We start from the raw sequence: 115,343 nt of genomic DNA, 5'->3' as shown, positions 1-115,343 counted from the left end.
TGCCGGGCATGCCGCCAAGGCGCTGAACAACTTCGTCTCGGCAGCGGGGCTGATGGCAACCGTGGAAGCGCTGCACGTGGCGAAACGTTTCGGCATCGACCCGGACGTGATGGTCGATGTGCTCAACGCCTCCAGCGGCGGCACCAACACCTCGCTGAACAAGGCGAAGCAATTCATGCTCAGCGGCACCTTCGGTTCCGGCTTCTCGATGCAGCTGATGAACAAGGACCTGAAAATTGCCAAAGGCCTGTCCGATGCACTGGACTACCCGCTGACCTTCGGCCAGAGCGCGATCACGGTCTGGAACGACGTGGCCCAGGACGCAACGCCAGCTACTGACCATACCGAGATGTATCGCATGCTGGCCGGGGAAGGCGAGCGGGGAGGTCAGTGAATGTCACATGCATCGCGTTTTTATATTGATGGGCGTTGGGTCGAGCCTGCAGATCCAGCCTGGTTCGACGTCATCGATCCTGCGACCGAAACCGTGGTCGAGCGGCTTGCCCTGGGTGACGCCCGCGATGTCGACCTTGCCGTGGCCGCGGCCCGCAAGGCCTTGCCGGGTTACGCAGCCACCAGCGTGGCCGAGCGCATCGCCTTGCTCGAAAGGATCGTCTCGATCTACGAGCTTCGACAGGAAGAATTCGCCCAGGCGATGCGCATCGAAATGGGCTCGCCGATCACGTTCTCGAGGAAGTTTCAGGTGCCCCGTGGCTGGCTGCACCTCAACCAGATGATCGACGTACTGAAGCGTTTCAAGTTTGAAGAAACCATGGGCAGTACCTTGATTCGCCACGAGCCGGTAGGCGTCTGTGGCCTGATCACGCCGTGGAACTGGCCGATCAACCAGATCGTGGTCAAGGTCGCTCCAGCATTGGCGGCCGGTTGCACCATGGTGCTCAAACCCAGTGAATATTCGCCCTTGAGCAGCCTGCTGTTTGCCGAAGTGCTGGATGAAGCGGGGGTGCCGGCCGGCGTGTTCAACCTGGTGAACGGCGACGGGCCGGGCGTGGGCGCAGCGCTGTCGGCGCATCCGGACATCGACATGCTGTCGTTCACCGGCTCCACTCGCGCGGGCGTACTGGTGGCGAAATCCGCGGCAGATACCGTCAAGCGTGTGGCGCAGGAACTGGGCGGCAAGTCGGCGAACATTCTGCTGGATGACGTCAACCTGCAGGACGCTGTCACCCGTGGCGTGGCTGCGTGCTTCACCAACAGCGGCCAGTCGTGCTCGATTCCAACCCGTCTTCTGATTCCGCGAGGCTTGATGGACGATGCGATTCAGATCGCCAAGACCGCCGCCGAGGGTTACAGCGTCGGCCCGACCACAGACGAATACACGCAATTGGGCCCCCTGGTCAACCGTGCGCAATTTCGCCGGGTTCAGGCGTTGATACAGAACGGCATCGACGAAGGCGCGCAATTGGTCACCGGGGGCATTGGCCTGCCGAACGGCATCGAAAAAGGCTACTACGCCAGGCCCACGGTGTTCGCTCACGTCACGCCGCAGATGACCATCGCTCAGGAAGAAATCTTTGGCCCGGTGCTGTCGATGATCGCCTATGACAGTGAGGCCGAAGCAATCGACATCGCCAACGGCACACCGTATGGGCTGGCAGCGTACGTGCAATCCGCCGATCAGCAGCGCGCCCGTGATGTCGCTCGAAAACTCCAGGCGGGCAGCGTGCACCTGAATTATCCGCCGGCAGATTTCGCCGCGCCGTTCGGTGGTGTAAAGCGCTCCGGCAATGGCCGGGAGTGGGGCGAATACGGTTTGCGCGAATACCTGGAAGTGAAATCGATGGTGGGTTACGGCGCCTGATTCTTGAAGGGGATCTGGCGGCCCGACTCAAAAAAATTTGCCTGATTGCCTTGTATGACAATCAGTCGATCCTACGAATAAGGTGGTGACACGATGGAAGACAACGAACGTTTCAATCAGGGCTTCAACAATCGCAAGGAAGTGCTGGGCGACCGCCATGTCGAGAAGTCCTGGGCGGCTGCCGATGATTTCAACCGGCCGATGCAGAAGCTGGTCACCGAGTACTGCTGGGGCGAGATCTGGGGCGACCCGACGCTGTCGTTCAAGACTCGCAGCATCATCAACATCGCCATGCTCACCGCCATGAGTCAGCACCATGAACTCGCCGTTCATGTGCGGGGTGCGTTGCGCAACGGCGTGAGCAAGGAAGAGATCCGCGCCGTGCTGATGCAGGCGGCGGTGTACTGCGGCGCGCCGTTGGGCCTGGCGGCCTTTCGCGTGGCGTCGGAGACGATCAAGGCCTACGAGGCGGAAGTCGCCGCCACCTGAACCCTTCAACCCACCACTGCTTGCGTCCGACAATAACTATAAGGAAACGTCATGAGCACTTACGCCCCAGCCAGATCGGTGGCTGAAACCGAACAGTCGATCGAGAAAAAAAGGAGGAACGCCATCAAGGGCGCGTTCTTCTCCGAGTATATCGACATGTTCGACATCTACCTGCCGGTCGTGGTGTTGTCGCCGGTGTTGTTTTTCTTCCAGCCCACGCAGTTGTCGCCGGGCATGGCGGCGATTCTCGCGTCACTGGTGTTCATTACCACCTTGTTGGGGCGACCGATTGGCGCGTTGCTGTTCGGCATGATCGCCGACAAGACCGGGCGGCGCATGGCGTCGATCTACTCGGTGTCCGGCTTTGGTGTGGTGACGCTGTTGATCGCGCTGCTACCCGGTTATGAAAGCATCGGCATCGCGTCGTACTGGGCGCTGGTGCTGCTGCGCTTCGTCGACGGGATCTTTCTTGGTGGCGGTTACACCGGCGCGATGCCGCTGGCCATCGAGTATTCCAAGAAGCATCAGCGCGGTTTCGTCGGCGGTCTGATCATCGCCGGATTCCCGCTGGCCTACGTCAGCATCAACCTGGTGGCGATGCTGATGTTCATGCTGTTCCCGCTGGACGGCCCCGGATCGCCTTACGTGCAGTGGGGCTGGCGGATTCCGTTCGTGATCGGCGCGGTGCTGGCTGGCGTACTGGCGCTGTACTACGTGTACGCGGTGTCGGAATCGGAAATCTGGGAAAGCGAAACCGGCAACAAGCCTCGGGAAAAACTGCCTTTGAGTGATTTGCTCAAGGGCAAGAGCGGCCGCAACCTGCTGCAAGTGTTGCTGATGATGACCGGCTTCTGGCTGACCCAGAACATCATCACCATCTTCCTGCCCACCGGCCTGCTGGTGAACACCTTGCACCTGTCCGGCATGCAAGTGACCGGCACGCTGCTGATCGCCTACTCGGTGCTGTTCTTCAGCTACATCGCCTCGGGGATGATCGGGCAGAAGATCGGCCGTCGACGCTTCTTCATCATCCTGGGGCCGATCATCGCCACAGCCGGGGCCGGAATCATGTACGTGCTGGCCAACGTGCCGGGGCTGTCGCTGCCGATGATCATGACCCTGGTGTGCGTGCTGTCGGTGCTGGTGACCGCGCCGTGGGGCGTGATCGTGACCTACATCAACGAGCGTTTCGTCACCGACGTGCGTGCCACCGGCTTCGGCGTGGGGTTCAGCCTGTCGGTGATTATCCCCTCGTTCTACGCCTTCTACATGGCCTGGCTGGGCCAGTTCATCCCGTTCACCGTAACGCCCGCCGTGCTCCTGGTGATCGGCGGGGTGATCGCCACGATCGGCGCCTATATGGGGCCGGAAACCAAAGACGTCGATTTCTAAGCGTTGCCATTCGAGGAGAGCAGTCGTGGACAACACAACTCTGGGGTTCATCGGTCTGGGCAACATGGGCGGGCGCATGACGCGCTGCCTGGTGGATGCCGGGCTGAAGGTGCTCGGTTATGACACAGACCCTGGGCGAGTCAGGGCTGCGGGTGCGACAGTGGCCGGCTCGATTGCCGAGGTCGTGTCCGAAAGCGCTGTGGTGCTGCTGTCGCTGCCGGACAGCAAAGTGGTCGAAGCGGTCGTCGAGGGGCCGCACGGTTTGCTTGCGCATTGCCGGCAAGGGCAGATCGTCGTTGACCTCAGCACCGCCGCTGCCAGTTCGACCATGCGCCTGCACGGCCTGTTTGCCGAACGTGGGGTGCAGTACGTCGACGCCGGCATTTCCGGCGGTGCGGCGGCGGCGCAAAAGGGCGCGCTGACCCTGATGGTCGGCGGCGATGCTGCAACGGTCGACGCCCTGGCCTGGGTGTTCAAGCCCATCGCCAGTAAGGTGTTTCTCATGGGTGAAAGCGGCGCCGGGCATACCACCAAGTTGCTCAACAACTTTCTCAACGCCGTCAGCCTGGCCGCCACTGCCGAAGTGATGGTGGCGGGCAAGAAAGCCGGGCTCGATCTGCACCGTTTGCTCGATGTGCTCAACGCCAGCAGCGGGGTGAACTTCGCCACGCTCAATCGCTTTCCGCACATCGTCGACGGCAATTATCTGGAAGGCGGCCTGACCGGCAAATTGATGAGCAAGGACGTGGTGCTGTACCTGGACCGCGTCCGCGAACTGGGCGTCGCGTCCCTCAATGCGTCCGGGCCGCTGGCCAGTTTCGGGCTGCAAACCGCGCTCGGTTACGGCGACCTGATCAGCAACAGAGTGGTGGACGCCATCGGCGATATGTCCGGTGGGGTGCGTCTGCACGACACAGCGAATACGACAGGAGAAAAGGCATGAAGGTTTTTCACGGCAGCGTCGAAGGCGCGATTTCCGAACAGCGTGGCGCCACCTTCACCGGCGTGGTCTGGGCCGACCCGGTGATGCCTGCCACCGATGGCGTGACCATTAATAACGTCTCGTTCAACCCCGGCGCGCGCACGTTCTGGCATTACCACGAACAAGGGCAAGTGCTGTACGTCACGGCGGGCAGCGGCTGGATTTGCCTGGAAGGCAGCGAGCCGCAACCGATTCGTCAGGGTGACACGGTGTGGATCGGGCCCAACGAGCGCCACTGGCACGGCGCAAACACCAAAAACTTCATGGTCCATACCGCCACTTCCATCGGCAAGACCGTGTGGCAGGAAGCGGTGGCGGATGCCGACTACCTGCGTTCCGCGGACTGACCGCAGAAGGGAAGAAACAGCATGAGCCTCACAGAAAAACAACAAAAAGCCCGGGAAGCCTTCGAGCGTAGCGGCGGGACCTGGAACCTGGCGTGGGACAGCATGCTGCGCCTGGACCCCGGCTTCGTCGAAGCCTATGCCGGTTTCGCCGCCGTACCCTGGCAAAAGAATCACCTGCCGAACAAGGTCAAGGCGTTCATTGCCATTGCCGCCGATGCCGCTGCGACCCACTTGTATCGCCCAGGCATTCACGAGCATCTGCGCGTCGCGCTGGCCCATGGCGCCACACGAGAGGAGCTGATGGAAGTGCTGGAGTTGATCAGCACGGTCGGTATCCATGCCGCTAATGTCGGCGTGCCGGTGCTGCTGGAGGTGCTGGAAGAAGAGGGCATGCGTGATGGCCCCGAACCGCTGGATGCCAGGCGTGAAGCCCTCAAGGCCAGTTTCATCGACAACCGTGGTTACTGGCATTCGTCGTGGGAAGGGCTGCTGGAACTGGACCCCGAACTGTTCGAGGCCTATGTCGAGTTCTCGTCCGTGCCGTGGCGGACCGGCGTGCTGGAACCCAAGGTCAAGGAGCTGATGTATTGCGCGTTCGATGCGGCAGCGACTCATCTTTACGTGCCGGGGCTCAAGCTGCACATGCGCAATGCGCTGCGCTACGGCGCCACCCGGGATGAAATCATGGAGATGCTGGAGATCGTCAGCGTCATCGGCATCCACGGCGCGTTGGTTGCAGCACCCATGCTCGAACACGCGCTGGGTGAATCGCGCGCGCAGCCGAATCTGAATCGTTGAAAGACCGGAGTCATCAATGAATTACACCACTGATCACAACAAGCAGAAACCGGATTGGCAGGACCCCGAAGTCATCGTGGTGCGTTACGGCACCCGGCAGACCACCAAGAGCGAGTGCTATTACAACTTCCGCGCGTACCGTGAGCCGGATGCGGAAATCACCATGGATTACTTCTTCTGGATCTTCCGCAACGCCGACCAGACCATCGTCATCGACACCGGCTTCAGCCCGGAGGCTGCGGCGGCGCGTCGACGTCAACCGGTGGTTTCGCCCGCCGACGCACTGGCGCGGCTGGGCATCGACCCGCTCGAAGTCAAATTGCTGGTGTTGACCCACGCGCACTACGATCACGCCGGGAATCTGGGCCTTTATCCCAACGCGAAGATCGTCATGTCGCGGCGCGAGTTCGAGTTCTGGGGCGCCGACATGGGCCAGCGACCTCAGTACGCCCACCACATTGATCCGCTGGACATTCAGCGTATTCAGGCGCTGCACCGGGACGGCCGCATCACCTTGCTCGACGAGCGCCGCAATACGCTGATTCCGGGCATCGAACTGTTCGAGATCGGCGGGCATACGCCTGGGCAGATGGCGGTGGTGGTGGAGATGCCCGAAGGCCCGGTGATTCTCGCTTCGGATGCCATCCACTATTACGAAGAGCTGGAGCTGGATCGGCCGTTTGCGGTGCTCGACAGTCTGGCCGACATGTATCAGGGCTATGAGCAGATTCGCGAGTGGTTGCAGCGCCCGGGCGCTGTGGTCATTCCGGGACATGACCCTGAGGTGATGAATCGCTTCGCGCCGGTGGACCCGAGTGATCCTTCGTTTGCCGTGCGTATCGATGCCAGTGGAGCAGGTGTATGAAAGGCCGCGTCGCGCTGGTGACCGGCTCATCGGACGGGCTGGGCCTTGCCATGAGCAAGGGCCTCGCTGCTGCGGGTTGCGACGTGGTCTTGCATGGGCTGGCGGCACCTGAAGACATGCGCCAGACCTGCGACGCGTTGATGCGCGCCCACGATGTCTGGGTCAGCTATGTGCGGGCCGATTTGTCGCAGCCCCATGAGATCGAGTCGCTGATCGAAGCCGCAGGGCGGGTGGATGTGCTGGTCAATAACGCGGTGGTTCGGCATTTCGCAACCCTGGAGGACTTTCCCCTGGCGCGCTGGGATCAGGCATTGGCGGTGAATCTGACCGCCGCGTTTCGCGGGATTCAGTTGGTGCTGCCTGGCATGCGCGAACGTCAGTGGGGGCGCATCTTCAATCTGTCGTCGGCCTACGGCTCCCGGGCCATTGCCAATCGCATCGACTACGTCACCACCAAGACCGCCTTGCTGGGGCTGACCCGGGCGGTGGCGGTGGAAACCCAGGGGCAGGGCATTACCTGCAACGCGGTATGCCCGGGCTCGGTGCTGACCCCGAATATCGAAGGGCGATTGACCGCGTTGATGGCGGACAGACAACTGGATCGAGAAACGGCCACGCGGCAGTTTCTGCAAGGCAAACAGGCAACGGGCCGCTTTGTCGAGGCCAGCCATGTGGCTGATCTGATCGTGTTTCTGTGCAGCGAATCCGCCGCCTCCATCACCGGCGCGACCTTGCCGGTGGATGATGGGTGGATGGCGGGGTAGGAAAGTCTTTGCCGTGCTACAGGACTGCTAGCCGAACGTTAATCTGCGTCAGGGAATCCAATGACCCACGCCTTAAGCCACCCGCTGGCCGAATTCATCGAGACCACTGCCTGGTCGGACATTCCGTCGACCGTGCGCCACGAAGCCAAGCGCGCGCTGGTCAATTATTTCGCCGTGTGCCTGGCCGGTTGCAGCGACCCTGATGTGGTCAAGGCGGTGAAACTGTTTTCCCGTTTCAATGCTGGCGGCCAGGCCCGGGTTGCAGGGCGCAGCGAATCGATGGACATGCTCAACGCAGCCTCCCTGAACGCCATGAGCGCCAACGTCTTCGACTACGACGACACCCACATTCCAACCATTCTTCACCCCACGGCTCCGGTCGCTGCGGCGTTGTTCGCGTTGGCGCAAACCCGGGCTGTCAGTGGCGAACAGCTGTTGCTGGCGTTGGTGCTGGGGGTCGAGGTCGAATGCCGTCTGGCCATGGCCATTTCCCCCGAACACTACCGACGCGGCTGGCACATCACTTCCACCTGCGGCGTATTCGGCGCCGCAGCAGCGGTGGGCAAGGTGCTGGGCTTGAGCGCAGAACAGCTGGTCTGGGCCTTCGGAAACGCCAGCGCTCAAGCCTGCGGGCTGGTTGAAACCCTGGGCAGCGCGGCGAAAAGCATTGGCGTCGGCAATGCCGCGCGCAATGGCCTGCTCTCGGCATTACTGGCCCTCGACGGCTTTGCCGGGCCAGATCAGCCGCTGGAAGGCGAGCGCGGCTTTCTCAATGTCTTCGGCGAGCAGCCGCGCCTCGCTGAAGTCACCAGCGGGCTCGGCGAGCACTGGGCCTTGCTCGCCAACACCTACAAGCCCTATCCCTGCGGCGTGGTGCTCAACCCGGTGATTCAAGCCTGTCTTGAGTTGTCCCGTGATCGCAGCTGGACCCTGGACGACATCTTGCGCATCGAGCTGACCGGGCATCCTTTGTTGCGTCAACGCACTGATCGCCCGGACATCGTGCTGGGCCGCCAATCCCAGGTCAGTGCGCAACACGCGGTGGCGGTCAGTCTGGCGACGGGCAGGGCGGGTCTGGCCGAATTCAGCGATGCGGCGGTGGCCGACCAGCGTCTGCGCCTGCTGTACGACCGCCTGCAGTTCATCGATGACCCCGACTATGCGGTGGAATCTGCGCAAGTGCGGATTTTCTTCAAATCCCGGGAAACCCTCAGCCGCACCATCGACGTGTCACTGGGCAGCCTCGACGCACCGCTGAGCGATCAGTTTCTCGAGAACAAACTGCGAGAGCTTGCGGCGTATGGCCGTTCGGGGTGCGAGCCGCAGCCGTTGCTCGATGCACTGTGGACGCTGGAACATTCAACCGACGCCGGTGCCGTGATGCGCCTGGCCAGTCTCTAACTATCAGGAAAAAATCATGACCGACCCACAACTGGGCTTCATCGGCGTAGGCGTCATGGGGCGTCCCATGGCGCGGCGCCTGCTGCAACACGGGCATTCGCTGGTCATCTACGACAAGGATCAAGCCGCGCTGGATGAGCTGGCGGCGCTCGGTGCGCGCATCGCCGAGAGTGTCCGCGAAGTGGCCGACAACGCCGAAATCATCTTCACCAGCCTGCCCAGCCCGGCGATCTTCAAGGCGGTGGCGTTGGGCGCCGATGGCATCATCGAAGGCCGCGCAGTAAGAACGCTGGTGGACCTCTCGACCGTGGGCTCGCGCGCCGAACAGGAAGTCGCTGCAGGGCTTGCCGCCAAGGGCATCGACACGGTTGACGCGCCGGTCAGTGGAGGCGCAGCCGGGGCAAACAGCGGCAGCCTGGCACTGATGGTCGCGGGCAACCCTGCGGCGGTCGAGCGCGTGCGTTCGTTATTCGATGTGTTCGGCAAGGTGTTCATCGTCGGCGAGCAGCCGGGGCAGGGCCAGTTGCTCAAACTGCTGAACAACATGCTCTCGACCACCGCCTTCGCCATCACCAGCGAAGCCTTTGTCGCCGGCGTCAAGGGCGGCCTGGACCCTGAAGTGATGATGTCGGTGATCAACGCAGGCAGCGGCAAGAATGGCGCGACCCTGGATAAATTCCCAAAGCACGTACTGCCGGGCACCTTCGATTTCGGGTTCCCTGTTTCCAGCGTGTGCAAGGACATTGGCCTGGCCATTGAGGAGTGTCAGGCCCTGGGTGTGCCGATGTGGCTGGGCAACGCTGCACGGCAACTGTGGAACGTGGCCGCGCAGCAGGACGGCGCAGGACGTGACCTGACCGAGCTGGTGCGCACGGTCGAGGGCTGGTCCAATCGCCAAAACTGACATGGAACCGGCAAGGCGCGCATGCCACCTAGGGTAACCGTTCTCAGGACTTGCCCTTCATGCCGCCTTTTTCAGCCCTGCCCGCGAGGTTTTCGAGCCTCACGTGTGCTCTGCGTCTCAGCTCCCTTGGCATTGTGGTGTTATGCGCGAGTTGTCAGTCGTTCGATTATCCACGCCAGGCCAGTGTCGAACACACGCCACGCCTGGTGGCAGGCCTCAAGCACAGTCCTGACATGCCAACGCCGTCTTTCCCCGTGGCCTATGACGGCAGCGATATCTGGGGCCGGCTGGGGCAGGGTTTCAGTCTCGTCGACGACAACGGCATCAATCAGCGCATCGCCCGACAGCGCGACTGGCTGCTGGCAAATCCGCGATTCCTGCGTAACGCCAGTCAACGTGCCGGTCCTTATCTGCACTACATCGCCGAGTCTCTGGACCAGCGCAGGATGCCGGCCGAGCTGGCGTTGCTGCCCATTGTCGAGAGCGCCTACAACCCCAAAGCCAACTCCATCCGTGACGCCGCCGGGCTGTGGCAATTCATGGCGGCCACAGGGCGGGACTTCAATCTGAGGCAAACCGCCTGGTACGACGGTCGACGGGACGTGGTGGCGTCGAGCAAGGCGGCGATGGATTACCTGACCCGTCTGCACGATCAGTTCAACGGCGACTGGCTGCTGGCGATGGCGGCGTATAACGCAGGTGAGGGCACTGTCGCGCGGGCGATCGAAGCCAATCAGCGACGAGGCCTGCCCGGCGATTACTGGCATCTGGATCTGCCTCGGGAAACCCAGGACTACGTGCCGCGCCTGCTGGCGTTGTCACTGCTGGTGCGTGAGCCTGAAGTCTATGGGGTGCAACTGAGCCCGGTGGCGAATGCGCCGTACTTCACCGCCATTGAGCTGGCGCGCCCGGTGGACCTTGGCCGACTGGCCGCCAGCGCCGGCATCGACGAAGCGGTACTGCTGGGGCTGAACCCTGCGTTTCTGCGCAAGAAAACCGTCGACGGTCCCAATCACCTTCTCGTTCCCCGGGAACAGGCGCGGCAGTTGTCTGCAAGCCTGGCCAAAATGATGAGCGAAGCCTCCGACACCCCAACCGAAGCGCTGGCAGTCAGTGCTACGCCGATGTCGCCTTCCGTCAGGTTGCTGCCTTGAACTTTGGTCCACCCCTTGGTCTGGTCACCAGTGTAGTGCCCCGCTTTGAGGCACGGCACGCTGCGGGAGCGGGAGTAACGAGCTTGATACACCTTTAGGCTGCTGGATAAACCCGCTAATTCGCGACGCAATGGAGGCGCTCGCGCCATGTTCTTTCATCTAAAACGCCGTGCCGAGGCTGAACTTTTTGCGGCATCTGTAACCCTCCTGATACACACCCACGCATTGTCGATGCCGACATATCTTGAAACATCGCAACTGTATTTCTCTGGCGAATGCACAGGCATCACCGGAGTCATGAACGTGTTCGGACCCGCTCGTTGTTTAGTTGGATCCCGATTCTGGTTCCCGGCGTTAAGTCGCAAACCTTTGCCTGGCTTATCATTCCCAATACAAGCGTAGTGCCACTGAAGGCCCCGGAAATCATGGGCTCTCGGCGAACCCGCTGAAAGGATAAAGCACTGTTCGGAAAACCGAATGTCCTTAGTTGGATTTCCGAACAATGGCGCAATACTGTTTTTTCTTGATTTTAAAGTTTTAATTGGCGAGCGAGAAAACTCTGGTCAATAGGTCGTCAGTTGTTTGCAGTGATCGTGAGTGGGCGTATTAATTGATCCCTATAACAGTGAGTTTGAAATAAGCAGTCAATAACTGCGGCGGTGCCGTTAAAAGCGATGAGGCCGCGGCGCTCATTCTTGAAGTTGTATATTCAGTATGGCGATGTTTTGCAAAAACGAACTCAACGATCCAACGCTCGACGCTGGATTTCTGGCGAGGCCTTGGCTGCCACGGCCTGGACGCACCAGCACGGAGCATAACCCGTTGATTGTTAATGTATTGTGATACTCAGTGAGCATTGTCGCTCCCTCGATGCCAGCTAATAAAACAATGAAGTCGTGCAGGCAAGTCCTAAATTTAAATAGGCGTTTGAAAGCCTTTGCGCAAACATTAGTTACGCCCGGAAGTGGGGTCATATTGATATCACTGGCTTAACCTTGTGAACCTGTTCTCATCGGGGTCGGGAACTAAAATTAAATATTGATGCCTGTGTAATGCGTGGTACTAATAACTCGCTTGCACCCAATTTGAGAGGTATCGATGAAGGAAGAAATCGATGTAAGCGGCTGTGCGTCTTTAGGGGAAAAGGCACCGCTGGATATTCAGCAGATTGCATTGAATACCGCGAGTCTGAGCATGGATTTACTCTTGTGCGGGGAGACAGGGACCGGCAAGGACACGTTGGCCAAACGCATTCATGAGTTGTCTGGTCGGACAGGTTCTTTTGTCGGCATGAACTGCGCGGCGATTCCTGAGACGCTGGCGGAAAGTCAGCTGTTCGGCGTGGTCAACGGTGCGTACACCGGGGTCAATCGATCACGGGAGGGGTACATCGAAGCAGCCTGCGGCGGGACGCTGTATCTGGACGAAATCGACAGCATGCCCCTGAGCCTTCAGGCCAAATTGCTGCGCATTCTGGAAACCCGCGGAATCGAACGGCTGGGCTCGACCGCATTCATCCCCGTGGACCTGCGAGTCATCGCCTCCGCGCAGCGACCGCTGGATGAACTCGTGGAACAAGGGCTGTTTCGGCGCGACCTGTATTTCCGCCTCAATGTGCTGACTGTTCAGATGCCGGCCTTGCGCAAACGTCGCGAACAGATCCTGCCGTTGTTCGACCAGTTCACCCAGAGCATCGCTCGCGAGTTCGACCGTCCGATCCCGGTGCTGGACAACGGCCTGGTGCAAGTCCTGCTGAGCCATGCATGGCCTGGCAATATCCGCGAACTGAAATCTGCCGCCAAGCGTTTTGTGCTGGGTTTCCCATTGCTGGGTGCCGACCCCGTACCGGATCGTGATCCTGAAACCGGCCTGAAGACCCAACTGAGGGTCATCGAAAAAATGCTCATCGAGGACGCCCTCAAGCGCCACAAACACAGCCTGGACGCCGTGGTGCAGGAGCTGGAAATCCCCAGACGGACCTTGTATCACCGCATGAAAGAGCTGGGCCTGGCCTGCCTTGGCGGTGCCGATCCGCTGTTTTCCTGACGTCTGAATGGCGGTTGTCTCGCGAGTTGTCTGTAAAGCCCGCTGCACTGGCGCTTGAAGTATCAGAGGTCGTGGATGAGTGTGTACGATTTTTTTGATGAACAGCTGGAAGACGACAACCATGTGCCGAATCTGACGGTGGTTGCCCAGAGCATTTCGCAATTGGGGATCGACGTGTTGCTGTCGGGTGAAACCGGCACCGGCAAGGATACGGTGGCGCAGCGGATCCACGGGTTGTCGGGGCGCAAGGGGCGCCTGGTGGCGATGAATTGCGCAGCGATTCCGGAGTCGTTGGCTGAAAGCGAACTGTTCGGGGTTGTGAGTGGTGCCTATACCGGTGCTGATCGCACGCGGGTTGGTTACATCGAGGCCGCGCAGGGCGGGACCTTGTATCTGGATGAAATCGACAGTATGCCGCTGAGCCTGCAGGCCAAGCTGCTGCGGGTGCTTGAAACCCGGGCGGTGGAAAGGCTCGGTTCGACCACGCCAATTGCGCTGGATGTCTGTGTGATTGCGTCGGCCCAGCACAATCTGGATGAATGGGTGGAGCAGGGCAGGTTTCGGCGTGATCTGTATTTTCGGCTCAACGTCCTGACGTTGAAACTGCCGCCGCTGCGGGTTCAGCGGGAGCGGATCATTCCGCTGTTTCGTCGCTTTGCGCAGGTGGCGGCGCGCGAGTGCGGTGTGTTGATGCCGGAGGTGAGTGCGGTGTTGCGGCATGTGCTGTTGAATCATGACTGGCCGGGCAATATTCGCGAGCTGAAGTCGGCGGCCAAGCGGTTCGTGTTGGGATTTCCGTTGCTTGGTGGGGAGCAGGGTGAGGAGCGGGAGTCGTCGACAGGGTTGAAGTGGCAGTTGCGGGTGATCGAGAAGGTACTGATTCAGGCAGCGCTCAAACGGCATAACAACAGTATCGATGCGGTGAGTCAGGAGCTGAATATTCCGCGGCGTACGCTGTATCACCGGATGAAGGAGCTGGATGTTTGATGGCGTTGGGATTGGCAGGTGGTTTCGGCAGTTGGACGGTGTACATATCCGTTTTCGGTGGTGGCGCTGTTTTTGGGACTGGCTAACGCCAGACCTGTTTCGCCTTCGGCGAGTTACTTGAAAAGACACCAAGTAACCAAGTGTCCTTGCTCCTGGTTGGGTTCCTCCTTCGTCGGACGCCAGACCTGTTTCGCCTTCGGCGAGTTACTTGAAAAGACACCAAGTAACCAAGTGTCCTTGCTCCTGGTTGGGTTCCTCCTTCGTCGGAATACCCTCACTCCGGCGACGCTCCGTGGGCCCGCGCCGAAAGGACATCCATGTCCTTGCGGCGCTCTCGCGGCATCCATGCCGCTCGGCCCACTCCACGCCGCCTGCGTTCAGCCTGCACCCAAGTCGCGATGTGTGGCGTCTGATCTGACGTGCGCTTAGAAGCAAGATCAAAAGCCACTCGGTGTTGGGTGTGTTGATCGTGCCCACGCTCCGCGTGGGCATGAATCCTGTGACGCTCCGCGTCACTACTAGCGGACGCAGAGCGTCCGGGGCGGCGTTACCACGCGGAGCGTGGGAACGATCAAATATCCTTTGTTCCTGATTTTGATCTTCATGCGCAATAGCCCAGACACCACCAATCGCGACTTGGGTGCAGGCTGAACGCAGGTGACGTGGAGTGGGCCGAGCGGCATGGATGCCGCGAGAGCCGCCCCCCGCCATGGATGGCGGATGGCGGCGGGCCCACGGAGCGTCGCCGGAGTGAGGGAACGCTGACGAAGGAAGCGCCAAACCAGGAGCAAGCACCCCTGGTTACTTGGGGTGCTTTTCCAAGTAACTCGCCGAAGGCGAAACAGGTCTGGCGTTAGCCAGAGCCCTATCAGCCGCGCCATGATTACGTGGCGTATACAGATTTCCAGCTGCACACGAAACCCTGTGTGAGACGCTGGAGCTTTGACAGGCCGGGCCGCGGTGGGACGATAGGGGTAGGTCAGGCGGCTCATCTGCACCCTGTGTGAGACGCTGGAGCTTTGACAGGCCGGGCCGCGGTGGGACGATAGGGGTAGGTCAGGCGGCTCATCTGCAACTGATAACCCGCTATCGTCCGAATCGCCGCTCGTACCGTCGTGACCTCCGGCGTCTCCCACAGGTACTGCGTCAAGATTGAAGTTCACGGATGTACACACCAAACCCAGCGCCAACCCAAAAAATCTTGAACCCACCACGGAACCGATCCTGACCCCGATGCCACCCACCAGCACCAAGCACTTTCGCTGGTGATGACCCAGGAGTAATCGACATGGCAGGTATCAACCCAATTTCCATGGCCGGCAACTTTGCCAACAGCTTGATCAACGGCGGTGGCCAGGCGGCGCAACAGGCGGCCAGCGCCGTGACCAACTTCAAGCAGGAAAGCAATATCACCGACGCCGCCGGCCCCTCCAAAGCCGAAGCGGCACAAAGCGCCGCCACCGAAAAGGCCGACGCCAGCCAGGCCCGCCTGATCGCCATGCAGACCGACGCCGACATCCGCAAACAGACCAACGACGTCCTCAGCGCCATCCGCTCCGGCAAGGAAGACAGCGCCAACAAGGCGATCAGTGCCGAAGCGCAGAACGCCAAAGGCATCAGCTACTGATCATTCAGAGCGCCCCCTGAACCAGGGGGCACCCACCTGAAGCTGGAGGTTTCATGCTAAGTCTCAACGCCAGTATCAACCCGCTGCAAAACGCGCACATCGGCACCGTCGTCTCGGCCGGCGCAACCAACGGCGCGCAAGGCCAGCAATCGCTCAAGGACGTCATCGACAAACTTGCCTCGGCACTGACCAAGGACGGCCACCTGGACCAGGACTCCCCGCTGGGCAAGATGGTCGGCAAGCAAATGGAAAAGATGAACCCGCTGGCCTCGCTGGGCGGTGGTTCGCCGGACATGATCAAGGCCGCGCTGGGTGAGGTCATCAAGGACAAACTGGGCGACAACTTCGGTGCCGCTGCGGATTTCGGCCTGGGCGGCGGTGCAGGTTCTGGCAAGCCGGACCTCATGTCGCAGGTGCTCAACGGCCTGGGTAAAGCTTCGTTGGATGACCTTCTGAGCAAGCAGGGTGATGGAACGAAGTTTTCCTCCGACGACATGCCGATGCTGGACAAGATCGCGCAGTTCATGGACCAGAACCCGAGCAAGTTTCCCGCCCCGGATTCCGGCTCCTGGAGGAACGAGCTCAAGGAAGACAACTACCTCGACAAGAGCGAGACCGGTGCCTTTCGTGCGGCGCTGGACATGCTCGGCGGCCAGCTCGAACAGCAACAGAATGGCTTGAGCGATGGTGGCGGGGCAGGCAGCCCGCTGGGTAACAACGCCCTGGCGGCCGACCCGTCCGGTATGCAAAACCCCGCCAGTGGCAACCCGGCCCAAGACCTCGGTCAGCTGCTGAGCGGCTTGCTGCAGCAAGGCATGAACGCAAGCCTGGGCAATGGTGCTGGCAACAATGTCGGCGGTGGCCTGGGTACGCCGGTCAACGATGCCGTGCAACCTGGCAATTCGGGCAACAGCGTCACGCAGGATCTGGGCAAGCTGCTCAGCGGCCTGATCGAAAAAGGCCTGGAAGCCAGCCAGAACGGCAACGGCGGCGTGAATGGCGCGGGCGGTCAGCCCAATCAGTTGTTCGCTCAACACGACCTGCAAAACAGTCTGGGGCAGGCGGCCAATGCCATTGTCTCGGCCCTGCTGGGTGCGGCCAACACCCAGAACGCGGCCTGATACCACCCCTCTATCGACACCGTCTGCCGGAGATCGCCCCGTGACCGTTTCCCATGTCAATCAACTCAAATCGTCGTCCCCCGATCTTGAGCAACATCTGGATCAGGGATTGGTGGCCGGGCCTTCGCAGGCGGATGTCGACCTGTTCAATGCCGCCATGCGTCCTGACATGGCGCTGCAGCAAAGTCACCTTTCCGAGCAGATTGCCAGTGCCCTGTCCGAACGACTGGGCGCCACCGACAAGCTGTCTCAACAAGCCGTGCGCAAGATGAAAAAGGCCTCGACCACGGACGACCCGCTGGAGATTGCGCAGATGAGCCGTTCGCTGTCGCAGTACTCGCTGCAAATGGCGTTGACCACCAAGGTCGTAAACAAGAGCGCTCAGGCGCTCGACAAGCTGACCAACCTGCAATAGAGGTTTTCCGTGAATTTTCTGACTGCGGGTCTGCTGTGCCTGATGCTGCTGCTGGGCGGGTGTAGCGACGAGACCGACCTGTTCAGCGGCCTGTCCGAACAGGACTCCAACGACGTCATCGCAAGCCTCGCCGATCAGCACATCGATGCGCGCAAACGCAGCGAGAAGACAGGTGTTGTGATCAGCGTGGCTACCGGGGATATCAACCGGGCTGTACGCATACTCGATGCTGCAGGGCTGCCAAGGCGCTCGCGCACCAGCCTGGGTGAAATTTTCAAGAAGGAAGGGGTGATTTCCACGCCGCTGGAAGAGCGCGCCCGCTACATCTACGCCCTGTCGCAGGAACTTGAGGCCACGCTTTCGCAGATTGATGGCGTGATCGTCGCGCGGGTGCATGTGGTGTTGCCGGAGCGCATCGCCCCCGGTGAACCGGTGCAGCCGGCGTCTGCGGCGGTGTTCATCAAACACACCTCGGCACTGGACCCGGACAGCGTGCGCGGGCGCATTCAGCAGATGGTCGCCAGCAGCATCCCGGGGATGTCTGGCGAGGCGTTGGACTCGAAGAAATTCGCCATCGTGTTCGTGCCCGCTGCCGAATTTCAGGACACCGAGCGGCTGGTCAACTTTGGCCCGTTTCTGGTAGACAGCGACAACCTGGGCTTCTGGAAAAACATCCTCTGGGCGGCGCCATTTGCCGCCATGCTGCTGATTCTGCTGTTGGTATTGAGCATTCGTGGCGACTGGCGTTCAGCTGTTCTGCGGCGCATCGGCCTGGGTCGCGGTGAGCGCTCGACGCTGCCGGTTCGGGCCTGATGCGCAGCCGCGAAGAGCGCTGGATTCACTGGTGGTGTGCACCCTGGCACTGGGCGCATCCAGTCTGGATGGCACGCTTTGCCGAGCAAAACGGTTTGCCGCAATCGGCCGCCGATGACCTTGTGCGTGTTCGGCCCGGTGCATTCTTGCAGAGCATCGGAATCGAGCCGAGCCAACCGCCGCAGCCGGTCGAATCGCTGGTGCAGTGGCTCACACTCAGCCCCGAGCAACAGCAGCAGGCGTTGAAGCTGGTGGGCAGGATCTGCCTGAGTCGTAGCACCGGCATCGCACCCGATCAGCACGAAGTCTGGTGCCGGTCGGTGGCCAAGGCCCTGCGTCCGGGTGCCTGGCTGCACTCGTCCCATGATGATCCGCGCTTGCTGTTGGCAGTCTGGACCGGAGAAACCTGCTGGCCACGCTTGCGCCTGACCTGGGCGCCGGGTGATCTGGCCGAAACCTTCGTCGACCTTCCAGCGAACAAATTGCAAACCCTCTGGCAATCGGTGTTGTGGCGAGTCATGACGCCTTGATCCCGTGCCCCGAACTTCATCTCCAGGAATGCCCACATGCTCGCCAATCGTCGCCTTGTTCTGTCTTCGTCTGCCGTCCTCGCCGAAATCATCCTGCGTCGTGAGGACCTGGCCGGCGTGCAGTTGGCGGGTCAAGTGCTGAACAACGCCCGGCACCAGGCCGAGCAGATTGTGCAGGCGGCGCGCGAGCAGGCGCAGCGCGAAAAGGATCAGGCCCTGGCGCAATTCTGGGAGGGCGCCAATCAGTTTCTCCACGATGTGCAGCAGCAACGGCGAACCCTGGAACAGGAGTCGATGGTGGCGGTGGAAGAACTGCTCACCAGCACGCTCACGCATCTGCTGGACGAAACCAGCCTCGCCGAGCGGACCCGCGCCTTGGTCAGGCATCTGGCGGGCAGTCAGTCTCATGAGGCGAGCGCAACCCTCAGTGCCCATCCGGACCAGTTGGACGAGCTTCGACTCTGGCTGATCGAAAGCCGCTTTGCCGAGCACTGGCAGCTCAAGAGTGACCTTTCGCTTGGCGCCGACAGCCTGCGCCTGAGCGATGCCAACGGCGCGTTCGACATCGACTGGGTCAGCCTGCGTCGCGGCTTGCTGGGCACCCCAGCGGCTTGATGACCTTTTCCTGAATCTGCGATGACGGTTTATGGAACCGGAGCGCAGGCAGCTTCCACTCAGGGGATGAACCCTTCAGTTGGAGTCGCCCCATGATCAGTTTCAAATCGCTGCAAAACCACCTCGACCACTCATTCAGTCGCGCCCAGTCGGAAATGGACGACGCCGCCGAGACCGCCTCGGACAGCGGCAGCATGGAAGACCTGCGTGCCTTCAATGACGCCTCCCAGCAGACTACCGTGGCCAACATGATCCTCAACGAAGGACTGCGTGCCAAACACGGCATCACCAAAGCGATCATCGATGGCGTTCAGTGATCCGGTAGCGATCCTCGGCCAGTGGCGCGAGCCGCAATCGTTCGTGTCGCTGGCATGCAACCTTCAATACCTGGCAACCGGGAGTGTGAAATGCGCAAGGCCTTTATGTGGTTGCCTTTGCTGATGATCGGCGTGACCGCGCCAACGCTGGCGGCGGTCCCCGAAGCGTGGAAACACACGGCGTACGCCTATGACGCGCGGCAGACCGATCTGGCGACGGCGCTGGGCGACTTTGCCAAGGAGTTCGGAATCGGCCTGGACATGGTGCCGATTCAGGGCACCCTCGATGGACGCATTCGTGCGCAGAATCCGCAGGAGTTCCTTGATCGTCTGGGTCAGGAGCATCACTTCCAGTGGTTCGTCTACAACGAAACCCTCTACATCAGCCCCACCAGCGAGCAGACCTCGGCGCGCATCGAGGTCTCGCCCGAAGCAGTAGACGACCTGCAACAGGCGCTGTCCGATGTCGGGCTGCTGGACAAGCGTTTCGGCTGGGGCGCGTTGCCCGACGAAGGCGTGGTGCTGGTGCGTGGCCCGGCCAAATACGTCGACTTCGTGCGCAACTACAGCAAGAAGGTCGAGGCGCCGGAGAAGGCCGAGAAGCAGGACGTCGTGGTATTGCCACTGAAGTACGCCAACGCCGCCGACCGCACCATCCGTTATCGCGACCAGCAGCTCACGGTGGCCGGGGTCGCCAGCATTCTTCAGGAACTGCTGGAAAGCCGTTCCCGTGGCGAGTCGATCAATGGCGTGACCCTGTTGCAGGGGCAGGGCAGCACTGCCAGTGGCATGAGCAACGGCACCCACAATAACGGCCTGAACTACGGCGGGCTGGAAAGCGGCGGGCTGGACACCGGTGCGCTTGAACAGGGTCTGGACCGGGTATTGGGGACCAGCGGTAAGCGCGGTGGCTCGGGCAGTGGTGCCAGTGGTCGGGCGAAAATCCGCGTCAGTGCCGACGTGCGCAACAACGCGGTGTTGATCTACGACCTGCCCAAGCGCAAGGCGATGTACCAGAAGCTGGTCAAGCAGCTGGATACGCCGCGCAACCTGATCGAGATCGATGCGGTGATTCTCGACATCGACCGCAACGAGCTGGCTCAGCTGTCGAGCCGCTGGAACTTCAACGCCGGCAGCGTCAGCGGGGGTGCCAATCTGTTCGAGCAGGGCACCAGCTCGACGCTGTTCATTCAGGACGCCGGCAAGTTCGCCGCCGACCTGCACGCCCTGGAAGGCAACGGCGCGGCCTCGGTGATCGGCAATCCGTCGATCCTGACCCTGGAGAACCAGCCAGCGGTCATCGACTTCAGCCGCACCGAATTCATCACCGCGACCTCGGAACGGGTCGCTGACATTCAGCCGATTACGGCGGGCACCAGTCTGCAGGTGATCCCCCGTTCTCTGGACAAGGGCGGCAAGTCGCAGGTGCAGTTGATCGTCGACATCGAGGACGGGCAGATCGACACCTCGCAGATCAACGAAGACCAGCCTGCGGTGCGCAAGGGCAACGTCAGCACTCAGGCGGTCATCGCCGAGCATGGTTCGCTGGTGATTGGTGGGTTCCATGGCCTGGAAACCACCGACAAGGTCAACAAGATCCCGCTGCTGGGGGACATTCCGGTCATTGGCAAATTGCTGTTTCAGAACCGCAGCCGTGAGCTGAACCAGCGTGAGCGGTTGTTCATCCTGACGCCGAGGCTGATTGGCGATCAGGTCAACCCGTCGCGCTATGTCGAGATCAGCAACCCTCACGATGTCGACGACCAGATGAAGCGCATCAAACAGCGTCGCGACGGCGGCGAAGAGCCCACTCGCGGCGATGTGCAAAACGTGTTTACGCAATTGCTCGATGGCGTCGCGCCGGTCGGCTTCAACAGCGGCGAAGCCTTGCCGTTCGAGGCTGACAGCCTGTGCGATCCGGGGGCAGGGTTGGTACTGGATAAACAACGCTCGCAGTGGTTCTCGAAAAAGGACTGGGGCATCGCCGTGGTCGTGGCGCGCAACACCACCGGCAAACCGGTGCGCATCGACGAAAGCCGTTGCGGCGGGCGCTGGGTCATGGGCGTCAGCGCCTGGCCCCACGCCTGGTTGCAACCGGGGGCAGAGAGCGAAATCTACATCGCCCTGCGCCAACCCCAGGTGTCGACCAAGGCCAGCAAAAACCGTCCTTCGTTGCTCAAGGGGGCCACGCGATGAACGCCCGTACTCACGTCATTCTGCTGCTGGTGTTTGCCGTTCTCGGCGGCTGCGCCAGCCACTCGGGCTGCTCGGGCTACGCCTGCAAACGCCCGGACTCCAACGACCGCGAGCTGGTGATCTGGTGGCCGACGGACATGCGCCAGGGTATCGACGAGCGCGACCATGAGCAGGACTACACCGTTGTGCCACTAAAGGATTGAGCATGATTCGAGTATCGGAAAAGGCCGCGTTCTACGCCCACCTCGCGGCCGAGCGCGCGGCGATCTGGCCGGTAGCGACCGGGGTGGCATTCGTCAGCCGAAGGGAGCATCGCGACTGGGGCATCGCCTTGCACATCGAAGGCCGCGCCTTGCGCCCGGAACAGCTGAGAGACGCACTGGAGCGGCGTTTTTCTCAGGCAGAACTGTTCAACGATTACTTTCTTTTCCTCGATGTACAGCGCGACTTCGTGGTCTGGCACGCGGTGCCGAACCTGTCCGAATCGCCGAACAGCCTGGACAGCATCCGCCGGCATGAGTTGATGCTGGCGGGACTTGATCATTTGAGCGACGTGGGGTGGTGAGCTTTGGATACCGAGCGGACTCACTGCCCCTGTCGCTGCCGTCGTGGCCTCCGGCGTCTCCCACACAAACCGCGTACGTCGCTGTAACGGTGGGAGCAACCCGAGGCACGAGGGTCGCGATGGCGGCAGTTCACTCAACATCAAGATCGCTGACTCAGCTCACTACCCCTGTCGCTGCCGTCGTGGCCTCCGGCGTCTCCTACACAAACTCCGTGCATCGCCGTACCTGTGGGAGCAACCCGAGGTACGAGGGTCGCGATGGCGGTGTGTCATTCAACGACAAGCCGTCTGAGCCACCACATTCGCAAGCAATACCCCTCCCGCAGCTCGAGGGTCATGCTCGTTTCCCTCGTCGCGCCGGTGGATCAGGTCCTGAAGCGCCGCACCAATCCATCCAGTTCATTGGACAGGGCGGCCAGGTTCTTCGAATCACCGCGCGCGCAATCCGCCAACTCTGCCACCAACTGGGCATCGCCGTGGATCTGGCTGATGTGGCGGTTGATGTCTTCGGCGACTTGATGCTGCTGTTCGGCGGCAGTGGCGATCTGGGTGTTCATGTCGCGGATCACGTCTACCGACTCGCGGATCTGCCCGAAACTGCTGCGGGCCTGGCCGATTTTCGCCACTGACTGCTGCGAAACGTCGAGGCTGGCGTGCATCTGTTGCGCCACCGAGGCAGTGCGCCTGGCGAGGTTGCCCAGCAGCGAGTCGATCTCGGCGGTCGAGTCCGCCGTGCGCTTGGCCAGCGCTCGCACTTCGTCCGCCACCACGGCAAACCCTCGACCTTGCTCACCGGCACGGGCGGCTTCGATGGCGGCGTTGAGGGCGAGCAGATTGGTCTGCTCGGCGATTGAGCGGATGGTGTCGAGAATCGACTGAATGTCGTTGCTGTCCTTTTCCAGTTGGGTCATGTCCTGGGCCGAGCGGGAGATCTCCGCGCTCAGTTGATCGACACTGGTCACCGCGTCGTCGATCTGCCGCTGACCTTCGCGAGCCTGGCGCTGACCGCTGTCTGCAGAGTCGGCGGCCTGGCTGCAGGAACGGGCCACTTCGTTGGCGGTGGCGACCATTTCGTGGAACGCAGTCGACACCATGTCCACCGCCTCGCGCTGACGTCCGGCAGCCTCGGCCATGTCGTTAGAGACCCGCGTCGAGCTGGTGGAGCTGTCCAGAATCTTGGTGGCCGCCAGACCGATGTGCTGAATCAGCCCGCGAATCGCTGCCAGGAACTGATTGAACCAGTTCGCCAGTTGCGCGGTTTCATCCTTGCCGCGCACCGACAGACTCTTGGTCAGATCGCCTTCGCCCTGAGCGATGCCTTCCAGACCGCTGGCGACACCGCGAATCGGGCGCACGATCAGCGTGGCGAAACTGGCGCCGATGATCGCGAAGACCACCGCCAGAACCGCAGCAATCACGCCGATCAGCCAGGTCAGGCGGGTGGCGGAAGCCATGACTTCATCCTGTTTGATCAGCCCGATGAAGCTCCAGCCCAACTGATCGGAAGGGAACACGTTGGCCATGAAGTGCTCGCCGTTGATGTTGACCTTGATCAACCCGGGGCCGGCCTTGGCCAGTTGGTTGAAGCCATCGCCCAGTTCACCCAGCTTCTTGAAGTTGTGCTCGGGTTGCTTGGGGTCCACCAGCACCGTGCCGTTGTTTTCGATCAGCATCAGATAGCCGCTTTCGCCGAGCTTGATCTGCTTGACGATGCCGGTGAGTTGCTTGAGCGAAACGTCGATGTTGACCACGCCACCGGAGTTGCCGAGGGCGTTGTTCACCGCGCGTACGGTGCTGACCAGTACCGCGTCGTCGCCGGCCCAGTAATAGGCCTCGGTGCGCAGGGTTTTGTCAGGGTTGGCTTGGGCGGTCTTGTACCAGGGACGTTGGCGCGGGTCGTAGCTGGCCATTTTCGGATCGCCCGGCCAGAAGGCGTAGCTGCCATTCGCCAGGCCGTAGGACACATAGGAATAGGCCGGATGGCTCTGGGCGATGCTGGCGAACAGGCTGAAAATCTGCTTGTCGACATCGTTCTGTGCGATCTCCGGCGCCTGAGCACTCATGTAGCTCTTGACGCCATCGCCGGCTGCGGTAACGACTGGATGCGCGGCCAGGTAGTCGACGTTCTGACTGATCCCTTCGAAAAACAACTGCATGGCGTTGGCGACCTGACGAATCTCCCGGCCGCTGCTGTCGACGAAATCGCTCTCGGCATCGCTTCTCAGGTTAATGATGACCATTGTCGCGACCAGGATGATCGGCAGACAGGCGATCACCGCAAAAGCCCAGGTCAATTTCTGTTTGATGTTCATCGGCGCTCCTGATTGTTCTTGAAATCACGCGTAAACGGCCACCACGGCTGGCAGCGGGGTCGATCAGGACAGTGCGATGGGGTATGCAAAACCGTCTGATGGTATGCCAATATCGGCTGTGCTGGTGATTTCTTGAGAGGGAATCAGGCGGAACGCAAACGCAGAATCCGTGCGCCATCGAACGGATCGGTCAGCCAGTGCCCGACCACCCCGAACGTCGCGTGCAACCGCTCCGGCGTCAGCACCTCGAACGGCGAGCCCAGCGCCACCAACCGCCCGCCGTCCATCACTGCCAGCCGATCACAGGCCAGCGCCTGATTGAGATCATGCAGGGCGATCACGGTGGTGACCGGCAGTTGATGCACGAGCCGCAGAATAGATAACTGCTGCTGGATATCCAGGTGGTTGGTCGGCTCGTCCAGCAGCAATATCTGCGGCCGCTGCGCCAGGGCGCGGGCGATGTGCGCGCGTTGCCGTTCGCCGCCCGACAGCGTGTGCCATGGGCGGTGTTTGAGGTGTTGCAGGCTGACGTCGGTAATCGCCTGGTCGACGATAAGACGGTCGCGGTCACTCCAGGGCGCCAGTGCCGACAGCCAGGGCGTGCGCCCCAGTTCGACGGCTTGCTCCAGGCTGATGGAGTCGGTGGTCTCGGCGTGTTGTTCGACCACGGCCAGGCGTTGGGCGATCTCCCGCCGCTGCAACGCTGCGAACGGTCGACCATCCAGCCTCACCTCGCCCCAGGTGGGCCTGGCAATTCCTGCCAGCAGCCTGATCAACGTGGATTTACCCGAACCGTTGGGGCCGACGATGCCCAGGTTTTCACCGGGGCGAATGGTCAGGCTGACTTCCTTCAGCAACTGCGCGCCCTTGACGCAATAACTCAGGTGGCAGGCGCTGAGCAGGCTGCCGAGCAGATCGGTGCTGGCGTTCATCGTGTGCTATTCCCGCGAATGAGGATCAGGGCAAACACCGGCGCGCCCACCAGTGCGGTGATCACGCCGATGGGCAGCACCTGCCCCTTGATCAAGGTGCGTGAAAGCACGTCGGCAGCGACCAGAAACAACGCACCGCTCAAGGCGCTCAGGGGCAGCACACGTTCATGGCGCACGCCGGCGATCATGCGTATGGCATGGGGGATGACCAGGCCGACGAAGCCGATGGAGCCGACGATCGACACCATCACCGCCGTCACCAGCGCAGCAGTGGCGATCAGGATCGTCTGGACCCGCCGTACCGGAATGCCCAGCGATGCGGCGGAGTCTGCGCCAAACGTAAACGCGTCCAGGGAGCGGCGATGCCACAGACAGACCAGCAAGCCGAACAGCACCACCGGCACCGAAAGGCTCACCGACGACCAGCGCACGCCACTGAGATTACCCAGCAGCCAGAACATGATGCCTCGGGCCTGTTCGGCGTTGGCGGATTTGGTGATCAGAAACGAGGTCAGCGCGTTGAACAGCTGCGAGCCGGCGATGCCCGCCAGGATGATCTGACCTGCGGCGGTCTGCCCTCGCGACGAACGCGCGAGCAGCGCCACCAACGCGAAAGCGGCAATGGCCCCGACAAACGCGCCCGTGGACAGCGAAATCGCTCCGGCGCCCAGGCCAATGATCGCCACCAGCACCGCGCCGGTCGACGCCCCTGCGGAAATCCCCAGCAGATACGGATCGGCCAGCGGATTGCGCAGCAGCGATTGCAGGACCACACCGGATATCGCCAGCCCCGCGCCACACGCCGCCGCGACGATGGCCCGGGTCAGGCGGTAGTTCCAGACAATGCCTTCGTCGATGGGGTCCAGCGGATAGCCGGCGGTCCATAGCTTGTTCGCCAGCACCTTGAGAATCACCGGCAAGCTGATCGACGTCTCGCCGATGGCGACGCCCGCAATGATCGCCAGCAACAATGCGGCGCTGACCCAAAACCCGTGGCCCAGCCAGCGCCGCACGCTCGAAGAAATCATTGCGCCTGGGTAGCCTTGGCCAGTTGCTCGATGCCGTCGAACAGGCGAACGCTTGATTCCATGGCGCTGGCGTCCATGATCACGATGCGGTTGTTCTTCACGGCGTCCATGTTGCGGGTGACCGGGTCGGACCTGAGGAAGGCCAGTTTTTTCTCGTGGTCGTCAGCGGGGAAGCGACGGCGGTCCATCCGCGCGATCACCAGAATGGTCGGGTTGGCCTTGGCGATGGTTTCCCAGCCCACGGTCGGCCATTCCTCGTCGGAATCGATAATGTTGCGCATGCCCAGGGTGTCGAGCATGAAATTCGGAATGCCTTTGCGGCCAGCGACATACGGGTCGGTGTTGAGGTCGGGACTGGAGAACCAGAACACCGCCGACACAGGCTTGCTGTGGTGGGTCTTGGCCTGCTCGACGGCGTTGGCGAGCCGGTCTTTGTAGCCGGCAATCAGCTGTTGGCCGCGGTCCTGCACATCGAATATCTCGGCGATCTGCACGATGCTTTTGTACAGCGTGGCGATGCGGAATGCCTCAAGACGAGTGCCGTCGGCACCGACCAGATTGTTCTTGCCCTCGCAATCGGAGGGCAGGATGTACGTTGGAATCTTCAGGTCGTGAAACTGCTCGCGGGTGGCGACCGCACCTTGCGGACCGACCATCCATTCGAACTGCACCGGTACGAAATCGGGACGCTTGGCGATCACCGACTCAAAGCTCGGCGCGTTGTCCGCCAGGCGCTCGATTTTTGCGTTGGTGTCCTTGTATGGCGGCAGGACCTCGTTGAACCACAACGACGTGCCGACCACCTCTGAACTCAAACCGAGGGAATACAGCATTTCAGTCGCGGCCTGGCCAATGGTCACTGTTTTGTGTAGAGCCTGGGCGAAAGTCAGTGGCAGACCGCAGTTGTCAACGGTCAACGGGTAGTGAGTCGGGGCGGCGAGGGCAGTGGTCGACAGCGTCAGACCGGTGATCAGCAAGGCAAGGCGGCGCAGCGACATGAAGGGCTTCTCCAGTGAACCTGTTGGCCGACAGGGCTGGCACTGGAAAGCACATCCCGACTCGCCGCCGCCAAGGCTGGGCAAGTGCAGATCACGCATGAAAAACGTGCACGGGTGTCCTTCCCGGACACCCCGCCGGTAGTGATTGACGCTTGCCGGCAGGTCTCCTGACTGGCGCGTCATCGCCATGCTCCGGCCTTCCCGGGGTAACCCAGTGGCAATCGTGAAGCAGGGCTCAGCGCCTACAGTTGCGGGGACAGTTCCGTTTGAGCCGTGTAGCGCAGGGCTCGCGGATTCCCTATTAATTCCCAGTGGAAACCGGCGGCGGGGATACTAAACGATTTGCGCCACACCGGCGAATCTTCGAGGCCTAGGGTCAATCGAAACGCAACGGCCAGCCCACGACCTTCTTTGGACGCGGCGTCGCATAGGTGCGGACCTTGGACGTCTTGAGCCCCAACCGCACCAACGATTCGGCCAGCGCCACTGCGGCCGTCACGCCGTCGACCACCGGCACACCGGCGCGGTCGCGAATCATCTGATCCAGCCCGGCCATGCCGCCGCATCCGAGGCAGATCACCTCGGCCTTGTCCTTGTTCACGGCTTCCACTGCCTGCTCGGCGATGGCTTCCAGCGCGCGGTCAGGCATTTCTTCCAGTTCCAGCACGCTCATGCCGCTGGCGCGAACCGAGGCGCAGCGCTCGTAGACGCCTGCGAGCTTCAGCCGGTCCTCGATCAACGGCACGGCGCGATCGAGCGTGGTCACGACCGAGTACTTGTGGCCCAGCAGCATGGCCAGGCTCGCGGCGGCCTCGGTAATGTCCACCACCGGAACCTCGAGCAACTCCTGCAAACCCTCGCGGCCATGCTCGCCATAACCCGCCTGGATCACTGCATCGTATGGCTGATCGTAGGACAGCACGCGGTCCATCACGGCAATCGCCGCCAGATAGCTTTCGAAATTGCCCTCCACCGACTCCGCACCGAAGCGCGGGGTCAGGCCGATGATCTCGGTGCCGGGGGATGCGACACTGCGCGCCTGTTCGGCGATGGTCTGGGTCATCGACTGGGTGGTGTTCACGTTGACGATCAAAATGCGCATGGGTGGAAGTCTCTCGCTTGCGTTCAATGCTGGGTATCTTGCACGGCAATGGCCTCGCCACTGACGTCTTTGAAGGTTTTACGACGGTCGGCCAGCAGCAGGTACAGCGCTGCGCCAATGGCCGCGCCCATCAGCCAGGAAAACGGCGACACCGATTCGAAGGCCGGCAGCAGGGCGGTGACGGTCGAAATGATCGCCGCTGGAATGAACGCCCAGACCGCTCGCAGGTTGACCCCGCGGGAGTAGTGATAGGCGCCTTTCGGATCTTCGGTATACAACTGCGGAACATTCACTCGTCCCTTGCGCAGCAGCCAGTAGTCGGCGGTGATCACCCCGTACAGCGGGCCGAGCAGGGCGCCAAGGCCCGACAGAAAATACACGATCACCACCGGGCTGTTGTAGAGATTCCACGGCAGAATCAGCACCGCTACAGTAGCGCTGAGCATCCCGGCGCGGCGGAAGGTCAGGTATCGCGGCGCCAGGCTGCTGAGCACGAAGGCCGGGGCGACGAAGTTGGCCATGATGTTCACGGCGACAGTCACGATCAGGAACGCCAGGCAGCCCAGCGCCAGAAAGAAGGTATTAGGGATGGTCTTGATGATGTCGGTGGGGCTTTCGATGATCTGGCCGTTGATGGAAAACTGCGCGCCACAGATGATCACGGTGATGAAAGCGAACAGCAGCACGTTCACCGGCAGGCCCCAGAAGTTGCCTTTGCGGATGGTCTTCTTGCTCGGGGCCGAACGGGAGAAGTCACAGAAATTCAGAATCAGCGTGCCGTAGATCGCCAGCCACAGGGCGCTGCCGGCGAAAATGCTGCGCCACATCTGCACGCCTTCCAGAGGCGCCTTGGTCGACCAGGCGATCTGGCCATTGGCCTGGGTGAACATCCACACGGCGAGGCTGGCCACGGTGAGCAGAATCACCGGGCCGGCGAACGCTTCGTAGCGTCGAACCATTTCCATGCCGTAGGCCAGAATCACGAACTGCACCACCCAAATGCTCAGGAAACACAGCCACCCGAGGGAGGAAAGACCCAGCCAGGCGTCGTGATCGTATTCGGCTAACGCGGGATCCAGCGCGGTCAGCAACACCCGCAGTACCACCGAGGCCAGATAGGTCTGAATGCCGAACCAGGCAATGGCGATCACCGCGCGGATCAGCGCGGGAATCTGCGCCCCGAAAATACCCAAGCTGACGCGACTGATAACGGGGAACGGCACCCCTGTCTTCTGGCCCATATCACCCGTCAGGTTCATGCACAGATAGACCAACACAGCGCCGATTGCCAGCGACAGCATGATTTGCCAGCCCCCAAGGCCCAGCGCATAAAGGCCGATGGCGAAGGAGTAGTTGGCAAGATTGTGTACATCATTGGTCCACAGAGCAAAGATACTGTATCCACCCCATGTCCTGCCCTCGGTTTTGCTGGGCGCTAGATCTTTGTTGTAAAGGCGGGGGCTGAGCGCCGGATGGTCGGCGAAAGAGGCACGGGCGGCGAGGGCTGGATCGAGGGTGTTGTCTACGGGCATGTTCAACAATCTCCGGCGCTATTTGTATTTGTTTTTGTATACAGTGCGCTGGCAAGACTAACTGAAATGACAGATGAGTCAACGAAGAGGTTACAGATTCGGGGATTTCAGATGTAAGGATGCGGTGAGGGCAATGATGGTTTCGGGTAAAGAAAGGAGGTCGTGTGGACGGGCGCTTGCTCGCGAAGTTGCCAGCACAGGCACCACTCTACTGTGCGCCAGACCTCTTCGCGAGCAGGCTCCCTCCCTCAGAGAGGGGCTTGTTCAGATGAATCGCATTCAGTCCTTCATCGGCACAGGCGCCTGAGGTGCAATGAACCCCTGATCACGCATTGCCTGCCAGAAACCGTGCGGCACTTGCGCATTGAGGGCCGCAACATCCTCTGCAATCCGCGACGGACGGCTCGCGCCCGGAATCACCGCCGCGACCAGTGGGTTGGCGAGCACGAACTGCAACGCCGCCGATTTGATGTCGACCTGGTACTGGCGAGCGATTTCCTGAATGTGCGCGACCTTGTCGAGCATCGCCTGGGGTGCGTCCTGATACTCGAAATGCTTGCCGCCCACCAGCACGCCGGAGCTGTAAGGGCCGCCGACGATGAACTCGGCGTTGTGCTCGCGGGCCTTGGCGAACAGGCGTTGCAGCGGCTGATCGTGATCCAGCAGCGAATAACGGCCAGCCAGCAGAAACCCGTCGGGTTGCGCTTCGGTCAGATCGAGGGTCAGCTCACAGGGTTCGACGCGATTGACGCCCAACCCCCAGGCCTTGATCACGCCTTCTTCGCGCAGGCGGGTGAGGGTGCGGAAAGCGCCTTTGCGGGCCACGTTGAAGTGTTCGATCCAGTCGTCGCCGTGGGCGTCCTGGGCGACGTCGTGAACGAACACGACGTCCAGCCGGTCGGTGCCGAGCCGCTCAAGGCTGGCGGCGATGGAGCGCATCGTGGCGTCGGCGGAGTAATCGGTGATGATCTTGTTTTTCAGGCCGTAGCTGAACGGACCGCTGGCGGCTTCGGCGTTCAATTCATCGGAGATCAGGCGGCCGATCTTGGTGCTGAGGGTGTATTGATCCCGAGGCACATGGGCCAGCGCCTTGCCCAGCCGTTGCTCGGACAGGCCCGCGCCATAGATCGGCGCCGTGTCGAAATAGCGAATGCCCTGGTCCCAGGCCGATTGCACGGTTGCAGCGGCTTCCTCTTCGCTGATTTCACGAAACATATTGCCCAGTGGCGCGGCGCCGAAGCCGAGGCGGCCGATGATCTTGTCGTGCAGACTCATGAAGGTGTCCTGTCTGGGGTCATGGGAGAGCCGCGCTGGCGTGACTGCAAGGTAAGGTGGATCGCGCGGCGTTCAGTACTGATCGTTGATTGAAGCAGGAGTTCGTCGGTTGTGAGTCCCGGTCGCCATGCAACTTTTCAAGGCCCCAAGGCTTCCAACCTTTCAGGCCGCGTCGATTATCGGGAAAGGGAGGGCAGTAGATGAGCGAGCACATCGTCCACTTCCATTGTGGGGTCGATCAGACCAGCACTGAGCATTTCCGTGACCGCTGCCTGGAAGCCATCGGCAAGGGCGCCACCGGTCTGCTGCTGAACCTGTCCACGGCAGGCGGCAGTACTGCGCTGGGGTTCACGATCTACAACTTTCTCAAATCGCTGACGGTGCCAATTCGCGCACTCAACAGCGGCAATATCGAGTCCATGGGCATCGTCATCTACCTTGCGGCGCAGGAGCGGATTGCCTGCCCTCATTCGCGATTCCTGATTCACCCCATGACCTGGTATTTCAGCCAAAGCTCGGTCGATCATTCCAGGATGCGCGAATACCTGCGCAGCCTGGACAACGACCTGCAGCGCTACGTGAACATCTACTTGAGTGAAACCGAGGGCGCCGCGCATCCGCTGGACATCGGACGCTGCCTGTCAGCGGAAGAAAAAGTCATTCGCGCCGAAGACTCCCTGGGCTGCGGCATCGCCCATCGCGTCGAGCAGCTGCAGTTTGCCGACGACGCGGTGCACTGGACCGTCAGCGGCAGCTAAGCTCAACCTGTGAAACCGGGTCGTGACCGGCCCAGCTTGAATAAAGAGGAAACTGCCATGCACACCGATTCGCACAAGACCCCGGACACCGCACCCCAGCGCGCGACTCAGGCGCAAGAAGACGTAGAAGTGGACGTCGATAACGACCCCGGCAATGAAGACCCCGGGTCTCAGTTCGACCGGGACGCGACTGTGCCTCTGATCGATCCGGATAAATGAGAGAAGTGATTGCCTGACATGAAAGAGCGAGAGCTTTCGCCCTCGCTCGCTGCGCTGATCAACGAGAGTCGATCAGGATTTACGGCCTGCGCCGCCTTGTGGCATTTGACCACCTTTTTTGCTGGCGTCGTCGCGTTTCGCGTCTGACGTTTTTTGCCGGTCGTTAGCGACATTGCTGCCACCCGAAGCCTGGCCGCCTTTTTTGCCTGCGTCGGAGGCTTTCTGGCGATCGTTGGCGAAGTTGCCAGGGTTCGATTTTCCGGTGTTAGCCATGATTACGTACCTCTTGTTATGAGAAGGGCGAGTCATGTGGCTCGCATTATCTGGGATGAAACAAGCGGCACTTGGTTTAAACAATCGGCCACTTACCGGACAAACGGATGATGGCGGGATGGGATCAATTGCCCAGTTCATCTGACAGTTGCGAACACGATTGCAACGCAGCGCGCCACCTCACATATGCACTTCGACTGCCAGGGGCAAATGGTCGGACAGATGCGTCCACGGGCGCGTGCCGAGGATTTTCGGGTTGTGGCTGGTGGCGTTGCGCAGGTAGATGCGGTCCAGCCGCAGCAACGGGAAGCGCGCCGGGTAGGTCTTCGCCAGCCGCCCGAGATTGTGTTCGAACGCTTCATGCAGGTACTGGCAGCGGCCTAGGCGCTTGTTGCCCTGCAACTGCCAGTCATTGAAGTCGCCGGCGATCACCACCGGCGCGTGCTCGGGTAGCGAATCCAGCAGTGAACACAGCAAGTCCAGCTGCAACTGACGGTGGCTTTCCAGCAGGCTCAGGTGGACGCAGATCGCATGCACCTCCTCATGCCCCGGCACTTGAAGCACGCAATGCAACAGGCCGCGACGTTCGGGGCCGGTGATCGAGACATCCAGATTGCGGTAATGCAGGATCGGGTACTTGGACAGCAGCGCGTTGCCGTGGTGGCCGTCCGGGTACACCGCATTACGGCCGTAGGCAAAATCGCTCCACATGCTGTCGGCGAGAAATTCGTACTGCGACATCACCGGCCAGTCGTGATAGCGGGCCGCATGGCGATCATGGCCGCCGAGGACTTCCTGCAGAAACACCAGATCGGCGCCGGTACTGCGTACCGCTTCGCGCAACTCGGGCAGGATGAAGCGACGGTTCAGCGCGGTGAAGCCCTTGTGGGTATTGACGGTCAGCACCCGCAGGCGGTGAACATCGCGCGTGCCGGCCATGTTCAAGGGCGGGACACTGATGCCGGAAGGGTCGCAGGTCACTTGCACGCTCCTGTGCAAAGGGGATGTGCTATTTCCGACCGATGCGGGTTCCGGCAGTTCAGCTTTTTCTGGCTGAATCTGACCGCGGCTTGATCACAGCCGCGTGTCTACGGCGGGACGTCGCGCCAGCAGCAGCGTCAGGCCCAGCGCGAGAATCGACAGCAGCGCTGCGAAAAAGAAAATCCAGCCGTAACCCATGCCCAGTGCGATAGCGCCCATCAACGGGCCGGAGATCGCCAGTGCCAGATCGAAGAACACGGCATAGGCGCCAAGGCCGGCGCCACGGCTGCTGTTGGGTACCTGCTTGATCGCCTCCACGCCAATGGCCGGATAGACCAGAGACAGGCCAAAACCGGTCAGACCCGCGCCGATCAAGGCCACCGTGGTGGTGGGCGAAAGCCACAGCAGGGTCAGGCCGATGGTCTCCACCGACATGCAGGTGATCGCCGAGCGGAAGCCGCCGAAACGGGTGATCGCATTGATGAAGAACAGCCGCGCCGCGATGAAGCAGACGCCGAACACGGTCAGGCACCACGCCGCGCCTTCCCACCCGCGGTTGACGTAATACAGGGTGATGAAGGTGGTCAGGGTGCCGTAGCCGATGGACGACAGCGTCAGACTCAGACCATAGGGCGCGACTCGCCCGAAGACCGACCAGAACGCCATGCGCTCACCCCGAACCACGGGAACCGGTGGCTTGTTGCGAATCAGCAGCAGCGCGCCAGCCGAAAGTACCGTAAGTACCAGCCCCAGGCTGACGAAGCCCAGCGCGTCGACCATCACCACGCCCAACGGCGCACCGATGGCAATGGCGCCATAAGAGGCGATGCCGTTCCAGGAAATCGACCGGGCCGTGTGTTCCGCGCCCACTTGGCCGATGCACCAACTGATGGTGCCGACGCCGATCAGCCCCTGAGAGCCGCCGAGGATCAGCCGGGCGATGACCAGAATCACCAGACTGGCACTGGCGAAACTCTCCAGCAGGATGGCCACGACCGTCAGCACGCCACTCAATGCGATCCCTGTCAGCCCGTAAACGATGGCCCGTTTGGTGCCGATGGTGTCGCATATCCGGCCAGCCACCGGCCGGCTGAGCAACGTCGCCAGGTACTGTGAACCGATCACCAGACCCGCCACCACGGCGCTGAAACCGAGCTGGTTATGCACGTAGCCGGGCATGACGGCGATCGGCAGGCCGATGCACAGGAAGGCGACGAAGGTATAGAAAACGATGGAAACGATTTGCAGAGTAATCGCCATGGAGCTGGCGTTATGGGGCGGCGTATCGGGCGGCAGGGCGGCAGACATGGGACTCTTCGCTGGAGCGGTGGGAGTGCGTCATCATCGCCCGTGATGCAGAGAAATGAAAGCAGGCTAACGAGTTATAACGCGGTCGGACATTCTTCAGCTGCCCGGCGACTTCGGTAAACCCCGAACAATAAAAAAGGCCGCACGATCACGCGTGCAGCCTTCTGGGTTGGCTTCGTCAACTCACTCGCTGGCAACTTCCACTTTGCGCGGTGCCATGAAGTACAGCCAGGTCAGGGCGATGAAATACATCGCCGGGATCAGGGTGAACAACACGTTGTAGTTGTTGTTGGTCGCAGTCAGCACCGCACCGACGATCTGGGTCATGAACATGCCGCCAATCGCCGCGCACATTCCGCCGAAACCGAAGACAGTACTCATCATGTGCTTGGGCGTGTAATCCATCACCAGGCTCCAGATGTTCGCGGTCCAGGCCTGATGCGCGCCGACCGCCAGCGCGATGGCCAGTACCGCCACCCACAAGCCGCTGGCATTGGCGGCGAACACCACGCAAATGATGGTCAAGGCGAAGATCAGCATCGACAAAAGACGCGAGGTGGTCGCCCGCATGCCACGGCCGATCAGCCACGACGACAGGATGCCACCACCGATGCTGCCGAAGTCGGCGGTCAGCCAGATCAGGATCAGCGGAATGCCCATCTGGGTCACGCTGATGCCCAGGTTGTATTGCTGATTGAGGAACGGTGGAAGCCAGTACAGGTAGAACCAGAACACCGGCGCCGTCATGGCATAGGCCAGGGCGAAGGCCCAGGTGCCGCGCATTTTCAGGATCTGCGAGAACGGCACCTTTACTTGAGCAGGCTCCGGCTCGCCGGCCTGATTGATGTAGTCGAGCTCACTCTGGCGAACCGTCGGATGCTCTTCAGGGTTGAAGTACTTCAGGCGCCACACGATCACCCATATCAGACCCAGCGAGCCCATGCAGATAAACGCAGCCTGCCAGCCCCAGACGGTCAGGATCAGCGGCAGCAGCGCAGGGGTGACCATCGCGCCGACGTTGGTCCCGGCATTGAAGATCCCGGTGGCCACGGCGCGCTCGCCAGCGGGGAACCACAGGCGGGTGGTCTTGACGCAGGCGGGGTAGTTGGCGGCTTCGGTCAGCCCAAGAATGAAGCGACAGACCATGAAGCCCGCTGCCGAGGTCGCCAGGCCATGGGCGCCTGTCGCGAAGCTCCAGAGCAACACCGCGAGGAAGAACGCGCGCTTGACCCCGACTTTGTCGATGAACCGACCCTGCAACAGAAAGCCGACGGCGTAGCCGACCTGAAACCAGAAATTGATGTTGGCGTAATCCATGGCGGTCCAGCTCATCTGCTTGGCCAGGATCGGTTGCATCACGCCTAGTGCGGCGCGGTCGATGTAGTTCAGGGTGGTGGCGAAGAACACCAGGGCCAGCATGCCCCAGCGGGTCTTGCCGACAGCGAGGGCGCCGCGGATCTTTTCACCGATCCCGGCATGAGGATGCACAGGGGTGGCTGCGGCCGGCGCAGGCGAAGCAGGGTATGAGCGCATGAGCATTTAACCTGTCTTGGAATTGTTATGGTTTTGTCTGTTTATCGCTACACCGATGTAAGGCGGCATCGGCTGAAACGGTGTTCCTTGTCCGACAATGTGGAGATGATGGTGGAGCGCGTCGGCAGGAGCGTCAATTGACTCAAAACGCTTTTGGGCGATTATCGAACACAAAACTAACCGGTCCGTACATTTAAATTGCGGTGACAGGATACCGGGAGAATAATCGCTTTAACACCTGAGCATCAGCTGAAGAACTGTCCGCCGGGTGCAATCAACCAGGAGTCAGAACATGCAGCGTTCGATTGCCACCGTATCCTTGAGCGGTACCCTGCCGGAAAAACTCGAAGCCATTGCCGCGGCCGGCTTCGATGGCGTGGAGATCTTTGAAAACGACCTTCTTTACTACGATGGCAGCCCGCGCAACGTACGGCAGATGTGCGCCGACCTCGGCATCGCCATCACCTTGTTCCAGCCGTTTCGCGATTTCGAGGGGTGCCGACGCGATCGCCTGCAACGCAACGTCGACCGCGCCGAGCGCAAGTTTGACCTGATGCAGGAACTGGGCACCGACCTGGTCCTGGTGTGCAGCAACACGGCAGCCGACTCCCTGGGCGATGAAAACATCCTGCTGGACGATCTGGCACTGCTGGCCGAACGGGCCGGCGCTCGCCAGCTGCGAGTGGGTTATGAAGCCCTGGCCTGGGGCCGCCATGTGAACACCTGGCAGCAGGTGTGGAACCTGGTGCGCCAGGTGGATCATCCGGCCCTCGGCGTGCTGCTGGACAGTTTTCACACGCTGTCGCTCAAGGGCGACCCGAGCGCCATCGCCGAGATTCCGGGTGACAAGATATTCTTTGTGCAGATGGCCGATGCGCCGGTGCTGGCGATGGACGTGCTGGAGTGGAGTCGGCATTTTCGCTGCTTCCCCGGCCAGGGCGAATTCGATCTGCCGGGTTTCCTCGCACCGATTCTGAAGAGCGGTTACACCGGCCCCCTGTCGCTGGAAATTTTCAACGACGGATTCCGCGCGGCGCCCACTCGCGCCAATGCTGCCGACGGCCTGCGTTCGCTGTTGTATCTGGAAGAGAAGACCCGCCTGCTGCTTAAGCGCGAAGAACGTGCCGTTGAGCCAGAGTTGCTGTTCAGCCCGCCTGCGGCCGGCACTTATGATGGCGTCGAATTCCTCGAGTTCGCAGTGGACGACGCTCAAGGTGCGCGTCTGACGGGCTGGCTGGAAAACCTCGGTTTCGCCAAACTGGGGCAGCATCGCTCCAAGGCCGTGAGCTTGCTGGGGCAGGGCGACATCAAGATCGTGCTCAACGCCGAGCCTTACTCTTTCGCCCACAGCTTCTTCGAATCCCATGGCCCGTCGCTGTGCGCCACGGCATTGCGGGTCGAAAACGGCAACGCCGCGCTGGAGCGTGCGCGGCAATACAAGGGCCAGCCGTATCGTGGGCTGGTGGGACCCAACGAGCGGGAAATCCCGGCGGTACGCGCGCCGGATGGCAGCCTGATCTACCTGGTCGAGCCTTCTGCGCCGGGCCATTCGATCTACGACAGCGATTTCAATGTCACCGCTCAGGCGCCGACAAGCGCTGGTTTGCAGCGAATCGACCACATGGCGATGGCACTGCCAGCCGACAGTCTCGACAGCTGGGTGCTGTTCTATAAAACCCTGCTGGATTTCGAGGCCGACGACGAAGTGGTGTTGCCCGACCCGTATGGCCTGGTGAAAAGCCGGGCGCTGCGCAGCCGCTGCAGTACCGTGCGCCTGCCGCTGAACATCTCGGAAAACCGCAACACGGCCATTTCCCACGCGCTGTCCAGTTACCGGGGTTCGGGCGTGCACCACATCGCGTTTTCCTGCGACGACATCTTCGCCCAGGTGGCGCGGGCGAAAGAGGCGGGCGTGCAGTTGCTGGACATCCCCCTCAACTATTACGACGACCTGGCGGCACGCTTCGATTTCGACGACGAATTCCTCAGCGAGCTGGCGTATTACAACGTGCTGTACGACCGCGATGCCAACGGCGGCGAGCTGTTTCACGTGTACACCGAAGCGTTCGACGACCGGTTTTTCTTCGAGATCCTGCAGCGCAAGAACGGCTATGTCGGATACGGCGCGGCCAACGTCGCGGTGCGTTTGGCGGCGATGGCCAAGTCCCGCAGCGGGGCGTCGCGGCAGGCGAGACTCTGATCGGCTGAGGGCCATACTGGCATATGCCACTTCCGTAACGCGGCGGTGCGGCTCATAATCGCGGGATTCCACCGTGGTCGTGAGCCAAGCATGAAAAATGTCGACGACACCCTCGCCGAAGCGCCCGTAGAGGCGCCACGCAAGAGCCGCAAGAACAATCCGGAAAAAACCCGCGACGGCATCCTTCAGGCGGCCGTCGCCGAGTTCGTCGCCCAAGGCCTGTCAGGCGCCAGGGTCGACGCCATCGCCGAACGCACGCAAACCTCCAAGCGGATGATCTACTACTACTTCAACAGCAAGGAGCAGCTGTATACGGAGGTACTGGAGAAGTTGTACGGCGACATCCGCAACACCGAAAGCAGCCTGAAACTCGACGTGCTGGCGCCGATGGAGGCGATTCAGCGGCTGGTCGAGTTCACCTTCGATCACCATGACCGCAACGTCGATTTCGTGCGAATCGTCTGCATCGAAAACATCCACAACGGCGACAACGTCAAGCAGTCGCCCACGATTCGCGCGCTGAGTCAGCACGTCTTGCAGGCGCTGGACGAAACGCTCCGACGTGGTGAGGAAGAAGGGATCTTTCGTCCGGGCGTGCAGGCGGTGGATCTGCACATGCTGATCAGCTCGTTCTGCTTCTATCGCGTCTCCAACCGCCACACCTTCTCGGAGATCTTCCAGATCGAACTGGAAGACCGCGAAGTGAAAGATCGCCACAAGGCGATGATCAGCGATTCGGTGACGCGTTATCTGGCGCCTTGAAACAAATCGTCTGCAAGGCCTGTAGCTGCCGTCGCTGCCGTCGTGACCTCCGGCGTCTCCCACAGGGACGGCGAAAACTTCCAGAGCCGCGTTCGCTTTTGATCTTGCTTTTAAGCGCGCTAGCCGCCGTTCGGCCAAGGATGGCAGGTCGACGGCGTGTCCCCGGAGCAATTACCACTGCGCCACCACCGGCAGGCCTAACCGCCACAGATGTTTATCTCAGTCATCCAACGACCGAAAAAACGCCTGCATCCGCTCGGCATCGGCCTTTTCCCCGGTGAACAGCTCAAACGCCTTGACCGCCTGAAACACCGCCATCGTGCTGCCGTCCAGCGTACGGCAGCCCAACCGACGAGCGTGGGCGAGCAGTTCAGTTTCCAGCGGAAAATAAATGATCTCGGCAACCCACAACTGCGCGCGCAGCAACTCTGGTGGCAATGGCGTACCTGGGAGCTTGGTCATCCCCACCGGCGTGGTATTGACCAGTCCGTCAGCCTTGGCCATGGCCGTCGGGAGATCATGACCGACCTGCGCACGGCCGGCGCCGAAATGAGCGTTCAAGTTGTCGACCAGACTTTGTGCCCGGGCCGGGTCAACCTCGAAAATACTCAGCTGTTCAACGCCTTCGCTGAGCAGCGCATGGGCCACCGCGGCGCCAGCACCGCCCGCGCCCAGCTGCACGACCCGGCCGCGTGAGACATCTCCCAATCCTCGCCGGAACCCTTCGGCAAACCCCAGACAATCGGTGTTATGGCCAATGCGCTTGCCATCCTTGAACACCACCGTGTTCACCGCGCCGATGCAGCGCGCTTCCTCGGATAACTCGTCGAGCAGCGGCAACACCGCCTGTTTGCACGGGAACGTGATGTTCAGACCCGTGAAACCGCAGCGCTGGGCGCCATCGACCAGTTGCGGCAAGGCGGTGATGTCGAGTCTCAGGGCGTCCAGATCGATAATTCGGTAGAGATAGCGCATGCCCTGCGCATCACCTTCGTGCTCATGCAATGAGGGCGTGCGGGAGGCTTGAATGCCAGCGCCGATAAGACCCGCGAGAATGGAAGGTTGTTTAGCGTTAGACGTCATGGCGATCCGCTCTTGTTATTCGGCTGCTCAGGGAAGGGTGGCAGACATGATCAAAATGTACCAGATAGTTAATTCTATAGAAGCCCTGAGTATCGGCGCCTTGAGCAATCCGTTCGATAATCGAACGATTCATTTTTGCCTTCGCTGATGAGGCGATTCCGCGCTGCGCGAAACAGTTTGAAACAGGTACCCTAGAGCGCTGCTGCCACGGAATAAAAACAAGGAAATGCGCTGATGTCGCAACGCCAATCGACGCTGATCGCTCTGCTGGTGGCGGTCACGTTTTTCATGGAAAACCTCGACGCCACGGTGATCGCCACCGCATTGCCGCAAATGGCCAAGACCTTTGGCGTCGCCGCCGTGGACCTCAACATCGGCATGAGCGCCTACATGCTGGCGATCGCGGCATTCATCCCCATCAGCGGCTGGCTGGCCGACCGCCTGGGGTCACGGCTGGTGTTTGGCAGCGCAATCGTCCTGTTCACCGTTTCGTCGCTGCTGTGTGGCATCAGCACCAGCCTCGATGCCTTTGTCGCCGCCCGGGTCCTGCAAGGCATCAGTGGGGCAATGATGGTCCCGGTGGGGCGTCTGGCGGTGATGCGCGCCACCGAGAAGAAGGATCTGGTGCGGGTGATTTCGCTGATCACCTGGCCCGGCCTGGTGGCGCCAGTGCTGGGCCCGCCATTGGGAGGCTTCATCGTCACCCATGCGTCATGGCCATGGATTTTCTATCTCAATCTGCCCTTGGGCCTGCTGGCGCTGATCGCCACCTGGGTGCTGATCCCCAAGCGAAACGAAGTCAGCCAGCGCGCTTTCGATGTGCTCGGTTTCATCCTGCTCGGCGTCGCCTGCACGGCACTTCTGTACGGCATGGAGATGCTCGGCCAGGGCCGCTCCAGCCAATGGCCGGGGCTATTGCTCACCAGCGTCGGCGTGATCAGCGGTGCGTTGGCCTGGGCGCACATGCGCAGGCGCAGCGAGCCGCTGATGAACGTCAGCGTGATCGGCATTCGCACCTTCAGCGTCAGCCTGTTCGGCGGGTCGCTGTTTCGGATCGCCATCAGCACCTTGCCGTTTCTGCTGCCGTTGATGTTCCAGCTGGGGTTCGGTTTGTCGGCATTCGATTCGGGTCTGCTGGTGCTCGGCGTGTTCGCCGGCAACCTGGCGATTAAACCGTTCACCAGCGCAATCATGCAGCGCTGGGGCTTCCGGCCGGTGCTGATGGTCAACGGTGTCATCGGTGTGCTCGCCATAGCGGCCTGTGCGTTGCTCAATGAACAGATGGACTGGGCATCGATTCTGCTGATCCTGTTCATCGGCGGACTGTCCCGCTCGATGCAATTCACCGCGTTCAATACCCTGGGCTTCGCCGATGTGCCCAAGGCGCAGATGAGCGACGCGTCGACCATGTTCAGCATGTTTTTCCAGCTGAGCATGGGGCTGGGCGTAGCCGTCGCCGCTTTGCTGCTGCGTGGCTCGATGTATCTGCATGGCAACGATGGCCAGGCGGTCACCGGGGATTTCCAGCTGACGTTCCTCCGGGTAGCGCTGATTGCCCTGCTGGCGTTGCTGGATAACCGACGCCTGTCTGCCGAGTCCGGCGCGGCGGTGTTGCAGCGCAAGACCTGACAATGAACTGTTTTGGCTAAACGAGGTGCGGCAAGTCACGCCGCAAAACGTCTGTGGATTACGGCACTGTCCAAAACCACCATCACCGATGCGCGCTTTGACTATTGCCCATCGCGGCCACAGGGCGGAGTATTTCGGCAGGTGGGCAACACACGCCAACAACAATAAAAGTGTAAGGAAGACACCATCATGCAGATCGAAGGCAAGGTATTTCTGGTCAGTGGCGGCGCATCCGGTCTGGGCGCGGCCACGGCGCAGATGCTGATCGAGGCGGGCGCCAGGGTGATGCTGGTCGACGTCAACGCCCAGGCGCTAGAGGCGCAGGTACGAAAGCTGGGTGTCAATGCACGCGCCAGCGTCACCGACATCACTCAGGAAGTTGCAGCCAAGGCTGCGGTCGACCAGGCCATGGCGGCGTTCGGCCAGATCAACGGCCTGATCAACTGCGCGGGTATCGTCGGTGCGCAAAAGATTCTCGGCAAGGAAGGCCCTCATGGGCTGGACACTTTCAGCAGGGTCATCAACGTCAATCTGATCGGCAGCTTCAATCTGCTACGTCTGGCTTCAGCTGCGATTGCCGAGGGCGCCGTCGACGAAGGGGGCGAGCGCGGCGTGATCATCAATACCGCCTCCGTTGCGGCCTTCGATGGCCAGATCGGCCAGGCAGCCTATGCGGCCTCCAAAGGCGCCATCGCCAGCCTGACTCTGCCCGCCGCCCGCGAACTGGCGCGCTTCGGCATCCGCGTCATGACCATCGCCCCCGGCATTTTCGAAACCCCGATGATGGCAGGCATGACCCCGCAAGTACGCGAAAGCCTGTCTGCCGGCGTTCCATTCCCGCCACGGCTCGGCAAACCCGAGGAATACGCGGCGCTGGCGCGCCACATCATCGAAAACAGCATGCTCAATGGCGAGGTGATCCGTCTCGACGGCGCCTTGCGCATGGCGGCGCGCTAATCGAGGAGGTTGCACATGTCACTCAACAAACGCCAAACGCAGATCGAAGACCCGGTGGTCATCGTCAGCGCCGTGCGTACGCCCATGGGCGGCTTTCAAGGCGACCTGAAAAGCCTGACCGCCCCGCAACTGGGCTCGGCGGCCATTCGCGCGGCAGTGGAACGCGCCGGCCTGAGCCCGACAGATGTCGAGCAAGTGCTGTTTGGCTGCGTCCTGCCCGCAGGGCTCGGCCAGGCGCCAGCACGGCAGGCGGCACTGGGCGCAGGCCTGAGCAACGGGACTTTGTGCACGACCCTGAACAAAATGTGCGGCTCAGGCATGCAGGCTGCGATCATGGCCCACGACCTGTTGCTCGCCGGCAGTGCTGATGTGGTGGTCGCGGGCGGTATGGAAAGCATGTCCAACGCGCCGTATCTCCTGGACAAAGCCCGTAGCGGCTATCGCATGGGCCACGGTCAGGTGATCGACCACATGTTCTACGACGGTCTGGAAGACGCTTACGAACGTGGCCGCCTGATGGGCACATTCGCCGAAGAGTGCGCCTCGTTCGAAGGCTTCAGTCGCGAGGCTCAGGATGCCTTTGCCGTGGCGTCTCTTACCCGCGCGCAGGACGCGATGAAAGAAGGCCGATTCGACGCGGAAATCGTTCCGGTGCAGGTCACGGTGGGCAAGGAGCAGAAAGTCATCCGCCAGGACGAGCAACCGCCCAAAGCCCGGCTGGACAAGATTCCCGGCTTGAAACCCGCCTTTCGCTAAGGCGGAACGGTGACTGCTGCCAATTCCAGCTCGATTTCCGATGGTGCTGCTGCACTGACCCTGATGCGCCAGTCGCAAGCTCAGCGTCGCGGGCTCAAGCCGCTGGCGGTGATTCGTGGACACGCGGCTTATGCCAATCAACCGGGACTGTTTCCGACGGCGCCCATCGGCGCCATCGAAAAACTCATGAGCAAGACCGGTTGGTCGCTGGGCGAGGTGGACCTGTTCGAGATCAATGAAGCGTTTGCCGTGGTGGCGCTCGTGACCATGAGCAAGCTTGAATTGCCCCATGACAAAGTCAACGTCAACGGCGGTGCCTGCGCATTGGGACACCCCATTGGCGCCTCGGGTGCACGGATTCTGGTGACCTTGCTCTGCGCCCTGAAACAACGTGGCTTGCAGCGGGGCGTTGCGGCGATCTGCATCGGCGGCGGCGAGGCCACTGCCATGGCGATTGAAATCATTTAATTAAATTAAATCATTGAATTACATCATTTAGTTAAAGCTGGGTGATGTGATTTCCAGCTTTTTACGAAAATCCATAAATGGGCGTATAACAATGAGTTACACGACAATCCTCAAAGATATTCAAGGTCGCGTTGCGCTGATCACGCTCAATCGCCCGGAAGCGCTGAACGCGCTCAATTCACAGCTGATCAGCGAGTTGAACCATGCTCTCGATGAACTGGAAAGTAATCGAGAGATCGGCTGCATTGTTCTCACAGGCTCCGCCAAGGCCTTCGCCGCTGGCGCCGATATCAAGGAAATGGCCGAACTCAAATACCCGCAGATCTACCTGGACGATCTATTCAGTGACAGCGACCGAGTGGCGAATCGGCGCAAACCGATCATCGCTGCTGTCGCAGGCTTCGCCTTGGGTGGCGGCTGCGAACTGGCATTGATGTGTGACTTCATCCTGGCGGCGGACAACGCGAAATTCGGTCAGCCCGAGATCAAACTTGGGGTGCTACCGGGTATGGGCGGCACTCAGCGCCTGACTCGGGCGGTGGGCAAGGCCAAGGCCATGGAAATGTGCCTCACCGGGCGCATGATCGATGCAGTGGAGGCGGAGCGCGCCGGGCTGGTGGCGCGCATCGTGCCTCAGGACCAATTGCTGGAAGAAGCTCTGAAAGTGGCACGGACCATCGCCGCCAAGTCGTTGCCAGTGGCAATGATGGTCAAGGAAAGCGTGAACCGCGCCTTTGAGGTGAGCCTGGCCGAAGGTATCCGCTTCGAGCGGCGGGTATTCCACGCAGCCTTCGCCAGCGAAGACCAGAAGGAAGGCATGGCGGCTTTCATCGAGAAACGTGATCCGGCGTTCAAGAACCGCTGATGGATCATCGGCGACGGGTCACGCCGGGCCCGGCACGATCGCTGTAGCCGGGCGTTGCTGGAAAACGCTGTGCAGGGTCCGGCAATGGCCTGGATGGACCAGGCACAGCGTGGCTTTGTCGTGTCTGTAGAGTTGCAACAATCGCATGTACTGGGCCGGGCGCAGGCCCAGCCAACCCTCGGCATCGGTCTTGCCTTCGAACAGGATGTCTTCGGCGCCGATCCGCGCCAGATAGGCGAGATCCGGCGTCGGCATGCGCACGATGTACCAGGTGCACGAGGCCAGAGGCTGTTGCGCATTGGCGGGATGCAGCAATTGCAGGTCCAGAGCGACGTCGCCTCGCGCGACATCGCCAGAGCGCGCGTCATCCGGTGCATCTGGCGGTACCAGCGGTGTGTAATGAATGCCGGATTCGGTAATGCTCAAGGTTGCCCGCCCCGTGTGCAGCATCATCGGGGCGTGACTGTCGATCTGCAGTCGTTCATCGGTATGCAGCTGTAACAGGGGTTCCACTGCTTCGAGGGCAATGCCGTCGACCTGCAACGTGCGAGTCAGTCGGGTGGCAAGAGGCGCGTCGGCGAAAGCGCCACAGATCACCGGCTGGTCGGGATCGCCTTCGAAAAATCTGACGTGAAGCCGCGTGCCGGACCTGTGCTCGCTCACAGTGCCCACGACCCTTGCCCAGCTGTCGTCTCCGCCGTTGGCAGGGTGTTGCGCCTGCCAGTCGTAGCGAATCCTGACGCGCCCCTGGGTGTCGGCCAGGTCGTCGGTCTGAACGGCCAGGGATACGTCGGTGACATTGGGCTTGTGGTGTTGCAGCGAAGGGCGAAACGGCATTGTCCACGGAATGACTTGAAAGCGGTTGGCGTAACTCGCCAGCACGGGTTTATCAAGTCTGGCGGGAGGTCTGACGAGCGTGGAGGGCGTCTGGTTGGCGGTGGCGATCGCCTGGAGCACCTCGATCACATTCCTCGAAGAGCAATGGCGCAGAGGCGCCAACTGCTTTCCCGAATGCTGGACCTCCGTCAGCAGCCATTGATCATTCAACGCCGTATCGGGATGTCCTTCCACACGGGCTATCTGGCCACTGCGCAACGAGGGCTGACGGCTGGCACCCATAATGTCTCGACGCTCGCAGCGATAGCGTTGCAGTTGTCGTTCACTGAGCTGCCGGTGCCGTCCCGCCATGCCGTCCGACCTGGACAGGGACCAGCGCTGGTTGTCCGCATGACTGTCCACAGGCGCAGGCGTCGATGACGGCGGGGCGTAATGTTCGCCCGCGTGGCTGCTGTAGCTGTTGCGAATGGAAAAATGCTCGGCGAGATGGTCGACGTGGACCGCTGATGGCGATTCGGGAAAGGCTGCAGGATCGTCGGAAAACACCAGCACATGGCGATTGTGGTGATGCTCGAAGCGATAACTGATGCCTTCCTCCTCGCACAGTCGATGCAACAGGTGCAGGTCGCTTTCATCGTATTGCACGCAGTGTTCGCGGGCGGGGTAGAGCCCCGTCAGCTGCTGAAAACGAAATGCGTCCTCGCCCAGCCCGTGGTCATGCAGCAGACGCACAATGATCTGCGGCGCACTCAGTCCGTTATGGGTCCTGCGGCGGATCCTTCCCTCCAGCCGCTGCACTGAGGGTGCCAGCCGCAGGCGATAAAGGCTCATGTCCACGCCGCGATACAACCGCCGCAGCGTGTATACCTCGCCGTGCACCTCATGGGCATCGTCGGGGGCCGAACCCATCGTCAGCAACGCGCTCCGATGCAGCAGGCTGGCGCAGTTCAGCGCCGGGTCGGGGCTGATCAGATCGACATCGAAGCAGAAGGGGGCGTTCAAGCGGTCGCGACCGTTGACGCCGATTACTTGCATATCGGCCGGGCTGTCGGCGATGGCCAAGGTCATTACCACGTGCTGATCTTCGCGCATCTGCTGTTTCACCTTGAAAATTCGAGGCGCAGAGGGTACGAAAAGCGACAGGACAAAAGGGCGACTTCGGAATTTTCGGAAACGGACTACAGGCCCGGTTTGAATATCTTGGGTGTTGTGGTGATGTTTTCCTCGAAACTTATCCTGTTTCGTTTGATCGACGGCAGCACGGCGGGGGTTTCATCTGGCGCTATCGCGTATAAAATGCGCCGGGCGCCATGGATCTGCATCGGCGTGTCATCATCGGTCACCATTTTCAGCATTCATCGTCAGCGTCCCGGCGCGCCACGTCGGGGCGACAACGACGATTTATCGCCATCGGAACAAGAGAGCAATCATGGGCGCACAGTGGAAGGTCAAACACAAAGAAGCAGCAGCCAACGCCAAAGGGCGGATTTTCGGCAAGCTGTCCAAGGAAATCATGATTGCCGCGCGTTCCGGCGCTGATCCCGAAATGAACGCTCGCCTGCGTCTGGTGGTCGAGCAGGCGAAAAAAGCCTCCATGCCCCGCGAAACCCTGGAGCGGGCGATCAAGAAGGGCGCGGGTCTGACCGGCGAGCACGTGCATTTCGAGAAAGTGACCTACGAGGGTTTCGCGCCGCACAAGGTGCCGGTGATCGTCGAGTGCCTGACCGACAACGTCAACCGCACCGTCGCCGAAGTCCGTGTGTTGTTCCGCAAGGGCCAGATGGGCGCAGCGGGCTCGATCACCTGGGACTTCGACCATCTGGGCATGATCGAAGCAGCTGGCGACGGCAAGACCGACCCTGAAGAGGCAGCCATCGAGGCTGGGGCGCAGGATGTCGAGGCTGGCGATGAGGGGGTGACCGTGTTCTACACCGAACCGACCGATCTGGACGCCGTCTGCAAGGCGCTGCCGGAGTTCGGCTTTACCGTGGAGTCGGCGAAGATCGGCTTCCGCCCGAAAAACCCGGTGGAAGGCCTGAGCGACGAGCAGATGGCGGAAGTCGAGGCCTTCCTGGAAGCGATCGACAGCCACGATGACGTGCAGAACGTCTATGTAGGGCTGGCGGGCTAATCAGCCTGATTCGGTCCTGCAGTAGCACGGCTCGCCGGCGCTTGCGAATTCAAAGTCGCCACCGCCGGCAAGCCGTGCTGCTACAGTCCTGTGTGCAGGCTGCATTCAGCTGCTCAGCCTGATATGCCATCCGCGGCGAGCCGTTGTTCGATTTCGGCAAAACCCGGACGGCTCGCTACATCTCCCTGCACACAACGTGTCTGCAACTCGCGCAACGCCGCGGTTTCACCTTCATCCCCCTCGCAGCACGCCAGCAGCTCCCCTAGCAGAATGCCGAAAGCGCGTACTTCGATGCGCTGTAAGATCTGTCCTGTCTCTTCGTCGGGGTAAAACGCCGCTGCGCCGAAATCTCCCAGAAGACTCTCGCCGGTTTCTTCCCAGAGAATATTGTGGGCGTACAGGTCTCCGTGATTGATACCCCGCGCGTGCAGATGACGGCACGCCGAGGCGATTCCCGACGCCATTCGCTTGACCGTGGCCGGGCTCAGCCGTGTGCCGATGTAGACATCGCGGGTGCAGGATTCCAGGCTTGGCGGACGGGCAAGGGTGATGAACGTCGGCGATATCAACTGCATTACCAAGCCACGCGCTGCCTGCGGATGACCAACGATCTGGCCCTCTATGGGAATCAGGTTCCGATGTTTACCCGCTGCGATGCACGCCGCCATCTCGTTCAGCGGCGAGCCGTCGCTGGTCAGATCGCCCTTGTAGCGCTTGACCGCAACCTCTTGCAGCGTCCCGTGTTCGTCAGCCCATTGGCCTTGCTGGATCACCCCGGAAGCGCCTTCGCCCAGTACCTGATGCAGCGTCAGTTGCGACCAGGGAATCTGCCGGATCGGCGTTTCGGTATGGATGTCGTTCAGCGGATTGCCCGCGAACGCCAGCCAGGCTAGCGCTGGCATCTTCAGCAACCAGTGCGGCAACTGGCGGATATCGTTGGCCGAAATGCGCACTAACTCAAGGCGCTGGCAGGCCGCCAGAGACTCGGGCAGGCTTTGCAGACGATTGCCTGCCAGCATCAGTTTTTGCAGGTATTGGCGCTGGCCCAGTTCATCGGGAAGAGCCTCGATGCAGTTATCGGTCAGGACCAGCGAACGCAGCTTCGGCGGCAAGGCGCGAGGGGACACTTCGGCGATTTTGCAGGCTTTGAAGCCGACGAAGAAAAGCTCCTCGCATTGCCCCAGCGCTTCGGGCAGTCGAGTGAACGGGTTGTTGGAGCAGAAGAGGATCTTCAGGTGTTTGAGCCGGTGCAGGTCAGCGGGCAGGTCGGTCAGCCGATTGCCGCTCAGGTCCAGGACTTCCAGCGTATCGCTGAGGCTGAAAATCTCGACGGGAAACTCCGCGAGATCGCAACTGAGGGTAAGCCGCTGGAGGCCCGCCAGCTTGCCGGCGCGCAGGTCTGCAAGAGTGTGCATAGGGGAAGAAACACCGGTGGTGAAAGGCCCGCCATGATAACCAGTCGGCGGGCGCTTGTGCTCACCCCAAGCAACGATCGAGCAATTGATGCATGCGTTCGAGGGTAGGCGCCGATTCGGCGTAGAGAATGCGATAAACCATCGGCGCGACGACGGCGTCGACCAGTTCATCGGCGCAAGGGCTGCGCTCGCCGCGGGCCTGGGCGCGGTCGATGATGATCTGCAACTGATCGCGGACGATGTTCAGGCACTTGCCCGAGCACAGCGTTGCGCTGCTGGCGACCACGTCGCGCATCATTTCCCGGCCGGGAGCAGAGTTGGTTTCTTCAAGATAAACCTCGACCCACGTGCGCAGATCGTCGCGCAGGTTGCCGCAATCCACCGGTTCGTCCGGGCGCAGACGCTCCACGGCGGCGTCGGCCAGCAATGAGGTGAGGTCGCCCCAGCGACGATAGATCGTGGACGGCGTGACGCCTGCCCGTGCCGCGATCATGGGAACGCTCAATGCGGAGCGCTCCTGTTCCTGGAGCAGATCGCGCACTGCCGCGTGGATCGATGTCTGCACCCGGGCACTGCGGCCGCCGGTACGAATGCCTTCTTTGATAGCCATGGAGCGGACCTTAACACAAAGTATTTGCTTTAAGCGGATTCTGCTCGCACACTCTCTAACGCTAATTCGTAGCTTTTGTGGCGTGCTTTTCCGGGAGAGTGTACTCGTGTCTGATTCTTTGCAGAACCCGCAAGTCGATAGTCGGGGCCGGGGTCACCTTGGGTACCTCGCGTTCGTGATGCTTTGCTTTTTCGCAGCGTCTAGCGCCCCGACCCCGCTTTATCACGTGTACCAACAGGCGTGGGGCTTTTCGTCGGCGCTGCTGACGCTGATTTTTGCCGTTTACGCCCTGAGTCTTCTCGCGACCTTGCTGGTGTTCGGCTCGCTGTCTGACTATCTCGGACGGCGCCCGGTGATTTTCGTGGCGCTGGTGCTGGAGATTCTCTCCATGTTGCTGTTCATCGCTGCCACTGACGTCACTTGGTTGATCGCGGCGCGTGTGCTGCAGGGGATTGCCACCGGCATCGCCACCAGCGCGCTGGGCGCGGCGATGCTCGATACCGATCAGAACCAGGGGCCGTTGATCAACAGCATCACACCCATGTTCGGCATGGCCCTCGGCGCACTGGGCACCAGCGCACTGGTGGAGTTTGCGCCGATGCCGCTGTTGCTGGCGTATTTTCTGCTGCTGGCGGCGTTCGTGTTTCAGATGCTCTACCTGCTGCGCGTGCAGGAAACCGTGACGCCGCAACCGGGCGTGCTGAAAACCCTCAAACCTGCGCTGCTTGTCCCTCAGCGCGCACGCAGCACCCTGATGCTGGTATTGCCGGCGGACATCGCCGCCTGGGCGCTGGGCGGTTTCTTTCTGTCATTGGCACCTTCTCTGCTCGCGGCGGCGACCGGTTCGAAATCCGTGCTCAATGGCGGTCTGGCGGTGGCAGCGCTGACCATCAGCGGGGCGATTTCGATCATGAATCTGCGGCTCAAGGCGCCACAGTTAGCGTTGCTGGTGGGCTGCAGTTTTCTTGCGGTTGGCGTCTGCGTGGTGCTGCTGGCGGTGAACCTGGGCTGGCTCTGGCTGTTCTTCACCGGCGCGGTGGTGGCGGGCATCGGTTTTGGCGCGAGCTTTCTCGGGGCGCTGCGGCTGTTGCTGCCGCTGGCTCACGCCCATGAGCGGGCAGGTTTGATGTCGACCTTTCTGGTGCTCAGTTATCTGGCGTTCTGCGTGCCGTCGCTGGTGGCCGGGCTGGCGGTGAAAACCGAAGGGTTGATCGTCACCACCAACGTCTATGGCTCGGTCGTGGTGGTCCTGGCACTGCTGGCGCTGGGCGGGTTGCTGGTGCAGCGGGGCTCCCGGACCAACGCCGCCTGAATCAGGCTTTACTCTGAAGCAGCGCGGCTTGACGGCGGTGGGGTCTGCGAAACCGCTACCGCCTGCAAAACGGTCTGCTACCAGGGACTGCGCAGGCCCTTGAGCTTCTGCTAATTTCATTCCTGTGTTGTCAGCCCTCATAAAAACAATCACAGGGATCCACGGATGAATGACAAAAAAGGCGCGCCCGCCAGCGCGCACTACGAGCACCATCATCAGCGTTCCATCGCCGATCCTCAGGCGTACTGGGCCGAGCAGGCGCAGCAGGTCGCCTGGTACCAAGTGCCCAGGCAGACCTTGGAAACCCTGCCCGACGGGACTCAGCGCTGGTTCGCCGACGGGCAGCTCAACAGCTGTTACCTGGCGCTTGATCGTCAGATCGAACTCGGCCGTGGCGAACAACTCGCCCTTGTCTACGATTCGCCGGTCAGCGATCAGCAAGTGTCTTACACCTTCAACCGGTTGCGCGACGAAGTGGCCCGGCTCGCCGGTCTGTTGCGGCAGTTGGGGGTGGAGAAGGGCGACGGCGTCATCATCTACATGCCGATGATTCCGCAAGCGGCCATGGCCATGCTCGCCTGCGCGCGGATTGGCGCCATGCATTCAGTGGTGTTCGGCGGTTTTGCGCCTCATGAGCTGGCGTTGCGTATCGACGACCTGAAGCCGAAATTGTTGCTCACTGCCTCCTGCGGTCTGGAGTTCGACCGGGTCATCCCGTACAAACCCTTGGTCGACAAGGCTCTGCAGCTGGCGAAGTTTCAACCCGAACACGTGCTGCTCTGGCAACGTCCGCAATCACCGGGGACTCTCGTAGAGGGGCGCGACCTTGACTGGCATTCGTCGCTGGAAGGGGTCGAGCCCGTTGATCCGGTCGCCGTCTCAAGCCTCGACCCGCTTTACATCCTCTATACCTCAGGCACCACCGGCAAGCCCAAAGGCATCGTGCGCGAAAACGGCGGTCATGCGGTGGCGATGCTCTACACCATGAATCAGGTGTACGGCATGCACCCGGGGGATGTCTGGTGGGGAATCTCTGACGTGGGCTGGGTCGTGGGGCATACGCTGATTGTCTATGGCCCGTTGATGGCCGGATGCACCACGGTGTTCTACGAAGGCAAACCGATTCGGACCCCTGATGCCGGCGCCTATTGGCGTATCGTCGAGCAATACGGGGTCAATGCGCTGTTCTGTGCGCCCACCGCCATGCGCGCGATTCGCAAGGAAGATCCTGAAGGGCTGCTGCTGGAGGGCCGGGATCTGAGCTCGATCCGGCAGTTGTTCCTGGCGGGAGAAAAACTCGATTCCAGCACTCACCAGTGGCTCGAAGACCTGACGGGCAAACCCGTGCTGGACCATTGGTGGCAGACCGAGACCGGCTGGCCGGTGACAGCGCCGTGTCTGGGCCTTGAGGGCCATCGCCCCGCGCCGGGCTCGAGCAATCGCTCGGTGCCGGGTTATGCGGTTCAGGTGATGGACGAAGAGGGGCGTCTGCTCAAACCCGGCGAACAGGGTTCCATCGTCATTGCCCTGCCGTTGCCGCCGGGTTGCAGCCAGACGTTGTGGGGCGATCATTCGCGTTATCTGCAGGCGTATCTGCAGGTATTTCCCGGTTACTACAACACCGGCGACGGCGGCTATGTGGACGATGAAGGTTTCGTTTACATCATGGGCCGCACCGACGACGTGATTAACGTCTCCGGCCATCGACTCTCCACCGGGGAAATGGAAGATCTGGTCGGTCAGCATCCGGCCGTGGCGGAGAGCGCGGTCATTGGTGTCCACGATGAAATAAAAGGTCAGGTGCCGCTGGCGCTGGTGGTGTTCAAGGACGGCGTTCAGCAGGACAAGGACGAGATCAGGCGCGAGCTGGTGGCGCTGGTGCGCGAGCGAATCGGCGCGTTGGCGTGCTTCAACCGGGTGGTGGTGGTCAAGCGCTTGCCCAAGACCCGTTCGGGCAAGACCTTGCGTGCGGTGTTGCGCAAGATTGCCGATGGCGAGGCCTACACAATCCCCGCGACCATTGACGACCCGGCCATTCTCGGGGAGATCACCCAGGCGCTTGCCTGATCCGGCCATGTTCGCAAGCGCAGCGGCCATGGATGGCACTGCGCTTTGTATCGCTAAAGTTACAATTGCCGTGGCCGACAGCCTGTGTAGGAAATTACTTACTCACTCGAACATGGAAGTGCCATGACAGCGATTTCTTCACTTTCGGCGACCCAACCGCTGGTGGTCGCCAAAGTTGCGGCGAACACTCCAGTGGCCGGCGCCGCAGTCGACACCGCGAGCCGCGCGGCCTCGCCATCCTCCATCGTGATGCTCGGGCAGGACACCAGTGTCACTGATGCCTTGACCTACAACGCCCGCGGTTCGCTGGGCGGCGGTGACGTTCCGCCTGCCTGGGAGTACACCCAGCAGGACAAGGTGTCGTTGAACATGACCGGCAATTTCAGCAGTTCGTCCACGGCCAGCCGTTTTCAGGGCCTGGGCGCGACGTTGCTGAATCAACTGGCGCAAACCGGCAAGGGCATCTCCCAGTCGGTGATCCGCACGTCCACCGGCAAAGCCCTCGAGCCTGCCGAGCTGGCCGCGGCTCAGGCGAAACTGCACAGCAACGCGGCAGACAACTCCATCAGCCTGACGCTCAAGACCGCCAGCGGCAAAACCGTGCAGTTGACCCTGTCCACTCAAGATAATGGCCTGGCGGTGCAGGCTCAGGTGTCGGGCGGTGACCTCAGCGACGACGAACTCGTGGCGCTGGGCAAGATGGCCGATGGTTTTCAGTCGGCCATCGACGGCCTCACCGCCAAGCCGCCGCAGCTCAAGCTGGACGCGCTGACTCAATTTGACCCGAAGGCGTTCTCTTCGGTCGATTTGAGCACCCGCATCATGCTTGACGAGAAAAACGTCCAGACCCTGGAACTGCATGCCGATGCCGACGGGCGTTCAGTGCGCATGAGCGGCGCCGACGGCGATCTGAACCTGTCAGTGGATCTGAAAAACGCCGCGGTGCTTGGCGACAGCAACCAGCAGGCCAAGGCGCTGAAAAGCTACATGAGCCAGATCGAAGCGGCACGCAAGCGCGGCGACGGTGACCCGCAGTTGCTGTCGATGTTCGAGGACGTCTTTACCAGCCTGCACAGCCACTATTCCGCGACCCGGGTTTCAACCGCGCCGCAGACCGTCAGCTCGATCGAGCTGACCGACACCGATCACAGCATGCTCACCGGCCTTGCCGACTTCAGCGCCTCTGTCAGCGAGAAAAGCGAGTTCGCCAACCCGGCGCGCCCGAGTGAACTGGACAGCTTTACCTATAACCTGTCGCAGTCGACACAATCCAAAGGTCGCGATCAGTCCAACCGAAGCATCGTCCAGGATCAGCAATCGAACCTGGTGGCCAGCTATCACAAGCCGCTTTATGCCGGGCAGAAGCTTGAGCTGAGTCGTGATCCGACGACGCAGAATTATCTTTACTACCAGATCAACGATCAGGCGAGCAGCACGACCAGCATCGGCTATGACAAGGGTGCGCTGGTCAACGCAACGGTGACGCAGGCGGCAAGCCAGTCGACGCGCATTTCGAAATACGTCATGGGCAAACTGGAGTCGGACACCCATACCCCGGTTTCCGCTTCCAAAACCCAGAACTTCCTCAGCGTGTTGAACCAGGCGTTGCAGCAGGACAAGGAAGCGAAGCTGGGGCGTGGGGTTTCCTGGCTGAAGGAAACCCTGGCCGGCATTCAGGACAAGGTGATGTTGCAGAGCAATCCGGCACAACTGAACGGGTAGCCGGACTGCTACAGGATGCGCAGCGTCAGATCGGCTGTTTCAATGCCTGGCGTGCCGCTTGCGCTGCCGGGTCGTCTGCCGGGCCGACGACGGCATAGTTGTAACCTGCACCCGACCAGTAATCGGCCTGCAGCTCGCCATCGCGGCGTGTACCACGGGGCAGCAGATGATTGCGGTCACCGGGTGGGCGAATGTAGAAACTCAATGTCCTTCCCTGGGCATCCTTGTACACGACCATCGCCGCAGCGCCCTGTTCGGTGCTGGTCAGACGCCCGCTGACCGGCTTGAACCCTGCCGACTCAAGATCCGGCAAGCGGTTGGCCTGGGCGAAGTTCTTGTCCAGCCAGACCTGTGCATTGTTGGGCTTGCCGCTGTTCCAGTCGCTGGCCATGTTGTCGTTGACGGCGAACATCCGGTACGCCTGCACCGCGTCCGCCATGGCTGGAACGCCACTGGCCAGCGTCATCTCGCGCGCCTGCCACCCGCTCAGCCCGCCAACGCCGACGGCAATCAGCAAGACCGCGGCCGTGGCAAATTGCCGGGAGCGGCTGCGGCGCAGGCGCTGGCGAATGAACGCCGGGTCAAGCTCGGGGTTCAACGGCCTGTGCAAATCGCCGGAGAGGCCAGCGCGCAGGTTCTGTACATCGAGTTGCCAGGCCAGCACCTGTTTTGCCAGATCAGGGTTGGCCGCCAGGTAGGTTTCCATGGTCTGTTGATCGGCATCGTTGAGCTGACCGTCGACGTAGGCATGCAAGTCACGTTCACTGGGGGGCAAGGTGATCATTTCAGTATCCGCAGGGCAGGGGTGGTGATTTCGCCTTCGCTGAGCAGGCGCAAGGCCTGACGCGCGCGCGACAGGCGGGACATGACGGTTCCCACCGGGACATCGAGGATTGCAGCCACTTCGTTGTAACTCAAGCCTTCGACCGAGACCCAGAGCAACAGCGCGCGCTGCTCGGTGTTCAGCCGCTCGAAGGCTTGCAGCGTGGTCTGGGCGACGACGGTGCGTTCCACGGAAGGCTCGTAATGATCCTCCTTGCCGCCGGTGAACAGCTCCAGCATGCGGCTGTATCGGCGGGAACGTCGATGGGCGTCGAGAAATTGCCTATAAAGAATGGAGAACAGCCAGGCGCGCAGGTCACCGTCGGGACGTTTGCTGCTCCAGGCCGACAGCGCTTTTTCCAGACTCGACTGCACCAGATCGTCGGCGCTGCTGTGATCGCGGGTCAGCGACACGGCAAACCGGCGCATTCGCGGCAGCAGTTCTCGTAATTGATCGTCGACATCATTCATGGGGGTGGTTCCAGGTCGATCGGCGGGGTCGCTTCGGATCGTATGACCAGACAGACGCATGCCGTTGCAGGTTATTCCACGGTAGAAGAAATAAATATCGCCTCGTGGAATAAAAGCCGGACAGCCGCGTCCCACTTCACCTTATTCATTGCACGTCTTTGTTCACAGAGGCCTCAGGCCCGGAGAGTGTTCCATGGTAGACCGTGAGCCGCCGTACCCCCGTAAACCGCCGCTAAGTACCTCAGAAAAGCTCGTTCGCATGGCCGGCATCGGCCTGGTGGTGCTGATTGCCGCCAGCGCCTTTGCCTACGTCAATGGCAGTCTCGACCCACAACGGCTGACTCCGGCCCGTGTCGTCGATGTGTTCGAACACAGCAACGGTGTCCATCCGGGCTATCGTCGCAACCACCCTAAAGGCATATGCGTCGCCGGGTATTTCGAGAGCAATGGCGCCGCCGCGGCCTTGTCCAGAGCACAGGTGTTCGCTACTGGCCGCACGCCGGTGATCGGCCGTCTGGCACTGCCGACCGGTAATCCCTATTCGCCGGACAGTGCCGCGCCGATCCGCAGTTTTGCAGTGCAATTCACGCAAGCCGACGGCCAACAATGGCGCACCGGGATGAACAGCATGCCGGTGTTCCCGGTCGGCACTCCCGCAGCCTTCGTCGACCTGCTGAAAGCCACGGCTCCCGATCCGAAAACCGGCAAGCCTGATCCGGCCAAACCGCCAGCGTTCTTTGCCGCACACCCGGAAGCGCAGCCGTTCCTGGCGTGGGTCAAGACGGCAAAGCCTTCCGCGAGCTTTGTGACCGAGACCTACAACAGCGTCAATGCCTTCGTGCTGGTGGACGCGTCTGGCAAGCGGCAAGCGGTACGCTGGAGTCTGGTGCCGCAAGCCAAGGGTGATGCCCCGGCGCCTGACGCCAAGGACTACCTGCAACAGGATCTGACTGAAAAACTCGCCAGCGGCCCTCAGCGCTGGAATCTGCTGCTCACGCTGGCCAACGCTCAAGACCCGACCAACGACGCCTCGAAAGCCTGGTCGGGCGACCACAAGACCGTGAACGCCGGCACGTTGGTAGTGGACAAGGACAGCCCGCAACTCAGTGGCGATTGCCGCGACATCAACTACGACCCCCTGGTATTGCCGAGCGGCATCGAAGGCTCCGACGACCCGCTACTGGCCGCACGCTCCGCTGCTTACGCGGCGTCCTACATGCGCCGCACCAGTGAAGTCGATCAGCTGAAAGCCGAGCCTGCGCAGGAGAAACAGCCATGAGTACGCCCACCACGCATTTCGCCCCACTGGCTCGCGCGCTGCACTGGCTGATGGCATTGATGGTCATTGCCATGCTGTTCATCGGCGCGGGAATGGTGGCTTCGGTCTCTGAGCGCCACGAGTGGCTTTTGAATCTGCACAAACCCCTGGGCATCGCCATTCTGCTGCTGGTGATCGTGCGGTTGATCGTGCGTTTTTGCACCCGCACGCCGCCGCTCCCGGCTGACTTGCCGGCGTGGCAGGCGCTGGCGGCGAAGCTGTCGCACTATCTGCTGTATGCCCTGATGCTGGCGATGCCGTTGATTGGCTGGGCGATGATTTCCGCCGCCGGGGACCCGGTCATGCTGGGCAGTTCGGTGCGCCTGCCGTCGATTGTGGCTGCGCATGCCGAAACCTTCGCTTTTCTGCGCAAGGCCCATCGGTATCTGGCGTATCTGTTCTTCCTGACCATCCTCATGCACCTGGCAGCGGCGCTGTTTCATGGGTGGGTGAGGAGGGATGAGGTGCTGGACAGCATGTTGCGAGGGAAATAGCTCAGCCTGGCGTGCAGCGGCTTAGGGATGCGCAATTGTCATGGAGGCGATGGTCTCTGTGGCAGACGCCGCAGGTCACGACGGCAGCGAATGGGGTATGTCAGCTTACGTGCTCGTATCTGACACACCGCTTTCGCGATCGTCGTCACCTCCTGTTGCTCCCTCAGTATCGTGCCGGGCCTGAGAATCAGCGCAAGACGGAAACCATCTGCCCCAGAATGGTCAGTACATCCCGCGCCAACTGCATCGAGCGCTTGCCCGACCAGCCGGTGACGACATCCGGTGCGTCGTCGTTGTCCTTGAACGGCATTTCCAGCGTCAACGCCAGGCATTTATAACGCTCGCCCACGCTGTTGCACGCCAGGTTCATGTTGGCCTGGCCCGGTGCAGCCTTCGGGTAGCCGTAGCGGGTCTGGAAATCCTGGGTCAGGCCACTCAGACGCGCGCGGAAGTCGGCTTCCAGGGCCTTCTGTTTGTCGGTGTAGCCAGGGTTGCCTTCACAGGCTGCCGTGAACACGTACGGAATTTCTTCATCGCCGTGTACGTCGAGGAACATGTCGACGCCGTACTTTTCCATCTGCTCTTTGACGAAGAACACTTCCGGGCTGAGTTCCGGGGTCGAATCCTGCCAGGCGCGGTTCAGGTCCTTGCCCTGAGCGTTGGTGCGCAAGTGACCATGGAACGAGCCATCCGGGTTCATGTGCGGCACCAGATACAGATCGGCCGACGCGAGCAGGGCCTGCAAATGGGGATCGTTCTCCTGCAGACGCTGGATTACACCTTCCATGAACCATTCGGCCATGTGTTCGCCGGGGTGTTGCTGGGCGATGATCCAGATCTTGCGCTTGCCCTCGGCACCATCGCCTTTGCGCAGCAGCGGGATATCACGGCCTTCGACGCTTTTGCCGGTGGCCAGCAGTTCGGTTCCGGCCTGGTTCAGCGCCTGATCGATCAGCCAGTCATGGCGTTCGCGGCTGTACGGCTCGAAGTAGGCAAACCAGATCTGCGGCTGTTCCGGGCTCAGGCTGAAATTCAGCGCTTTGCCGTCGAAGCTGCTCGGTACGCGAAACCAGGTTTTCTGGTCATAAGACGCTGCTGCGTTGTAACCGGTCCAGGCGCGGTTGTAACTGGACTCGCTGGCGTTGCACAGGCTGAACCCGTGAGGCTGACCGACCTGCATGCCATCAACCTTGAAGTGAAACCACTGAAAGTGCGGGCTGCGCGTGTCCGGACGGATGGCCAGCTGCACGTTTTGCGGGTTGCTGGCGTCGAGCACGACGATGTTGCCGCTGTCGAAATCACAGGTGATGGAGAGGGGGCTCTGGGTCACGGAAAAGTCCTGAATACGTTAATGCCAACGCTACGCCATCGGGCGACCGTCGCCGTGAAGCAGGACGGCCACGCAGGGCTGTTATGACAGGTACTTTACACGGATCGGAACAGCGGACCGCGACAGAATGTTTTGTCTTTGGGTCATGCTGCAGAGGCGCAGAGCGCCCTCAGGTGAAGGCTTCTGCGGTGACCAGAAGGCTGCACAGGAAGGCAGTCAGCAGCAACCAACCTATATAAATGCGGCGCTTGCGACGGTGCCAGCCGCTGGCGCCGAGGATGGCAGCCGGTGCCTGAAGCTTGCGCCACAACCGTTCGGTGGCCTGAAACGCGTGCAAATGACGAGCGTCAGCATCCAGCCAATGGCGGAATTCGATGCGTTGACTGGCCGTGGCCTGAGGGCTTTGCAGGTGAATGTACCAGCGTCGCGCTTGCAGGCTGACGCTGTCGGGAGACTGGGTGTCGGCGGCCTCGTCGCTGCACTGGTCCAGCAAACGCACCATGCAGCGTTCGACGGCGTCAACGTCCACTTCCAGCAAATGCGCAATGTCGGCGTAGGCCATTTGATCGAGACGACTCAAGAGAAAGACTTGCCGGGTTCTACGGGGCAGCTTCTGGATGCGACGGCGATAGGCGTCGGTTTCCGGGCTCACCGGGATGTCCGGCTGGCGAGTCGCAAGTGAGAAAAGGGAGGTGAGTTGATTAGTCATGGCCTATCACTCGCTGGTCATCCGTGGGTCGTCCTTTAAGGAAGGAGTGGGGGCATCGTCCGTGACGCAGCTCGATGTTAGTGCTTATGAGATTCATTCTCAAGAATCAGAGTGTTTATTTCCGATTTTTCTTTCCAAATATGTGTTTTTGACCGTCTGAACGGTTCAGCGCTCATTTTTCTTTTGCTATCATGCGCGCCATCGAATCGACACCCTCTTCATTAGCCTGAAGAAGTAGCACCCGACCGAACCCAGACCCTAAAAAGGGCAAGAAAAAAAAGACCCGGCAAAAAGCCGGGTCAAAAACCGTGATTAGCCTGATGAGGAGATAATCCTGAAGCCGACCTAAGGCTTCCGGGTTACCAACCGATCTCACGACCGGTTGCGCTCAATAATAATCATTATCATTTGCACGTCAAATGTTTTTTCGCATTCCCGTGAAATTAATTTTTCGTGCGCCTGGCGATCAGTCGATCGGCAGCTCGGTAGTCCTCTTCACTACACTCATCGCAATGTTCGAATGTGCTTCCTGCACATGCGGGCTCTGCAGCAGGTGGTCCCGCAGAAATCGCTCGTAGCTGGCGATGTCCTGCACCACGACCTTGAGCATGAAATCCATATCCCCGGCCATCGTGTAGCACTCCAGTACTTCGGGGAAGCCGATGATCGCGTTCTCGAATTCGGTCAGGTAGCGCCGTCCGTGTCCGGACAGCTTCACGTCGACGAACACCGTCATGGTCAGGCCGAGTTTGGCCGGGTTGAGCAGGGCGACCTTGCGTTCGATCACGCCTTCCTCTTGCAGACGATTGATCCTGCGCCAGCATGGCGATTGCGAGAGCTCCACGCGCTCGGCGATTTCGGCCGCCGACAGGTCTGCATCGTGCTGCAACAGCCGGAGGATTTTGCGATCGATAGGGCTAAGCTTGACCTGCATGAATTGACCCTTTTTATTCTTTAAATGAAACAGGCATGCAGAATATGAGCAGATTTCAGACGATTTAGAAAGAAAAAGCCTATGCCGTACAGGCAGTATTTGCTCTGTGAGCGCCGGGTTGAACCGTCCCGGCGACCGAGCAGCGTGACCTTGGCTCACAAGGCTGATATTCGCGTCGCTCGTCACATTCAAATCGCACTAATAAAAACAAAGGAGTGCCTGAATGTCTTTGGCTGATATTCGTCTGGATGATAAGTACCGACTCGCCACCGGCAATCTTTACCTGACCGGAACCCAGGCGTTGACCCGCTTGCCGATGCTGCAAAAACAGCGCGACGAGGCCCGGGGCCTGAACACCGCAGGGTTCATTTCCGGTTATCGCGGCTCGCCACTGGGCAATCTCGACAAGAGCCTGTGGGATGCCAAGGATTACCTTCAAGAAAACGCCATCCACTTCCAGCCTGGAGTCAACGAAGAGCTCGCCGCCACGGCGGTGTGGGGCAGTCAGCAGGTCAACCTGTTCCCCCATGGCAAGTACGACGGTGTGTTCGCCCTGTGGTATGGCAAGGGGCCGGGCGTTGATCGCTGCGGCGACGTGTTCAAGCACGGCAACTCAGCCGGCGTCGCGCAAAATGGCGGGGTGCTGATCCTCGCGGGCGATGACCACGGCTGCAAATCATCGACCATCGCGCACCAGAGCGAACACGCATTTATCGCCTCGATGATTCCGGTGCTCAACCCGAGCAACGTCCAGGAAATCCTCGATTACGGCATCATCGGTTGGGAACTGTCGCGCTACAGTGGGTGTTGGGTGGCGATGAAGACCATCGCCGAAAACGTCGATTCCTCCGCAGTGGTCGAAGTCGATCCGCTGCGCGTCCAGACCCGGATTCCCGAAGACTTCCAGCTGCCCAAGGACGGCCTGCACATCCGCTGGCCGGATCCGCCGCTGGCGCAGGAAGCGCGCCTCAACACCTACAAGATCTACGCCGCCCGCGCCTTTGCCCGCGCCAACCGCCTGAACAAGGTGATGATCGATTCGCCGCAGCCGCGCCTTGGCATCATCACCACCGGTAAATCCTACCTCGACGTGCGCCAGGCCCTCGAAGAGCTGGGCATCGACGAAGACCTCTGCGCCTCAGTCGGTATCCGCGTGCTCAAGGTGGGTATGAGTTGGCCTCTTGAGCCGGTTTCGGTTCACGACTTCGCGGAAGGCCTTGACGAGATTCTGGTGGTCGAAGAAAAACGCAGCATCATCGAAGACCAACTCACCGGCCAGCTCTACAACTGGCCGGTAGAGCAGCGCCCGCGGGTAGTGGGTGAGTTCGACGAAGAAGGCCGCTCTTTGCTGCCGAACCTTGCAGAGTTGACCCCGGCGATGATCGCCCGGGTGATCGCCATGCGCCTGGCCCCGATCTACAGCAGCCCGAAAATCGAAGCGCGTCTGCAGTTTCTGCAAGACAAGGAAAAGGCCCTCGCTGCGCCGTTGTTCAAGACTCAGCGCACCCCGCATTTCTGCTCGGGCTGCCCGCACAACAGTTCGACCAAGGTTCCGGAAGGCAGTCGCGCGCTGGCCGGCATCGGTTGCCATTACATGACCATCTGGATGGACCGGGAAACCGATACGTTCACCCAGATGGGCGGCGAGGGCGTCACCTGGATTGGCCAGGCTCCTTTCACCGAAACGCCCCATGTGTTTCAGAACCTCGGCGACGGCACCTATTTCCACTCCGGGCATCTGGCCTTGCGTGCGGCGGTGGCCTCCAAAGTCAATATCACCTACAAGATTCTCTACAACGACGCCGTGGCCATGACTGGCGGGCAACCCATCGATGGCGTGTTGCGTGTCGATCAACTCAGTCGTCAGGTATTCAACGAGGGCGTGTTGCGAATCGCGCTGGTGTCGGACGATCCGGACAAATACCCAAGCCGTGAGCAGTTCGCGCCGATCACGACCTTCCACCATCGTCGCGATCTGGACGCGGTGCAGCGTGAACTGCGTGAGTTCAAAGGCGTGTCGGTGATTATCTACGACCAGACCTGCGCCACCGAGAAACGCCGTCGGCGCAAGCGCGGCACGATGCTGGATCTGGACAAGCGCGCGATCATCAACCCGGCGGTATGTGAGGGTTGTGGCGACTGCGGGGCCAAATCCGGTTGTCTGTCGATTCTGCCGAAAGAGACTGCGCACGGGCGCAAGCGGGAGATCGATCAGAGCGCCTGCAACAAGGATTTCAGCTGCGTCGAAGGCTTCTGCCCGAGTTTTGTCACGGTTCACGGCGGCAAACTGCGCAAGCCACAATTGCCGAAACAGGCGCAGGCGTTCGCCCAACTGCCTGAGCCTACACTGCCAAGCCTCGATCAGCCCTACAACATCCTTTTGCCAGGTGTCGGCGGCACCGGTGTGACCACCGTTGGCGCGATGCTCGGCTATGCCGCGAATCTGGAAGGCAAGGGCTGCAGCGTGCTCGATCAGGCGGGCCTGGCCCAGAAGTTTGGCCCGGTGGTCAGCCACATTCGCATCGCTGCGCGCCAGGAAGACCTGTTTGCGGTGCGTATCGCTGCGGGTGAAGCTCACCTGTTGTTGGGCTGCGATCTGCTGGTGTCTTCCGGCCCTGACGCAATCGCCAAACTCAATAGCGACAAGTCCCACGCCGTGGTCAACAGCCAGCAGACCCCGACCGCTGAGTTCACCCGCAACCCGGACGCTGAATTCCCGGCCGACGCGATGATGCAGACCATTGTCGAGGCGGTGGGTGAAGCGAAAACCCATTTCGTCCAGGCCACTGACCTTGCCACCAAGCTGATGGGCGACAGCATTGCCAGCAACCTGTTCATGCTGGGCTATGCCTTCCAGCTTGGCTTGATTCCGCTGACCTCGGCGGCGATTGAAAAGGCTATCGAGCTCAACGGCGTGGCGGTCAATCTGAACCAGCAGGCGTTCCTTTGGGGGCGGCGCGCGGCATTCGATCTACCCGGCGTGCAGGCTGCGGCCAATCCACAGGCAGCTCCTGCCCAGGAACCCAAAGACCTGAGCCTTGAACAGCGTCTGGCGAGCAATGCGAAAACCCTCGGCGAGTACCAGAACCGTGCCTACGGCGAGCGTTACCTGGCGCTGGTGCACAAGGTTCGTGATGCAGAAGGCCGGCTGTTTCCGGGCGAACACCTCGCCTTGACCGAAGCGGTGGCGTTCAACGCCTTCAAGCTGCTGGCCTACAAAGACGAGTACGAAGTCGCGCGTCTTTACAGCAATGGTGAGTTCACTCGCCAACTGCAAGCCCAGTTCGAAGGCGACTACCGACTGGAATTCCACCTGGCACCCTCATGGCTGGCCAAACGCGACCCCAACAGTGGCGCGCCCCGCAAGCGCAGCTTCGGACCGTGGATGTTGAAGGCCTTTGATGTGCTGGCGAAGTTCAAATTCCTCCGCGGCACGGCGTTCGATCCGTTCGGTCGTAGCCTGGAGCGCCGTCAGGAGCGCGAATTGATCGACAGCTACGTGGCGGATATCGAACTGATCCTGAGCCATCTGAATGCCGGCAATCGCCACACCGCACTCAGCCTGGCACGTCTGCCCGAACGTATCCGCGGGTATGGCCATGTTAAGGAAAGCGCGATGAAGGCAGCGGCGTTGCAGGCGACGCGGATGCGTCAAAGCCTGATCAGCGGCGAAGTGGAGTTGCCGAAGTTGTATGAGGTAGCGGCGTAGATGTTTTGAGTTTTATGAAGTAGCGGCTTAAATGTTTAGAGTCGAGTGAAGACCTCGGGTGGAACACCCGTCCCTGTGGGAGAAGCTGGAGCTGTGCGACCGCCGCGATGGCGTAGCCAGCTGACCCACCGCTGTCGTCCGAATCGCGGCCCGTACCGTCGTGACCTCCGGCGTCTCCCACAGGGGATGAGTCTGCGCGCGATAACTGGTTCTGCTTTTGAGCTTCGCGTACCTGGAAGGTTTTGAGTCGAGTGAAGGCCTCGGGTGGGACAGTTCCTGTGGGAGAAGCTGGAGCTGTGCGACAGCCGCGATGGCGTAGCCAACTGATCCACCGCTGTCGTCCGAATCGCGGCCCGTACCGTCGTGACCTCCAGCGTCTCCCACAGGGGTGGCGTCAGGACGCAATATCTGGGTGGGCTCTCGATCTTGGCGTGCGTCTGAGCGAAGGGCAGAGGTTGCGATATTCACAGGTGAACTCTGTGGCAGTCCGGCTTGCAGGCGGTGGCGATTTGAAAGTCGCCGCCGCGGGCAAGTTATTAAAGGGGTTGGGCGCTCAGTTCCACTAACACCACCCCCTCACTGACCATCTCACCTTCGGCGCAATAAAGCGCGGCAACGGTCCCGGCCTGGCTGGCGCGGATGCTGTGTTCCATTTTCATCGCTTCCAGGACCACCAGCGGTGTCCCGGCTTCAACCTGCTGACCCACCTCGACCAGCACCCGCACAATGCTGCCATTCATGGGGGCGCAGAGCCCACCTTGCTGGGTATGGCTGGCCTCGGCGGCAGCAATCGGATCGACCCGTTTGACCGGCAGCAGATTGCCTTTCCAGCGCAGGTAGAGCGTGTCGCCACGACGAATCGCCTGTGTCCGATGGCGCACGCCATCATGGTCGACAGTCAGTTGATCGCCCTGCAACGTGACGCCTGGCGACGGGTTTCCCCGCAACTGGACTTTGCGGGTTTCGCCAGCGCAGCTCAGGTGCAGGTCGACTTCATACGGCAACCCGATACGCAGGCCACTGATGCCGGTCCACGGCGAATGAGGGTCATCCCGACGAACATTGGCGGCCGTACTCTGCCGGTACGCCTGCGCTGCCATTTGCCAGAAGGCTTCGCAAAGCGGCTCGGGTTCAGGCAGCAGATCGGCTTGGTAGCGTGGGATAAACCCGGTATCCAGCTCGGCATCGGCAAACGCCGGATGAGCGATGATCTGCCGCAGAAATGCCAGATTGGTTCTGAGTCCGCCCACCGCGAACTCATCGAGCATCGACAGCAGCCGCAAGCGCGCCTGTTCGCGGTCTTCGCCCCAGGCGATCAGCTTGCCGAGCATCGGGTCATAAAATGCGGAGACTTCGTCGCCTTCGCTGACCCCGCTGTCGACACGACGCCCAATACCAGGCGCCGATTCGCGATAAATCTCTAGCGTGCCGGTCGCTGGCAGGAAGTCATTGGCCGGGTCTTCGGCATACAGCCGCACCTCGATGGCGTGGCCCAGCAGCGGCACCTGTTCCTGGGTAATAGGCAGAGCCTCCCCCTGAGCCACGCGAATCTGCCAAGCCACCAGATCCAGCCCGGTAATGGCTTCGGTGACCGGATGCTCTACCTGAAGGCGAGTGTTCATCTCCATGAAGAAGAACTCTCCACGCGCATCGAGCAGAAATTCGACGGTGCCCGCACCGACGTAGCCAATCGCCTGAGCGGCACGCACGGCGGCTTCGCCCATGGCGCTACGCAATTGCGGGCTCAGGCCTGGCGCCGGGGCCTCCTCGACAACTTTCTGGTGACGACGCTGGATCGAACAGTCGCGCTCATTGAGGTAGAGGCAATGGCCATGCTGATCGGCGAAGACCTGGATTTCCACATGACGCGGCTTGAGCACATATTTTTCCACCAGCATGCGCGAGTCGCCGAAGGACGATTGCGCCTCTCGTTGGGCAGAGGCCAGTGCGTCGGCCAGATCCTCGTCACGTTCGACCACCTTCATGCCTTTGCCACCGCCGCCCGCCGTGGCCTTGAGCAACACCGGGTAGCCAATGCGTGCGGCAGCTTCGCGAAAGGTCGCGGCATCCTGCGCTTCGCCGTGATAGCCCGGCACCAGCGGCACGCCAGCGGTTTCCATCAGCGACTTGGCGGCGGATTTGCTGCCCATGGCGTCGATAGCCGAGGCAGGCGGGCCGAGGAAAATCAGGCCGGCCTGTTCCACGGCGCGGGCGAAACCGGCGTTTTCCGAGAGAAAACCATAGCCGGGGTGAATCGCGCTGGCACCGCTGCTTTTGGCCGCGGCAATCAGTTTGTCGATCTGCAAATAGCTGTCGGCAGCTTTACTGCCGCCCAAGTCCACCGCGACGTCCGCCTCACGGACATGCCGGGCATTGCGGTCGGTGGCGCTGTGTACGGCAATGGTGGTCAAACCCAAGGCCTTGGCGGTGCGCATGACGCGGCAGGCAATCTCGCCGCGATTGGCCACCAATACCGAGGTCAGCACAGAAGTATTCGGGCGGCTCATCAACGTGATTCTCCAGTCTTGTTGTCTTCGCGCCAGGCCGGCTCGCGCTTTTGCAGGAATGCACGCAGGCCTTCCTGTCCCTCGGGGCTGACGCGAATGCGCGCGATGGCGTTTTCGCAATAGCGGCGCAGGGCAGGGCTCAGCTCGCCATGGCCGACTTCGCGCAACAGGTCCTTGCTGACGCGCATGGCCTGGGGGCTGTTGAGCAGCAGATTGTCGACCCAGTGCTGCACCTGAGCGTCCAGTTCCGCTGCCGGGTAACACTCGGACAACAAGCCGATTTCCCGCGCTCGCTCACCGCTGAAACGCTCGGCGGTCAGGGCGTAGCGGCGCACGTGTCGCTCGCCAATGGCCTGAGTCACGAACGGGCTGATCACGGCCGGGGCAAGGCCGATCTTGACCTCCGACAGGCAGAACTGCGCGTCATCGGCGCCAATCGCCATGTCGCAGCAACTGATCAGGCCCAGCGCGCCGCCATAGGCCGCGCCTTGAACCACCGCCAGCGATGGCAGCTTGAGCCTGGCGAGGTTGTACATCATCTCGCCCAGTTCGCGGGCATCCCCCAGGTTGGTGTTGTAGTCCAGATTGGCGGATTCCTGCATCCAGGCCAGGTCTGCCCCGGCACTGAAATGCTTGCCCCGGGCGCGCAGCAGCACGAAGCGCAGGCTGCTGTCGCTCTGGATTCGGTCCAGGGCGATGATCAGCTCGCGAATCATCTGCGCATTGAAGGCGTTGTTCTTTTCCGGGCGATTGAGCCACAGGGTCGCGAAGCCCCGAGGGTCGAATTCCAGTTCCAGCGTGTGGAAATCATGCATGGGTCGTTCCTCGGTCACATCCGGAACACGCCGAAGCGGGTCGGTTCGATGGGGGCGTTGAGCGCAGCACTGATCGCCAGGGCAAGGATGTCGCGGGTTTGCGCCGGATCGATCACGCCGTCATCCCATAAACGAGCGCTGGAGTAGTAAGGATGACCCTGGTGTTCGTACTGATCGAGAATCGGCCGTTTGAGCTCGGCTTCCTGCTCTGCGCTAAACGTCTGCCCGCTGCGCTCGGCCTGCTCGCGCTTGACCTGAGCCAACACGCCTGCCGCCTGCTCGCCACCCATGACGCCGATCCGTGCGTTGGGCCACATCCACAGAAAGCGCGGATCATAGGCGCGGCCGCACATGCCGTAGTTTCCGGCGCCGAAACTGCCGCCGATGATCACGGTGAATTTCGGTACGCGCGCGCAGGCCACGGCCGTGACCAGCTTGGCGCCATGCTTGGCGATGCCACCTGCTTCGTATTTCTGGCCGACCATGAAGCCGGTGATGTTTTGCAGAAACAGCAAGGGAATCCCGCGCTGGCAGGCCAGTTCGATGAAGTGCGCGCCTTTCTGCGCAGCCTCGGCGAACAGAATCCCGTTGTTGGCGAGGATGGCGACCGGGTAGCCGTGCAGATGAGCGAAGCCACACACCAGCGTGGTGCCGAACAGCGCCTTGAACTCGTCGAACACCGAGCCGTCCACCAGCCGGGCGATCACTTCCCGCACGTCGAACGGCTGCTTGGGATCGGCAGAAATCACGCCATACAGTTCGTCTGACGAGTAGAGCGGCGCAATCGGCTCACGCATCTGCATCTCGCCCTGTTTACGCCAGTTCAGGTTAGCGATGCTGCGGCGGGCCAATTCGAGCGCGTGTTCGTCGCTCTCGGCGTAATGGTCGGCCACCCCGGAAACCTTGCAGTGCACATCGGCGCCACCGAGCTCTTCGGCGCTGACCACTTCGCCCGTCGCGGCTTTCACCAATGGCGGGCCCGCGAGGAAGATCGTCGCCTGCTGGCGGACCATGATTGCTTCGTCGGCCATGGCCGGGACATAGGCGCCGCCCGCCGTGCAGGAACCCATGACCACGGCAATCTGCGGGATGCCCTGGGCGCTCATGTTGGCCTGGTTGAAGAAGATTCGCCCGAAGTGCTCTCGGTCAGGAAACACTTCGTCCTGCCGAGGCAGGTTGGCGCCGCCGGAATCCACCAGATAAATGCACGGCAGACGATTCTGCTGGGCGATGGTCTGAGCGCGCAGGTGTTTTTTGACGGTGAGCGGGTAGTACGTACCGCCTTTGACCGTGGCGTCGTTGGCGATGATCATGCATTCAACACCTTCGACCCGGCCGATGCCGGCGATCACGCCTGCAGCGGGCACGTCTTCGCCGTAAACGTTGTGGGCCGCCAGTTGACTGATTTCCAGAAACGGCGAGCCCGTGTCCAGCAAGCAGTTGATACGCTCGCGAGGCAATAACTTGCCCCGCGAAGTGTGGCGTTCCTGAGCCTTGGGCCCGCCGCCTTGACGCACGCGGGCGAGGAGGGTGTGCAGATCATCGACCTGCTTGCGCAGCGCTGTGTCGTTGGCTAGAAAATCGGCTGAGCGCGGGTTGAGCTGGGTTTTCAGGGTAGTCACTTGAGTGTCACTCCGACCGGGGCCAGGCATTCGAGGGGGCGACTGACGCAGACGCTGTGGCGTGCGGCGAGTCGCAATCCACCTGCAGCGGCTTCACTTCGTTTCGTTGAACAGCTCGCGACCGATCAGCATGCGGCGGATTTCGCTGGTGCCTGCCCCGATCTCATACAGCTTGGCGTCGCGCAGCAGTCGGCCAGCGGGAAACTCGTTGATGTAGCCGTTACCGCCGAGAATCTGAATGGTGTCCAACGCCATTTGAGTCGCGCGTTCGGCGCTGTAGAGGATCACGCCGGCGGCGTCCTTGCGCGTGGTTTCGCCGCGTTCGCACGCCTGAGCCACGGCGTACAGGTAGGCGCGGCTGGCGTTGAGCTGGGTGTACATGTCGGCGACCTTGCCCTGGATCAGCTGGAATTCGCCGATGCTCTGACCGAACTGCTTGCGGTCGTGGATGTAGGGCAGCACCACGTCCATGCAGGCCTGCATGATGCCGGTCGGGCCACCGGAGAGTACGACGCGTTCGTAATCCAGCCCGCTCATCAGCACCTTGACGCCGCCATTGAGTGCGCCCAGCAGGTTTTCTTCCGGGACTTCCACGTCGTCGAAGAACAGCTCGCAGGTGTTGGAGCCGCGCATGCCCAGCTTGTCGAACTTGTTGCCGCGCGAGAAACCTTTCCAGTCGCGCTCGACGATGAACGCGCTGATGCCGTGTGGGCCCCTTTCCAGGTCGGTCTTGGCGTAGATCACGTAGGTGTTGGCGTCGGGGCCATTGGTGATCCAGGTCTTGCTGCCGTTGAGCACGAAACGGTCACCGCGCTTGTCGGCGCGCAGCTTCATCGATACCACGTCGGAGCCCGCGTTGGGCTCGCTCATGGCCAAGGCGCCGATGTGCTCGCCGCTGATCAGCTTGGGCAGGTAGCGGGCTTTCTGTTCCGGGCTGCCGTTGCGGTTGATCTGGTTGACGCAGAGGTTGGAGTGCGCACCGTAGGACAGGGCCACCGAGGCCGAGCCACGGCTGATTTCTTCCATCGCGATCACATGAGCCAGATAGCCCAGCCCGGCACCGCCGTATTGCTCATCGACAGTGATGCCCAACAGGCCCATCTCGCCGAATTTGCGCCACATGTCGGCGGGGAACAGGTTGTCCTTGTCGATTTGTGCGGCGCGCGGGGCCAGTTCGGCGGCGACGAAAGCCTGCACTTGATCGCGCAGCATATCGAGGGTCTCGCCGAGGCCGAAATTCAGCGTGGGGTAGTTCATGAGCCTTCGTTCCCTTGTTGTTTTTGGAGGGCGGTCAACTGGCAATAATCTGTATCACCTTTACGTTAACGTAAACCTGCGAGCGCGAGGATGTCAACGGTTGATCAACAGAGGAGGGATGCACAAGAAGAGGGGATTTTGCGAATGGCAGACAGCACGAAGGGGAGCCAGGGCTCCCCTCCAAGTTCAGTTGCATGCTCTTTTTTGTTTTTAGGCGGCCTGTTGTTTTTTTTGGTAGCCATACCTTTTTTGCTTTTTTGAGCGACCCCCATCCGGGGTCAAGAGCAAACGTATTTTTTTGAGCGCTGATACTGCTTCGATCTTTCGATTCAACCAGTTCGGGAGCTACCTGAAGGTAGTTTTATTGTTCTCTGCCCGGTTGTGAGGCCTAAGCCCTGCGCGAAGCGATCCACTCCAAAAAAATCAGTTAGCTGCGTCTCTGTCCGTGTTGTTCTTGTTATGTCAGAGCCGATACGTCTTGTTTTTATTGGGTTACTGCCATTTTTTATTTTTGTTGTACGTAAGACGTAGCAGAAGCCATGCCAACTTTTAACAAGTCCCGGAAACCGTGGCCTTGAGGAAAAACCCGCATTCGGCCAGCAGCCGAATCCTTTACCAGGTGTTTCCGTGTTACCCGTTTCCTTCGCTTCATTGCCCACGAGGGTAACACTGTGTGACAAGTTGTCGCACATCAGGCCGACAAACGTGCCTTTGCCACACGCGACCCGTTGGCACGGCCCAGCACCTGGCTGATTCGTTGGCCGGCGGCAATCAGCTTGTCGAGGTCGATACCGGTCTCGATGCCCAGGCCGTTGAGCATGTACAGCACGTCTTCACTGGCGACATTGCCGCTGGCCCCTTTGGCATAAGGGCAGCCGCCGAGCCCTGCGACTGAGCTGTCGAACACCTGAATGCCTTCTTCAAGGCTGGCATAGATGTTCGCCAGCGCCTGGCCGTAGGTGTCGTGGAAGTGCCCGGCGAGTCGGCCGCGGGGAATCTGCCCGGCCACTGTGTTGAACAACTCGCGCGTTGCGCCCGGCGTCCCGGTGCCGATGGTGTCCCCCAGTGACACTTCGTAACAGCCCATGGCGATCAGTTCGTTCGCCACCGCCGCCACCTGTTTCGGGTCGACATCGCCTTCATACGGGCAGCCCAGGACGCAGGACACGTAACCCCGCACTTTGATCCCGTGCAGTCGCGCGGCCTCCATGATCGGCAGGAAGCGATCAAGACTTTCGCTGATCGAGCAATTGATATTGCGTTGTGAGAACGCTTCGGAAGCCGCTGCAAAGACTGCGACCTCTTTGACGCCGGCCGCCAATGCATCTTCAAACCCGCGCATGTTCGGCGCGAGTGCGGCGTAGGTAACCCCGTCTTTGCGCGCGATATTGGCAAACACTTGCGCTGAGCCTGCCATCTGCGGAACCCATTTGGGCGAGACGAAACTGCCGACCTCGATGTAGCCAAGGCCTGCGTCGGTCAGCTCGTTTACCAGCATCACCTTGTCGGCGACGCTAATGGGCTGGGACTCATTCTGCAGGCCGTCGCGGGGGCCGACTTCAACCAGGCGTACGCGTTGAGGGAGAGACATGGGGCGGCTTTCCTTGTTCGTGTTGTTTCTTGGAGTGTAGCTTAAACTATTGTTATTTAACGGAATTACTCAGTGCAATCTTGCATCGTTCTTCCGCCGTATCCAGCTCCAGTTGCATTTGCTGGATGTCAAGCAACTGCTGATCCAGCTGTGCACGGCGTTCGGTAATTTTGTCCAGCATGGTGACGAGCTGCTTCTGGTTATCACCGCTCGGGTCATAAAGCCCGATCAAGTCGCGGCACTCGGCCAGGGAAAACCCGATGCGCTTGCCACGCAGGATGAGCTTGAGGGTGACTTTGTCGCGGGCACTGTAGACACGCTCCAGACCACGCCGCTCGGGGCTGAGCATGCCTTGCTCTTCATAGAAGCGAATGGTGCGGGTGGTGATGTCCAGCTCGCGGGCGAGGTCGGAAATGCTGTAAGTCGGGTTGCTCATGGAGGTGCTCGGAGGAGAGTGCTTCGGGCTAACGTACGGCGACCTTGACGTTAACGTCAAGCGAACTCAGCACTCACATGCAGCCACCCTGAACCCGTCCGGCTTGCCGGCGGCAGTACTCGACAGACCGCTACCGCTGGCAAGCTGGGCTGTTAAAGGGCGTTTATTTCAATAAAAAACGACGAGAAGCAGACCTCGAAACTGCTTGAACAATATCTCGAAACTACATGAGAGTCTGCAGCTAACTCATTGCTCTAACTCAGACAGTAGCCGTAGCCAATTCTTTCTCCAGTTTGCGCTCCTGCGCCACCACCAATTGGCACAGCTCGATGATCTGCTCGCGCATCCAGCGGTTGGCCGGATCCTGGTCAGTGCTTTCGTGCCAGTACAGATGCGTCTCCACAGTGGGCACGTCATTGACCGGCAGGTGAACGAAGTGCAGGTCGTTGCGACGGGCGAACCGTTCCGGAACCGTCATCACCATGTCCGTCTGCTGCAGCACCTGGGACGCCATCAGGTAATGCTGCGAGCGCAGGGCGATCTTGCGTTGTATCCCCATTTTCCCGAGAGCCAGGTCCACATAACCCAGACCGCTGCGGCGGCTGGAGATGTGGATGTGGGCCACCGACAGGTAATCATCCAGGCTGAGGCTCTGCTTCTGCGCCAACGGATGGCCCTTGCGCATGGCGCACACGTAGTTGTCTTCCATCAGCTTGACGTGGCGCACCTGCGGGTCGGTATTGAGCGGCGCGTCCACAGCGAAATCCAGTCGGCCGGCTGCCAGTTCCTTGGTGGTCTCCCGGCGTTTGGACAAAAAGCTTTCGATGGTCACGGCGGGCGCGAGGCGACGCAGCCGCTGGAACAGCGCCGGCAGAATGATCGCCTCGGTGAGGTCGGTCATGCTGATCCGGTAATTCTTGTTCGCCTGCAACGGGTTGAAAATCCGGCTTTCCTGCACCGAGACCCGCAGCAGTGACAGCGCATTGCGCACCGGGCCGATGATGTTCTGCGCCATTGGCGTGGGCACCATGCCTTGGGCGGTGCGCACGAACAGCGGGTCGTTGAAGGTCTCGCGCAACCGCGCTAGAGCGTTGGAAACGGCGGGCTGAGTGATGCCGACGATCTGCCCGGCGCGGGTCAGGTTGGCTTCGGTATAGATGGCGTCAAAGACAATAAAGAGATTGAGATCGACCTTGCTCAGGTTCATTGCTGTGCGCCTCACGCTGCTTTTGTTATTGGGCGGTGGTTCGGGGCTGACTTGGTACTGACGTTCGGGAACGAGCTGATCATATATCGGTTATGAATGTTTATACACGCCGAGAATAGGTTAGATAAATGCAAAGCCCTGCTCTAGCATCGACCCAAGACTTGAAATCACCTCATCAGAAGGTAACTGCCCCATGGATTTCGCTTACTCCCCCAAGGTTCAGGAACTGCGCGAGCGCGTAACCGCGTTCATGGACGCGTACGTGTACCCGGCCGAGCCGGTGTTCGAACGTCAAGTGGCCGAAGGGGATCGCTGGCAGCCAACCGCGATCATGGAAGAGCTCAAGGCCCGCGCCAAGGCCGAGGGGCTGTGGAACCTGTTTCTGCCAGAGTCCGAACTGGGGGCTGGTCTGACCAACCTTGAATACGCGCCCCTGGCGGAAATCATGGGCCGTTCGCTGCTCGGGCCGGAACCGTTCAACTGCTCGGCGCCCGATACCGGCAACATGGAAGTGCTGGTGCGCTATGCCAACGAAGGCCAGAAGCAGCAATGGCTGGAGCCTTTATTGCGTGGCGAAATCCGCTCGGCCTTTGCCATGACTGAACCGGACGTTGCGTCCTCGGATGCCACCAACATGGCGGCCCGTGCTGAGCGAGAGGGTGATGAGTGGGTGATCAACGGCCGCAAGTGGTGGACTTCTGGGGCATGCGACCCGCGCTGCAAGATCATGATCTTCATGGGCCTGAGCAATCCCGACGGCCCACGTCATCAGCAGCATTCGATGATTCTGGTGCCAACCGACGCCCCGGGGGTGAAGATCGTCCGTCCATTGCCGGTATTCGGTTACGACGACGCACCCCACGGCCATGCCGAAGTGCTGTTCGACAATGTGCGGGTGCCATACGAAAACGTCCTGTTGGGCGAAGGACGAGGCTTCGAAATCGCCCAGGGGCGCCTTGGCCCTGGGCGTATTCACCACTGCATGCGCTCGATCGGCATGGCTGAGCGAGCCCTGGAACTGATGTGCAAACGTTCGGTACAGCGCACGGCATTCGGTCGTCCGCTGGCCCGATTGGGCGGCAACATCGACAAGATCGCCGACTCGCGAATGGAGATCGACATGGCGCGGCTGTTGACCCTCAAAGCGGCGTACATGATGGACACCGTCGGCAATAAGGTGGCAAAGAGCGAGATTGCCCAGATCAAGGTGGTAGCGCCGAACGTTGCATTGCGGGTGATCGACCGGGCGATCCAGATGCATGGCGGTGCAGGTGTGTCCGGCGACTTCCCGCTGGCCTACATGTACGCGATGCAGCGCACCCTGCGCCTGGCCGACGGCCCGGATGAGGTGCACCGCGCAGCGATTGGCAAATATGAAGTGGGCAAATACGTGCCCAAAGAGATGATGCGCAGCGAGCATCGCTGAGACTGAGCGAGCGATGAGCTACGCGTGGGAGGGCGCTTGCTGGCGAAGGCATTCGACATCTGCAGGAGAATACTTTGGGTGTACTGACGCTTTCGCGAGCACGCTCCTTCCCACAGGGGTTGGGTTTAGTCGGCGGCAGCGCGGGATGTAAGACATCGAATCGTCACTCTACCCACACTTCGACCCTCCGATTCTTGATCCGGCCTTCGTCGACATCATTGGTCGCCACGGGCATTTCGTCGCCGAAACCGCGCACATCGCGCAGGATCACGTCGCCTTTCAATAATTCCCGACGCACTGCCATGGCCCGCAGTTTGGACAGTAACTGCGCCCGTGACGGGTCGCTTTTCGCGTCGCCAAAACCCACCAGGGTGACTTTCTGGTTCAGCTTGTCGTGGGCCTTCAGGTAATCGACTACGCGTTTGAGGTCCAGGCGTGCCTTGGTATCCAGTGAGGCGCTGCCCTGTGCGAAGCGAAAGTTTACCGACAGGCGCTCGGCTTCGCGTGTCAGGTTCTGGTAGTCGGCGGGCATTTCAGCGGTCGCGCGGACTTTCACCGCCTGTACCGTCTGCGCGACGAAACCGTTCTGCGCGACGATGGACTGCCCCTGCGGGCTCTGAGCAAAACGCACCAGTGCCTTGGCCCAGCGCTGTTTGGAGTCTGAAGGCAGGTAGAAATAAAGCCTGCGTGACAGCGGATAATCCTCGGTGGCGATCAGGCTGATGCTCGGCAACATGGGTTTGGACTCGCCATCGATAATCGCCACCGCTTTGGCCCTGCGCACGTAGGGCAGGCCGATGAACCCGATGGCCTGGCGGTCATTGCTGACTTCATCGGACAAGCCCTCGCTGGATTCAAAACGCTGCGCATCGCGAGCCAGGCTTTTACCGAACCTGGTCAGTACCAGTTCGTTAAAGGTGTCGAAGGTCCCGGACTGCTGATCACGGGCGTATAGATGAATGGCGCCGCCAGTGCCGCCCAGTTGCTCCCAATCGTGGATTTCTCCAGAGAAGATCTTTGCCAACTGATTGATGCTCAGTTCTCGCACCGGGTTGGCGGGGTGGAGGATCACGGCCACGCCATCGATGGCAATTACTTGTTCGGCGTCCTGGCTGCGCAGATCGCCCAGGCCTGCAAGTTCCCTGACTTCGGCATTCTTGATCGGCCTTGAAGAAGCCGCGAGATCGGCCTGGCCGGTCTTCAGCGCGGCAAAGCCCGTGCTGGAACCATGGGCGGCAACGTCGATGCTCACTTTTTGCCCAGAAGGTAATAACCCTGTGACGCGTATTTCGTTGGGCTGGGTGCCCGGTTGTTGCTGGATGGAGCCGGCGCCCTGTTTATCGAGCAGTCCGGCGACCAGTGCTGGCCCCAGTTGCGCGCCAATGGTATTCGAGCCCTGGATTCGCAGTACAGGCGCGCCGTCCTCAGGCTCGGCCAGGCTGGTTGCATTTGCGCAGAGCGGAAAAACGCCGAGCAAAACTGCCGCGTATAGAGAGGGAATAAAACGGGTGCGCTGCATGTGCGGCATCTTCTTGGGCCGAGGGTTGCCCGGAGAATAAGACAGATGCGTTACGGCTATGTGACAGATGGATGTGACATGCCAGGCCTGTGGCAGTCCAGCTTGACGGCGGTTGCGTTTTTGAAATCGCTAATGCAGCCAAGCCTGGCTGTTACAAAGGGAAATCGATGGCGTTTCAGCTCAATTCAAGCCAGATTGGTGCGTGATCCGATGGCTTCTCCATCCCGCGCAGATCGTAATCCACGCCCGCCGCCTTGATCCGCGGCTGCAAGCCGTGGGAGGCGAGGATCAGGTCGATGCGCAGGCCGCGCTTGGGCTCGTCCTCGAAACCGCGACTGCGGTAGTCGAACCAGCTGAACTGATCGATCACTTCCGGGTACAGATGCCGGAAGCTGTCCACCAGGCCCCAGTTCTTCAGCTTAGCCATCCATTCGCGCTCTTCTGGCAGGAAGCTGCACTTGCCGGTTTTCAGCCAGCGTTTGGCATTGTCCGGGCCAATACCGATGTCGCTGTCTTCCGGGGAAATGTTGACGTCACCCATCACCACCAGCGGCTGGTCATTGCTGAAGCGGGTTTCCAGCAACTGCTGAAGATCGGCGTAGAACCGGGTCTTGGCCGGAAACTTGGTCGGGTGGTCGCGGCTTTCGCCTTGAGGGAAATAGCCGTTCATGATCGTCACCGGCAGGCCGTTGCGATCGGCGAAAGTGCCCCAGATGAAGCGGCGCTGAGCCTCTTCGTCATCGGTGTCGAAGCCTTTGTGCAGCGACAGAGGTGCCTGGCGGGAAAGCAGCGCAACGCCGTAGTGGCCTTTCTGGCCATGAAAATGCACGTGATAGCCCAGCGCTTCGATTTCCGCCTGTGGAAACTGCTCGTCCGAGACCTTGGTTTCCTGCAGGCCAATGACGTCGGGCTGGTGTTTTTCAATCAGTGCCGCCAACTGGTGCGGACGGGCGCGCAGGCCGTTGATGTTGAAAGACACAATTTTCATAGACGGCAGTCCTGGCAAAAAACAAACAGCGATGCTAGCCGACCTCTCTGCCCACGGCCAGCCCATAGCGTCATATCAGGATCCCAAGTGGCTGCTACGCTGTGGGAAACGCCTGAAAAATTAGCCGGAACTGTCGTCAGAGGCCACCACTCGAACGCTTGACACTTTGAACCCGTCCTACCGAGTCGGGTCGTCATCGAAAGGGACACGCTCACATGCCTGAATCAGCGACTGAATTGGCCCAGATCCGTCAATTGGACGGGGGCTATTCCCGGGAGGCGCGCTCGCTGCTTTATCACGCCTACCGTCACGAGCCCAGCTTCGGTTACCTGTTCGAGTCAGGTCGCTCCGGTTATGAGCAGAGGGTTCGCGCGACCATTCGCGAACTGGTCAAACAGCATTTTCTGCAGGACATGCCGGCTCTGGGCCTGTTCGTGGAGGATCGACTGGTGGGCGTTGCGCTCATTGCGCCGCCTCAACGCCGCCTGGGCATCACGGAAAGCTGGGCGTGGCGCCTGCGCATGGTGATGAGCACCGGGTGGCGCTGCACCCAGCGCTATCTGGAGTATTACCACGCAGTGCTGGCCTGCCTGCCGTCAGACGCTGTCCATGTATTGCCACTGCTGGGTGTTCACCCCGATTTTCAGGGGCAACATTACGGCGAACAACTGCTGCAAGCCCTGCATGACTGGTGCGCGGTGGACGAGCACTCTCAAGGCATCGTGCTGGACACTGGAAACGGCCATTACCTGGAATTCTACAAACGACAGGGGTACGAGGAAATCGGCGAAGTTGCTGTAGGACCAATCCGAGAGCATGTTTTTTTCCACCCAAATCCTCAGGTTTCACTGGGTTCCATGGCTTGAACGCGGGTGAGTTTTCAATTTTTGCGGGTTCCAGCAGCACCCGCCGCTCGTGTTAGCATCCGCGCCTATGAAGTTTCCCGGTCGATTTACCAGCGGTTTTCTCCTGATGTTATCCAGCTGTGCGGCGCTCGCCGATGCCCAGCTGGACGTGCGGATCAAACCTTCCAACTCAGCGCTCAAATCCAATATTGAAGGGTACGTGGGCAGCCTCGGCGAGCGTGACGAACAAGCGCTGGAGCGCTTCAGCGTGGGCGCCGTCGAGCAGGCGCAAAAAGCGGCCCAGGCCCTGGGCTATTACCAGGCGCAGATCGACAGCGAGGTCAAGCACACCGACAAGGACCTGCATCTGGTCCTGAATGTGCAACCGGGCGAGCCAGTGCATCTGCGCAATGTCACGGTCCGCATCGAAGGCCCCGCCAACCAGCTCAAGGCATTCAAGGTGCCCAAGAGCGACGCGCTCAAATCCGGCGCTGTGCTCAATCATGGTCATTACGAAGACGCCAAACGACTGATCCAGAATCAGGCTGCGCGTTACGGATTTTTCAACGGCCGCTTCGTCACCCAGCGTCTTTCTGTCGACCCTCGGGCCGGTGTCGCCGACATTGAGCTTGTGTATGACAGCGGGCCGCGCTTCTCACTGGGCAAGGTGTCGTTCAGTGGCGATTCTCCGTTCGACGACGACCTGCTGCGGCGCATGGTCCCGTTCAAGGAAGACACGCCCTACGATTCCGAGCTGATCGCCGAGCTGAACCAGGCCATGCAATCCAGCGGTTATTTCGAGGGTGTGCGTGTCGATGCGTCCCCTACGGACGCGCAGGGCCAGGTGATTCCGGTCAACGTTCAGCTGGAGACGCGCAAACCGCGCACCATGGGCCTCGGTGTGGGCTACTCCTCCGACGTGGGCCCGCGGGTCAAGGCCAACTGGACCCGCCACTGGGTCAACCCCCAAGGCCACAGCTATGGCGTTGAATCAGAGCTGTCGGCGCCGCGGCAAAACGTAGGCCTGTTCTACGACATCCCGCTGGATCCGCCCCTGACGGACAAGCTGCGATTCGCCGGCGGCTATCAGTACGAAGAAATCGCCGACACCGACAGCCTGAGTAAATTGCTCACCGTAGGCCCCGAATGGCACAGCAAATTGCCCAGCGGATGGGAGCGCGTCATCTCCCTGAAGTGGCAGCGTGAGGAATACCGGCTCGGCAACGACGAGGGCCTGAGCACCTTGCTGATGCCCGGCATCAGCTATTCCTACCTGCGAAGCGACAACCGGATCGACCCGCACAACGGTTACCGCTTGCAGTTCGAGACTCAGGTTGCGAAGGAAGGGCTGGGGTCTGACGCCAACGTGCTGCATGGCACCGCGTTGGTCAAGGGGCTGACCACCATTGCCCAGAACCACCGGTTCCTCGGGCGTATTCAGGTGGGAGGCACAGCCACCAACGGCTACAAGTCCATCCCTCCTTCGCTGCGCTTCTTCGCCGGTGGCGATCAGAGCGTTCGCGGGTACGACTACCAGTCCCTGTCGCCGGAAAACTCCGATGGCGACAAGATCGGTGGCCGCTACATGGTCGCCGGCAGCGCCGAATATCAATACTCCATCGCCGAAAAATGGCGTGTGGCGGCGTTCGTCGACGAGGGTAACTCCTTCAACTCGCTGGACTTCCCGAGCCTCAAGACCGGCGTCGGTATCGGTATTCGCTGGGTTTCGCCCGTCGGCCCGTTGCGCCTCGATCTGGCGCATGCACTGGATGACGATGGCGGTATTCGTCTGCACTTCTCGATGGGACCTGAACTGTGACGAGTACGGCACTGCTGAAACGTATCGCAATCATTTTTGGAATCAGCCTGCTGGCGATTGTCCTGGTGCTCGGCGTTGCCCTGGGTTTGCTTCTCGGCACTCAGTCGGGCAGCCGCTGGGTGCTGGAACGGGTGCCCGGCCTGCACATCGAAAACTTTTCCGGGCATCTCGGCGGTGCCTGGCAGGCGGATTCGCTGCTGTGGCAACAGGGTGACAGCAAGGTCGAGGTCGATGCCCCGGTGTTCGAGTGGTCGCCGTCGTGTCTGACGCGCATGACCCTGTGCATCAATACCTTGCAGGCCGGGGATATTCGGTTGAGTTTCCCGCCGTCTGGTAGTGAAGAAAGCAGTGGCCCGATCACACTTCCGGACCTCAAGCTGCCGGTGGCGCTAGAACTGGGCAACGTGCAAGTGGGCAGCCTGCATCTGGATGGCACCGAGCAAGTCCGCGATCTGCATCTGGCGGCGCACTGGACGGCGGACGGGCTGAAAATCGACTCGGTTCATGCGCAACGCGATGACATCGTTCTGGACCTCAACGGTTTGCTCAAGCCTACGGCCGATTGGCCTCTGACTGCCCAGGGGCAGGTCAAACTGCCAGATGTCAGCGGTCAGCCTCTGTCGCTGGCGCTGAGTGTCGAAGGCGATCTGCTCAAGACCCTCACGATCAATGGGCAATCCAGCGGTTACATCCAGGCGAAGCTGTTGGGCCAGCTACAACCGCTGGTGGAAAACCTGCCTGCGGAAGTTGCAATCACCAGCGACCAGTTCAAGCCCGGGCCCGATCTGCCGGACACGCTGCAACTCAACAAGCTCACGCTCAATGCCAAAGGTGATCTGGCCCAGGGCTACGCCATTCTCGGCAACGCCAGTCTGCCGGCCGAGCAGGGGCCGGTAACGCTGGCGCTGCAAGGCCGGGTGGATGCCAAGGGCGCGGAAATCACCACGCTGGACCTGACCGCCAGCGCCGAGCAGCGCCTGAAAATCAGCGGCAAGCTGGATTGGCAAAAAGGTTTGAGCGCCGACGCGAAGATCGACTGGCTGGATTTCCCGTGGCATCGCCTGTACCCGGTGATCGACGAGCCGCAAGTCAGCGTTCACACCTTTAAAGGAGAGGTTTCCTACACGGACGGCAAGTATCTGGGCAACCTTGCGGGTGACTTCAAAGGCCCCGCAGGCCCGTTCAGCTTGCAAAGCCCGTTCAGCGGCGATTTGCAGCAGATCTTCCTGCCGCAACTGGAACTGGTTGCGGGGCAGGGCAAGGCCAGCGGTCACCTGAATGTGCAATTTGCCGACGGTGTCGCCTGGGACACGGCGCTGGACCTGAGCGCCATTGATCCATCGTTCTGGGTCGCCGAACTGCCAGGGTCGCTCGCCGGCCCGTTGCGCAGCAAAGGCGCGTTCAAGAACGAGCAGTTGAACCTCAACGCCGATCTTGACCTCAAGGGCCGACTGCGCGGTCAGCCTGCGGTGCTGCAGGCCAAAGCCGATGGCGCCGGTGATAAGTGGAACCTCAGCGCACTGCAGATCCGTCTCGGCGATAACCGGATTGAGGGCACTGGCAGCCTGCAACAGAAGCTGGTCGGTCAACTGGACATGAACTTGCCTCGCCTTGGTCAGTTGTGGCCACGCTTGCAAGGCCAGGTAAAAGGGCGCCTCGATCTCGCCGGTACCCTGCAGGCACCGCAAGGTCAGCTGGCGCTGCAAGGCAATCAACTAGCCTACGAGACGAACAAGCTGCAAAGCCTGAATCTGGCGGCAAAACTGGACGGCGCCCAGCGCGCCACCATCGACCTGAAAACCAGCGGGATTCAGGCGGGCGATACCGCGTTGGGCGCGCTGACGGTCAATGGCCAGGGCGATATCAAACGCCAGCAGGTCAAGCTCGATCTGCAAGGGCCGCTGCTCAAGCTGGCGCTTGCGCTGGACGGCACACTGGACAAGGGCAACTGGCGAGGTCGTCTGGCCAGCGGCGATATCCAGGCCGGTGGGCAGGACTGGAAGCTCCAGCAACCTGCCAGACTGGAGCGACTGGCCGACGGCAAGATCAATTTTGGTGCCCATTGCTGGATGTCGGGGCCGGCCAGCCTCTGCGGTGAAGACCAGCGTCTGATGCCCGACCCGCGTCTGCGCTACCACCTCAAGCAATTTCCCCTGGAAAGCCTGGCGCAGTGGTTGCCCAAGGACTTCGCCTGGAATGGCGCGCTGAATGCCGATGTGCAGCTGGATATCCCGGCATCCGGCCCCAATGGTCAAGTGGTGATCGATGCCAGTGGCGGCACCCTGCGGGTCAAGGAAAAGAATCAATGGCTGGACTTCCCGTATCAGACGTTGAAGCTGACCAGCAGCCTGACGCCGAAAAAAGTCGACACCAGCCTGAATTTTCGCGGGGGCAAGCTCGGCGAGCTGCTGGCCCGGTTGAGCATCGATCCATTGGCGAAGAACAAGACCGTCAACGGTGACTTCAACCTCAGTGGCGTCGATATTTCCGTGGCGCGGCCTTTCGTCCCGATGATCGAAAAGCTCAACGGCAAACTCAACGGCAGCGGTCGGATTTCCGGCGGTCTGCTGGCGCCACAGGTCAACGGCAACGTCACTCTGAACGAGGGTGAGGTGTCAGGGCCGGAGCTGCCGATCAGTCTGGAAAAACTCAACGTTCAGGCCTTGATTGCCGGGGAGAACGTCCAGCTCAAGGGCAGCTGGAACAGCGGCCCCACAGGCCAGGGCAGCATTGGCGGGCACATCGCCTGGGCCGAGGCACTGAACGTCGACGTGAGCCTGCAAGGCTCGCGGCTGCCAATCACGGTCGAGCCCTATGCGAAGCTCGAGGCCGCGCCGGACCTGAAAATCACCCTGCAGGGCGATCGGCTGGCGGTGTCCGGCAAGGTCCTGATTCCCAAAGGGGAGATCACCGTCCGGCAATTGCCGCCATCCACGGTCAAGGTGTCTGACGACACCGTCATCGTCGGTGCGCAAACCAAAGAGGGCAAACCGCCCATGGCGATCGCCATGGACATCAACGTTGAAGTCGGCCAGGAGAAACTCAGCTTCAGCGGTTTCGGCCTGACGGCCAACCTGGCAGGCCATGTTCACATCGGCGACAACCTCGATACCCGTGGCGAACTGAATCTGAACGATGGCCGCTATCGCGCTTACGGGCAGCGGCTGACCATTCGCAAGGCGCGTTTGCTGTTTGCCGGGCCCGTTGATCAGCCTTATCTGGATATCGAAGCGATTCGCCAGACCGATGACGTCATCGCCGGGATTCGCCTGAGCGGTAGTGCTGAACAGCCGACCACGACTGTCTTCTCTGAGCCTGCCATGAGCCAGGAGCAGGCGCTTTCCTACCTGGTGCTCGGGCGTCCGCTGGCCACCGACGGCGAGGACAACAACATGATGGCTCAGGCGGCGTTGGCCCTGGGGCTGGCCGGCAGCTCGGGGACCGCGGGCAAACTGGCCTCGGACCTCGGGATCAAGGATTTCGACCTCGACACCTCGGGCAGTGGCGACAAGACGGCGGTGGTCGCCAGCGGCAAGATCACCGACAAGCTCAGCCTTCGTTATGGGGTAGGGGTGTTCGAACCGGCCAACACCATCGCTTTGCGTTATCTGCTGAGCAAGAAGGTGTACCTGGAAGCCGCAGGGGGCGTGGCGAGTTCGCTGGACATTTTCTACAAGCGGGATTTCTAGGCCATTCATTTGACGCGACACCCATGTGGCAGCCTGACCGGGCTGTTACAAGGGTGTCGTGTCAGCTGTATCAGCCGTTGAGCAGCTTCAATGCCGCCTCTGGATAGCGCCCACCGGCCACCGCAGCGACCGGAAACAGATCCTTCAACGCCTGCAACTCATTTGCGCTGAGCGTTACATCCAGCGCCGCTACGTTTTCCTCCAGGTATTTACGTTGTTTGGTTCCGGGAATCGGGATCACGTCATTGCCCTGCGCCAGCACCCACGCCAATGCCAGTTGCCCAGCTGTCACGCCTTTGTCCGCCGCCAGCTGCTGGACCTTGTGCACCAGCTCCAGGTTTTTCGCAAAATTCTCGCCTTGAAAGCGTGGGCTGCTGCGGCGGTAATCGTCGGCGGCGAAGTCGTCGGGGGATTTCAGCGTGCCGGTCAGAAAGCCACGCCCCAGCGGGCTATAGGGCACGAAGGCAATGCCCAGGCGGCGGCAGGTCTGCAGCACGCCGTTTTCTTCAGGCTCTCGGCTCCAGAGCGAATACTCGGTCTGCAAAGCCGCAATCGGGTGAATCTTATGCGCGCGCTCCAGAGTGCTGGCCGACGCCTCGCTCAAGCCGAGATAACGCACCTTGCCAGCCTTGACCAGCTCGGCCATGGCACCCACCGATTCCTCGATGCTGATCTTCGGGTCGATCCGGTGCTGGTAATACAAGTCCAGGGTGTCGATCTTCAAACGCTTCAAGGTGCCGTCGATGGCGTCCCGAATGTACTCGGGGCTGCCGTTGACGCCTCGAGCCGCAGCGTCGCCCGGGGTGCGCACGATGCCGAACTTGCTGGCGATGAATGCCTGATCGCGTTTGCCGGCCAGCGCCTTGCCCAGCAGTTCTTCGTTGGTGTGGGGGCCATACATGTCGGCGGTGTCAAACAGGGTTACGCCCAGTTCCAGCGCGCGATGGATCGTGGCGATGGCCTCCTGAGGGTCGCCGCCGGTGGTGTAAAAATCGGTCATGCCCATGCAGCCCAGGCCGACTGCCGAAACGTGGGGTCCGTTGTTGCCGAGTTGACGCGTTTGCATGATCAGTTCCTTTTCTGGATTCAGGTGTGGCTTCAAGACCCGCCCATTCTTGCCCCTCGACAGAATCCCGATAAACCGGCTAAAAGTGCTTTCACTATTGAGAAAATCTAAACAATCGAATCCAGCGGAGTGGCAATGGACCGATTCAACGCCATGCGTGCCTTTACCCGAATCGTCGAGCTGGGCGGTTTTGCCAAGGCTGCGGACAGCCTGCACATGCCCCGCGCTTCGGTGACGATTCTGATCAAACAACTGGAGGCGCATCTGGGCGTGCAGTTGTTGCTGCGCACCACGCGCCAGGTCACCCCGACGCTCGACGGGCAGGCCTACTACCAGCGCTGCGTCAGCCTGCTCAACGATCTGGACGATGCCGAGTCGGCGTTTTCTTCTATAGCCAAGGCGCCCGAAGGCGTGCTGCGGGTCGACATGCCAGCGGGCTTCGGTCGGTTGATTCTCATGCCTGCACTGCCCGAATTCACCGAGCGCTATCCCGGACTGGAAATGGAAGTCGGCATGACCGACCGCCCGGTGGATCTGATCCGTGAGGGCTTCGATTGTGTGATCCGCGGCGGCCAGCCTCTGGACCATTCGCTGGTAGCCCGGCCTCTGGCGCAGATGCGTCAGGTGGTCTGTGCCAGTCCCGCTTATCTGCAGCGCCATGGCGTTCCGCAAACGCTGGAAGAACTGGCGCAACACAGGGTCATCGAATATTTTTCCGCGACTTCAAATAAACGTTACGGCCTGGAGTTCGTGATAGAGGGCAGGGGGCAGGAACTGAGTCTGCCCAAAACGCTGGCGACCAACAGCGCCGATGGTTATCTCGCGGCCTGCTGTGCCGGCTATGGCCTGGTGCAGACCCCGTACTACCATGTCGCTGAACCTTTGCGCTGCGGTGAGTTGGTCGAGGTGCTGGAGGCCTTTGCGCAACCCCGGTTACCGCTGACGGCGTTGTATCCGTCCCATCGGCAAATGTCGCGTCGGGTGAGGGTGTTCGTCGACTGGCTGGTGGAATTGTGCGCGCGGCCAGGCTTGCTGGATAAATCTGCGCCAGCGCCCATGAGCTGACAACAAATTACCGCATACCGGTAGGTCGACAGGCGCTTTCGTGGTTAACTTCCAGTCTTTTCCCGCAACCTCAGAATAAGGACTCAGCTCATGGCTCAAGTGACTCGTAGAGGCTCCCCTGTGCAAATCAGCGGCGAACTGCCAAAGGTCGGCAGCAAGGCGCCTGCCTTCAAACTGGTCGGTGGCGATCTGGCTGACGTGACACTGGAAACGTTCGCCGGCAAGCGCAAAGTGCTGAATATTTTCCCAAGCGTCGACACCCCGACCTGCGCCACTTCCGTGCGCAAGTTCAACGCTCAGGCCAACGACCTGAACAACGCCGTGGTGCTGTGCATCTCCGCTGACCTGCCATTCGCCCAGGCGCGTTTTTGCGGCGCCGAAGGCCTGGAAAACGTGAAGAACCTGTCGACCATGCGTGGCGCCGATTTCATGGAAGCCTACGGCGTGGCCATCGCTGACGGCCCGATGGTCGGCCTGACCACCCGCGCGGTGGTGGTCCTGGACGAGAACGACAACGTCCTGCACAGCGAACTGGTTCCGGAGATCGGTCAAGAGCCGAACTACGACGCCGCACTCGCCGTACTCAAGTAAGTTGTCCGTTGCGTATTGCCGAACACCTCCGTGCAATAGATAGCAACACAAAACGGCCTGACTCGATCAGGCCGTTTTCATTTGCAGGTCAGCACCTTACCAAAGTAAGCACTCGGTAAATTGCCGGTAAAGGCCCTTTGCTTGGCACGTAACTATGCTTATTGTTCAGCCTCCCGAAGACGCTCACGCGCACACTGGTTGACTTATTCATGCAATCGTCTGGTTTCCGTAACTCCCGTCGCTGGCTACTCAGCTTGTTGGTTCTCTTGATTGTCGCAGGCGTCTGCTGGCGGTTCTGGCCGGGATCGGCACAAAAGACTGATGCCACCGCGCAGCAATCCGGGCAAGCCCACAAAGGCGCAAGCCGCAGCGGCGGCGCGGGAAAAACGACCGGTCAGCGTCCGGGGTTCGGCGGAGCGGCCGGCCCGGTCCCAGTGCGAGTGGCGCCTGCGACCACGGGTGACTTCCCTATCTATTACAAAGCGCTGGGCACCGTGACCGCGATGAACACCATCAACGTGCGCAGCCGGGTCGCGGGCGAGCTGGTCAAGATCAACTTCCAGGAGGGTCAGCAGGTCAAGGCCGGGGATCTCTTGGCGGTGATCGATCCGCGCAGCTACCAGATTGCCCTGCAACAGGCCGAAGGCACCCTGATGACCAATCAGGCGCTGCTGAAAAATGCGCAGATCGACGTACAGCGTTATCGGGACCTGTACAAAGAGGACAGCATCGCCAAGCAGACCCTGGACACCGCCGAGTCGCTGATCGGCCAATATCAGGGCACGATCAAGACCAATCAGGCCGCCGTGGGCGACGCCAGGCTCAATCTCGAGTTCACCCAGATTCGTGCGCCGATCGCCGGCCGCATCGGCCTGCGTCAACTGGACGTCGGCAACCTGGTGGCCGCCAATGACACCACCGCTCTGGCAGTCATCACCCAGACCAAACCGATCACGGTCAGCTTCACCCTGCCGGAGAAAGATCTCGCAGACGTGATCGGTCACTACCGCAACGGCGACAAATTGCCGGTGGAAGCCTGGGACCGTGGCGACGTGAAGCTGCAGGCCAAGGGCGTGCTCGCCAGCATCGACAACCAGATCGACATCACCACAGGCACCCTGAAATTCAAGGCGCGCTTCGATAACGAAAACGAGGCGTTGTTTCCCAACCAGTTCGTCAACGCGCGTCTGCTGGCCAGCACGATGAAAAACGCCGTGCTGGTGCCGTCGGCTGCGGTGCAGTTCGGCGTCAACGGCACCTTCGTCTACGTGATGGAGGGCGACAAGAAGGTTCGTATTCGTCAGCTCAAAACCGGCCCGAGCGATGAGAACTCCACGGTCATCACCGAAGGTCTGGCCGCGGGTGATCGCGTGGTGCTGGAAGGCACCGACCGTTTGAAGGACGGCAGTGAGGTGGAAGTGGTCAACGACAGCAAGGACGTGCCGGTCACGCCGGGTGGAAAGCTGCAGGGCCAGCCCGCGAAAGACAAGGAAACCGGTGAGTCGGCCGACGCCGCCGCCGTGAAAAAAGGCAACGTATGAACCTGTCACGCCTGTTCATCCTCAGGCCCGTCGCGACCACGCTGAGCATGCTGGCCATCGTGCTGGCCGGCCTGATCGCCTACACCTTGCTGCCGGTTTCGGCGTTGCCGCAGGTGGATTATCCGACCATCCGGGTCATGACCCTGTACCCCGGTGCCAGCCCGCAAGTGATGACCAGTGCCGTGACCGCACCGCTTGAGCGTCAGTTCGGGCAGATGCCGGGCCTGACGCAAATGGCCTCGACCAGTTCCGGCGGCGCCTCGGTGATTACCCTGCGTTTCAGCCTGGACATCAACATGGATGTCGCCGAACAGGAAGTGCAGGCGGCGATCAATGGCGCGACCAACTTGCTGCCAAACGATTTGCCAGCGCCACCGACCTACAACAAGGTCAACCCCGCGGACACCCCGGTGCTGACCCTGGCGATCACTTCGAAAACCATGCTCCTGCCCAAGCTCAATGATCTGGTCGATACGCGCATGGCGCAGAAAATCGCCCAGATCAGCGGCGTCGGCATGGTCAGCATCGCCGGCGGCCAGCGGCAGGCAGTGCGGATCAAGGTCAATCCTGATGCGCTGGCCGCCAACGGTCTGAACCTGTCGGACGTGCGCACGCTGGTCAGTGCCTCCAACGTCAACACGCCCAAGGGCAACTTCGACGGTCCGACCCGGGTTTCGATGCTCGATGCGAACGATCAGCTCAAGTCGCCCGAGGAATACGCCAACCTGATTCTGGCCTACAACAACGGCGGGCCGCTGCGTCTCAAGGACGTGGCGCAGATCGTCGATGGCGCGGAAAACGAGCGTCTTGCCGCCTGGGCCAACCAAAACCAGGCCGTGCTGCTGAATATCCAGCGTCAGCCGGGGGCCAACGTCATTGAGGTGGTCGACCGGATCAAGGCCTTGTTGCCGAGCATCACCGACAACCTGCCCGCCGGTCTGGACGTAGTGGTGCTGACCGACCGCACGCAAACCATCCGCGCCTCGGTCAGCGACGTGCAGCACGAATTGCTGATTTCCATCGTGCTGGTGGTGTTGGTTACATTTCTGTTTCTGCGCCGCCTCAGCGCCACCATCATTCCTTCGATAGCCGTGCCGCTGTCGCTGGTGGGCACTTTTGGCGTCATGTACCTTGCCGGCTTCTCGGTCAACAACCTGACGCTGATGGCCATGACCATTGCCACCGGCTTCGTGGTGGACGATGCGATCGTCATGCTGGAGAACATTTCCCGGCATCTGGAGGAGGGCGAGACTCCGTTGCAGGCCGCCCTCAAAGGCGCGCGGCAGATCGGCTTCACCCTGATTTCGTTGACCATCTCGTTGATCGCGGTGTTGATTCCACTGCTGTTCATGGCCGACGTGGTCGGACGATTGTTCCGCGAGTTCGCAATTACCCTGGCGGTGGCGATCCTGATTTCGCTGGTGGTTTCGCTGACCCTGACGCCGATGATGTGCGCGCGCTTGCTCAAGCGCGAGCCCAAGGAAGAAGAGCAGGGCCGTTTCTACCGGGCCAGCGGCGCCTGGATCGATTGGCTGATCGCCGCCTACGGGCGCAAATTGCAGTGGGTACTCAAGCATCAACCGCTGACGCTGCTGGTGGCCATCGCCACGCTGGGCGTCACCGTGCTGCTCTATCTCGCTGTACCGAAGGGTTTCTTTCCGGTGCAGGATACCGGGGTGATCCAGGGCATTTCCGAAGCGCCGCAGTCGGTTTCGTTCGCCTCCATGAGCGAACGGCAGCAGGCTCTGGCCAAGGTCATTCTGCAGGATCCGGCCGTGTCCAGCCTGTCGTCCTACATCGGTGTCGATGGCGACAACGCCACGCTCAACAGCGGACGCATGCTGATCAACCTCAAGCCGCACAACCAGCGCGACCTGACCGCGACGCAGGTGATTCAGCGCCTCCAGCCACAGGTCGATCAACTGTCGGACATCCGTCTGTTCATGCAGCCGGTGCAGGACCTGACCATCGAGGATCGGGTCAGTCGCACCCAATATCAGTTCAGCATGTCCTCGCCGGATGCCGAACTGTTGAGCCTGTGGAGTGGCAAACTGGTGGACGCTCTGGCCGAACGTGCGGAACTGACCGACGTCGCCAGCGACCTGCAGGACAAAGGCCTGCAGGTGTACCTGAACATTGACCGCGATGCGGCTAGCCGACTGGGCGTTACGGTCGCCAATATCACCGACGCGCTGTATGACGCGTTCGGCCAGCGGCAGATTTCCACGATCTACACCCAGGCCAGCCAGTACCGCGTGGTGCTTCAAGCGGCGGCGGCCAATGATCTGGGGCCGCAGGCGCTGGAGCAGATTCACGTCAAGACCACCGATGGCGGCCAGGTCAAACTCTCAAGTCTGGCCAGGGTCGAGCAGCGTCAGGCGCAGTTGGCCATCGCCCACATGGGCCAGTTTCCGGCGGTGATGATGTCGTTCAACCTGGCGCCCGGCGTGGCGCTTGGGCAAGCGGTAGAAGTGATCGAGCAAGTGCAGAAAGACATTGGCATGCCGCTCGGTGTGCAGACGCAGTTTCAGGGCGCGGCCGAAGCGTTCCAGGCCTCGCTGTCCAGCACGCTGTTGCTGGTGCTCGCCGCAGTGGTGACGATGTACATCGTGTTGGGGGTGCTGTACGAGAGCTACATTCACCCGATCACTATTCTCTCGACCCTGCCATCAGCCGCCATCGGTGCGTTGCTGGCGCTGATATTGAGCGGCAACGATCTGGGCATGATCGCGATCATCGGCATTATTCTGCTGATCGGTATCGTCAAGAAGAACGCGATCATGATGATCGACTTTGCCCTCGACGCTGAGCGCAACCGTGGCGTCGATCCGCAGACAGCGATCTACGAAGCGGCGCTGCTGCGTTTCCGGCCGATTCTGATGACCACGCTCGCTGCGTTGTTTGGCGCCATTCCATTGATGTTCGCCACAGGTTCCGGTGCCGAGCTGCGTCAGCCACTGGGTCTGGTGATGGTTGGCGGTCTTCTGGTGAGTCAGGTACTGACGCTATTCACCACGCCGGTCATCTATCTGTATTTCGATCGTCTCGGCCGTCGCTGGCAACGTAAACCTGCTTCGCCAGCCTCGCTGGAGCAGGCTGACGTATGAACCTCTCGGCGCCCTTCATCCGCCGGCCGGTGGCGACCATGCTGCTGAGTCTTGCGATCATGCTGCTCGGCGGCATGAGTTTCGGCCTGCTGCCGGTTTCGCCGCTGCCGAACATGGACTTCCCGGTGATTGTTGTTCAGGCCTCGTTACCCGGCGCGAGCCCGGAAATCATGGCGTCCAGCGTGGCGACACCGCTGGAACGGTCCCTGGGCACCATCGCCGGGGTCAACACCATGACCAGCCGTTCGAGTCAGGGCACCACGCGGGTGATTCTGCAGTTCGACATGGACCGCGACATCAACGGTGCGGCGCGAGAGGTGCAGGCGGCGATCAACGCCTCGCGCAATCTGTTGCCCAGCGGCATGCGCAGCATGCCGACGTACAAGAAGGTCAACCCGTCCCAGGCGCCGATCATGGTGCTGTCCCTGACCTCGGACGTGCTGGAAAAAGGCCAGTTGTACGATCTGGCGTCAACGATCCTGTCCCAGAGCCTGTCCCAGGTGAGCGGCGTGGGCGAGGTGCAGATCGGCGGCAGTTCGCTGCCTGCTGTTCGCGTCGAGCTGGAACCCAAGCTGCTGGATCAGTACGGCGTGTCGCTTGACGAGGTACGCACCACGATTTCCAACTCTAACGTGCGCCGCCCCAAGGGCTTCGTGGAAAGCGCCGAGCACAACTGGCAGGTTCAGGCCAACGACCAGTTGGAAAAGGCCAAGGATTACGAGCCGCTGATCATCCGTTACCAGAACGGTGCGGCGCTGCGGCTCAAAGACGTGGCCAAGGTCAAGAACTCGGTGGAGGACCGCTACAACAGCGGCTTCTTCAATGAAAAGTCGGCGGTGCTGCTGGTGATCAACCGTCAGGCCGGGGCCAACATCATCGAGACCGTGGCGGCGATCAAGGCGCAGTTGCCTGCGCTGCAAGCCGTGTTGCCGTCCAGCGTCAAGCTGGATCTGGCGATGGACCGCTCGCCGGTGATCAAGGCCACATTGCACGAAGCGGAGATGACCCTGCTGATCGCCGTGGTGCTGGTGATCATCGTGGTGTTCCTGTTCCTCGGTAACTTCCGCGCCTCGTTGATCCCGACCCTGGCGGTGCCCGTATCGCTGGTAGGCACGTTCGCCATCATGTACCTGTGCGGGTTCTCTCTGAACAACCTGTCACTGATGGCGCTGATTCTGGCCACGGGGCTGGTGGTGGATGACGCCATCGTGGTGCTGGAGAATATTTCCCGGCACATCGACGAGGGCGTGCCGCCGATGCAGGCCGCGTACCGTGGCGCCCAGGAGGTGGGCTTCACCCTGCTGTCGATGAACGTGTCGCTGGTGGCGGTGTTCATCTCGATCCTCTTTATGGGCGGTTTGGTGGAAAGCCTGTTCCGCGAGTTCTCGATTACCTTATCGGCGTCCATTGTGGTATCGCTGGTGGTCTCCTTGACGCTGACCCCGATGCTCTGCGCCCGCTGGCTCAAACCGCATGTCCCGGGCACCGAAAACCGCTTGCAGCGCTGGAGCCAGAGGGTCAACGATCGTATGGTCGCCGGTTACGACAAAAGCCTCGGCTGGGCATTGCGTCATCGGCGCCTGACCATCCTGACGCTGCTGCTCACCATCGGCGTCAACATCGCGCTGTACGTGGTGGTGCCGAAAACCTTCTTGCCGCAACAGGACACCGGCCAATTGATGGGCTTCGTGCGCGGCGACGACGGGCTGTCGTTCTCGGTGATGCAACCCAAAATGGACGTGTTCCGCACCGCGATCCTCAAGGACCCTGCGGTGGAGAGCGTCGCCGGTTTCATCGGCGGTAACGGCGGCACCGGCAACGCCTTCATCATCGTGCGCTTGAAGCCAATTTCCGAGCGCAGGATCGGCGCCGAGCAGGTGGTCGAGCGGCTGCGCAAGGAAATGCCACAAGTGCCAGGCGGCCGGCTGTTCCTGCAGCCCGATCAGGACCTGCAGCTGGGTGGCGGTCGCGAGCAGACCAGTTCGCAATACCAGTACATTCTGCAAAGCGGCGACCTTGAAAGCCTGCGCTTCTGGTATCCGAAGGTTGTGACTGCTCTGAAATCGCTCAAGGAGCTGACGGCCATCGACGCCCATGACGGCGGTGGCACCCAGCAGGTGACGTTGGTGGTCGACCGTGACGCCGCCAAGCGTCTGGGCATCGACATGAACCTGGTCACCACGGTGCTCAACAACGCCTACAGCCAGCGTCAGGTGTCGACCATTTATGATCCGCTGAACCAGTATCAGGTGGTCATGGAGGTCAATCCCAAGTACGCGCTGGACCCGATCACCCTGGAACAGGTGCAAGTGATCACCGCCAACGGTGCGCGGGTGCCGCTGTCGACCATCGCCCATTACGAGCGCAGTCTGGAAGACGACCGGGTCAACCACGAAGGTCAGTTCGCGTCCGACAACGTCTCGTTCGACCTCGCCGATGGCGTGACGCTGGACCAGGCCACTTCGGCTATCGAGCGCGCAGTGGCTGCCGTCGGTTTGCCCGAAGACGTGATCGCCAAGATGGCCGGCACCGCCGATGCCTTTGCCGCGACCCAAAAAAGCCAACCGTGGATGATCCTCGGTGCGCTGGTGGCGGTGTACCTGGTGCTGGGGATTCTCTACGAGAGTTACGTGCATCCGCTGACCATTCTCTCGACGTTGCCTTCCGCCGGGGTCGGTGCGCTGTTGAGCATTTACCTCACGGGCGGGCAGTTCAGCCTGATTTCGCTGCTGGGCCTGTTCCTGCTCATTGGCGTGGTGAAGAAGAACGCCATTCTGATGATCGACCTTGCGCTGCAACTGGAACGTGGCAGCGGCATGACCCCACTGGAGTCGATCCGCAACGCCTGTTTGCAACGCTTGCGGCCGATCCTGATGACCACGCTGGCGGCGATTCTTGGCGCCGTGCCGTTGCTGCTCAGCAGCGCCGAGGGCGCGGAAATGCGTCGCCCGCTGGGCCTGACCATCATCGGTGGCCTGATCCTCAGCCAGATTCTCACGCTGTACACCACCCCGGTGGTTTACCTCTACCTCGACCGTCTGCGTCATCGCGTCAATAAATGGCGCGGTGTGCGGACGGATGCTGCCCTGGAAACTCCGCTATGACCCATCGCCCGAACGCCTCTGTACTGCAGCGGACTATGCCTTTTCGGCGCACTTTTGGCGTGGCGCTCTGCGCGCTGCTGCTCAGTGCCTGCGCAGTTGGCCCGGACTATAAAAAGCCGGACGTGACCACGCCAGCACACTTCAAGCAGGCCGAAGGCTGGACTCAGGCCAACCCCAGCGACGCCATTGCCCGTGGCGCCTGGTGGGAGATCTATGGCGATGCGCAGCTCAATGGCCTGGTGGAAAAGCTCAACACCTCGAACCAGACGGTCGCTCAATACGAAGCGCAATACCGTCAGGCCGCAGCGCTGGTGCGCAGTGCCCGGGGCGCGTTTTTTCCGACGCTGGACCTGACCACCAGCAAGAACCGTTCGAGCCAGGGCACCGGCAGCAGTAGCTCAAGCCTGAGCAGCTCCAGCAGCGGGATTCGCGACACCTACAACGCACAGCTGGGCGTGAGCTGGGAAGCGGACATCTGGGGCAAATTGCGTCGAGGTCTGGAGGCCGACAAGGCCAGCGCCCAGGCCAGCCTCGCCGATCTGGCTTCGATGCAGCTGAGCCTGCAATCGCAACTGGTGCAGAACTACCTGCAACTGCGGGTGATCGACGAGCAGAAGCGCTTGCTTGAATCGACCGTCGACACCTACCAGCGCTCGCTGAAACTCACCGAGAACCAGTACCGGGCGGGAATTTCCGGGCGCGATGCCATTGCTCAGGCCCAGACCCAACTGAAGAGCACTCAGGCCGACCTGATCGACCTGGCCTGGCAGCGCGCGCAGTTCGAGAGCGCCATCGCCGTGTTGATGGGCCAGGCGCCTGCCGATTTCAGCCTCGCGCCGACCATGGATGTCCCGGCACTTCCGCAGATTCCTGCGCAGTTGCCGTCGCAATTGCTCGAACGTCGCCCGGACATCGCCGCCGCCGAGCGCTCGGTGATGGCCGCGAACGCGAACATCGGCGTGGCCAAGGCTGCGTACTACCCTGACCTGACCCTGAGCATGAACGGCGGCTACAGCAGCAGTACGTTCAACAACTGGATCAGCCTGCCGAACCGTTTCTGGTCGGTGGGGCCGCAACTGGCGATGAACCTGTTCGACGGCGGTCAGCGTGCTGCGGAGGTCGATCGCACCGAGGCGGTGTATGACCAGACTGTCGCCCAATATCGCCAGACCGTGCTCGACGGCTTCAAGGAAGTGGAGGACTACATGGCGCAATTGCGCGTGTACGAACAGGAAGCGGGGGTGCGCAAGGAGGCGCTGGACGCCGCGCGGGATTCATTGCGTCTGACCAGTAACCAGTACAAGGCCGGATTGATTGGCTATCTTGATGTGGTAAACGTGCAAACCACAGCGTTGAGTAACGAACGCAGCGTGCTGTCAGTGTTGCAGAGCCGACTGATTGCCAGCGTTCAATTGATCGCGGCACTGGGTGGCGGATGGAATGCCGAAGCAGGTCTGAGGCGTGAACCAGAGATATCCGGACGCTGATCATGGGTAAAGGCTTATTGCCATGATTACGACGGGCTGACGCGACTTTCCTGCGCAAATCGGTACAATCGCCGCCGTATTCCTGGGCTATCTAGCCTTATCTGGTTGAGTCATGAGTCACGCCCCATGCTGATTGGACACTACACGTTGTCGCTGGTCCTGGTTTCCATTCTGGTGGCCATTCTGGCGTCCTATACCGCGCTCGATCTTGCAGGACGCATCGCCACCGCTAAAGGTCGGGCGATGGTCATGTGGATTTGCGGCGGCGCGCTGTCCATGGGCATCGGCATCTGGTCCATGCACTTCATCGGCATGCTGGCGTTCAAGCTGCCGATCGACCTCGGTTTCGACCTGACCTTGACCCTGCTGTCCCTTGCCGTGGCGGTGCTGTCTTCGGGCTTCGCGCTCTGGCTGGTCAGTCATCAGCACGTGCCGATGCTGCATATCCTGTTCGGCGCCTTGGCAATGGGCACCGGCATCAGCACCATGCACTACACCGGCATGGCCGCATTGCGCATGCAGCCGGGCATCGATTACGACCCTGCGTTGTTCGGGCTGTCCCTTGTCATTGCAGTCAGCGCATCGGCCGCTGCGCTGTGTATCGCATTGCGCCTGCGCAAGCAAACCCCCTATGTGCGTCTGGCCCGCGGTGGGGCGGCGGTGATCATGGGCTTTGCGATTGTCGGCATGCACTACACCGGCATGGCTGCAGCGAATTTCCCTGACGGCAGTTTCTGCGGCGCGGCGGTAACGGGGCTGCGCACCGACGGCCTGGACAAACTGGTACTGGTCACCAGCCTGGCGGTGTTGACCATCACCTTGCTCACTTCGATTCTCGACGCGCGTCTGGAGGCGCGTACCGCGCAACTGGCGGCGTCGCTGAGCGAGGCCAACCGCGAACTGACTCAACTGGCGCTGCACGACACACTGACCGGGCTGCCTAATCGGATTCTGCTGGCCGACCGTATCGAGCAGGCGATGCGCAAAGTCGACTCTCAGGGCGGATTGTTCGCGCTGATGTTCATGGACCTGGACGGTTTCAAGCCGGTCAACGATGCGTTCGGGCATCACGTCGGCGATCAGCTGTTGCGAGAAGTGGCAATGCGCATGCGTGACAACTTCCATCGTCACGACACCCTGGCGCGCATCGGCGGCGACGAGTTCGTGCTGCTGGTGGAACTGGAAGAGATCGACGATGCGACCACCGTGGCCTCGCGTCAGGTGGCGCTGGTCAGCAAGCCGTTCAGCGTGCAGGACCATGATCTTCAGGTCACGGTGAGTATCGGCATCAGCCTGTACCCCGGCAATGGCCGCACTCAGCAAGAATTGCTGATGAACGCCGACGCGGCGATGTACCACGCCAAAAGTGCGGGCAAGAACGGCTACAGCTTCTTCGATGCCTCGATGAACACCAATGCGCGCAATCAGCTGCAACTGCTGCAGGACCTGCGCACCGGCCTTCGGGAAAACCAGTTCTGCCTGCATTACCAGCCCAAGTTCGCGGCGGGCACGGGGGAGCCGGTCGGCGCGGAAGCCCTGGTTCGCTGGAATCACCCGGAACACGGCATGCTGATGCCGGACAAATTCATCGGCCTTGCGGAAAAGACCGGCCTGATCATCAACATCGGCGAATGGGTACTGAACGAAGCCTGCCGCCAGATGCGCGTCTGGTACGACGCCGGTTTTACCCACTGGCGCATCGCGGTGAATCTCTCGGCCTTGCAGTTCTGTCACGCAGGTCTGGTGAAGAACGTTGCGCAGTCTCTGGCGGCGCATGGTTTGCCGGCCAATTGCCTGACGCTGGAGATTACCGAAACCACCGCCATGAGCGACGCCGACGCCAGCATGACGGTGTTGCAGCAGCTCTCGGACATGGGCGTGGACCTGTCCATCGACGACTTCGGTACCGGGTATTCGAGCCTGATGTACCTGAAGCGCTTGCCAGCCAATGAGTTGAAGATCGACCGTGGTTTTGTGCGTGATCTGGAGCATGACAGCGACGATGCGGCGATTGTCTCGGCCATCGTCGCGCTGGGTCAGGCGCTGAACCTGCGGATCGTGGCCGAGGGTGTCGAGACCAGCAGCCAGCAGAATTTCCTGACCCGCCTGGGCTGCGACTCGCTGCAGGGGTATCTGCTGGGGCATCCATTGCCAGCGGACCGCTTCATGGCGGATATTAACGCGGCGCAGAAACGGGTATCCGCGAACACACTTTGACGTTTCATGCTTTGCACAACATTAAAAAAGCTCAGGTTGATTCGGACATTTCATGGATAAAAACCTCCTCATTACGGGCGGCTCCAGAGGTATTGGCGCGGCCACGGCAGTTCTGGCGGCATCGCAGGGTTATCGCGTCTGCATCAATTACCTGTCTGACCATGCCGCCGCCGAGCGCGTCTGCGGGCAGATTCGCGAGGCGGGTGGCTATGCCATCGCGGTGCAGGCGGACGTCAGCAACGAAGACGAAATCATTCGCCTGTTTTCCCGTGTGGACTCGGAGCTTGGGCGCCTGACCGCGCTGGTGAACAACGCCGGTACCGTTGGCGAGACGTCGCGGGTCGAGCACATGTCAGAATTTCGCATGCTCAAGATCATGATGAGCAACGTGGTCGGTCCGATGCTGTGCAGCAAGCATGCGCTGTTGCGCATGTTGCCGCGTCATGGCGGGCACGGCGGCAGCATCGTCAATGTGTCGTCAGTGGCAGCGCGGCTCGGCTCGCCGGGTGAATACGTCGACTACGCCGCTTCCAAGGGCGCGCTCGACACCTTCACCATCGGCCTGGCCAAGGAAGTGGCAGGGGAGAACGTACGGGTCAACGCCGTGCGGCCTGGCTATATCTTCACCGAATTCCACGCCTTGAGCGGTGACCCGCAACGGGTCACCAAGCTGGAGCCGACCATTCCGATGGGGCGCGGTGGCCTGGCCGATGAAGTGGCCGAGGCGATTCTCTGGTTGCTGTCGGACAAGGCGTCGTACTCGACCGGGACGTTCATCGATCTGGGCGGTGGCCGCTAGGTCTGCGCATACCCGCGCCGAGCCCGGGTTGCTCTTGTGGGAAGGAGCTTGCTCGCGAAAGCGTTCGATCAGCGACTCATGCTTGACTGATACACCGCATTCGCGAGCAGGCTCCCTCCCACATCGGTCCGCGTACACCGCTGACGGACGGCATCCCAGGCTTCCACCTGACAGGGTTGTCGACCAGTGCGAATGGAGGGATCACCCCACCATCATCGAGCGAATGATCTTGCCCAAGGTCTCCATCGCCCGCTCTGATGTCTCACTCCAGGGGCTGCCGTAGTTCAGGCGAATGCAATTCTTGAAGCGGCGGGTCGGGGAGAATATCGGGCCCGGGGCGATGCTGATGCCTTGAGCCAACGCCACCTGGAACACCTTTAACGAATCGATCTGTTCCGGCAATTCCAGCCAGAGAAAATACCCGCCCGAGGGCTGGCTGACCCGGGTCTGCGCCGGGAAATAGCGCGCCACTGCGCCGAGCATGGCCCGCAGTTGATCTTCCAGGCTGTTACGCAGTTTGCGCAGATGCCGGTCGTAACCACCGTGCTGCAGATAATCGGCGATGGCCGCCTGCGCAGGCATCGAGGCGCAGAGCGAGGTCATCAGTTTCAGCCGCTCGACCTTCTGCGCATATCGCCCGGCGGCGACCCAGCCCACGCGGTACCCCGGCGCCAGGCTCTTGGCGAACGAGCCGCAATGCAGCACCAGCCCTTCGGTGTCGAAGGCTTTTGCCGGCTTCGGCGCGTGTTGGCCGTAATACAACTCGGCGTAGACGTCATCCTCGATCAACGGCACTTCATGTTCACGCAGCAATCCCACCAGTTCTCGCTTGCGCGATTCCGAGACTGTCGCCCCGGTAGGGTTCTGAAAGCTGGTCATGCTCCAGCAAGCCTTGATCGGGTAGCGTTCCAGCGTCTGTTCCAGCACGTTCAGGTCGATGCCGGTTTGCGGATGGACCGGAATTTCCACGGCCTTGAGCTTCAAGCGTTCCAGCACTTGCAGGCAGGCATAGAACGCAGGGGCTTCGATGGCCACCAGATCGCCCGGTTCGGTGACGGCCTGCAAACAGAGGTTCAGCGCTTCGAGGGCGCCGTTGGTAATCAGCAGTTCCTCCATGGGCAGCATTTGACCCGCGACCATGTAGCGCAGCGCGATTTGCCGGCGCAGGGTCGGGTTGCCGGGGGAAAGGTCGCTGACCACCATGCTCGGGTCCATGTCACGTGTGGCACTGGCCAGTGAGCGGGCAAGGCGTTGCAGAGGGAACAGACCGGCACTGGGAAAGGCTGAGCCGAAGGGAACCGTGTTCGGGTCCTTGATCGACTCCAGGACCGAAAACACCAACTCGCTGACATCGACTTCGGTGGTTTCGCTGACCTGCGCTTCCAGGGTTGGCTCAAGCACCGGTGGAAGCTCGAAACGCTGGGCGGCAAAGGTTTCGTTGACCAGGCTGTCGTTGACGAAGTAGCCGGAACGCGGGCGGGCGCGGATCAAACCCCGCCGCTCCAACAGGTAATACGCCTGAAACACCGTCGACGGGCTGATGCCGTGAGTCTGGCTGGCATAACGCACCGAAGGCACGCGCTGACCGGCAGCGAGCACGCCGGACCGGATAAGCTCGGCAATGTCGTCGGCAAACTTTTCATAACGCTTCATCGATAACCCGCAACCAGGGACTGAAGATTCCGGTGCAGGGGCAGCCGTGAATCCGGGATGACCGGACTATGCTCGCCAATGCCGTTTCAGTACAGGGGCAGATTTTCCGATAAACAGCGGATCAGATGAGTTCCCGGGCATCTATGGCGTCTGGTTATGTTAAGAGAATCATATGACCGGCGAATCCTCTCCCGGCTCGACGCCAATCGTGTGGTGCCTGAGGTCCTTGGCCTTGTACACGGTCAGCGCATCGGCCTCGGCCTCGGTAATCGGCACCTTTTTGCCGCCGATATCGGCTTGCGACATATGGGTGGCGTCGTTGGTGGTGATCACCACGTCGATCACCGCGCTGCGGTAGGTAGTCCCGTCTACCACGGCCGCGCAGTGCTGGTTGCTGCTGTCGAATTCGAGAGGCATGGTCGTACTCCTTCACGGACTGTTGAAGGTACGACTGCCGGACTCATCCAATCGTTTCCGGCTTCCGACAGAGGGGCGCAGCACTCTGGGCAAGCGGCGCGGTCCATTGGTGAACGTGCCCGCAAAGAGGCTCGTAGCCTAAGGAATTACCCATGAACGCTTGGTGGCAAGAGGTCGTCGAGACCCTTCGCACAGAATTTTCCGACATCACCGATGCCGCGCAACTGACCCGCGTCACCGTGCGTCTGGTGATCGCCGCGGTACTCGGTGGGATCCTCGGTTTCGAGCGTGAACATAAGGGCAAGGCGGCCGGGGTGCGAACGCACATGCTGGTATGCATGGGTGCGGCGTTATTCGTGCTGGTACCGCGGCTGGCAGGTGCCGACGATCAGGCTCTGAGCCGGGTCGTGCAGGGCATCGTCGCGGGGATCGGCTTTCTCGGCGCGGGCACCATCCTCAAAGGCGACAAGCTCAATACCCATCAAGTGAAAGGGCTGACCACGGCGGCGGGATTGTGGATGACCGCCGCCATCGGCATCGCAGCCGGCAGCGGCCGGGAAATGACCGCTGTACTGAGCACGATCCTGGCGCTGGGCATCTTTAGCCTCATGCCGATGATCGTCGAACGCTTCGACACACCACAGGAAGAAAAGGACAAAGACCCCAAGCGCAGGGACGGTGGGGATTCGCACCAACCCTGAGCACGCCGGAGCGCGCCCAGTTCAATTCAAGCCAGGAGTCACCAGAAGCCAGGTGTCACTCTGGAAAATCCTCACCCAGAATTGCAGGCGGCTCCGTGCTTGGCGGATCGCCCTTGGGCGGCTCGATCACCGGTGGCATGGTGGGGGGAGGCGGTTCTTCGGGCTTTGGAACCGGCAGTTCGGGGTCGTCGATATTCGGATCGGGTGTTTCTGCGGGAATGGGAATGTTCATTGCTTCACCTTCCTTCAGCGCAGGCTGGAACAGGCAGGAATACCGGATTTTCAACGCGCTCGCAGGGTTCGACAGCACGTCTGTTTGAATGATTCAGCGCATTTTCAACGCGCTTGTTCACGGTGGAGCTACGCTGGCAACGGATCGATTTTTTTGCACCACAAGCTCTTTGAACTTTTCCCCAAGGCTGGCGTTCGGAACCTATGCGGCCACGTCGGGATGTGTTCTGCCCCGCGGGTACGCCCTTATTCGTTTATGGATGAAATGCCGATGGAATGGACTCTTAACACGGAGCGTCCCTGGGGCGTGAGGAGTGATGCTCGATGAATGTGACTGCTGATCAGCCATACGGCCCGGATTCCCTGGCCACCGATGTACCGCACCCAACCCAGCCTTTATCCCTGACTCAGGCCCTGCAGCTGCCGCGTATCGTGATCGAGGATACCCAGCCGGTGCTTGAGTCCGGCCAGCTTGCGGCCAAGGCCATCATCGGCCAGCCCGTGACCGTCACCAGCAAGGTGTTCGCCGACGGCCACGACAAGATGGCGGTGCGCATTCGTTACCGCGCCGCCGATGAGCACCAATGGCTTAGCGCGCCGATGCGCGATCTGGGCAATGACAGCTGGATCGGCGAATTCACCCCGACCAAGGTCAGCCGCTACCTGTTCCGGCTGGAGGCGTGGATCGACCAGTTCGCCAGTTATCGTTATGAACTGGAGAAGAAATACGCCGCCGGTGTGCCTATCGGTCTGGAACTGGAAGAAGGGCGCTTGCATCTGGTTCACGCTTCCGAGCGCAGCCAACACGAGCTGCGCGGCCAGATCGACAGCCTGTTGCAGCGCCTGGGTGAAAATACCGAGCACGAAGCGCAAGTGGCATTGCTGCTGCACAGCGAAACCGCGTCGATCATGGCGCAAGCGGATAATCTTGCCTTCCTCAGCCGCAGCCTGGAATTCCCGCTGGATGTCGAGCGCCAGCTTGCCCAATTCGCCAGTTGGTACGAGCTGTTTCCGCGCTCGATCACCGATGACAAGAACCGCCACGGCACCTTTAACGACGTCCATAGTCGCCTGCCGATGATTCGTGACATGGGCTTTGACGTCCTGTACTTCCCGCCGATTCACCCGATCGGTCGCGCGCACCGCAAGGGCCCGAACAATTCGTTGCAGGCCGGTCCTGACGATCCGGGCAGTCCGTATGCCATCGGCAGTGCCGAAGGCGGGCATGAGGCGATTCACCCGCAGCTGGGCACCCGCGAAGACTTCCGCAATCTGGTGGCGGCTGCCGCCGAGCACGGCCTGGAAATCGCTCTGGATTTCGCCATTCAGTGCTCCCAGGACCACCTGTGGCTCAAGGAACATCCGGGCTGGTTCTCCTGGCGTCCCGACGGCACGATTCGCTATGCGGAAAACCCGCCTAAGAAGTACCAGGACATCGTTAACGTCGACTTCTACGCGCCGGACGCCATTCCGAGTCTGTGGCTTGAGTTGCGCGACGTGGTATTGGGTTGGGTGGAAGAGGGCGTGAAGATCTTCCGTGTCGACAACCCGCACACTAAACCGCTGCCGTTCTGGCAATGGATGATCGCCGACATCCGCGCCCAGCATCCGGACGTGATGTTCCTTGCCGAGGCCTTCACCAAACCCGCGATGATGGCGCGTCTGGGCAAGGTCGGTTATTCCCAGAGCTATACCTATTTCACCTGGCGCAACACCAAGGCCGAGCTTGCCGAGTACTTCACTCAGCTCAACCAGTCGCCGTGGCGCGAGTGCTACCGGCCGAATTTCTTCGTCAATACGCCGGATATCAATCCGCATTTTCTGCATGACTCCGGTCGCGCGGGCTTCTTGATTCGAGCGGCGCTGGCGACCATGGGCTCTGGCCTGTGGGGCATGTATTCGGGGTTCGAGCTGTGTGAATCGGCGCCTGTGCCGGGCAAAGAGGAGTATCTGGATTCCGAGAAATACGAAATCCGGCCTCGGGACTTCACCCAGCCGGGCAACATCATCGCCGAGATCGCTCAGCTCAACCGTATTCGCCGGCAGAACCCGGCCTTGCAAACCCACTTGGGCCTGCGCATCTACAACGCCTGGAACGACAACATTCTGTACTTCGGTAAGCGCAGCGCGGACGGCAGTAACTTCGTATTGGTCGCCGTGAGCCTCGATCCGCACAACCCTCAGGAAGCGAATTTCGAACTGCCACTCTGGGAGATGGGCCTGGCCGATGACGCCGCCACATTGGGCGAGGATTTGATGACCGGCCACAGCTGGACCTGGTACGGCAAGACGCAGTTCATGCGCATCGACCCCTCCTATCAGCCATTCGGCATCTGGCGAATCAGAACCACAAACTCATAATTCAAAAGGATGTGGTCATGGCCAAGAAACCTCGTAACGCTGCCTTTATCGACGACCCGCTCTGGTACAAGGATGCGGTGATTTACCAGGTTCATGTGAAGTCGTATTTCGATTCCAACGACGACGGGATCGGCGACTTTCCCGGCCTGATCGCCAAGCTCGACTACATCGCTGCGCTGGGCGTCAACACCATCTGGTTGTTGCCGTTCTATCCGTCGCCACGGCGCGACGACGGCTATGACATCGCTGATTATCGGGGCATTCATACCGATTACGGCACCATGGCCGACGCGAAGAAGTTCATCGCCGAAGCCCATAAACGCGGGTTGCGGGTGATTACCGAGCTGGTCATTAACCACACCTCGGATCAACACCCCTGGTTTCAGCGCGCGCGGCACGCGAAGAAGGGCTCCAAGGCGCGGGATTTCTACGTCTGGTCCGATGACGACCAGAAATACGATGGCACGCGAATCATCTTTCTCGACACCGAGAAGTCCAACTGGACCTGGGACCCGGTGGCCGGCCAGTATTTCTGGCACCGGTTCTATTCGCACCAGCCGGACCTGAACTTCGACAACCCGCAGGTGATGAAGGCGGTGCTCGAAGTCATGCGTTACTGGCTGGACATGGGCATTGACGGCCTGCGTCTGGACGCCATTCCCTACCTGATCGAGCGCGACGACACCAACAACGAGAACCTTCAGGAAACCCACGACGTCCTGAAGAAGATCCGTGCCGAGATCGACGCCAACTATCCCGACCGCATGCTCCTGGCCGAAGCCAATCAATGGCCGGAGGACACCCAGCTGTATTTTGGCGATCGCAAGGGCAAGGACGGCGACGAATGCCACATGGCCTTCCACTTCCCGCTGATGCCGCGCATGTACATGGCGGTGGCGCAGGAGGACCGCTTTCCGATCACTGACATTCTGCGCCAGACCCCGGAAATTCCGGAAAACTGCCAATGGGCGATTTTCCTGCGCAATCACGATGAGCTGACCCTGGAAATGGTCACCGACCGTGAGCGCGACTATTTGTGGAACTACTACGCCTCAGACCGCCGCGCGCGGATCAATCTGGGTATTCGCCGTCGTCTGGCCCCGCTACTGGAGCGCGACCGCCGCCGCGTAGAACTCCTCAACAGCATGTTGTTGTCCATGCCAGGTACGCCGACGTTGTATTACGGTGACGAAATCGGCATGGGTGACAACATTTATCTCGGCGACCGCGACGGGGTGCGCACGCCCATGCAATGGTCCATCGACCGCAACGGCGGGTTTTCCCGGGCCAACCCGGCGAGCCTGGTGTTGCCGCCGATCATGGACCCGCTGTACGGCTATCAGTCGGTCAACGTCGAAGCTCAGGACCACGACCCGCACTCGCTGCTCAACTGGACCCGTCGCATGCTCGCGGTGCGCAAGCAGCAGAAGGCCTTCGGCCGTGGCACGCTGAACATGTTGTCGCCGAGCAACCGGCGGATTCTGGCCTATACCCGCGAGTACACCGGTCCTGACGGCAAGACTGAAATCATCCTGTGTGTCGCCAATGTTTCGGCGGCCTCCCAGGCTGCTGAACTGGAGCTTTCCCATTACGCCGGTACCGTGCCGGTGGAGATGCTCGGCGGCAGCGCCTTCCCACCTATCGGCCAGCTCAATTACCTGCTGACGTTGCCGCCTTATGGCTTCTACTGGTTTCTGCTGGCCTCGGAGAATCAAATGCCCAGCTGGCACGTCGAACCGGCCCAGAGCCTGCCGGACTTCCCAACCCTTGTCCTCAAACAACGCCTTGAAGAGCTGCTCGATGAACCCTTGCGCCAGACCATGGAGCAGGACTCGCTGGCGGCGTATCTGCCGAAGCGCCGCTGGTTCGCCGGTAAAGGCAAAGCCCTGGACAAGGTACACATCGCGTATGCCGTGCGTTTCGGGACTACTGTGCGACCGGTATTGTTGAGCGAAATCGAAGTGACGTCGGGTGACGAAGTGGTGCGGTATCAGCTGCCGTTCGGCCTGTTGCCGGAAGATGACATCAGCAGCCCGCTGCCGCAGCAACTCGCGCTGGCCCGCGTGCGACGTGGCCGTCAGGTCGGGCTGATCACCGACGCCTTTACCCTTGAGCCATTCATTCGCGCGGTGATCAAGGGCATGCAGGACCAAAGCGTGCTGCCGACCCACGACGGCGAGCTGAGGTTTCAGCAGACCTCGAAGCTGGCACCGTTGGGACTGAACGACGAATCCGAGGTGCGCTACCTGTCCGCCGAACAGTCCAATAGCTCGGTGGTGATCGGCAAGAGTGTGGTGTTGAAGATGATTCGCCGGGTCGCGGCAGGTACGCACCCTGAGCTGGAAATGGGCGCATACCTGACCGAAGCCGGCTATCAGCACATATCGCCGCTGCTTGGCGCTGTGGTGCGGGTCGACAACGAGGGCGAAAGCAACCTGCTAATGATCGCTCAGGGGTATCTGAGCAATCAGGGCGATGCCTGGGAGTGGACCCAGAACAACCTGGAACGCGCGGTGCGCGACGAGATGGCCCACGGTCACTCGGATCTCGAACAGCACGCCAACGCACTGCTGGAACTCAAGGATTTCGCCGCTCTGTTGGGCCAGCGTCTGGGTGAGATGCACGTGGTCCTCAGTGCCCCGACCGACAATCCGGACTTCAAGACCGAGGTCACCAGCGTCAAGGACAGCCAGGCATCGGCCAAAAGCGTGGCGGCGCAAGTCGAGCGCGCGCTCGATTTGCTGGAACACCATCGCGATACCCTGGAACCGGGCGATCAGCAACTGGTCAGTGAACTGCTGAGCAAACGCAAACCGCTGCTGGCTCAGGTGCAAACCCTGGCCAAACAGTCGGTGGGTGGCCTGCGCATGCGGGTGCACGGTGACTTGCACCTGGGTCAGATGCTGGTGGTCAAGGGCGATGCGTATCTGATCGACTTTGAAGGGGAACCGGCGCGCCCGTTACAGGAACGACGGGCCAAATACAGCCCGTTCAAGGATGTCAGCGGCGTGTTGCGATCTTTCGACTACGCTGCCGCCATGGCAATGCGCAATGCTCAAGCGGCAGACACCTCACCCGAGGCTGCTGCTGCGCGCGAACACGTTGCCGAAACCTATTTGAAACAGGCGCGGGAAGCGTTTCTCAAGGGCTACGCCACAGCCACCAAAGACGTTGCCCACGCCTGGAAAGATGCTAAGGGGGAGGCCGCTGCACTGGCGTTGTTCACCCTGGAAAAAGCCGCTTATGAAGTGGCCTACGAGGCCGAGAATCGGCCGACCTGGTTGTCGGTTCCGCTTCAAGGCTTGCGCGGGCTGTTGAACTTGTCTGATGGAGAATGAAAATGAGTGCGTCTGACCAATTCGGCGAAGGCAACCACAAGTTGTTGCCCAGTGCCGGCGATATGGACGCGTTGATCCGCGCCGAACACCGTGACCCGTTCTCCATGCTTGGCCCTCACAGCGACGGCAAGGACGGGCAGGTAATCCGCGCCTATCTGCCCAATGCGCTGAGTGTGCGCGTGCTGTCTCGAGACGGCGAGCGTGATCTGGGTGAACTGACGATGAGTGACAAGCCCGGTTTCTTTGCCGGGCATTTTCCGGTGCGCGAACCGTACCTGCTGAAAATCAACTGGGCGACCGGCGAGCAGATCACTGAAGACCCCTACAGCTTCGGTCAGTTGCTCGGTGAAATGGACCTCTACCTGTTCGCCGAGGGTAATCACCGCGACCTGAGCAGCGCCTTGGGCGCGCAGGTGAAAACCGTCGATGGTGTCGAGGGTGTGCGGTTTTCAGTCTGGGCACCGAATGCCCGACGCGTCTCGGTCGTGGGCGATTTCAATAGCTGGGACGGCCGTCGTCATCCGATGCGCGTGCGTTACCCGTCCGGGGTGTGGGAGATTTTCATCCCACGCATCGGCCCCGGCGAAGCCTACAAATACGAGATTCTCGGTCAGCATGGCGTCTTGCCGCTGAAGGCCGACCCCATGGCTCTGGCGACCAAACTGCCGCCCGACACAGCCTCCAAGGTCGCAGCGCCCCTGAGCTTTGCATGGCAGGACAATGACTGGATGCAGTCCCGCGGCGAAAAGCAGGACGTGCACAAGCCGATCTCGATCTACGAACTGCATGCAGGCTCGTGGAAATGGCACCACGGCGGCGAAGACGAGCCCGATCGCCCGTTCAACTGGCACGAACTGGCGGATCACCTGATTCCGTACATCAAGGATCTAGGTTTCACCCACATCGAACTGATGCCGATCATGGAGCACCCCTTCGGCGGCTCCTGGGGCTATCAACTGCTGTCGCAGTTCGCACCGAGCGCGCGTTACGGCACGCCGGAAGACTTCGCAGCCTTCGTCAACGCCTGTCACCAGAACGACATCGGGGTGATTCTCGACTGGGTGCCTGCGCACTTTCCCACCGACACCCACGGGCTGGCGCAATTCGACGGCACCGCGCTGTATGAATACGGCAACCCGCAGGAAGGCTTTCACCAGGACTGGGACACGCTGATCTACAACCTGGGCCGCACCGAAGTCCACGGCTTCATGATTGCCTCGGGCCTGCATTGGCTGAAAAACTTCCACATCGATGGATTGCGCGTGGATGCCGTGGCATCGATGCTGTATCGCGACTACTCACGTAAAGCGGGGGAGTGGGTGCCGAACCGTTATGGTGGCCGGGAGAACCTGGAAGCCATCGACTTCCTGCGCCATCTCAACGATGTGGTCGCGCTGGAAGCTCCGGGGGCGTTGGTTATCGCTGAAGAGTCCACGGCATGGCCGGGTGTCAGTCAGCCAACGCAACAGGGTGGGTTGGGCTTTGCCTATAAGTGGAACATGGGCTGGATGCACGACACGCTGAAGTACATCGAGCAGGACCCGATTCATCGTCAGCATCACCATGACCGGCTGAGCTTCGGGCTGGTGTATGCATGGTCCGAGCGCTTTATCCTGCCGATTTCCCACGATGAAGTGGTGCATGGCAAACATTCGTTGATCGACAAGATGCCTGGCGACCGCTGGCAGAAGTTCGCCAACCTGCGGGCGTACCTGACGTTCATGTGGACTCACCCGGGCAAGAAGCTGCTGTTCATGGGCTGTGAGTTCGGGCAATGGCGCGAGTGGAACCACGACACTGAGCTGGACTGGCATTTCTTGCAGTATGCCGATCACAAGGGCGTGCACACGCTGGTGGGGGATCTGAACCGGTTGTATCGGTCGCAGAAGGCGCTGTACGAGCAGGATTGTCAGCCGCAGGGGTTCCAGTGGGTGATTGGCGATGATGCCGGGAACAGTGTTTATGCCTATCTGCGCTGGAGCAAGGAGGGTGAGCCGCTGTTGGTGGTCGCCAATCTGACGCCGGTGCCGCGTCATGGTTATCGCGTCGGCGTGCCGTTCAGTGGCAAGTGGGCCGAGCTGTTGAATTCGGATGCCGGGGTGTATGCGGGTTCGAATATCGGCAACGGCGGGGCGGTGGTGGCCGATGAGGTCAAGAGCCATGGGCAGGCGTTTTCGCTGGCGTTGAATCTGCCGCCGTTGGCGGTGGTGGTGTTCAAGCCTGTGGGTGAGTGATCAGAGTCGGTCGCGGTTTTCGGATCGCGTGCATATCCGGTATCTATGGTGGCGCTTATCTTCGTTCTGCCTAACGGCAGAAGCGTTCCGCCTTCGGCGGGTTACTTGAAAATCGGAATGCCGCACCACCACCAAGTAACCAAGTGTCTTCGCTCCCTGTCCGGCCCGACTTCGTCGGGTTCCCTCCCTCCGGCATTGCTCCGGGGGCAGGCCGCCGACCGGCCATCCCTGGCCGAACGGCGGCTAGCGCGACATCCCTGTCGCGCTGCCCCCTGCGCAATACCTGCGCTCGGCCTCCCAAAGTCGCAATTTGTGGCGTCTGAACCTTCGCGCGCTTAGAAGCAAGATCGAGATCGAGATCAAGATCAAGATGAGGATCAACAGCGAACGCAGTTCTCCGTCCTGACGCCGTTCCTGTGGGAGACGCCGGAGGTCACGACGGCAGCGAAGCGGTGTGTCAGATACCCAGGGTGCGCCTGACTCACCGCTTCGTCCGAATCGCGGCCCGGCCTGTCTCACAGCTCCACCTGCTCCCACAGGGTTCGGTGTGCAGCTGGAAATCTGGATACGCCACATAATAGCGGCGCGCCTTCCAGGGCTCTGGCTAACGCCAGACCTGTTCCGCCTTCGGCGGGTTACTTGATAACCCCAAGTAACCAAGGGTYCYGGCTCCCTGTCCGGCCCCTCCTTCGTCGGGGTWCCCTCGCTTCGGCATTGCTCCGGGGGCACGCCGCCGACCGGCCATCCCTGGCCGAACGGCGGCTAGCGCGACATCCATGTCGCGCTGCCCCCTACGCAATACCTGCGCTCGGCCTGCCAAAGTCGCAATTTGTGGCGTCTGAACCTTCGCGCGCTTAGAAGCAAGACCGAGATCGAGATCAAGATCAGGATCAGGATCAACAGCGAACGCAGTTCTCCGTCCTGACGCCGTTCCTGTGGGAGACGCCGGAGGTCACGACGGCAGCGAAGCGGTGTGTCAGATACCCAAGGTGCGCCTGACCCACCGCTATCGTGCGACCGCGGCCCGGGCTGTCGCACAGCTCCAGCAGCTCCCACAGGGTCAGGTGTCAGGTTGGAGATTTCGATTTGATCGTTCCCACGCTCCGCGTAGCGCATGACGCTCCGCGTCATTTTGGACGCAGAGCGTCCTTGACGGCATTCCCACGCGGAGCGTGGGAACGATCAGCACCCTTGTGGCCGTTGCCGTTGCCGTTGCCGTTGCCGTCGATGTTGATCTTGATCTTCGTACGCGAAAGTCCAGACACCACAAATCGCGACTTGGGTGCAGGCTGAACGCAGGCGGCGGGCCCACGGAGCGTCGCCGGAGTGAGGGAACCCGAGGAACGAGGGCCCAACCAGGAGCCAGGACACTTGGTTACTTGGTGTCTTTTCAAGTAACTCGCCGAAGGCGAAACAGCTCTGGCGTTAGCCAGAGCCGTATCAGCCGCGCCGCGATTACGTGGCGTATCCAGATTTCCAGGTGCACACGAAACCCTGTGTGAGACGCTGGAGCTTTGACAGCCCGGGCGGCGGTCGGACGATGGGGGTAGGTCAGGCGACTCTTCTGCAACTGATAAACCGCTATCGTCCGAATCGCGGCCCGTACCGTCGTGGCCTCCGGCGTCTCCCACAGGAAATGCGTCAAGACAGACAGCTGTGTTCGCTGTTGATCTTGATCTTGCTTCTATGTGCGCGTCAGTTCAGACGACACAAATCGCGACTTGGGTGCAGGCTGAACGCAGGCGTCGCTGCGTGGGCCGAGCGGCATGGATGCCGCGAGAGCCGCCTCCCGCCATGGATGGCGGATGGCGGCGGGCCCACGGAGCGTCGCCGAAGTGAGGGTACGGCGACGAAGGAGCCGCCAAACCAGGAGCAAGGACACTTGGTTACTTGGTGTCCTTTCAAGTAACTCGCCGAAGGCGAAATAGGTCTGGCGTTAGCCAGCCCATAACTAGCGTCACCACAAATAACGGATATACCCCCAACCCCCAGCGTCCGAGCGCCCAAGATCACCCCCCACAATTTCATGGCACCCCCGCCAATCTGAACTAAAGTTTCAAACGTCGGCGCAATACCCCGACACCGTGATCGAACAACCCTTGCGGCAACGTACCGCAAACATTCCCCTGATCAGGAGTGCACGATGGACCTCAACCGTCGGCAGTTCTTCAAGGTCGCCGCTATCGGCCTTGGAGGCTCGAGCCTGGCGGCGTTGGGCATGGCGCCAACGCCCGCTTTCGCCGAGCAGATACGCCACTTCAAGCTCGCCCACACCCATGAAACCCGCAACACCTGCCCGTATTGCTCGGTCGGCTGCGGCTTGATCATGTACAGCCAGGGCGATGCAGCCAAAAACGTGGCACAAAACATCATCCACATCGAAGGCGACGCCGACCACCCGGTCAACCGTGGCACCCTGTGCCCCAAAGGCGCGGGCCTTCTGGACTTCATCCACAGCCCGGGCCGCCTCAAATACCCGCAGATGCGCAAACCCGGCAGCAACGAATGGACCCGCATCTCCTGGGACGAAGCCCTCGACCGTGTCGCCGACCTGATGAAGGCCGACCGCGACGCCAACTTCATCGAGAAAAATGACAAGGGTCAGACCGTCAACCGCTGGCTGACCACAGGCTTCCTCGCGGCCTCGGCGGCATCCAACGAAGCCGGTTACATGACCCACAAAGTCATTCGCGCAACCGGCATGCTGGGGTTCGACAACCAAGCCCGTGTCTGACATGGCCCGACGGTGGCAAGTCTTGCCCCGACGTACGGCCGTGGAGCCATGACCAATACCTGGACCGATATCGCCAACGCGAATCTGATCCTGGTGATGGGCGGCAACGCAGCAGAAGCTCACCCTTGTGGTTTCAAGTGGGTGACCGAAGCCAAGGCGCACAATCAGGCGCGATTGATCGTGGTCGATCCACGGTTCACGCGGACTGCCTCTGTGGCCGACTATTACGCGCCGATTCGGACCGGCAGCGACATCGCCTTCATGGGCGGACTGATCAATTACCTGCTGACCAACGACAAGATCCAGCACGAGTACGTGCGCAATTACACCGACGTGTCGTTCATCGTCAAAGCCGGCTATGGATTTGAGGACGGGATCTTCAGTGGTTACGACGCCGCCAAGCGGGTCTACACCGACAAGTCCGGCTGGGGTTACGAACTGGGCGAGGACGGTTTCGCCAAGGTCGATCCGACCCTGCAGGACCCGCACTGCGTCTATCAGCTGATGAAACAGCACTACAGCCGCTACACCCCGGAAATCGCCAGCCTGACCTGCGGCATGCCACAGGACCGGATGATGAAGATCTGGGAAGAGATCGCCACCTGCTCGGTACCGGGCAAGACCATGACGATTCTCTACGCGCTGGGCTGGACGCAGCATTCCATCGGGTCGCAGATCATCCGCAGCGCGGCGATGGTGCAACTGCTGCTGGGTAACGTCGGCATGCCCGGTGGGGGGGTGAACGCCTTGCGCGGTCACTCCAATATTCAGGGCCTCACCGACCTTGGATTGCTGTCCAACGCGCTGCCGGGCTATCTGACGCTTGGCCTCGATTCGGAGCAGGACTACGACGCCTATATCACCAAGCGCACGCAGAAGCCGCTGCGTCCCGGTCAATTGTCGTACTGGCAGAACTACAGCAAGTTCCACGTCAGCCTGATGAAATCCTGGTACGGCGCCAACGCCACGGCCGAGAACAAGTGGGGTTATGACTGGCTGCCGAAACTGGACATTCCCAACTACGACATCCTGAAAATGTTCGACATGATGGGCAAGGGCCAGGTGAACGGCTACGTCTGCCAAGGCTTCAACCCTATCGCGGCATTGCCGGACAAGAACCGAGTGATGAAGGCGCTGGCCAAGCTGAAGTGGCTGGTGGTCATGGACCCGCTCGCCACCGAAACGTCCGAGTTCTGGCAGAAGGTCGGGCCCTATAACGACGTGGTCACGGAAAATATCCAGACGGAAGTCATTCGTCTGCCCACCACCTGCTTCGCCGAGGAGGATGGCTCGCTGGTCAATAGCAGCCGCTGGCTGCAGTGGCACTTCAAAGGCGCCGACGGGCCGGGTGAAGCGATCACCGACATTCGCATCATGAGCGAGCTGTTCCTGCGCCTGCGCAAGCGTTATCAGGAACAGGGCGGGGCGTTCCCCGATCCGTTGCTCAAACTCAGCTGGCCGTACAAAGTGCCGGAAGAACCGTCACCGGAAGAGATCGCCAAAGAGATCAACGGCGCCGCCACCATGGACTACACCGATCCTCTCGGCGCGGCGATCAAGGGCGGTTCGCAACTGACCGGCTTTGCCCAGCTCAAGGATGACGGCAGTACCGCTTCGGGTTGTTGGATCTTCTGCGGCAGCTGGACCGAGGCCGGCAACCAGATGGCGCGCCGGGACAACAGCGATCCGTACGACATGCACCAGCATCAAGGGTGGGCATGGGCCTGGCCGAGTAACCGACGGATTCTCTACAACCGCGCGTCTGCCGATACGCAAGGCAAACCCTGGGACCCGAAAAAACGCCTGATCTGGTGGAACGGCAAGGCCTGGACAGGGACCGATGTCCCGGATTTCGTGGTGACCTCGGCGCCGGAAGCAGGGATGAACCCGTTCATCATGAACCCCGAAGGCGTTGCCCGGTTCTTTGCCGTGGACAAGATGAACGAGGGGCCATTCCCGGAACACTACGAGCCG

The 115,343-nt window shown here is 61.0% G+C and carries 89 protein-coding genes, 2 pseudogenes and 1 riboswitch (2 of these 92 cut by a window edge); of the genes and pseudogenes, 56 read left to right on the top strand and 35 right to left on the bottom strand.

Features of this window, described 5'->3' with window-relative positions; all coding sequences use genetic code 11:
- The 24 genes and pseudogenes from BWR59_RS04635 to BWR59_RS04515 all read left to right on the top strand — a co-directional run.
- Window positions 1-394, top strand: partial view of an NAD(P)-dependent oxidoreductase gene (locus BWR59_RS04635; RefSeq protein ID WP_081564450.1) — the 3' portion only. Its footprint begins 500 nt before the window's first position; 394 of the gene's 894 nt are visible here — the last part of the coding sequence; the start codon falls outside the window, past its left edge; the stop codon is at window positions 392-394.
- Window positions 395-1,822, top strand: a complete 1,428-nt coding sequence (locus BWR59_RS04630) for an aldehyde dehydrogenase family protein (RefSeq protein WP_081564449.1) — start codon at window positions 395-397, stop codon at window positions 1,820-1,822.
- A 93-nt stretch (window positions 1,823-1,915) separates the two neighbouring features.
- A complete protein-coding gene (locus BWR59_RS04625) occupies window positions 1,916-2,311 on the top strand; it encodes a carboxymuconolactone decarboxylase family protein (protein WP_081564448.1) in 396 nt (131 codons plus the stop codon).
- A gap of 51 nt (window positions 2,312-2,362) precedes the next feature.
- Window positions 2,363-3,703: an MFS transporter gene (locus BWR59_RS04620; RefSeq protein ID WP_081564447.1), complete on the top strand. Its 1,341-nt coding sequence runs from the start codon at window positions 2,363-2,365 to the stop codon at window positions 3,701-3,703.
- A gap of 25 nt (window positions 3,704-3,728) precedes the next feature.
- Window positions 3,729-4,646 (top strand): NAD(P)-dependent oxidoreductase, encoded by a 918-nt coding sequence (locus BWR59_RS04615; RefSeq protein ID WP_081564446.1) that lies wholly within the window; start codon window positions 3,729-3,731, stop codon window positions 4,644-4,646.
- Entirely contained in the window at window positions 4,643-5,032 is a 390-nt protein-coding gene (locus tag BWR59_RS04610) for a cupin domain-containing protein (protein ID WP_081564445.1), read from the top strand. Before BWR59_RS04615 ends, BWR59_RS04610 begins: the two co-directional genes overlap by 4 nt.
- 21 nt (window positions 5,033-5,053) lie before the next feature.
- Complete coding sequence (locus BWR59_RS04605) at window positions 5,054-5,830, top strand: carboxymuconolactone decarboxylase family protein (RefSeq protein ID WP_081564444.1); 777 nt, start codon at window positions 5,054-5,056, stop codon at window positions 5,828-5,830.
- Between the two features lie 16 nt (window positions 5,831-5,846).
- Window positions 5,847-6,695, top strand: coding sequence for an N-acyl homoserine lactonase family protein (locus BWR59_RS04600; protein ID WP_081564443.1), 849 nt, complete (start codon window positions 5,847-5,849; stop codon window positions 6,693-6,695).
- Window positions 6,692-7,459, top strand: coding sequence for an SDR family NAD(P)-dependent oxidoreductase (locus BWR59_RS04595; RefSeq protein ID WP_081564442.1), 768 nt, complete (start codon window positions 6,692-6,694; stop codon window positions 7,457-7,459). The genes BWR59_RS04600 and BWR59_RS04595 overlap by 4 nt, the downstream gene beginning before the upstream one ends.
- 60 nt (window positions 7,460-7,519) lie before the next feature.
- On the top strand, window positions 7,520-8,860 hold the full coding sequence (locus BWR59_RS04590; protein WP_081564441.1) for an MmgE/PrpD family protein: 1,341 nt from the start codon (window positions 7,520-7,522) through the stop codon (window positions 8,858-8,860).
- A gap of 16 nt (window positions 8,861-8,876) precedes the next feature.
- Complete coding sequence (locus BWR59_RS04585) at window positions 8,877-9,764, top strand: NAD(P)-dependent oxidoreductase (protein ID WP_081564440.1); 888 nt, start codon at window positions 8,877-8,879, stop codon at window positions 9,762-9,764.
- A 59-nt stretch (window positions 9,765-9,823) separates the two neighbouring features.
- A pseudogene (locus BWR59_RS04580) lies at window positions 9,824-10,846 on the top strand (transglycosylase SLT domain-containing protein); the annotation flags it as partial.
- A 1,170-nt stretch (window positions 10,847-12,016) separates the two neighbouring features.
- Complete coding sequence (locus BWR59_RS04575) at window positions 12,017-12,964, top strand: sigma 54-interacting transcriptional regulator (protein WP_081564438.1); 948 nt, start codon at window positions 12,017-12,019, stop codon at window positions 12,962-12,964.
- A 75-nt stretch (window positions 12,965-13,039) separates the two neighbouring features.
- Window positions 13,040-13,951 (top strand): sigma-54 dependent transcriptional regulator, encoded by a 912-nt coding sequence (locus BWR59_RS04570; protein WP_081564437.1) that lies wholly within the window; start codon window positions 13,040-13,042, stop codon window positions 13,949-13,951.
- A 1,288-nt stretch (window positions 13,952-15,239) separates the two neighbouring features.
- The gene (locus tag BWR59_RS04560; protein WP_081564435.1) at window positions 15,240-15,578 is read left to right on the top strand and encodes a hypothetical protein; all 339 of its coding nucleotides are present in this window, start codon (window positions 15,240-15,242) and stop codon (window positions 15,576-15,578) included.
- Window positions 15,579-15,631: 53 nt separating this feature from the next.
- Window positions 15,632-16,699, top strand: a complete 1,068-nt coding sequence (locus tag BWR59_RS04555) for a harpin HrpZ family protein (protein WP_081564434.1) — start codon at window positions 15,632-15,634, stop codon at window positions 16,697-16,699.
- A 40-nt stretch (window positions 16,700-16,739) separates the two neighbouring features.
- Window positions 16,740-17,114, top strand: coding sequence for a type III secretion system inner rod subunit SctI (sctI, locus tag BWR59_RS04550; RefSeq protein WP_081564433.1), 375 nt, complete (start codon window positions 16,740-16,742; stop codon window positions 17,112-17,114).
- 9 nt (window positions 17,115-17,123) lie between these two features.
- On the top strand, window positions 17,124-17,927 hold the full coding sequence (gene sctJ, locus BWR59_RS04545; RefSeq protein WP_081564432.1) for a type III secretion inner membrane ring lipoprotein SctJ: 804 nt from the start codon (window positions 17,124-17,126) through the stop codon (window positions 17,925-17,927).
- On the top strand, window positions 17,924-18,457 hold the full coding sequence (locus BWR59_RS04540; protein ID WP_143490758.1) for a type III secretion protein: 534 nt from the start codon (window positions 17,924-17,926) through the stop codon (window positions 18,455-18,457). Before sctJ ends, BWR59_RS04540 begins: the two co-directional genes overlap by 4 nt.
- Before the next feature lie 36 nt (window positions 18,458-18,493).
- Window positions 18,494-19,072 carry a type III secretion system stator protein SctL gene (gene sctL / locus BWR59_RS04535; RefSeq protein ID WP_081564430.1) on the top strand — a complete coding sequence of 193 codons (579 nt, stop codon included), beginning with the start codon at window positions 18,494-18,496 and terminating at the stop codon, window positions 19,070-19,072.
- 92 nt (window positions 19,073-19,164) lie between these two features.
- Window positions 19,165-19,389 (top strand): type III secretion protein, encoded by a 225-nt coding sequence (locus tag BWR59_RS04530; RefSeq protein WP_081564429.1) that lies wholly within the window; start codon window positions 19,165-19,167, stop codon window positions 19,387-19,389.
- Between the two features lie 90 nt (window positions 19,390-19,479).
- Window positions 19,480-21,585, top strand: a complete 2,106-nt coding sequence (sctC, locus tag BWR59_RS04525) for a type III secretion system outer membrane ring subunit SctC (protein ID WP_081564428.1) — start codon at window positions 19,480-19,482, stop codon at window positions 21,583-21,585.
- Window positions 21,582-21,788 carry an HrpT family type III secretion system protein gene (gene hrpT, locus BWR59_RS04520; RefSeq protein WP_081564427.1) on the top strand — a complete coding sequence of 69 codons (207 nt, stop codon included), beginning with the start codon at window positions 21,582-21,584 and terminating at the stop codon, window positions 21,786-21,788. The genes sctC and hrpT overlap by 4 nt, the downstream gene beginning before the upstream one ends.
- A 2-nt stretch (window positions 21,789-21,790) precedes the next feature.
- Complete coding sequence (locus BWR59_RS04515) at window positions 21,791-22,150, top strand: type III secretion protein HrpV (RefSeq protein ID WP_081564426.1); 360 nt, start codon at window positions 21,791-21,793, stop codon at window positions 22,148-22,150.
- Window positions 22,151-22,515: 365 nt separating this feature from the next.
- Here BWR59_RS04515 and BWR59_RS04510 read toward each other — a convergent pair whose 3' ends face one another.
- The 7 genes from BWR59_RS04510 to BWR59_RS04480 form a co-directional block, all read right to left on the bottom strand.
- The gene (locus BWR59_RS04510) at window positions 22,516-24,462 is read right to left on the bottom strand and encodes a methyl-accepting chemotaxis protein (protein WP_081564425.1); all 1,947 of its coding nucleotides are present in this window, start codon (window positions 24,460-24,462) and stop codon (window positions 22,516-22,518) included.
- Window positions 24,463-24,605: 143 nt separating this feature from the next.
- A complete protein-coding gene (locus BWR59_RS04505; protein ID WP_081564424.1) occupies window positions 24,606-25,394 on the bottom strand; it encodes an ABC transporter ATP-binding protein in 789 nt (262 codons plus the stop codon).
- Window positions 25,391-26,422, bottom strand: coding sequence for an iron chelate uptake ABC transporter family permease subunit (locus tag BWR59_RS04500; RefSeq protein WP_081564423.1), 1,032 nt, complete (start codon window positions 26,420-26,422; stop codon window positions 25,391-25,393). Before BWR59_RS04500 ends, BWR59_RS04505 begins: the two co-directional genes overlap by 4 nt.
- Window positions 26,419-27,420: an ABC transporter substrate-binding protein gene (locus tag BWR59_RS04495; RefSeq protein ID WP_081564422.1), complete on the bottom strand. Its 1,002-nt coding sequence runs from the start codon at window positions 27,418-27,420 to the stop codon at window positions 26,419-26,421. The genes BWR59_RS04500 and BWR59_RS04495 overlap by 4 nt, the downstream gene beginning before the upstream one ends.
- A 139-nt stretch (window positions 27,421-27,559) precedes the next feature.
- Window positions 27,560-27,758: riboswitch (cobalamin riboswitch) on the bottom strand.
- Window positions 27,759-27,796: 38 nt separating this feature from the next.
- Window positions 27,797-28,522 (bottom strand): aspartate/glutamate racemase family protein, encoded by a 726-nt coding sequence (locus tag BWR59_RS04490; protein WP_081564421.1) that lies wholly within the window; start codon window positions 28,520-28,522, stop codon window positions 27,797-27,799.
- Window positions 28,523-28,545: 23 nt separating this feature from the next.
- A complete protein-coding gene (locus BWR59_RS04485; protein ID WP_081564420.1) occupies window positions 28,546-30,054 on the bottom strand; it encodes an NCS1 family nucleobase:cation symporter-1 in 1,509 nt (502 codons plus the stop codon).
- 279 nt (window positions 30,055-30,333) lie between these two features.
- Window positions 30,334-31,329: an aldo/keto reductase gene (locus BWR59_RS04480; RefSeq protein WP_081564419.1), complete on the bottom strand. Its 996-nt coding sequence runs from the start codon at window positions 31,327-31,329 to the stop codon at window positions 30,334-30,336.
- A gap of 200 nt (window positions 31,330-31,529) precedes the next feature.
- Here BWR59_RS04480 and BWR59_RS04475 point away from each other — a divergent pair, with 200 nt between their 5' ends.
- Window positions 31,530-32,087, top strand: a complete 558-nt coding sequence (locus tag BWR59_RS04475) for an ATP-dependent Clp protease proteolytic subunit (protein ID WP_081564418.1) — start codon at window positions 31,530-31,532, stop codon at window positions 32,085-32,087.
- 57 nt (window positions 32,088-32,144) lie between these two features.
- Window positions 32,145-32,306: a hypothetical protein gene (locus tag BWR59_RS32345; RefSeq protein WP_168184437.1), complete on the top strand. Its 162-nt coding sequence runs from the start codon at window positions 32,145-32,147 to the stop codon at window positions 32,304-32,306.
- A 72-nt stretch (window positions 32,307-32,378) separates the two neighbouring features.
- Here BWR59_RS32345 and BWR59_RS04470 read toward each other — a convergent pair whose 3' ends face one another.
- The 4 genes from BWR59_RS04470 to BWR59_RS04455 all read right to left on the bottom strand — a co-directional run bounded on the left by BWR59_RS04470 (window position 32,379) and on the right by BWR59_RS04455 (window position 36,401).
- Window positions 32,379-32,579: a KGG domain-containing protein gene (locus BWR59_RS04470; protein WP_081564417.1), complete on the bottom strand. Its 201-nt coding sequence runs from the start codon at window positions 32,577-32,579 to the stop codon at window positions 32,379-32,381.
- 180 nt (window positions 32,580-32,759) lie between these two features.
- Window positions 32,760-33,518, bottom strand: coding sequence for an endonuclease/exonuclease/phosphatase family protein (locus BWR59_RS04465; protein ID WP_081564501.1), 759 nt, complete (start codon window positions 33,516-33,518; stop codon window positions 32,760-32,762).
- 135 nt (window positions 33,519-33,653) lie between these two features.
- Window positions 33,654-34,868, bottom strand: a complete 1,215-nt coding sequence (locus BWR59_RS04460) for an MFS transporter (RefSeq protein ID WP_081564416.1) — start codon at window positions 34,866-34,868, stop codon at window positions 33,654-33,656.
- Between the two features lie 183 nt (window positions 34,869-35,051).
- Window positions 35,052-36,401 (bottom strand): MFS transporter, encoded by a 1,350-nt coding sequence (locus tag BWR59_RS04455; protein ID WP_081564500.1) that lies wholly within the window; start codon window positions 36,399-36,401, stop codon window positions 35,052-35,054.
- 292 nt (window positions 36,402-36,693) lie between these two features.
- On the opposite strand from BWR59_RS04455, the gene quiC reads away from it, so the two are divergent.
- Both quiC and BWR59_RS04445 read left to right on the top strand, forming a co-directional pair.
- On the top strand, window positions 36,694-38,601 hold the full coding sequence (gene quiC, locus BWR59_RS04450; RefSeq protein ID WP_081564415.1) for a 3-dehydroshikimate dehydratase QuiC: 1,908 nt from the start codon (window positions 36,694-36,696) through the stop codon (window positions 38,599-38,601).
- A gap of 90 nt (window positions 38,602-38,691) precedes the next feature.
- The gene (locus BWR59_RS04445; RefSeq protein ID WP_081564414.1) at window positions 38,692-39,363 is read left to right on the top strand and encodes a TetR/AcrR family transcriptional regulator; all 672 of its coding nucleotides are present in this window, start codon (window positions 38,692-38,694) and stop codon (window positions 39,361-39,363) included.
- 219 nt (window positions 39,364-39,582) lie between these two features.
- Here BWR59_RS04445 and BWR59_RS04440 read toward each other — a convergent pair whose 3' ends face one another.
- On the bottom strand, window positions 39,583-40,446 hold the full coding sequence (locus tag BWR59_RS04440; RefSeq protein WP_081564413.1) for a shikimate dehydrogenase: 864 nt from the start codon (window positions 40,444-40,446) through the stop codon (window positions 39,583-39,585).
- Window positions 40,447-40,680: 234 nt separating this feature from the next.
- On the opposite strand from BWR59_RS04440, the gene BWR59_RS04435 reads away from it, so the two are divergent.
- The 4 genes and pseudogenes from BWR59_RS04435 to BWR59_RS04420 all read left to right on the top strand — a co-directional run bounded on the left by BWR59_RS04435 (window position 40,681) and on the right by BWR59_RS04420 (window position 45,121).
- Window positions 40,681-42,075 (top strand): DHA2 family efflux MFS transporter permease subunit, encoded by a 1,395-nt coding sequence (locus BWR59_RS04435; RefSeq protein ID WP_081564412.1) that lies wholly within the window; start codon window positions 40,681-40,683, stop codon window positions 42,073-42,075.
- A 189-nt stretch (window positions 42,076-42,264) separates the two neighbouring features.
- Window positions 42,265-43,032, top strand: coding sequence for an SDR family NAD(P)-dependent oxidoreductase (locus tag BWR59_RS04430; RefSeq protein WP_081564411.1), 768 nt, complete (start codon window positions 42,265-42,267; stop codon window positions 43,030-43,032).
- Between the two features lie 15 nt (window positions 43,033-43,047).
- A pseudogene (locus tag BWR59_RS04425) lies at window positions 43,048-44,256 on the top strand (acetyl-CoA C-acyltransferase).
- A 91-nt stretch (window positions 44,257-44,347) separates the two neighbouring features.
- Window positions 44,348-45,121 carry an enoyl-CoA hydratase gene (locus BWR59_RS04420; RefSeq protein ID WP_081564410.1) on the top strand — a complete coding sequence of 258 codons (774 nt, stop codon included), beginning with the start codon at window positions 44,348-44,350 and terminating at the stop codon, window positions 45,119-45,121.
- An 18-nt stretch (window positions 45,122-45,139) separates the two neighbouring features.
- Here BWR59_RS04420 and tssI read toward each other — a convergent pair whose 3' ends face one another.
- Together tssI and BWR59_RS32340 are read right to left on the bottom strand one after the other, a co-directional pair.
- Window positions 45,140-47,050, bottom strand: coding sequence for a type VI secretion system tip protein TssI/VgrG (tssI, locus tag BWR59_RS04415; RefSeq protein WP_081564409.1), 1,911 nt, complete (start codon window positions 47,048-47,050; stop codon window positions 45,140-45,142).
- 86 nt (window positions 47,051-47,136) lie between these two features.
- Window positions 47,137-47,313, bottom strand: a complete 177-nt coding sequence (locus tag BWR59_RS32340; protein ID WP_168184447.1) for a hypothetical protein — start codon at window positions 47,311-47,313, stop codon at window positions 47,137-47,139.
- A gap of 74 nt (window positions 47,314-47,387) precedes the next feature.
- On the opposite strand from BWR59_RS32340, the gene BWR59_RS04410 reads away from it, so the two are divergent.
- Window positions 47,388-48,089, top strand: a complete 702-nt coding sequence (locus BWR59_RS04410) for a YebC/PmpR family DNA-binding transcriptional regulator (protein WP_081564408.1) — start codon at window positions 47,388-47,390, stop codon at window positions 48,087-48,089.
- A 113-nt stretch (window positions 48,090-48,202) separates the two neighbouring features.
- Here the strand turns inward: BWR59_RS04410 and BWR59_RS04405 are convergent, their stop codons facing one another.
- Window positions 48,203-49,504 (bottom strand): leucine-rich repeat-containing protein kinase family protein, encoded by a 1,302-nt coding sequence (locus BWR59_RS04405; protein ID WP_081564407.1) that lies wholly within the window; start codon window positions 49,502-49,504, stop codon window positions 48,203-48,205.
- 61 nt (window positions 49,505-49,565) lie between these two features.
- Window positions 49,566-50,114 (bottom strand): TetR/AcrR family transcriptional regulator, encoded by a 549-nt coding sequence (locus BWR59_RS04400; protein WP_081564406.1) that lies wholly within the window; start codon window positions 50,112-50,114, stop codon window positions 49,566-49,568.
- A 106-nt stretch (window positions 50,115-50,220) separates the two neighbouring features.
- Between BWR59_RS04400 and BWR59_RS04395 the strand changes: the two genes are divergently transcribed.
- The 3 genes from BWR59_RS04395 (at window position 50,221) to BWR59_RS04385 (ending at window position 55,215) form a co-directional block, all read left to right on the top strand.
- Entirely contained in the window at window positions 50,221-51,426 is a 1,206-nt protein-coding gene (locus BWR59_RS04395; RefSeq protein WP_230981956.1) for an MFS transporter, read from the top strand.
- Window positions 51,427-51,591: 165 nt separating this feature from the next.
- Entirely contained in the window at window positions 51,592-53,493 is a 1,902-nt protein-coding gene (locus BWR59_RS04390) for a propionyl-CoA synthetase (RefSeq protein WP_081564404.1), read from the top strand.
- A 123-nt stretch (window positions 53,494-53,616) separates the two neighbouring features.
- Window positions 53,617-55,215: a hypothetical protein gene (locus BWR59_RS04385; RefSeq protein WP_081564403.1), complete on the top strand. Its 1,599-nt coding sequence runs from the start codon at window positions 53,617-53,619 to the stop codon at window positions 55,213-55,215.
- A gap of 25 nt (window positions 55,216-55,240) precedes the next feature.
- Here BWR59_RS04385 and BWR59_RS04380 read toward each other — a convergent pair whose 3' ends face one another.
- Together BWR59_RS04380 and BWR59_RS04375 are read right to left on the bottom strand one after the other, a co-directional pair.
- A complete protein-coding gene (locus BWR59_RS04380; RefSeq protein ID WP_081564402.1) occupies window positions 55,241-55,999 on the bottom strand; it encodes an anti-sigma factor in 759 nt (252 codons plus the stop codon).
- Entirely contained in the window at window positions 55,996-56,508 is a 513-nt protein-coding gene (locus tag BWR59_RS04375) for a sigma-70 family RNA polymerase sigma factor (protein ID WP_081564401.1), read from the bottom strand. The genes BWR59_RS04380 and BWR59_RS04375 overlap by 4 nt, the downstream gene beginning before the upstream one ends.
- A 193-nt stretch (window positions 56,509-56,701) precedes the next feature.
- Here BWR59_RS04375 and BWR59_RS04370 point away from each other — a divergent pair, with 193 nt between their 5' ends.
- A complete protein-coding gene (locus BWR59_RS04370; protein WP_081564400.1) occupies window positions 56,702-57,787 on the top strand; it encodes a catalase family peroxidase in 1,086 nt (361 codons plus the stop codon).
- A complete protein-coding gene (locus BWR59_RS04365) occupies window positions 57,784-58,320 on the top strand; it encodes a cytochrome b (protein WP_081564399.1) in 537 nt (178 codons plus the stop codon). The genes BWR59_RS04370 and BWR59_RS04365 overlap by 4 nt, the downstream gene beginning before the upstream one ends.
- A gap of 187 nt (window positions 58,321-58,507) precedes the next feature.
- Here the strand turns inward: BWR59_RS04365 and BWR59_RS04360 are convergent, their stop codons facing one another.
- The 3 genes from BWR59_RS04360 to BWR59_RS04350 all read right to left on the bottom strand — a co-directional run bounded on the left by BWR59_RS04360 (window position 58,508) and on the right by BWR59_RS04350 (window position 61,293).
- Window positions 58,508-59,650: a M14-type cytosolic carboxypeptidase gene (locus tag BWR59_RS04360; RefSeq protein WP_081564398.1), complete on the bottom strand. Its 1,143-nt coding sequence runs from the start codon at window positions 59,648-59,650 to the stop codon at window positions 58,508-58,510.
- Between the two features lie 169 nt (window positions 59,651-59,819).
- Window positions 59,820-60,359 (bottom strand): DUF4880 domain-containing protein, encoded by a 540-nt coding sequence (locus BWR59_RS04355; RefSeq protein WP_081564397.1) that lies wholly within the window; start codon window positions 60,357-60,359, stop codon window positions 59,820-59,822.
- Window positions 60,360-60,825: 466 nt separating this feature from the next.
- Window positions 60,826-61,293, bottom strand: coding sequence for an Lrp/AsnC family transcriptional regulator (locus BWR59_RS04350; RefSeq protein WP_081564396.1), 468 nt, complete (start codon window positions 61,291-61,293; stop codon window positions 60,826-60,828).
- Window positions 61,294-61,516: 223 nt separating this feature from the next.
- Between BWR59_RS04350 and BWR59_RS04345 the strand changes: the two genes are divergently transcribed.
- Window positions 61,517-65,002, top strand: coding sequence for an indolepyruvate ferredoxin oxidoreductase family protein (locus BWR59_RS04345; protein WP_081564395.1), 3,486 nt, complete (start codon window positions 61,517-61,519; stop codon window positions 65,000-65,002).
- A 536-nt stretch (window positions 65,003-65,538) separates the two neighbouring features.
- On the opposite strand, the gene BWR59_RS04340 is transcribed toward BWR59_RS04345, so the two are convergent.
- The 7 genes from BWR59_RS04340 to BWR59_RS04310 all read right to left on the bottom strand — a co-directional run bounded on the left by BWR59_RS04340 (window position 65,539) and on the right by BWR59_RS04310 (window position 74,437).
- Window positions 65,539-67,509: an acetyl/propionyl/methylcrotonyl-CoA carboxylase subunit alpha gene (locus BWR59_RS04340; RefSeq protein WP_081564394.1), complete on the bottom strand. Its 1,971-nt coding sequence runs from the start codon at window positions 67,507-67,509 to the stop codon at window positions 65,539-65,541.
- Complete coding sequence (locus BWR59_RS04335; RefSeq protein WP_081564393.1) at window positions 67,509-68,324, bottom strand: gamma-carboxygeranoyl-CoA hydratase; 816 nt, start codon at window positions 68,322-68,324, stop codon at window positions 67,509-67,511. The genes BWR59_RS04340 and BWR59_RS04335 overlap by 1 nt, the downstream gene beginning before the upstream one ends.
- A 14-nt stretch (window positions 68,325-68,338) precedes the next feature.
- Entirely contained in the window at window positions 68,339-69,946 is a 1,608-nt protein-coding gene (locus BWR59_RS04330; RefSeq protein ID WP_081564392.1) for a carboxyl transferase domain-containing protein, read from the bottom strand.
- A gap of 93 nt (window positions 69,947-70,039) precedes the next feature.
- Window positions 70,040-71,203 (bottom strand): isovaleryl-CoA dehydrogenase, encoded by a 1,164-nt coding sequence (locus BWR59_RS04325; protein WP_081564391.1) that lies wholly within the window; start codon window positions 71,201-71,203, stop codon window positions 70,040-70,042.
- Window positions 71,204-71,894: 691 nt separating this feature from the next.
- Window positions 71,895-72,794, bottom strand: a complete 900-nt coding sequence (locus tag BWR59_RS04320) for a hydroxymethylglutaryl-CoA lyase (protein WP_081564390.1) — start codon at window positions 72,792-72,794, stop codon at window positions 71,895-71,897.
- A 52-nt stretch (window positions 72,795-72,846) separates the two neighbouring features.
- Entirely contained in the window at window positions 72,847-73,230 is a 384-nt protein-coding gene (locus BWR59_RS04315) for a MerR family DNA-binding transcriptional regulator (RefSeq protein ID WP_081564389.1), read from the bottom strand.
- 259 nt (window positions 73,231-73,489) lie between these two features.
- Complete coding sequence (locus BWR59_RS04310; RefSeq protein WP_081564388.1) at window positions 73,490-74,437, bottom strand: LysR family transcriptional regulator; 948 nt, start codon at window positions 74,435-74,437, stop codon at window positions 73,490-73,492.
- Window positions 74,438-74,630: 193 nt separating this feature from the next.
- Between BWR59_RS04310 and BWR59_RS04305 the strand changes: the two genes are divergently transcribed.
- Window positions 74,631-75,863, top strand: a complete 1,233-nt coding sequence (locus tag BWR59_RS04305) for an acyl-CoA dehydrogenase (RefSeq protein WP_081564387.1) — start codon at window positions 74,631-74,633, stop codon at window positions 75,861-75,863.
- A 163-nt stretch (window positions 75,864-76,026) separates the two neighbouring features.
- Here the strand turns inward: BWR59_RS04305 and BWR59_RS04300 are convergent, their stop codons facing one another.
- Window positions 76,027-77,382: a phosphate ABC transporter substrate-binding/OmpA family protein gene (locus tag BWR59_RS04300; RefSeq protein ID WP_081564386.1), complete on the bottom strand. Its 1,356-nt coding sequence runs from the start codon at window positions 77,380-77,382 to the stop codon at window positions 76,027-76,029.
- A gap of 175 nt (window positions 77,383-77,557) precedes the next feature.
- Complete coding sequence (xthA, locus tag BWR59_RS04295; protein ID WP_081564385.1) at window positions 77,558-78,370, bottom strand: exodeoxyribonuclease III; 813 nt, start codon at window positions 78,368-78,370, stop codon at window positions 77,558-77,560.
- Window positions 78,371-78,585: 215 nt separating this feature from the next.
- Here xthA and BWR59_RS04290 point away from each other — a divergent pair, with 215 nt between their 5' ends.
- The 3 genes from BWR59_RS04290 (at window position 78,586) to BWR59_RS04280 (ending at window position 84,723) form a co-directional block, all read left to right on the top strand.
- A complete protein-coding gene (locus tag BWR59_RS04290) occupies window positions 78,586-79,236 on the top strand; it encodes a GNAT family N-acetyltransferase (protein ID WP_081564384.1) in 651 nt (216 codons plus the stop codon).
- Between the two features lie 67 nt (window positions 79,237-79,303).
- On the top strand, window positions 79,304-81,034 hold the full coding sequence (locus BWR59_RS04285; protein ID WP_081564383.1) for an autotransporter assembly complex family protein: 1,731 nt from the start codon (window positions 79,304-79,306) through the stop codon (window positions 81,032-81,034).
- Window positions 81,031-84,723, top strand: a complete 3,693-nt coding sequence (locus BWR59_RS04280; RefSeq protein ID WP_230981955.1) for a translocation/assembly module TamB domain-containing protein — start codon at window positions 81,031-81,033, stop codon at window positions 84,721-84,723. The genes BWR59_RS04285 and BWR59_RS04280 overlap by 4 nt, the downstream gene beginning before the upstream one ends.
- Window positions 84,724-84,793: 70 nt before the next feature.
- Here BWR59_RS04280 and BWR59_RS04275 read toward each other — a convergent pair whose 3' ends face one another.
- Window positions 84,794-85,789 (bottom strand): aldo/keto reductase, encoded by a 996-nt coding sequence (locus tag BWR59_RS04275; RefSeq protein WP_081564382.1) that lies wholly within the window; start codon window positions 85,787-85,789, stop codon window positions 84,794-84,796.
- A 135-nt stretch (window positions 85,790-85,924) separates the two neighbouring features.
- Here BWR59_RS04275 and BWR59_RS04270 point away from each other — a divergent pair, with 135 nt between their 5' ends.
- From BWR59_RS04270 to BWR59_RS04235, 8 genes are all read left to right on the top strand, one after another.
- Complete coding sequence (locus tag BWR59_RS04270) at window positions 85,925-86,854, top strand: LysR family transcriptional regulator (protein WP_081564381.1); 930 nt, start codon at window positions 85,925-85,927, stop codon at window positions 86,852-86,854.
- A gap of 90 nt (window positions 86,855-86,944) precedes the next feature.
- Window positions 86,945-87,445 (top strand): thiol peroxidase, encoded by a 501-nt coding sequence (tpx, locus tag BWR59_RS04265; protein WP_081564380.1) that lies wholly within the window; start codon window positions 86,945-86,947, stop codon window positions 87,443-87,445.
- Window positions 87,446-87,639: 194 nt separating this feature from the next.
- Window positions 87,640-88,986: an MdtA/MuxA family multidrug efflux RND transporter periplasmic adaptor subunit gene (locus BWR59_RS04260; protein WP_081564498.1), complete on the top strand. Its 1,347-nt coding sequence runs from the start codon at window positions 87,640-87,642 to the stop codon at window positions 88,984-88,986.
- The gene (locus tag BWR59_RS04255; RefSeq protein ID WP_081564379.1) at window positions 88,983-92,093 is read left to right on the top strand and encodes an MdtB/MuxB family multidrug efflux RND transporter permease subunit; all 3,111 of its coding nucleotides are present in this window, start codon (window positions 88,983-88,985) and stop codon (window positions 92,091-92,093) included. The genes BWR59_RS04260 and BWR59_RS04255 overlap by 4 nt, the downstream gene beginning before the upstream one ends.
- Complete coding sequence (locus tag BWR59_RS04250) at window positions 92,090-95,197, top strand: efflux RND transporter permease subunit (protein WP_081564378.1); 3,108 nt, start codon at window positions 92,090-92,092, stop codon at window positions 95,195-95,197. Before BWR59_RS04255 ends, BWR59_RS04250 begins: the two co-directional genes overlap by 4 nt.
- 35 nt (window positions 95,198-95,232) lie before the next feature.
- Window positions 95,233-96,684, top strand: a complete 1,452-nt coding sequence (locus BWR59_RS04245; protein WP_143490769.1) for an efflux transporter outer membrane subunit — start codon at window positions 95,233-95,235, stop codon at window positions 96,682-96,684.
- A gap of 126 nt (window positions 96,685-96,810) precedes the next feature.
- Window positions 96,811-98,901 (top strand): EAL domain-containing protein, encoded by a 2,091-nt coding sequence (locus BWR59_RS04240; protein ID WP_081564376.1) that lies wholly within the window; start codon window positions 96,811-96,813, stop codon window positions 98,899-98,901.
- 52 nt (window positions 98,902-98,953) lie between these two features.
- A complete protein-coding gene (locus BWR59_RS04235; RefSeq protein WP_081564375.1) occupies window positions 98,954-99,700 on the top strand; it encodes an SDR family oxidoreductase in 747 nt (248 codons plus the stop codon).
- Between the two features lie 201 nt (window positions 99,701-99,901).
- Here BWR59_RS04235 and mapR read toward each other — a convergent pair whose 3' ends face one another.
- The gene (gene mapR, locus BWR59_RS04230) at window positions 99,902-101,353 is read right to left on the bottom strand and encodes a GntR family transcriptional regulator MpaR (protein WP_081564374.1); all 1,452 of its coding nucleotides are present in this window, start codon (window positions 101,351-101,353) and stop codon (window positions 99,902-99,904) included.
- Between the two features lie 168 nt (window positions 101,354-101,521).
- Window positions 101,522-101,770, bottom strand: coding sequence for a DUF3203 family protein (locus BWR59_RS04225; protein WP_081564373.1), 249 nt, complete (start codon window positions 101,768-101,770; stop codon window positions 101,522-101,524).
- Window positions 101,771-101,922: 152 nt separating this feature from the next.
- Between BWR59_RS04225 and BWR59_RS04220 the strand changes: the two genes are divergently transcribed.
- Window positions 101,923-102,471 carry an MgtC/SapB family protein gene (locus BWR59_RS04220; protein WP_081564372.1) on the top strand — a complete coding sequence of 183 codons (549 nt, stop codon included), beginning with the start codon at window positions 101,923-101,925 and terminating at the stop codon, window positions 102,469-102,471.
- A gap of 55 nt (window positions 102,472-102,526) precedes the next feature.
- Here the strand turns inward: BWR59_RS04220 and BWR59_RS32335 are convergent, their stop codons facing one another.
- Window positions 102,527-102,703: a hypothetical protein gene (locus BWR59_RS32335; RefSeq protein ID WP_168184446.1), complete on the bottom strand. Its 177-nt coding sequence runs from the start codon at window positions 102,701-102,703 to the stop codon at window positions 102,527-102,529.
- 323 nt (window positions 102,704-103,026) lie between these two features.
- Here BWR59_RS32335 and BWR59_RS04215 point away from each other — a divergent pair, with 323 nt between their 5' ends.
- The 3 genes from BWR59_RS04215 to glgB are packed head-to-tail and all read left to right on the top strand — an operon-like array spanning window position 103,027 to window position 110,635.
- A complete protein-coding gene (locus BWR59_RS04215; protein ID WP_081564371.1) occupies window positions 103,027-105,063 on the top strand; it encodes an alpha-1,4-glucan--maltose-1-phosphate maltosyltransferase in 2,037 nt (678 codons plus the stop codon).
- 17 nt (window positions 105,064-105,080) lie between these two features.
- Window positions 105,081-108,401, top strand: a complete 3,321-nt coding sequence (gene treS, locus BWR59_RS04210) for a maltose alpha-D-glucosyltransferase (RefSeq protein ID WP_081564370.1) — start codon at window positions 105,081-105,083, stop codon at window positions 108,399-108,401.
- Window positions 108,402-108,403: 2 nt separating this feature from the next.
- Window positions 108,404-110,635: a 1,4-alpha-glucan branching protein GlgB gene (gene glgB / locus BWR59_RS04205; protein WP_143490757.1), complete on the top strand. Its 2,232-nt coding sequence runs from the start codon at window positions 108,404-108,406 to the stop codon at window positions 110,633-110,635.
- Window positions 110,636-111,762: 1,127 nt separating this feature from the next.
- Here the strand turns inward: glgB and BWR59_RS32330 are convergent.
- Window positions 111,763-111,900, bottom strand: a complete 138-nt coding sequence (locus tag BWR59_RS32330; RefSeq protein WP_168184445.1) for a hypothetical protein — start codon at window positions 111,898-111,900, stop codon at window positions 111,763-111,765.
- Window positions 111,901-112,778: 878 nt separating this feature from the next.
- Here BWR59_RS32330 and fdnG point away from each other — a divergent pair.
- Window positions 112,779-115,343, top strand: the 5' portion of a protein-coding gene (gene fdnG, locus BWR59_RS04195; protein ID WP_143490756.1) for a formate dehydrogenase-N subunit alpha. The gene runs 501 nt beyond the window's last position; the window shows 2,565 of its 3,066 coding nt (coding positions 1-2,565); the start codon lies at window positions 112,779-112,781; its stop codon lies beyond the right edge, outside the window.

It is taken from the genome of Pseudomonas sp. Bc-h, from assembly GCF_002080045.1.
GTDB lineage: Bacteria > Pseudomonadota > Gammaproteobacteria > Pseudomonadales > Pseudomonadaceae > Aquipseudomonas.
This window is presented reverse-complemented; position numbering and strand designations above follow the sequence as displayed.

Bases quoted from the DNA above. Each gene is read 5' to 3' on its own strand.
- BWR59_RS04630 (WP_081564449.1), top strand. From the start codon at position 395: ATGTCACATGCATCGCGTTTTTATATTGATGGGCGTTGGGTCGAGCCT.
- BWR59_RS04250 (WP_081564378.1), top strand. From the start codon at position 92,090: ATGAACCTCTCGGCGCCCTTCATCCGCCGGCCGGTGGCGACCATGCTG.
- BWR59_RS04240 (WP_081564376.1), top strand. From the start codon at position 96,811: ATGCTGATTGGACACTACACGTTGTCGCTGGTCCTGGTTTCCATTCTG.
- BWR59_RS04315 (WP_081564389.1), bottom strand. From the start codon at position 73,230: ATGAGCAACCCGACTTACAGCATTTCCGACCTCGCCCGCGAGCTGGAC.
- BWR59_RS04370 (WP_081564400.1), top strand. From the start codon at position 56,702: ATGGTAGACCGTGAGCCGCCGTACCCCCGTAAACCGCCGCTAAGTACC.
- BWR59_RS32335 (WP_168184446.1), bottom strand. From the start codon at position 102,703: ATGAACATTCCCATTCCCGCAGAAACACCCGATCCGAATATCGACGAC.
- BWR59_RS32340 (WP_168184447.1), bottom strand. From the start codon at position 47,313: ATGCTGAAAATGGTGACCGATGATGACACGCCGATGCAGATCCATGGC.
- BWR59_RS04475 (WP_081564418.1), top strand. From the start codon at position 31,530: ATGAGCGAGCACATCGTCCACTTCCATTGTGGGGTCGATCAGACCAGC.
- BWR59_RS04255 (WP_081564379.1), top strand. From the start codon at position 88,983: ATGAACCTGTCACGCCTGTTCATCCTCAGGCCCGTCGCGACCACGCTG.
- sctC (WP_081564428.1), top strand. From the start codon at position 19,480: ATGCGCAAGGCCTTTATGTGGTTGCCTTTGCTGATGATCGGCGTGACC.
- quiC (WP_081564415.1), top strand. From the start codon at position 36,694: ATGCAGCGTTCGATTGCCACCGTATCCTTGAGCGGTACCCTGCCGGAA.
- BWR59_RS04365 (WP_081564399.1), top strand. From the start codon at position 57,784: ATGAGTACGCCCACCACGCATTTCGCCCCACTGGCTCGCGCGCTGCAC.
- BWR59_RS04600 (WP_081564443.1), top strand. From the start codon at position 5,847: ATGAATTACACCACTGATCACAACAAGCAGAAACCGGATTGGCAGGAC.
- glgB (WP_143490757.1), top strand. From the start codon at position 108,404: ATGAGTGCGTCTGACCAATTCGGCGAAGGCAACCACAAGTTGTTGCCC.
- BWR59_RS04310 (WP_081564388.1), bottom strand. From the start codon at position 74,437: ATGAACCTGAGCAAGGTCGATCTCAATCTCTTTATTGTCTTTGACGCC.
- BWR59_RS04515 (WP_081564426.1), top strand. From the start codon at position 21,791: ATGATTCGAGTATCGGAAAAGGCCGCGTTCTACGCCCACCTCGCGGCC.
- BWR59_RS04380 (WP_081564402.1), bottom strand. From the start codon at position 55,999: ATGATCACCTTGCCCCCCAGTGAACGTGACTTGCATGCCTACGTCGAC.
- BWR59_RS04500 (WP_081564423.1), bottom strand. From the start codon at position 26,422: ATGATTTCTTCGAGCGTGCGGCGCTGGCTGGGCCACGGGTTTTGGGTC.
- BWR59_RS04470 (WP_081564417.1), bottom strand. From the start codon at position 32,579: ATGGCTAACACCGGAAAATCGAACCCTGGCAACTTCGCCAACGATCGC.
- BWR59_RS04400 (WP_081564406.1), bottom strand. From the start codon at position 50,114: ATGGCTATCAAAGAAGGCATTCGTACCGGCGGCCGCAGTGCCCGGGTG.
- BWR59_RS04560 (WP_081564435.1), top strand. From the start codon at position 15,240: ATGGCAGGTATCAACCCAATTTCCATGGCCGGCAACTTTGCCAACAGC.
- BWR59_RS04495 (WP_081564422.1), bottom strand. From the start codon at position 27,420: ATGTCGCTGCGCCGCCTTGCCTTGCTGATCACCGGTCTGACGCTGTCG.
- BWR59_RS04455 (WP_081564500.1), bottom strand. From the start codon at position 36,401: ATGCGCTCATACCCTGCTTCGCCTGCGCCGGCCGCAGCCACCCCTGTG.
- BWR59_RS04555 (WP_081564434.1), top strand. From the start codon at position 15,632: ATGCTAAGTCTCAACGCCAGTATCAACCCGCTGCAAAACGCGCACATC.
- BWR59_RS04575 (WP_081564438.1), top strand. From the start codon at position 12,017: ATGAAGGAAGAAATCGATGTAAGCGGCTGTGCGTCTTTAGGGGAAAAG.
- BWR59_RS04320 (WP_081564390.1), bottom strand. From the start codon at position 72,794: ATGTCTCTCCCTCAACGCGTACGCCTGGTTGAAGTCGGCCCCCGCGAC.
- tpx (WP_081564380.1), top strand. From the start codon at position 86,945: ATGGCTCAAGTGACTCGTAGAGGCTCCCCTGTGCAAATCAGCGGCGAA.
- BWR59_RS04410 (WP_081564408.1), top strand. From the start codon at position 47,388: ATGGGCGCACAGTGGAAGGTCAAACACAAAGAAGCAGCAGCCAACGCC.
- BWR59_RS04440 (WP_081564413.1), bottom strand. From the start codon at position 40,446: ATGACGTCTAACGCTAAACAACCTTCCATTCTCGCGGGTCTTATCGGC.
- xthA (WP_081564385.1), bottom strand. From the start codon at position 78,370: ATGAAAATTGTGTCTTTCAACATCAACGGCCTGCGCGCCCGTCCGCAC.
- mapR (WP_081564374.1), bottom strand. From the start codon at position 101,353: ATGAAGCGTTATGAAAAGTTTGCCGACGACATTGCCGAGCTTATCCGG.
- BWR59_RS04505 (WP_081564424.1), bottom strand. From the start codon at position 25,394: ATGAACGCCAGCACCGATCTGCTCGGCAGCCTGCTCAGCGCCTGCCAC.
- BWR59_RS04225 (WP_081564373.1), bottom strand. From the start codon at position 101,770: ATGCCTCTCGAATTCGACAGCAGCAACCAGCACTGCGCGGCCGTGGTA.
- BWR59_RS04235 (WP_081564375.1), top strand. From the start codon at position 98,954: ATGGATAAAAACCTCCTCATTACGGGCGGCTCCAGAGGTATTGGCGCG.
- BWR59_RS04340 (WP_081564394.1), bottom strand. From the start codon at position 67,509: ATGAGCCGCCCGAATACTTCTGTGCTGACCTCGGTATTGGTGGCCAAT.
- BWR59_RS04345 (WP_081564395.1), top strand. From the start codon at position 61,517: ATGTCTTTGGCTGATATTCGTCTGGATGATAAGTACCGACTCGCCACC.
- BWR59_RS04530 (WP_081564429.1), top strand. From the start codon at position 19,165: ATGATCAGTTTCAAATCGCTGCAAAACCACCTCGACCACTCATTCAGT.
- BWR59_RS04590 (WP_081564441.1), top strand. From the start codon at position 7,520: ATGACCCACGCCTTAAGCCACCCGCTGGCCGAATTCATCGAGACCACT.
- BWR59_RS04245 (WP_143490769.1), top strand. From the start codon at position 95,233: ATGCCTTTTCGGCGCACTTTTGGCGTGGCGCTCTGCGCGCTGCTGCTC.
- BWR59_RS04465 (WP_081564501.1), bottom strand. From the start codon at position 33,518: ATGGCCGGCACGCGCGATGTTCACCGCCTGCGGGTGCTGACCGTCAAT.
- BWR59_RS04405 (WP_081564407.1), bottom strand. From the start codon at position 49,504: ATGCACACTCTTGCAGACCTGCGCGCCGGCAAGCTGGCGGGCCTCCAG.
- BWR59_RS04215 (WP_081564371.1), top strand. From the start codon at position 103,027: ATGAATGTGACTGCTGATCAGCCATACGGCCCGGATTCCCTGGCCACC.
- BWR59_RS04585 (WP_081564440.1), top strand. From the start codon at position 8,877: ATGACCGACCCACAACTGGGCTTCATCGGCGTAGGCGTCATGGGGCGT.
- BWR59_RS04605 (WP_081564444.1), top strand. From the start codon at position 5,054: ATGAGCCTCACAGAAAAACAACAAAAAGCCCGGGAAGCCTTCGAGCGT.
- BWR59_RS04485 (WP_081564420.1), bottom strand. From the start codon at position 30,054: ATGCCCGTAGACAACACCCTCGATCCAGCCCTCGCCGCCCGTGCCTCT.
- tssI (WP_081564409.1), bottom strand. From the start codon at position 47,050: ATGCGCGAAGATCAGCACGTGGTAATGACCTTGGCCATCGCCGACAGC.
- BWR59_RS04480 (WP_081564419.1), bottom strand. From the start codon at position 31,329: ATGAGTCTGCACGACAAGATCATCGGCCGCCTCGGCTTCGGCGCCGCG.
- BWR59_RS04355 (WP_081564397.1), bottom strand. From the start codon at position 60,359: ATGACTAATCAACTCACCTCCCTTTTCTCACTTGCGACTCGCCAGCCG.
- BWR59_RS04270 (WP_081564381.1), top strand. From the start codon at position 85,925: ATGGACCGATTCAACGCCATGCGTGCCTTTACCCGAATCGTCGAGCTG.
- treS (WP_081564370.1), top strand. From the start codon at position 105,081: ATGGCCAAGAAACCTCGTAACGCTGCCTTTATCGACGACCCGCTCTGG.
- BWR59_RS04570 (WP_081564437.1), top strand. From the start codon at position 13,040: ATGAGTGTGTACGATTTTTTTGATGAACAGCTGGAAGACGACAACCAT.
- BWR59_RS04335 (WP_081564393.1), bottom strand. From the start codon at position 68,324: ATGCATGATTTCCACACGCTGGAACTGGAATTCGACCCTCGGGGCTTC.
- BWR59_RS04390 (WP_081564404.1), top strand. From the start codon at position 51,592: ATGAATGACAAAAAAGGCGCGCCCGCCAGCGCGCACTACGAGCACCAT.
- BWR59_RS04445 (WP_081564414.1), top strand. From the start codon at position 38,692: ATGAAAAATGTCGACGACACCCTCGCCGAAGCGCCCGTAGAGGCGCCA.
- BWR59_RS04305 (WP_081564387.1), top strand. From the start codon at position 74,631: ATGGATTTCGCTTACTCCCCCAAGGTTCAGGAACTGCGCGAGCGCGTA.
- BWR59_RS04350 (WP_081564396.1), bottom strand. From the start codon at position 61,293: ATGCAGGTCAAGCTTAGCCCTATCGATCGCAAAATCCTCCGGCTGTTG.
- BWR59_RS04285 (WP_081564383.1), top strand. From the start codon at position 79,304: ATGAAGTTTCCCGGTCGATTTACCAGCGGTTTTCTCCTGATGTTATCC.
- BWR59_RS04510 (WP_081564425.1), bottom strand. From the start codon at position 24,462: ATGAACATCAAACAGAAATTGACCTGGGCTTTTGCGGTGATCGCCTGT.
- BWR59_RS04420 (WP_081564410.1), top strand. From the start codon at position 44,348: ATGAGTTACACGACAATCCTCAAAGATATTCAAGGTCGCGTTGCGCTG.
- BWR59_RS04300 (WP_081564386.1), bottom strand. From the start codon at position 77,382: ATGCAGCGCACCCGTTTTATTCCCTCTCTATACGCGGCAGTTTTGCTC.
- BWR59_RS04220 (WP_081564372.1), top strand. From the start codon at position 101,923: ATGAACGCTTGGTGGCAAGAGGTCGTCGAGACCCTTCGCACAGAATTT.
- BWR59_RS04275 (WP_081564382.1), bottom strand. From the start codon at position 85,789: ATGCAAACGCGTCAACTCGGCAACAACGGACCCCACGTTTCGGCAGTC.
- BWR59_RS04460 (WP_081564416.1), bottom strand. From the start codon at position 34,868: ATGTCTGCCGCCCTGCCGCCCGATACGCCGCCCCATAACGCCAGCTCC.
- BWR59_RS04430 (WP_081564411.1), top strand. From the start codon at position 42,265: ATGCAGATCGAAGGCAAGGTATTTCTGGTCAGTGGCGGCGCATCCGGT.
- BWR59_RS04625 (WP_081564448.1), top strand. From the start codon at position 1,916: ATGGAAGACAACGAACGTTTCAATCAGGGCTTCAACAATCGCAAGGAA.
- BWR59_RS04290 (WP_081564384.1), top strand. From the start codon at position 78,586: ATGCCTGAATCAGCGACTGAATTGGCCCAGATCCGTCAATTGGACGGG.
- BWR59_RS04325 (WP_081564391.1), bottom strand. From the start codon at position 71,203: ATGAACTACCCCACGCTGAATTTCGGCCTCGGCGAGACCCTCGATATG.
- BWR59_RS04490 (WP_081564421.1), bottom strand. From the start codon at position 28,522: ATGCGCATTTTGATCGTCAACGTGAACACCACCCAGTCGATGACCCAG.
- sctL (WP_081564430.1), top strand. From the start codon at position 18,494: ATGCTCGCCAATCGTCGCCTTGTTCTGTCTTCGTCTGCCGTCCTCGCC.
- BWR59_RS04375 (WP_081564401.1), bottom strand. From the start codon at position 56,508: ATGAATGATGTCGACGATCAATTACGAGAACTGCTGCCGCGAATGCGC.
- BWR59_RS04595 (WP_081564442.1), top strand. From the start codon at position 6,692: ATGAAAGGCCGCGTCGCGCTGGTGACCGGCTCATCGGACGGGCTGGGC.
- BWR59_RS32345 (WP_168184437.1), top strand. From the start codon at position 32,145: ATGCACACCGATTCGCACAAGACCCCGGACACCGCACCCCAGCGCGCG.
- BWR59_RS04385 (WP_081564403.1), top strand. From the start codon at position 53,617: ATGACAGCGATTTCTTCACTTTCGGCGACCCAACCGCTGGTGGTCGCC.
- BWR59_RS04435 (WP_081564412.1), top strand. From the start codon at position 40,681: ATGTCGCAACGCCAATCGACGCTGATCGCTCTGCTGGTGGCGGTCACG.
- BWR59_RS04620 (WP_081564447.1), top strand. From the start codon at position 2,363: ATGAGCACTTACGCCCCAGCCAGATCGGTGGCTGAAACCGAACAGTCG.
- hrpT (WP_081564427.1), top strand. From the start codon at position 21,582: ATGAACGCCCGTACTCACGTCATTCTGCTGCTGGTGTTTGCCGTTCTC.
- BWR59_RS04610 (WP_081564445.1), top strand. From the start codon at position 4,643: ATGAAGGTTTTTCACGGCAGCGTCGAAGGCGCGATTTCCGAACAGCGT.